The sequence below is a fragment of the Proteus sp. TJ1640 genome (assembly GCF_003144445.1).
GTDB classification, from domain to species: domain Bacteria; phylum Pseudomonadota; class Gammaproteobacteria; order Enterobacterales; family Enterobacteriaceae; genus Proteus; species Proteus penneri.
Genome location: NZ_PENY01000044.1, coordinates 1 through 115,343, shown reverse-complemented (window position 1 = coordinate 115,343; position 115,343 = coordinate 1). Strand labels below are relative to the sequence as shown.

The following is a 115,343-nucleotide window of genomic DNA, read 5'->3' as shown; positions in this document are numbered from 1 at the left end:
AGCAACAGCAAAGAAAAAAGACTCAACAGGTATTTGTTTTATTGGTGAGCGTAAATTTACCGATTTCTTATCACGTTACCTCCCTGCTAAACCTGGCCCTATCATTACAGTTGATGGTGAAACTATTGGTGAACACCAAGGATTGATGTATCACACATTAGGTCAACGTAAAGGTTTAGGTATCGGTGGAACAAAAGACGGTGGAGATGATCCTTGGTATGTCGTTGATAAAGATGTTGAAAACAACATTCTTATTGTGGCACAAGGTCATGAACATCCAAGATTAATGTCTGTCGGCTTAATTGCTCAACAATTGCATTGGGTATCGAGAGAGCCAATTACTGAAGCTTTCCGCTGTACTGTTAAAACACGATACCGCCAACCTGATATTGCGTGTACAGTAACGCCATTAAGTGAAGATAAAATTGAAGTCCGCTTTGATTATCCTGTTGCTGCTGTAACGCCAGGACAATCAGCCGTCTTTTATCAAGACGAAGTCTGTTTAGGTGGCGGTATCATTGAAACCCGTATTCAGGAGTAGACGTGGCTAAAGATTTTCGTGATATTACACTTGCATTGGCAGGCATCTGCCAAGCAAGTCGTCTTGTTCAGCAAATTGCTTACCAAGGTAGTGCGAACGAGAATGATGTTGAAGTGATGGTTAACAGTATTTTTAATCTCAATCCAACATCAACACTTGATGTTTATGGCAATCAAATCAGTCATTTAAAATTAGGCTTTCAAACACTGAAAGCTATTCATCAGGCGGTAAGAAGAGAAAAATTAACGCTTGAATTGATGACTTACCAACAGGGCTTAATCAATCTAGAACGTCTTATCAATAGAAATGATGATTACAGTTCTCGTTTATCGCAAAAAATTTCTCAATTAGATCGCCAAAAAAGTTACTTTGAACCCATGTCTGAAGGTGTATTTAATGCACTTGCCGGCGTTTATGTTGATGCCGTTAGCCCTGTTGGCCCACGCATTCAGGTTCATGGCGCAATTGATCTGTTAAAGAACCCTATTATTCAAGCTAAAGTTAGAGCGTTGTTATTAACTGGCATTCGTAGTGCTGTGCTCTGGCGTCAAGTAGGTGGCCGTCGTTTTGATTTTTTACTGCATCAAAAGAATATCCTGCGACAAGCTGATGATTTTCTCGCTCAATGTTAATACTTTAAATTCAACCTGGGAGTTGCCAACAATGGAATTATCTTCGCTGACAGCGATTTCACCGATTGACGGTCGTTACGGTAGTAAAACCTCGTCGTTACGTTCTATTTTTAGTGAATTCGGTCTTCTGAAATTCCGTGTACAGGTAGAAGTTCGCTGGCTACAAAAGCTGGCATCTTGCGCCGACATTAAAGAAGTTCCCGCCTTTGAAAAAAACGCAAACGATTACCTTGATGCAATTGTTGCTAACTTCAATGAAGAAGATGCAGCTCGCATTAAAACGATCGAACGCACCACTAATCATGATGTAAAAGCCGTAGAATATTTCTTAAAAGAAAAAGTGGCGAACATCCCTGCTTTACATCAGGTTTCTGAATTTATTCACTTTGCTTGTACTTCTGAAGATATTAATAACCTGTCTCATGCCATTATGCTGGAAACGGCACGCCAAGAGATCTTATTACCTGCATGGCGTGAACTTATTGATACCATTAGCAAAATGGCTCAAGAATACCGTGATTTACCATTACTTTCTCGCACTCATGGTCAACCTGCGACACCCTCTACAATTGGCAAAGAGTTTGCTAACGTTGCTTACCGCATGGAGCGCCAATATCGCCAACTTACACAAGTTGAGATCTTAGGTAAAATCAATGGTGCAGTAGGTAACTACAATGCTCACTTAGCTGCATACCCTGATGTAAACTGGCATCAATTTAGTGAAGAATTTGTCACTTCACTTGGTATTACATGGAACCCATACACAACTCAAATTGAACCACATGATTATATTGCGGAGCTTTTTGATTGTATTAGTCGCTTCAATACTATCTTGATTGATTTCGACCGTGATATTTGGGGTTACATTGCACTGAACCACTTTAAACAAAAAACCATTGCAGGTGAAATTGGTTCATCCACCATGCCTCATAAAGTAAACCCAATTGATTTTGAAAACTCTGAAGGAAACTTAGGGTTAGCAAATGCAGTAATGGGACATCTTGCTAGCAAATTACCTGTTTCTCGCTGGCAACGTGATTTAACTGATTCAACTGTACTGCGTAATTTAGGTGTGGGTATGGGTTATGCATTAATTGCTTACCAATCAACCATGAAAGGTCTTAATAAACTTGAAGTGAATGAAAACCACCTTCGTGAAGAATTAGACTGCAATTGGGAAGTATTAGCCGAGCCAATTCAAACTGTAATGCGTCGTTATGGCATTGAAAAACCTTACGAAAAATTAAAAGAGCTTACTCGTGGTAAACGCATCACAGAACAAGACATGGTCGTTTTCATCGATGGTTTAGAATTACCAGAAAATGAAAAAACACGTTTAAAAGCAATGAAACCTGAAAGTTATATTGGTTTTGCAACTCAACTCGTTGATAAATTAAACTAATTTACCTCCCTAAAAAGGCAGATAATTTCTGCCTTTTTTTATAGCCAAAACACAAAGAAAACTATCTATAACTTAAACAGTTTGCTGGATACAGTGTTTTTTGAGCGATAGATTGTCTATGATGAGCCCATATTTTTATCTGATAGATTAACTATCATTCATATATTTATTTTATGACAGTAAATTTTTGCTGATTGTACTCAAGGTGGAATAATGCGGATCTTAATTATTGAAGATAATATCTTACTTCGCCATCACTTATCTGTGCAATTTCGTGATGCTGGCCATCAGGTTGATGCAGCTGAAGATGCCAAAGAAGCAGATAGTTTTATTGCAGAAGGTACACCTGATGTAGCTATTGTGGACTTAGGATTACCAGATGAAGATGGCATTAGCCTTATTCGTAGATGGCGAGAAAATAATATTACTCTACCAATAATGGTCTTAACAGCACGAGAAAGTTGGCAAGAAAAAGTGTCAGCGTTAAATGCAGGCGCTGATGACTATGTGACAAAGCCCTTTCATTTTGAGGAAATTATTGCACGTATTCAGGCATTAATGCGAAGAAACATGGGAATTGCATCACAAACTCTCGCTATCGAACCTTTTGAATTGGATTTGTCACGTAAAGAGTTCATGATTTCGGGAGAACAAATTAAGTTAACTGCATTTGAATATACAATTTTAGAAACCTTGATGCGCAATCAAAACAAAGTTGTTAGCAAAGATGCATTAATGCGCCAGTTGTATCCAGATGCTGAATTAAAAGAAAGCCATACTATTGATGTACTAATGGGGCGATTACGTAAAAAAATCTTAGAAAAATATCCTGATGATGTTGTCGTGACAGTACGTGGACAAGGCTACCGTTTTGATATGAAACCTTAATATGCAAAAAAAACAGCGCTCCCCACTCTCATTACGAACTCGTTTTTTACTTGCAACGAGTGCCATAATTTTAGCTCTTGTGCTTTCTTATGGATTAGTTGCCATTGTCGGTTCGATTGTCAGTGTGGATAAAACCACTTTTATGCTAATGCGTAGTCAAAGCAATCTTTACTACAGCTTAGCGCAGTGGGATAAGGGCAAGCTGAATATTGAGTTTCCTACAAGCCTTAATAATAACACCTCTTTGGTGATCATTTTTGATGATAAAGGCAGTGTATTATGGACAACTCCCGATTTACCTAAAGCCATTCCAGATAGCATTAAGCATAAATGGCGCCATGAAGAAGGGTTATTTGAAATTTCGGTTGATGTCAAAACAACGCGTTTAATGCTACAACAGTTACCTCAATACCGTGTTTATCTCAAGCGACTCGAAGAATATTCAAGTAACGAATTTTTAACTCACTCAGTGGTAATTAATCATTATCCTGCGGCTGATAATATGCCTTATATGGCGATTGCAGTTATCGATCCTATTCCTCAGCGAATGCAAAAAGTCAGTCAGGTTTGGGACTGGTTCTTATATATCATTCTCGCTAATTTGTTCTTAGTTGTGCCTTTAATTTGGTTAGCTGCACACTGGAGTTTACGGCCTATAAAACAAGTGATAGAACAAATCAGTGCGTTAGAAAAAGGGACACGCAATGATTTGGATGAAAACCCACCAACCGAGTTAAAAGGCTTAGTTCGAAACTTAAATGTATTATTGCGTAATGAACGAAACCGTTATAGTAAATATCGCACAAGCTTATCAGATCTTACTCATAGCTTAAAAACGCCACTTGCCGTATTACAATCAACATTACGCTCTTTACGATCAGGTAAGCAAATGACGATAGAGCAAGCTGAACCTATCATGCTCGATCAGATAGAACGAATTTCACAACAAGTCGGTTATTATCTGCATCGAGCATCTATTCATGGTGATCACGATATTACCACACGAAAACTCCATTCACTGTCAGGGTTATTAGATAATCTTTGTAGTGCATTAAGTAAAGTTTATCAGTCAAAAGGCGTTGATTTAACACTCAATATTTCACCTGAAATCATGTGGTTAGGTGAGAAAAATGATTTTATGGAAGTGATGGGCAATATCCTGGATAACGCTTGTAAATACTGCTTAGAATTTGTTGAAATCAATGTTAGCAATAATGAAAGTAGTGTCATTATTATTATTGATGATGACGGGCCAGGCGTCAGCCCGGAAAAAAGAGAAGCTATTTTCCAGCGAGGAACAAGAGCAGACACGCTTCGTCCAGGGCAAGGTTTAGGATTATCTATTGCAGTAGATATTATTGAACAATACAGTGGTGAAATTACTATTACCGATAGCCCTTTAGGTGGTGCTCGTATTACCGTAATCTTTACTGAGCAGCAACTTACGGCTGAGCGTGAATAATCATTGTTGATTAAGGTACTTTTAAATTACCGTTAAATCTATGATGTTATGTATGATACTTGTTCACTTATTATCGTGTTACTCACATTGCTCAAAGGAATGTTTAGCAGGAAGTTAGAATTCATTATACTATGGTTCTAGGCTTCCCGAACTCAGGATATACACAATGGACTATAAACTTAATTTAGATTGGCAATCATTCCTCGAAAGCCATTGGCAAAAACGCCCTTTATTAATTAAAAACGGCTTCTCTCGTTTTGTTGATCCTTTATCTCCTGATGAACTTGCTGGTCTTGCAATGGAAGATGAAGTAGATAGCCGTCTTGTTAGTTGTCAAGACGGACAGTGGGGAGTCAAACACGGGCCTTTTGAGCACTTTGAAGGACTTGGTGATAAAGATTGGTCTTTACTTGTACAAGCCGTCGATCACTGGCATTTTCCTAGTGCGGCATTAATGAAACCATTTCGTGTGTTACCCGATTGGCGCATTGATGATTTAATGATCTCTTATTCTGTTCCTGGGGGTGGTGTTGGCCCACATCTTGATCAATATGATGTCTTTATTATTCAGGGACAAGGCCGTCGCCGTTGGCGGGTAGGTGAAAAAGTCCCAATGAAACAACATTGCCCTCACCCGGATCTACTTCAAGTAGATCCTTTTGAAGCAATTATTGATGAAGAATTAGAGCCGGGAGATATTCTTTATATCCCACCTGGATTCCCGCATGAAGGCTATGCGATTGAAGAGTCACTAAACTACTCTGTTGGTTTCAGATCACCTAATGCTCGTGAACTTTTCAGTGGGTTCGCTGACTATGTATTAGCAAATGATTTAGGTAGCTATCGTTATAGCGATCCTGATCTAACACAGCGTGAAAACCCAGCATTAGTGCAACACCAAGAGTTAAATAAACTTCATGCCATGATGGAGGATTTACTTGCTCAACCAGAAGTATTCCGGCATTGGTTTGGTGAATTTATTTCTCAATCTCGTCATGAGCTTGATCTCGCGGTTCCAGAACCTTTATATGAAAATGCGGAAATTCATGATCTGCTGCAACAAGGCGAGCAACTTCATCGTTTAAATGGTCTTCGTGCACTACGTGTTGGCGATAATTGTTTCGTAAATGGTGAATTGATGGATACTGATCATATAGAAGCTGTGGATGCGCTTTGCCAATATGATTATATTGATAAACAACACTTAGGTGATGCGTTAGCTGATCCGAAATTTGTGCGTTTATTAACACACTTAGTTAACCAAGGTTATTGGTATTTTGAAGATTAATTATCACTAATTTTCAACTATAAGTTATAAAGCCCTGTCATATTATTGCAGGGCTTTTTATCATTAGCTATTTAATAAATATATTATATTTAAAAATCTAACGAATTAAATAATTTATTGATTCTTTTAAAAGTACTCTCGTATTATGAAAGAAAAAAGGAATAACAACAAAAAAAGTACTTTGTAAGAAAAAAAGCAATAATGTATGTTTGCTATTTGTTGCATACAGAGAAAAGGAGATAAAATAAGTTATCAAAAAATAGCTTAAAATAATAAAAAATGATTGCTGCTCAGATTTTTTAATTATTTTCTCTTTATGAAAGCTTAGTTGCTCTTCTATTACAGGTTTTAATGATCTTCCTGTCATGTTTTCCATTCAATATCCTTATATTGCATTCAGTTTTCTGTAATTATAAGATAAATTTATTGAACCCAATTTAGCAAAGAGTGATGACTATTGTGCCTATATTAAAAGTTTAATAGTAAATAATATGTAAGCCCATTATTATAAAATTATTCTATTTTTAATTAAGTAAACATCCCTATTAATACCCTATCAATACCTTGCTGTTTCTCCTATTTTACCTAGGAGAAAATTAGATTTTACTTCTTTTTTCAACAATAAAATCGTCTATAAAAATTTATTGTGTTAATCATTACTTTTATTTTACTGACCATGATATTTGCAGAAATAATAAAATAGCAAATATGAAAACACCACCAGCACAAACAGATATCAGTTTATGTTAAGTAAAGCGAGAAAAAGTGAAATCATTAATTACTTAGTAGAATTAAACTGGTTAAAAAAATAATAGCCGAAATATCGGCTATTATTTTTACTTTCAAGGTTCAATTAGTGATTAGCTAATCACGTTAGCTTTCTCTCTTTCAGCTGTAATTTCAGCGATACGCATAATTACACTCACCGCCGCTTCCATACCTTCTAAAGAGATAAATTCGTGCTTACCATGGAAATTATAACCACCAGTAAAAATATTAGGGCAAGGTAATCCACGATAAGAAAGCTGAGCACCATCTGTACCACCACGAATAGGCTTGATATTAGGCTCAATATCACAATCAATCATTGCTTGTTTTGCTATTTCAATAATGTGCGGGAATTGAACAACTTTATCATGCATATTGTAATAACTATCATCAATAGTCAGTTCAATATAGCAATCTGGATGTAAGCCTTTACCTACTTTTTCTGCAATCGCAATCATATTCTGTTTGCGTTTTTCAAATAAGTTACGATTAAAATCACGGATAATATAATGCATTTCCGCCCTTTCTACCGTACCTTTAATACTTTGCAAATGGTAGAAACCTTCATAACCATCGGTATTTTCTGGTGTTTCTTCAATAGGCAACTCTTGATGAATGCGCGTTGCTAATCCTAATGCGTTTACCATCACCCCTTTTGCACTACCAGGGTGAACATTGTTACCAACAATTTTGATATTCACTGATGCTGCGTTGAAGTTTTCATATTCCAATTCGCCAACACCACCACCATCAACGGTATAAGCCCAACTTGCACCGAATGCATTTAAATCGACATAATGCGCACCACGACCAATTTCTTCGTCAGGTGTGAACGCAATACGAATATCACCATGAGGTCGATTGGTTTCTTTTAAACGTACCATGGCGGTAATAATTTCAGCAATGCCTGCTTTATCATCAGCACCTAATAAGGTTTTACCGTCTGTGGTAATTAATGTTTTACCAATCATGGAGTGTAAGATTGGAAACATAACTGGTGATAACACTTCATCACCAATACCCAATGCAATATCACCGCCACGATAATCTTCAAGCACTTGTGGTTTGACATGCTTACCAGAAAAATCCGGCGCTGTATCAAGATGCGAAATAAAACCAATCACAGGCACTGGCCAAGAGACATTGGATGGTAAACTTGCCATTACACATCCCTTGTCACTGAGCGTTACATCGGAAAAACCCAGTTTTTTTAATTCGTGAGTCAATGCCTTGGCAAGTTTTAATTGTCCATCACTGCTTGGTGACATTTTTGAAGATGGTTTTGATTGTGTATCAAAATTAATATATTCAAAAAAACGTTCTAATAATTTATCCATTTTGCCCCCTAAGATCTCTCTAAGAACAATAATAGGGAACTCTATAAAATAATTATTGCGTCAAATCAGCTTTAGGATCATTAATTAATTCAAACAATTTATGAACATATTCATCAACTATCTGACTTGCTTGACCATAATGTTTCTCTTCAAACTGGCTTTCAACCAAACTTGGTTCAAGATTTAACTCAACGGTATGAGCACCTGTTAATCGAGCTTCATGGACAAAACCCGCAGCAGGGTAGACATTTCCAGATGTACCGATAGAGATAAAAATATCAGCCTCAGCCAAGGCGCGATAAATCTCTTCCATACCAATGGGCATTTCACCAAACCAGACAATATGTGGTCGTAGTGGCGATGGGAATTGGCAACAATGACAGCGATCGGTTGTTTCTAAGTCCCCTTTCCATTCAAAAACTTGGCGAGATTGTGGGCAACGTACTTTTAGCAATTCACCATGCATATGCAAAATATGTTTACTACCTGCTTTTTCATGTAAATTATCAATATTTTGCGTTACAAGAAGGAAGTTATCTTTACCTAAGCGTTGCTCAAGTTTCGCTAATGCATAATGTGCTTCATTCGGTTGAATAGAGGGATGTTGCAATTGACGACGGCGTTCATTATAAAACTGCTGAACCAATTGTGGGTTGCGTTGATAACCTTCAGGCGTAGCAACATCTTCAACACGATGTTCTTCCCACAATCCATCTTCTGATCGGAATGTTTTAATTCCTGATTCAGCCGAAATGCCAGCCCCTGTTAATACGACAACTTTGGGTAAATTCATTTCATGTTCCGTTTTATGGGTTAGATGAAAATAACGACAACGTGAATGTTGTCTGCGTAAACTTTTGATCTTACGAAACTTCCTAAGCCGACGATGACGAAGTTTAAGTTTCATCATGACAATCCTTGGTTTTCAAATTTAAATAGCGCGTTTCTTATCTTTACTAGTTTAAGCGTTTTTTCTTCTTTGTCTGTCAATAATAACCTTATTGTCCACTTAAAATTCTAGCAGGATCTAGTTTAGTCGCTCGACGTGCAGGATACCAACTTGCAACTAGGCTTAAAATTACAGTGGTAATAAATACAGAGAAAACGTCAATTAAATGAACTTCTGAAGGTAAAAAATCGACGAAATAAACATCACCAGACAACACACTATGTCCCGTTAATGATTCAATAACAGACACTAATGGTGTTAAATTATAAGCAATCAATACACCCAATATCACACCAGCAACACAGCCAATCATGCCTGATAATAAGCCGTACCATAAAAAGATATTACGAATATGACTATCTCGTGCGCCTAATGTTCGTAAGATAGCAATATCACTACTTTTATCTCTTACTGCCATAATCAGCGTTGAGACAATATTAAAACAAGCGACACCAATCACTAGGATCATCGATAAATACATAATGCTACGGATCATTTGAATATCACTATACATATAGCCATAATCGCTTATCCAACTTTTGGCATAAACATATTCTTTGCTGTTTAAACCGGCATCATGAATAATTTCATTCGCGAAAAAAGGATCTACCGTTTTCACTTCAATCCCAGTTATTCCTTGTCCATAATCCATATATTGTTGAGCATCGGCTAAAGGAATTAACGCTAATTGATGATCAAGCATACCACTAAGTTTAAAAATACCACTTACTTGTAAGCGAATACGCTTAGGCTGTAAAAGCTTAGTTGGATCATCATTATTAGGAATTAATACGGTGAGCCAATCACCTTGTTTAATTTTCAATGCGTCTGCAACACCTTGCCCAATAATAATTTGTTGCTTACCCGCCCGAAAATCTTGCCATGCATTATTTTGTACATAGCGAGGTAATAAGCTGATATCATTCTGTTTTTCAGGTGATACGCCCATAACTTGCACTGCTTTTAGTTCAGTTCCTTTCTCTAACAATCCTGTTAATAAGATATATGGCGCAGCAGCGACAACACCTTGGGTATTTTCAATACGAGGTAATGCTGATTGCCATTGTACAAATGGCTGTTCTACTGAATAAATTTGTCCGTGAGGCACCACTGATAAAATGCGATTTTTTAATTCACGTTCAAACCCATTCATGGCACTTAGACCAATAATCAAGACAGCAACACCAAGCATAATGCCCAGTGTTGAAATAACTGAAATTAAAGAAACCATTCCCGCACGTTTTCGCCCTCTTGAAAAACGTAAAGCGGTCACTAATGCAAGTGGCAATTGTGCCATTATTTCACTCCTGAAATTGCGTTTTGTGACTGTAGTTGACCATCTTTCATTTCAAGTTGGCGCTGAAAACGAGCAGCCAATGACAAATCATGCGTCACCACTAGAAAAGCAGTTTGTTTTTCTTTGTTTAACTTAATCAACAATTCGAAAATCCCTTCAGCATTTTTCTGATCAAGATTACCTGTTGGCTCATCAGCAAGGACTAATGAAGGATCGTTCACTAATGCTCTCGCAATCGCAACACGTTGTCTCTCACCACCAGAAAGCTCTGAAGGGCGATGATGAGCGCGATCTTTTAACCCCACCGCTTCAAGTAAAGACATCGCTTTTTCTTTCGCCTTTACAACACTAGCCCCACCAATCATCAGCGGCATAGCCACATTTTCAAGTGCTGTAAAATCAGGTAATAGATGGTGAAATTGATAGATAAATCCCAATTGGCTATTACGTAAATCAGCCTTTTCAGACGAAGATAACTTATTAAGTGATTGCCCTTTAAAAAAGACTTCGCCTGATGTTGGAGAATCTAATCCCCCCAGTAAATGTAATAAAGTACTTTTTCCTGAGCCGGAACTGCCTACTATGGCAAGAAAATCACCCTTATCCATTTTAAAAGAGACGGATTTCAGCACTTGAGTGGAAATCGAACCATCTTGGTATTGTTTACATAGGGCGTGACAATCCAATAAACCCTCTTTGTTAATTTGCATTTGTTTTTCTGATGCCATTGATTGTTTATTCAAAGAAGAATTACTCATAACGTAGCGCCTCTGCTGGCTGAATAGCCGCGGCCCGCCAAGACGGGTATAAAGTGGATAAAAGTGAAATGACAATAGCGGAGAAACCGATCATAAAGACGCGTCCCCAATCAAGTGTTGCAGGCAATTCCACACCTTGAGGAATAAGTCCTACCGCTGGCATGATGACGTTTAATTGACTTGAGAGTAATGCCCCCAACAGACCACCAGCAACAGCACCTAAAATACCTGCACCAGCACCTTGTAGCATAAAGATGGACATAATCTGAGAGCGTTTTAAACCCATAGTTTGCAAAATAGCAACTTCACCTTGTTTTTCCATCACCAACAAAGAAAGTGAGGTAATGATATTAAAAGCCGCCACAGCTATAATTAAGCTTAATAATAATCCCATCATATTTTTTTCCATTTTAACAGCCTGGAAAAATTCACCTTTACGTTCGCGCCAATCTCTCCAACTAAGATTTTTATCTAAAGATTGTGCACTGTATTTTTCAATATTGAGAGGAGCAGTAAAGAAAAGACGCCATCCTGTAATATTACCCGGCTGATAACGCATTAAACGTGCTGCATCTTGCTGATTAACTAAGATTTGTGAGACATCTGCATCGCCACCACTTTGGAAAATACCTTTAACGGTAAATAAGCGTTGGCTAGGTAATCTTCCCATTGGTGTTAATTGGCTTACACTTGGCACAATAAGGCGAATGTTATCCCCCTCTTTTACTTTTAACTGTTTAGCAAGGCCACTTCCTAGGATCACGCCATAGTCACCTGCTTTCAGCATAGAAAAATCGCCATAACGAATATATTTCGTTAAAGGCTCATCTTGCTCTTTTTCTATACCTAGCATGACACCAACGCTGATATTGTCTTTACTCTGTAAAACGACATCGCCTTCTACTAAAGGGGTAACGTTTATGATACCTTCACGCGTCAGTAATCTTTCAGCTATATTTGAATCTCGGGGTAATTGTCCGTTAGGTGATGTCACGATTGCTTGTGGAATATAAGCAAGAATGCTTTCTTGCAATGAACGTTCGAAACCATTCATGACAGAAGTTACTGTGATCAATGCAGCTACACCTAACATAATCCCTAAAGCGGATAGCCATGAGACGAAGCGACCGAATTTATCGACCGCACGACCCCGCATATAACGGAGCCCTATATAAAATGAGACAGAATTGTACATGAAATCTGTGCTGTTCCTGTTGCTAATGCGAAGTGTTCAGGGATAATAAAGGGTAGTCTTACTGAATGGAACCACTCTATTCCCAAACTGTGGTTTTTCTTTTATCTTAACCTGCCCGCCAGTTTAAGCTTTAGCCATTAAGCTAAAGATGTGTTGGGAGTTAACTACAACAAAGAGTTCACATTACACGCTTATGTCCTCAGAATATCGTTATCAACTTCCTATAAAACAAGGGGATACTCGTCAGCTAGGTCAACTGACTGGTGCTGCTTGCGCTCTAGAATGTGCAGAGATCATCAAACGTCACTCTGGATTAGTCGTTCTTGTTACTCGTGATATGCAAAATGCATTGCGTTTACAAGATGAAATCCGTCAGTTTTGTGATTTTCCAGTAGAGACATTATCGGATTGGGAAACGCTGCCATACGACAGTTTTTCACCTCACCAAGAAATTATCTCAAACCGCCTTTCTACGCTATACCGTATTCCATCACTTCTCAAGGGAATTTTAATCTTACCCGTCAATACGTTAATGCAGAAAGTCTGCCCTACGGATTATCTCGCAAGTCATGCGTTGATAATGCAAAAAGGAGAGATACTTTCTCGTGATAATTTACGTAAAACATTAGATGAAGCAGGATATCGCCATGTAGAGCAAGTATTAGAACACGGTGAATATGCAACACGCGGTGCATTATTAGACTTATTTCCTATGGGAAGTGAATTTCCTTATCGTATTGATTTTTTCGATGACGAAATAGATAGCCTGCGCACTTTTGATGTCGATACACAGCGGACATTAGCAGAAGTTGATCAAATTAATTTACTGCCTGCCCATGAGTTCCCAACAGATGCAAATGCGATAGAACTTTTCCGTAGCCAATGGCGTGAACGATTTGATGTAAGACGTGATCCTGAACATATTTATCAGCAAGTCAGTAAACACATATTGCCAACGGGAATTGAATATTGGCAATCGCTGTTTTTTGAACAGCCTTTATCTAACTTATTTGCTTATTTCCCTAAAAACACATTGATAGTGACGCAAGATCTACAAGATTTTGCAGAAAAGTTTTGGCAAGACATCAACCAGCGTTTTGAAAGCCGTCGCGTTGATCCTATGCGACCGCTGTTACCACCTGAAGATATTTGGCTCAGTGTTGATAAATTTAATAAAGAACTTAAACAGTGGCCACGAATTCAACTTAAAACAGAAACATTGCCAGAAAAAGCAGGACAAACTAATTTAGGTTATCAACCACTTCCTGATTTATCGATCAACGCGCAAAGCAAATCCCCTTTAGACAATCTACGTCGATTCCAAGAACAATTTTCTGGCAGTATTATTTTCTCTGTTGAAAGTGAAGGACGACGCGAAACCGTACAAGAACTGTTATCACGGATAAAAATTGCCCCTAAACAGATCATTGAGTTATCAGATGCCCAAGAAAAAGGAGCCTATTTTATTATTGGTGCAGCTGAACACGGTTTTATTGATAGTCATCGTCAATTAGCTATGATCTGTGAAAGCGATATGTTAGGCGAGCGAATTAATCGTCGTCGTCAAGACAATCGCCGAACAATTAATACTGATACCTTAATTCGCAACCTTGCTGAATTAAGCATAGGTCAACCGGTTGTTCATCTTCAGCATGGTGTTGGTCGCTATCAAGGCATGACAACACTAGAAGCCGGTGGCGTTAAAGCTGAATACTTGATGTTAAGTTACGCAGGTAATGACAAGCTTTATGTCCCTGTTTCATCCTTGCATTTAATCAGTCGTTATTCTGGTGGCGCAGATGAAAATGCGCCACTACACAAATTGGGTGGCGATGCATGGGTAAGAGCGCGCCAAAAAGCCGCTGAAAAAGTGCGTGATGTCGCAGCAGAGTTATTAGATGTTTATGCTCAGCGTGAAGTAAAAACAGGCTTTGCTTTTAAAATGGATAAAGAGCAGTACCAAACATTCCGCCAAAGCTTTCCTTTTGAAACAACACCTGATCAAGAAATGGCGATCAATGCTGTCCTTAGCGATATGTGCCAAGCTATTTCAATGGATAGACTCGTCTGTGGCGATGTCGGATTTGGTAAAACAGAAGTGGCAATGCGTGCTGCATTTCTTGCAGTTAACAACAATAAACAAGTTGCCATTTTAGTACCGACCACCTTATTGGCTCAGCAACATTTTGATAATTTCCGTGATCGTTTTGCTAATTGGCCCGTTAACATTGAGATGATCTCGCGCTTTCGTAGTGCAAAAGAACAACAGCAAATCACAGAAAAACTGGCTGAAGGAACGATTGATATTGTCATTGGTACACATAAACTCCTTCAGCCTAATATTCAATGGAAAGATTTAGGGCTATTAATTGTCGATGAAGAACACCGTTTTGGTGTTCGTCACAAAGAACGAATAAAAGCCATGCGCGCAAATGTCGATATTTTAACGCTAACAGCAACACCTATTCCTCGTACGTTAAATATGGCAATGAGTGGTATGCGTGATCTTTCTATCATTGCAACACCACCAGCACGTCGTTTATCCGTAAAAACCTTTGTACGGGAATATGATGACTTAGTGGTACGTGAAGCTATCTTGCGTGAAACATTGCGTGGCGGACAAGTTTATTACTTGTATAACGATGTTGAAAATATCGAAAAAGCCCGAGAGAGATTGGCTGCGCTCGTTCCTGAAGCACGTATTGGTATTGGTCACGGACAAATGCGTGAACGAGAACTTGAGCGTGTGATGAATGATTTCCACCATCAACGTTTTAATGTGTTACTTTGCACCACAATTATTGAAACAGGTATCGATATACCCAGCGCAAACACCATTATTATTGAACGTGCAGATCACTTTGGTTTAGCGCAATTACATCAGTTACGTGGTCGTGTAGGCCGTTCTCATCATCAAGCTTATGCTTATTTGTTGACACCACATCCTAAAGCGATGACAAAGGATGCTCATAAGCGTTTAGAAGCGATTGCTTCACTGGAAGATCTAGGTGCAGGTTTTGCATTAGCAACTCATGATCTAGAAATTCGAGGCGCCGGTGAATTATTAGGTGAAGAACAGAGCGGTCAAATGAATACCGTCGGTTTCTCGCTTTATATGGAATTGCTAGAAAGTGCAGTAGAAGCGCTTAAAGAGGGGAGAGAACCATCACTTGAAGATCTCACCAATCAACAAACTGAAATTGAATTAAGAATGCCTGTTTTATTGCCTGATGATTACATCCCTGATGTAAATGTCAGACTTTCATTCTATAAACGAATTGCCAGTGCGATCGACTTAACAGAGCTTAATGATCTAAGAGCAGAATTAATCGATAGATTTGGTAAACTACCTGATGCAGGGCGTTATCTACTACGTAATGCAGCTATTCGCTTAAGTGCAGTGAACTTGGGTATTACTCGAATTGAAGCCCATGATAAAGGTGGATTTGTTGAGTTTGGTGAAAAGAACAAGGTTGATCCGGGATATTTAATCAGCTTACTTCAAGAGCAACCTGCTATTTTCCGTTTAGATGGTCCATCAAAACTGAAGTTTATTACAGATTTAACTGAGCGTGAAAAACGACTCACTTTTATTGATGATATGTTAAGTGCATTTAATGAACACAAAATAACCTCACTTTAACGGTTATCGAATCGACAAAAAGGCGTAATTGAAATAATTTCATTACGCCTCTCTTTTATATTGTTAGGTTTACTCTTTGCGACAAGGTACTTTTTCATTCATAGAACAATAAGGTTCTTGTTCTAAAATCAGCCTACCATCAGAATCTAATGCAATAACTTCACCGGGTTTAAACGTGGTACGTACTTTGCCGGGTGTTCCATCAATAGTATAGAGTACATCATAACCAACAATTCTACGCTCTTGACGATAAATCGGGATGCACTCTTTAAATTGAGGATAAGGGAAATTAGCAATATTGCTGTTATTGAGTGCTTCAATCATATAGAACACTCGACACTCTTGCTCTGCGGGATGAAATCGTGACAAATTTTCTGGTGTAAAAGGTGTTGGTAAGCCAATTCGATGACAATACTCTTCTGTCACAAAAACGGTTGATTTAATAGGTGTAGCCGAAACGACATGAGCATATTGAGGTTGAGGAAAGACCCACCTCCATGCAATAAATGAAAGAATAGCTAATGCAATGATTAGTCCTATTAGTGTGTACTTTCTGACATTAACACCCACTTTTACCCCTTTTTATTTGTTTTATCCTTAATTGCCACAGATATAGAATAAAAGCCACTGTTTCACTCTAACTGGCTAATATATTTAGTATTCAATAAATGAATTCTCTAATCTAATAGCTTAATTCAACATCCATGCTGATTAACATAATAAGTAAACTACGTATTTATGACATGTTAAATACACCACTTATTTCTGTTTTAATTACTTAATTAAATACTGACTATATTCTCAAGACTTACACATTATATTAAGATAGATCTTAATTTATTAAGCTGAAAAAATAGAAATCATTATGCTATTTATAATACATCATTATGATAACACCAGATTAACAAATGTTGCCAAAAAATAGGGAGTCTTCCCTATTTAACTTATATTATAAAGTTTGATTTTAAGATTTGTAAAACCATTTCATCTAATTAAATACAAATAAAAATAACAAGTTAAGCTTAACCTTTATAATCTTCACTTATTATCTTTCTAATACAATCCTATGAAATACCATAACATTTTATTTGATGAATTAATGAATTAAACATCATTTTTTATTTAAGAAAAGTCTTAAATAATTTAACATGATAAATAAAGTTAACGTTATCTTTGATATTACGGTTTGATCTTGATAATAAAATTATATTTATCATTGTTATATTTTGTTTTAGAGTTATTGGTTATTTTTGGTATCGACAGATAAATCGTCTAGTGCTTTATGCTGAGATTATTTATCTTATTTAGATATTCTCATTTAATTATTTAATTTAAAAGAAAAGATAGATAAAAAACCCTCATACAATATGAGGGTTTTAAAAGGCGACTTTTGTCTTCTCTGGAAAGCAAAAGATAAATTAATGGAGTTTTAGTTTAGGTCTAATCACTCGGTTGATTGATCCGACTAACATCATAAGCCCTGTTTTGATATAACCATGCAAAGCTATTTGATGCATTCGATATAAAGAGATATAAACAATCCGCGCGATACGCCCTTCTATCATCATATCACCCTTCATTAAATTCCCCATCAAACTCCCCACAGTACTAAATTTTGAGAGTGAAACTAATGAGCCGTGATCGGTAAACACATAATCTTTGAGCGGTTTGTCTTTTAACATTGCTAATATATTGCCATAACAACGACTTGCCATTTGATGTGCAGATTGTGCTCTTGGTGGAACAAAACCGCCATCTTTTCTTGGGCAAGAAGAACAGTCGCCAATAGCAAAGATAGACTCATCTAAGGTTGTTTGTAAGGTCGGTTTAACAACCAGCTGATTAATACGGTTAGTCTCTAGACCCGCAATCTCTTTCATAAAATCAGGTGCTTTAATACCTGCAGCCCACACCATTAAGTCGGCATCGATATGCTCGCCTTCTTTGGTGTTTAACCCGCCTTCATCTGCACTTGTGACCATAGTTTTAGTCATCACTCGCACACCTAATTTTGTTAACTCTTGATGTGCCGCACTCGAAATACGTACCGGTAATGCAGGTAAAATGCGTTCTCCAGCTTCAACCAAAGTGATATTTAATGCTGAAGGTGCTAATTTTTTTAATCCATAACTATTTAATTGGCGTACTGCGTTATGCAATTCAGCTGAAAGCTCAACCCCCGTCGCACCACCACCCACAATCGCAATATTTACCTTACGATTTTCTTCTTGTGCATTGGCATCTGCTGAGTATTTTAAAAACAAATTCAACATTTCGTTATGGAAACGATGGGCTTGCTGTGGGCTATCTAAGAAAATGCAGTTTTCTTTAATGCCTGGAGTACCAAAATCATTCGATTTACTGCCTAACGCCATCACTAAAATATCGTAGTCTAATATGCGTTCAGGTACGAGTAGCTCTTGCTCTTCATTATAAATAGCAGCCAGTGTGATATTTTTTTGCTCACGATCAAGCCCTATTAATGAGCCTAATTGGAAATTGAAGTGATGATTATAACCATGAGCTAAATAACTTAGTGCATCAACTCCATCGTCTAAAGAGCCTGTCGCTACTTCATGTAATAACGGTTTCCATAAATGGCTATTATTACGATCAACTAAGGTGATTTCTGCTTTTTTGCTGCGACCTAATTTATTGCCTAATTTAGTCGCCAGCTCTAACCCACCAGCGCCACCACCGACAATAACAATTTTTTTTAATGACATTTAACGTCACTCCATAAAGATATTTACTGTTGTTATTTAAATAACCTTAGTGAAATCTACTTAAATAACGACAGTTAAATCGTTTCGGCTGTTATTTTTGTTCTTAAATAAGTTAGCTGGGAAGATGGTCATACCAAAGTTGATTTATATCAAAAATATTTGAATATTCATATCTCTTTTTTGAAGAAAAGAGTCATTTTTTGCTATTCAGTGATAAATCAATCACCATTAAAAACATAAGGATATTTTTTAATCAATTAATACAATCAACTAGAAAACAAGCATAACGAGGATCATTAAAATCAATCGCGATATTGAGATGATAAAAATAAAGGATCAAAACAAATGTTGAAAAGAGATAGATAGCAGAAGAGTATGCACATTTTAGCTATGTTAGATAGAAAAATGGATGGAACAAACACCATCCATTTTAAACACATTACTTTAGTCTTACTTTTTACTATAAAACGCTTTAATTTTAAATAGATGCTCAGAAAGGCTCTTAAATTTATGCGTTTGCACTTCATCCCAAATGACAGAGTAATAAGGCGATAATTCATCAGCAGAACGCTGGTTATCTAAAATCTCATCATTGCGAGATAAAATCACTAAAGCGCTATCTTTGTTTTTAGAACGAAAATCTTTAATACATTTCGTTGCAATATCTAAATATTCTTCAGGTCTGTCGATTTTGTCTGTCATGTTTTCGTAAGGAAAAAGATTAGGATTAATCATTACCTGACGAATATTACATAAGAAACCAATACGCTCTGCCCAATATCCACCTAATCCTACGCCACAAATTAATACGGGCTCTTTTGTGGATTTAATCACTTTATCCGTTTCTTTCAGTAAGTGTTGCATGTCATGACGAGGATGCAACGTACTGTAGCTTAAAAAACGGACATCAGGATCAATAAACTGTAGCTGTAAAACTTTCTCATGATTTCCAGGACTTGTGGAATCAAAACCATGTAAATATATAATCATGCTCGCTCCTGCCATTGCTCCTGTAATTGGGTCAGCAACTGATTCGCTTTTTTCCAACGATCAGAGGTTTGTAGCTCACTCAATGTGTAACGACCTCGGTGATGGTACAATGTGGCAATGCGTTCTGCTTTGACAGAGGACAGGTTATCTAACACACTCACTGCCCCTTTTCGGTTATTACACACTAAAAGCATATCACAACCAGCATCTAGTGAACGTTGTGCTCTTTCTGCATAACTTCCCATAATGGCAGCACCTTCCATCGATAAATCATCAGAAAAGATAACGCCTTGGAAGCCTAGTTGTTCACGTAAAATCGATTTCAACCAATATGATGAACCGCTTGCAGGACGTTCATCAACCTGAGAATAAATAACATGAGCCGGCATAATGGCATCTAATAGCTGGCGTTGAATAAAGTCTTTGAAAATAGACATATCACGTTGGCGAATATCATTTAAAGAGCGGTCATCACGAGGTGTTTCTTTATGAGAATCAGCCCTGACTGCACCATGACCTGGGAAATGTTTACCTGTTGATTTCATACCTGCAGAGCGCATACCTTTAATAAAGCTCTCTGCCATTGTCATGGCAATTTCAGGCGAATCATGGAAAGAACGTTCACCAATGGCAATACAGTTATGACCTAAGTCGAGCACAGGTGCAAAACTGATATCAATATCCATGGCAATCATTTCTGATGCCATTAACCATCCCGCTTCTTGTGCTAAATGACTCGCTTGATAACTTTCATTTAATGCTGCGTAGGATTGTGCCGCGGGTATGCGAGTAAAACCATCACGGAAACGTTGTACTCGTCCCCCTTCTTGGTCTACTGCAATCACTAGACGTTCATGAGATGCATCACGAATTTGACGGACTAATTCATTTAATTGTTCAGCATCGTGGAAGTTGCGGGTAAAAAGGATTAATCCACCGACAAGAGGATGCTTTAAAATTTCACGCTCTTCACTATCGAGTTCATACCCTTCAACATCAAGCATTACTGGACCCATAACATTCCTCTCTTTGTAATTGTGACAAGATAATGTCTTTAATTCATCAGACTAAAATAACGACGTAAAGGTTCAGACATTATTAAAAATGACTCATCTTTTGTTTGTTGCCAACGGACTTCATACCACATTAGCATCATATAAAAAATGAATGGTTCTCTTGAAAAAATACGCGATCTCAACTCCTTCACAGAATAAATGTCTGTTTCTTTGGATTGAGTATAATGACAATGATACGAACAGTAATAATCCAAAAACATATTTTGTTGCACTTCATTGAGTTGATTTGTCGCAAAAAACGTCATCAACGAATCTGCTGTATCAATATCGGCTGCATATTCCCAATCAATAAATTTTATACCGGAATCACTAAGAAGAATATTCTCAACATGTAAATCCATGTGAGCAGGCGCGTATTTTATGAGATTGTATCGCGGTTGGCGTAAAAAATATTGTTGTAAACGTAACCATTTAGCAGATAAACGTTTTCTATCAATACACTGCCAATAAATTAATAATTCATGATTTAAGTTAAGAGGGAAGCCTAACGGTGTGTATTGATGAAGTATGGCTATTTTTTCAGCCAACGGCTTTAAATAAGTACTAAAAAGTGATTGATGAGTAAGATGTTCACCCTGTAACCAATAAAGAAAAAACCACTCTTTATAGCGTGTAGCAACTTTTGGCGATAAATTAGAGCCTGATAGCTGTTTTAAAATGGCGTATTCTTTTCTTCCATGTACATAAAGCGCTTTTTTTTCATCACCATAATAGCGAGCAACCCAGTCAATATCTGCACATTGCACACGAAAAGCGCCACCGCCAGATCCTTCTAATGCAATGATTTTCCATTTACTTAATGCCGTTGCCGGGAAAAGTGCTTGCAAGGCATTAAGCAAACTGGAGTAATGCGGATCATTCAACCTTATGGCGCCCATTCCAAAGAATTTCACCAGAAGAAACCGACATTAACTGCATACTGATCACACGATTATCTTTTTTACCATCAACAGTCGAGAATAAAATATAATCAGCTTTCAAATAGCGGGCTAAGCCAATAGCAGCACTACGAAGACCTAGGCTATCTTCACCAGATAAACCAAGTGCCTTCCGTGCAGACATCATTTGCGTATAAGGCACAGTTTGCAATGCACTAATACTATTAACTGATTCAATAATTGTATTGGTTGCATTTACTGCTTGGATGTTCCCACCTGAATTATTTTTAACATTATCAACAACGATAAGCTTACCCACTTCTAAGTCACCAGTAACGGCCATTTCTCTAATTAAAGGAGTGACGGCTGCATTCCAATTAATACTTGTGATTTTAGGTGGTGTCGGCACAACTTCAATTGGTGGCTCTATCGGTTTAGGTGGCTCTACTGGCTCTGTAGGTATCACAGGCTCTACAGGTACAGGCGGTTGTTGTGGCAACATAGACGGACAACCTGCTAATAAAAACACAGACATCGCCACAAATAGAACTCTTTTCATGCTCGTGTTACCTTATCCTAAATAAAGAGATAAACTCTGACATAACTAATAGTTTTATCTGGTATATCACCGCTAATTTCAGTATCACCATCACCAAGAATAGTCACATCATTTACATGTCCAGCAGGAGATACTTCAAGCCCTTGCTCGTTATACCAATAAAAGCGATAGCGAATTGAAACAGGGTAAGATTGTGTATTTGACAGCATAACTGTCGCTCTTGTGCCGTTAGTATGGTGTTCAAGGGCGGGTTGTCCCGCCACAATTCCCACAGCTAAGACCGATGGCTCCATAATAATAGCCTGCTGACGATTAAAATAGAGTTTATTATCTGAATGAGATGATAAACACCCAGAGAGCAATGTCGTCATACACATAGCGATAAGTAATGAGTAAATAGCCTTACTTTGTCTTATCATGTATTACTTCCTGTTATCTCGCTTTTAGCATCATACCGATCATTGACTTAATAATGGCCCTAATGGTTTTCCACCAAGCAAATGCATATGAATATGGAAAACTTCTTGTCCACCATGTTTATTGCAGTTCATCACTAGGCGATAGCCGTCTTCAGCAATACCTTCTTGTTGAGCTATTTTTGCCGCAACAACAAAAAGGTGTCCTAATACTTGCTCATCTTCTGCAGTAACATCATTTACAGTAGGAATAAGTTTATTAGGAATAATCAAAATATGAGTGGGTGCTTGAGGTGAAATATCACGAAATGCAGTCACTGTATCATCTTGAAAAACGATATTGGCTGGAATTTCACCACGAATAATTTTACTGAAAATTGTTTCTTCTGCCATTTCCATCACCTTATTATTTATTTTAATTCCTGATTAATTCTATTAAGCAGGCAAGTTTTGAATATGAAAGAGCTTAGCAAAATTACGCGTTGTTTGTTGCGCTAACTCTTCAACACTTACCCCTTTTAAGACAGCCATATACTCTGCAACATCACGAACATAAGCGGGTTGGTTTTCTTTTCCGCGATGAGGTACTGGCGCTAGATAAGGGGAGTCTGTTTCAATTAAAATTCGATCAAGAGGAACAATACGAGCAGCCTCTCTAATTTGTTCGGCATTTCTAAATGTCACAATACCAGAAAAAGAGATATACATTCCAAGATCAAGTAATATTGTTGCTGTCTCTTTATCTTCAGTAAAGCAATGCAGAACACCGCCACAATCTTGAACTTTCTCTTCTTTTAAAATAGATAAGGTATCTTCGCGAGCACTGCGTGTATGCACAATAACGGGTTTATTAACTTGGCGTCCAATTCGAATATGCTCACGGAAAATTTCACGTTGCAGAGCCGCATTTTCTTGTTGGTAATAGTAATCTAGCCCTGTTTCACCTAAAGCCACAACATCAGGTGCGGTAGCTAGACGTGCTAATTCTTCAACATCATAACCTTCATCTAAATTTAAAGGATGGATCCCACAAGAAAAGGCGATATTGTCACGTTTACCGATTAGCTCACGCATTCTATTAAAACCCGGTAATGTGGTTGCCACTGCTAACATATATTGAACATCACGCTGCTGTGCTTTTTCGACAACATCATCAATATTTTCATGTAATTTTTCATAATCTAAGCAGTCGAGATGGCAGTGTGAATCAACTAAAAACATAACTTACTCTCATTTATCTGGTACGACTTATAGGTGTTTTTTATTACAGCTAAATTATAATTAATATATAGTTAATTAATTTTTGTGGTTAGCTGATTTTCCCAATCTAGTAGCTGTTCTACTAGTAATAATTCTCTATTTAACGCGGGGATGGTCATTAACTGATAACGACACTGTTTCCATCCATCAATAGTGGATAACAAAATATCCGAAGACCATTGTGATAACGCCATAATCAATGCTTGCTGATCCTGATTAACACAATACACTTGTGCATTGGTTTGGTATTTTAATGCATCAAGCAGTAATGATAATAACCAGTATAAGCGACGCTCGGCATTATCTTGATTTAATTGTGGTAAAAATGAATATAAATCATGCTGTTGTATGCTTGTATATAAAGCTTGGCAAAAAATCTCTCTTTCTTTCCACTCATCTTTCAATAAGGAAAGCGCTAAAACTGGAGCGTTCTGCGATAAATTTAATGCCGTTACACTATTTGCATAAGGTATGTTTGGTAATTGTCGCTGTAACCAGTGCGTTGCATGTTGAAGATTAGGCGTTGCTAAATGGTAATAAAAACAACGACTACGCAATGTCGCTAATAAAACCTCTGGATGCTGACAATTCAATAAAAAATAGGTGTCTTTAGGGGGTTCTTCCAACGTTTTGAGCAATGCATTTGCTGCCGCTTCTGTTAATGCTTCAACGTCTTTTATCCAAACAACTCTAAAACCACCTTGCTGAGCATGATGTTCCAGCTTTTCAGTAACTTTTCTTACTGCTTCAATACCAATCGAAGACTTACCCTTTTCACTCTGCAAAATATGCCAATCTGGATGTGTTTCAGCAAGCATCAAGCGACAACTATGGCATTCGTTACAACTTTTTAATCCCTGCCTATTCTGGCACATTAACCAACGACTTAACCCATAAGAGAGTGCTTCTCCTCCCATGCCTTCTATCGCATGTAAAAGCAGAGCATGATGACCACGCCCTTCTTGATATATGCTAATAAGTTGTCGATATGCCTGATTTAGCCAAGGATACCAATTCATAATGATTTATTTTCCTGCTGAACTAGCCACGCTGTTAGTATTTGACGGATATCTGCTTGTACTTTATCAATTGCTTGAGATGCATCTATCGTGATAATCGTGTCATCATTTTTAGCCAATGCTTGATAACGTTCACGAGTACGATAAAAGAAATCCATTGATTCTTTTTCAATCCGGTCTAATTCACCTCTAGCACGGGCTCTGGTAAGCCCAATAGCCGGATCTAAATCAAGATATAAGGTCAAATCAGGGCGAAAATTACCAAGCACTGTATTACGAAGTGACAACATAAGATCTTTATCTAAGCCACGTCCGCCACCTTGATAAGCTTGTGAAGAGAGATCGTGTCTATCACCAATCACCCATTTACCTTCTGCTAGCGCGGGTTTTATCACATTTTCTATCAGCTGAACACGTGCTGCATATAGCATCAATAATTCGGCTTTATCCGTAACTTTTTCACCCTCAATACCTTGTTTGATAAGCTCACGTAATTTTTCGGCAAGAGGTGTACCACCGGGTTCTCGGGTAAATGCCAGATTGGTGATACCTTTATCTTTAAGTGTATCGATAACCGTTTGGATTGCGCTGGTTTTTCCAGCACCTTCAAGTCCTTCAATTACAATAAATTTACTGTTGTTCATAATTATCTTTGTTGTAAGCGTCGATATTGTGCGACGGCTTTATTATGTTCATTGAGTGTGGTTGAAAACTTATGGCCACCCGTTCCATCTGCAACAAAATAGAGATAACGAGTATCTGCTGGATGTGCAGCCGCCCTAATTGAAGCAACGCCCGGCATTGCTATTGGTGTAGGTGGTAAGCCATCAATCTGATAGGTGTTATAAGGTGTATAGCCATTTAAATCACTACGATAAATCGTGCCTCTGTATTTATCACCTAAACCATAAATGACCGTTGGATCAGTCTGTAATCGCATATTAGTTTTTAATCGATTGACAAAAACAGACGCTACCTTTGTTCTTTCAGCATCAATACCCGTCTCTTTTTCAATGATTGACGCCATGATAAGCATTTCATAAGCCGATTTATACGGTAGATCACTATCGCGTTTAATCCACTCTTCTTCTAATGTTTTTTCCATTTGTTGGTAGGCGCGCTTTAAAATTGCGACATCGGTCGTACCTGCCGTGTAATGGTATGTATCTGGGGCAAACCAACCTTCTAGGTTAACAAATTCAGGTTTTATCCCTATTTCTTCACGTAATTTATCGCTATCCATTGTGTGTGCGACAGTCATAAGTTGCGGAGCTTGTTCAAAAATAGATTGCCAGTCTTGTAAACGGCTACCTTCAATAAAACGGATCGTAAATTGAGCTTCTTTACCACTTTTGATCAACAATAAAACATCACGCAATGTCATCCCTTTTGTTAAGCGATAGGTTCCTGCTTTAAATTGGCTAAGCTCTGGTTTTACTTTTAGTAAAATTTGAAAATAATCGCCTTGGTTAAGTAGATTATTTTTTATTAGCAGTTGTTCCATGGCTACGCGCCCTGTTCCTGCTGGCACTGTGAGTAGCATTTCATCTTGCTTTACAACAACATTTTCTTCTAAACCACGAATATGCTGCATCATATACAACGCTATTGCACCGATACTAATTAATAAGGCAAAAAAAACTATCCAGACTATTTTTTTTATCTTCATTTATAACTCATTAAATTCTATTTAAGTGACAAACTGTGTTGTAAAACAACATGATAATAATCCCTACTAGGATATTGATAGCACTTATCATCTGAAAAAGTGATTTGTGAAACAGGGATCACTGGCATTAACGCATTTGTTAACCATATTTCATCAGCCTGATAAAGTGTTTCTGTTTTTTCTCTCACAATATCAATTTGCCAATGATTTTTCTGAGCTAATTGAAAAATAGATTGACGCATAATGCCATTTACCCCTGAATTAGTCAGGTTTGGTGTAAAAAGCCTATCTCCTTTGCGCCAAAAAAGATTCGCCGCATTCGCTTCCACTAAATATCCTTCATTATCACACACTAAAACATCATCAAATTCTGTTTTTTCTAAATGATATTTGATAAGGACTTGTTCAAGACGATTGAGATGTTTGATCCCAGCCAATAAAGGATTTTGCCCTAAAGTAACAGGACTTATACCAAGCGATACACCTGCACGTTGCTGGTGGAGATAATGGGTAGGATAAGATGACAGTGACATTATTACCGTCGGTGTTATAAATCCATTGGAAGAATATCCTCGTCCACCATAACCACGACTAATAATAATTTTAATCACACTTTTTGTTTGAACCTGTGAGGCGATATCTATGATCTGCTTTTTAAGTTCAAACCAATTAGGATGCGGTAAAAAGAGAGCGTTACAGCCTTGTTTTAAACGATTTATGTGTGCAGATAATAAAATGGGAGCACCCTGCTCAACAGCAAGTGTTGTAAAACAGCCATCCCCAAATTGCACCGCTCGATCACTGGCATCTACATTTTGTTGCTGTTGTCCATTTACCCAATGCATCTAACACACCTTACATCTATGTTATTGATATCAATCTGCACATGATAAAACAACTGGCAGTAAAAGGACAAAATAAAAGACCCAGAATAATCCTGGGTCTTTTATTATTTCAACTTTCTACAAAAAACAGCTTATACGCGTTTAAAGAGAATTGAACCGTTCGTACCACCAAAGCCAAATGAGTTACACAGAGCATAGTCCATGTTCTCAACTTTACGGGCTTTATGAGGAACAAAATCAAGATGACAATTTTCGTCTTGATTATCTAGGTTAATTGTTGGAGGTACGATTTGATCACGCAGTGAAAGGATTGTAAAGATAGACTCAATAGCACCCGCAGCACCTAATAAGTGACCTGTCATAGATTTTGTTGAGCTAACTAATACATCAGTACCTTTACCAAATACATTTTCTACCGCTTGTGCTTCAGCAACGTCGCCTGCATTCGTTGATGTACCGTGTGCATTGATATAACCCACTTCTGATGAGGCAATACCTGCATCTTTCAGTGCATTTGTCATAGCTAGCGCACCGCCTTCGCCATTTTCTGCCGGTGAAGTCATGTGATAAGCATCGCTGCTCATACCAAAACCAACCACTTCAGCATAAATTTTAGCACCACGGTTTTTAGCGTGTTCGTATTCTTCAAGAACAAGAACACCCGCACCATCACCTAATACAAAACCATCACGCTCTTTATCCCATGGACGGCTAGCCGCTTGAGGATTGTCGTTACGTGTTGATAATGCACGAACAGCACCAAAGCCACCCAAACCTAATGGTGTAGTCGCTTTTTCGGCACCGCCTGCCAGCATTGCATCTGCATCACCATAAGCGATAATACGTGCAGCATGTCCAATATTATGAACACCTGAAGTACACGCTGTTGCGATAGAGATTGTAGGGCCACGAAGGCCATACATAATGCTTAAATGCCCCGCAACCATATTAATAATGGTTGAAGGTACAAAGAATGGGCTAATTTTACGAGGGCCACCATTCATCATAGATGTATGATTTTCTTCGATAAGGCCTAAGCCACCAATACCAGAACCAATAGCAGCTCCGATACGACTTGCATTGGCTTCTGTTACTTCAAGACCTGAATCCGCAATGGCCTGCACACCTGCTGCAATACCATATTGAATAAAAAGATCCATCTTACGCGCATCTTTACGCGAAAGATTATAATCTTCATGATTGAAATCTTTTACCAATCCAGCGAATTTAGTCGCATGATGACTGGTGTCAAAATCTTCGATAAGGCCGATACCACTCTGTCCAGCACACACAGCTTTCCAAGAAGCTTCTGCGTTATTACCGACAGGAGATAACATGCCTAGTCCGGTCACAACTACACGACGCTTAGACACGCTTATCCTCCAAGGAGGGAAAAAGTTTAGGATTAAAAATATAGGCGGTCGAGTGACCGCCTAGATTAGCAAGCTTATTTACCTGCGTTTTCAACGTAATCAATAGCAGCTTGAACTGTAGTAATTTTTTCTGCTTCTTCGTCTGGGATTTCGATATCGAATTCTTCTTCCAGAGCCATTACCAGCTCAACTGTGTCAAGAGAATCAGCGCCTAAGTCATCAACAAATGAAGCTGAATTTACAACTTCTTCCTCTTTAACACCCAGTTGTTCAACAATGATTTTCTTAACGCGTTCGTCGATAGTGCTCATACTATTAAATTTCCTATCAAAACTCGCTTGCGCGATGATTTTCTTAGTTTATAAATACAGGAAAAGATCTAACCAATCCCGACTGTGTGGACTACTTTATTCGCTATATTTTGCATTATATTGTACGCAAAAAGCAAATATAAAGACGTCCCCTTAATTAGATCATGTACATGCCACCATTGACATGCAATGTTTCACCCGTGATATAGCTCGCTTCATCAGAAGCTAAGAAGGCTACAGCACTGGCAATCTCTTTGGCATCACCTAAACGGTTAGCAGGAACTTGAGATAAAATACCTGCTCTTTGGTCGTCTGTTAATGCTCTAGTCATATCAGTTTCGATAAAGCCTGGAGCAACAACATTCACCGTAATGCCACGGGAAGCAACTTCGCGTGCTAATGATTTACTAAAACCAATCACACCCGCTTTTGCCGCCGCGTAGTTTGCCTGCCCTGCGTTACCCATGGTTCCAACAACAGAACCAATGGTAATTATACGACCATAACGTTTTTTCATCATAGCACGCATAACTGCTTTAGACAGACGGAAGACTGATGAAAGATTAGTGTCAATGATATCTTGCCATTCATCATCTTTCATGCGCATCAACAGGTTATCACGAGTAATACCTGCATTATTGACCAAAATATCAATTTCGCCAAATTCAGCACGCACATCTGCTAAAAATTTTTCGATAGAGTCGTTTTCTGTGACGTTTAACACAAAACCCTTACCCTTACCGTCTAAATATTCGCTAATAGCTTGTGCACCGTTTTCACTCGTTGCTGTACCAATTACTGTTGCACCGCGTGCAACTAAATCTTCTGCAATCGCACGGCCAATACCACGGCTTGCACCAGTAACTAGCGCTATTTTTCCGTCAAATCCCATGAGATCCCTCAGTCATTTCCTAATGCAGCATCTAATGATGCAATATCATTAACTGCTGCAGCGTTCATTTCTTTAGAAATACGTTTGGTTAAACCAGTTAATACTTTTCCTGGACCGATTTCTAATAGTTGTGTGATGCCTTTTTCAGCGATAAATTCAACCGTTTCAGTCCAACGAACTGGGTTATAAAGCTGGCGAACTAACGCATCACGGATAGCATTCGCATCAGTTTGCGCTTTCACATCAACGTTATTAACGACCTGAATTTCAGGTTGTTTAAATTCAATTTCTTGTAATGCAACCGCAAGCTTATCAGCAGCTGGCTTCATTAAAGCACAATGCGAAGGCACGCTTACTGCTAATGGTAAAGCACGTTTAGCCCCCGCTTCTTTACATAACACACCAGCGCGTTCTACGGCTTCTTTGTTACCTGCGATAACAACTTGGCCTGGTGAATTAAAGTTTACAGGTGAAACGACTTGTCCTTGCGCTGCTTCTTCACAAGCTTTTGCAATAGCGTCATTATCTAAACCGATAATCGCATACATTGCACCAGTGCCTGCTGGTACGGCTTCTTGCATCAGTTGACCACGTAATTCTACTAATTTAATTGCAGCAGCGAAATCAATAACTCCCGCACACACTAAAGCAGAATACTCACCAAGACTGTGACCTGCCATCATTTGTGGCATTTTGCCTTGTTTTTCTTGCCATACACGCCAGATTGCAACAGAAGCGGCTAATAACGCTGGCTGTGTTTTCCATGTTTTGTTTAACTCTTCTTCTGGACCATTCTGAACTAAGTCCCAAAGAGAGTAACCCAATACATCAGATGCTTGAGCGAATGTTTCAGTCACAATTGGATATTGCTCTGCAAGTTCTGCAAGCATTCCAACAGATTGTGATCCCTGTCCGGGAAAAACCATTGCAAAATCAGTCATATTTATTTTCCTGATAATATTAAAAACGGATAAGTGCAGAACCCCAAGTAAAACCGCCACCAAACGCTTCCAGTAAGATTAACTGGCCACGTTGAATGCGATTATCTCTTACAGCTTCATCTAATGCTGTTGGGACTGATGCTGCTGACGTATTGCCGTGGCGATCTAATGTCACCACTACTTTATCCATTGTCATATCCAGCTTTTTCGCTGTCGCTGAAATAATTCTTAAATTTGCCTGATGAGGCACAAGCCAGTCCAGTTCAGATTTATCAATTTTGTTAGCTTCTAGTGTCTCATCCACAATGTGGGCAAGTTCACGAACTGCGACTTTAAAGACTTCATTTCCTGCCATGGTAACGTAAGCAGGTAAATCTTCATTTTCTTTACGCTGATAAGGTAATGCTAATAAATCACCAAAACGCCCATCTGAATGTAAATGGGTAGAAATAATACCTTCGTCTTCTGACGCCCCCACGACTGCTGCACCTGCTGCATCACCAAATAAAATAATGGTGCCACGATCGTTAGGATCTAACGCATGGGATAATCTATCAGCACCAATCACAAGAGCATGCTTAACAGAACCAGCTTTAATAAATTGATCGACAATGCTTAATGCATAAACAAAGCCAGAACATGCAGCTGCAACGTCAAAAGCGATGCAATCATTGATACCTAACGCATTTTGAATCTGACATGCTGCGCTTGGAAATGCATGTGAGCCTGATGTTGTAGCAACAACAATCAATCCAATGTCTTGCTTATCAATACCAGACATTTCTAGTGCTTTTTCAGCCGCACCCGCGCCCATCACAGCAACAGATTCTTCTTCTGTTGCAATCCGACGTTCATTAATACCTGTTCGGGTAACAATCCATTCGTCAGATGTTTCAACCATTTTTTCTAAATCGGCATTAGTTCGCACTTGTACAGGCAAGTAACTACCAGTACCTAAGATTTTTGTATACATTCTATCAATCGCTCTTGGGTAATACTGTTGTCAGTCGAGAAGCGATCCGTTCTGGGATTTTTCGCTCAACGGCATGAACAGCCTGTTCTATTGCTGCTGTAAACGCGCTTTCATTTGCGCCACCATGGCTCTTAATGACGATACCGCGTAATCCTAACAGAGAAGCACCGTTATACTGGTCGGGGTTCATGTGTCCAAAACGCTTAATTAGCCGTTTTTGTAACCACTTCTTCAATATTTTCATCCACCACGACGTTTTTTTATTTTCGGTAGTAGAAGATTTAATCAATGAAAGGAAAACTCGAATCACTCCTTCCATCGTTTTAAGAGAGACATTACCTGCGAAGCCGTCACACACCAATACATCTGTTTTGCCTGTCAGTAATTCATTACCTTCAACATAACCAATATAATTGATATTAGATGTCGATTTTAATACCGTAGCAGCTTCGCGGATATTATCTAATCCCTTACTCTCTTCTTCACCAATATTTAAAAGTGCCACTTTTGGTGAATCAATCCCTGCTATCTCTTCGGCCATCACTGCGCCCATTACCGCAAACTGCACTAGCATTTTGCTATCACAATTAACGTTAGCGCCTAAATCTAGAACAACCGTCTTACCTTTTTTCTGATTAGGTAATACCGAAACCAGTGCAGGACGTTCAATTCCATCGATAGCATTAAGTCGAAGTTTTGCTAATCCCATCAATACGCCAGTATTCCCTGCACTTACACAAGCCTGTGCTTCACCTGTTTTCACCAGATCAAGAGCCACTCGCATTGATGTACCTTTACTTGCTCTAATGGCTTGTGAAGGTTTGGCATCATTGGCGACAATATGTTCTGCGGGTATAACTTGTAAACGGGTGATTAGCTCAGCATTTTGATTTGCAAGCAGAGGGGAGATAGAGTCTGGTTGACCTACCAGCAATATTTTTAAATGAGGATTAGATGCCAGCGCCCGCAAACAAGCAGGCACTGTGATACGAGGACCGAAGTCCCCGCCCATCGCATCTAACGCTATGGTTAGATTTGTCAAGGTATCAACGAGCTATAAAGCTAATTACTTGTTGATAACCTTGCGGCCACGGTAGTAACCGTCAGCAGTTACATGGTGACGCAGGTGAGTTTCACCAGAAGTTTTGTCAACAGAAACCTGAGTTACTGTCAGTGCGTCATGAGAGCGACGCATACCACGTTTAGAACGAGTTGGTTTGTTTTGTTGTACGGCCATTGACCTTACTCCTTAGTACTTTTCTTTAAACTGGCTAATACGGCAAATGGATTTGGTTTCTCTGATAATTCTTCAGGGAGTTCACCAAACACCATATCCGCGTCGGACACTTCACAGTGTTCAAAATCATGTACCGGAACCACTGGCAAGTTGAGGATTATTTCATCTTCAATCATCGCCAGTAAATCTATTTCACCAAATTCGTTTACATCGACTGGTTCATATTCTTCCGGTAATGCCTCGGCCCGTTCATCACTGACAACAGGGCTAAAACAATATGTTGCGTGAACATGATACGGAAAATGGCCACCACAACGTTGACATTCTAAAGTCACATCCACATCGGAATGTCCTTTAATCACGGCAAGACGTTGATGGTCAATATCAAATGATAAAACCACATCAATATCACTGTCCACACTGACCACCGATTCAGCTAAGCGGCTTACTTGCTCTGGAGAATAATGACCGTCATAGTCTAAATTCTTTTGAGCTGCTCGCAGCGCATCAATGGTCAGGGGTAATTTTACCTTTTGCATAAGGCGCGCATATTATCTTTGTAATGGAATATAGTCAAAGAAAAAGGCGGGTTATCTACACCTTTCCACCAAAATTCGCTTTATCAGCGGCGCATAGTTTAGAATGTCAGGCATCATTTTGCTACGGATTTTAAAAAAAATATGTTGCCACTCGTTCTTGCGTCTACTTCACCCTTTCGAGCTCAGTTGCTGAGAAAGCTTGGAATGCCCTTTATACAGGCATCTCCCGATATTGACGAAACCCCGAAGCCCACTGAATGTGCTCAAGATCTTGTCAACCGCTTATCCTATGAAAAAGCCAGCGCTTTACAAGCAAAATTTCCACAACACCTTATAATTGGTTCTGATCAAGTTTGTGTGTTGAATGAAAAGATCACGGGAAAACCCCTTAATTTTGATAATGCCTTTGCACAACTAAAACAAGCTTCAGGACAGTGTATCTCGTTCTACACCGGATTAACTGTATATAATAGCCTAACTTTAGAACATCAAACGCATTGTGAATTATTCCAAGTTTACTTTCGTCATTTAACTGATGAAGAAATTATCTGCTATTTAAATAAAGAAAAGCCTTTTAATTGTGCTGGCAGTTTTAAATCTGAAGGGCTAGGTATTACTCTATTTGATAAGTTTGTCGGTGACGATCCAAATTCTTTAATTGGTTTACCACTTATCCGATTGAATAAAATGTTACTCTCGCAAAGAATAAACCCATTATTTTTCTCTGATGATCAAAAATAAACCTGATCATCTTCATTTTTAATCTTATGTAGCGATAAAGCGTATTATGAATAAATTAACATCAGTCTTAACAGCTTTAGTGGTGGCAATAGCATTAGTGGGTTGTTCTGATGAAAAAGACACTGAAATTTCGACAACAAAAACAACTAACACAACAAATACTATCCAAGACAGTGTGATTTCAGACAAAAAAGATGACAGCACATCCTTATTTAAAAAGAATTTTGTCAGTAGTTGCATATTGGGTTCTGGTATTACCGATGATGCGTTAATTCCTCAAATTGCTGAAGTATGTGAATGTACTTACGACGGCATTATTAAAGATTACGGAATTACTGAATTTATCCGTGTAGATATGGAAATGCGCAAAAACGGTTCAACATCAATGCCTAAAGAGTGGAACATTGATAAAATTGTTGAGCAATGTATGACAAAAGTGGAAGGTTAACCCTATTTTCTATTCACTTTTTTAGTGATTTAAGAAAAGCAATACGCCCAGCTAACTGGGCGCATTGGGTATTCAGATTTTCTGTCGAAATAAAAATTTTCGATTTAAGATTTTTGACTGCGTAATACTTGTAAACAATAGCGTAACTGATTATCCATTGGCGCTTCAATTCGCATTTGGTCACCTGTTGAAGGATGAGTAAATGTCAAAGAGCTTGCATGTAAAAATAAGCGATTAAGTTTTGTTCCTACCAATTGTGAATCAAAATCACGATCACCATAACGATCATCAAATGCAATAGGATGACCTGCATGTAATGTATGCACACGAATTTGGTGAGTTCTGCCTGTTACAGGACTTGCTTTCACAAGTGTGGCAAATTCAAAACGCTCTTCAACCTTAAAACGTGTCTCTGAAGGTTTTCCTTCATTGCTCACTTTAACCACTCGCTCACCGCTTTGAAGAATATTTTTCAATAACGGAGCCTGAACAACTTTAGTATGGGATTGCCATTGACCACGCACTAAGGCTAAATAATCTTTTTGCATCTGTTTTAAGCGTAATTGCTCATGCAAAGCACGCAATGCTGAACGTTTTTTTGCAATTAACAACACACCCGATGTATCTCTATCAAGACGATGTACAAGCTCTAAAAAACGGGCTTCTGGACGCAATGCTCGTAAGCCTTCAATCACACCAAAGCTTAACCCACTTCCCCCATGAACAGCCGTGCCAGAAGGCTTATTGATAAGCATTAAGTGGTCATCTTCATATAAAATACAATTTGCCAACGCTGAGACTTTATCAAGTTTTGGTGATACAGCGACTTCTTCTTTTTCCGATACTCGCACAGGAGGAATACGGATGCTATCACCCGCATTGAGTTTATATTCAGGTTTAATTCGCCCTTTGTTAACTCGAACTTCCCCTTTACGAATAATTCGGTAAATCATACTTTTTGGTACACCTTTTAAGCGTGCCAGTAAAAAATTGTCGATACGCTGGCCTGCTTCATCGCCATCAATGGTGACGAACTGAACTTGATTAAATGATTTCATAGTGGCGATTCTTTGGCTCTCTTAAAATAAAAATAACAAACTACTTTGTGGTGTACAAAATAACATCAAATCTGTCGTCTATTTTAACCTGAATAATGGGAAAAAGACGAAACATTAGCTAATCTCTCATATTTATACAGAAAAAGTCACCAAAGCAGAAAAGTCATCTTGCTATAACCCTAACACCAATGGAATAATGCAGACTCTCCTGATTATGTTTATCAGGTATATTTATGAAAATTTTGTTTGTTTGATTTTCAAAATGCAGCAATGGCGTAAGACATAGTCGAAAATCAAACAATTTAGTATGCCACAAATACATCGCTTATTGAGTTGAAACATCGTTTTCAATTAAACAGTGCTGAATTTTTGAACTGAAAATCAGACTCACCGACATATTGCATCTCTATACAATCGACAACCGTGAGGTTGACGCATCTGTAAAAGACACGAGGTCATCGGTTATCAATAGTGTAATTACGTATGTTAGTGGCACATTATAAAACGTGAAAATAACGAGTAAGTCACAATATGAAAAGAATGTTAATTAACGCAACTCAGCAGGAAGAGTTGCGTGTTGCCCTTGTCGATGGGCAACGTTTGTACGATCTGGATATCGAAAGCCCCGGTCATGAACAGAAAAAAGCAAATATCTATAAAGGTAAAATTACTAGAATTGAACCCAGCCTAGAAGCCGCTTTTGTTGATTATGGTGCGGAACGCCACGGTTTCCTTCCTATCAAAGAAATAGCCCGCGAATACTTTCCTAGTAATTATCACTCTCATGGTCGTCCTAACATCAAAGATGTCTTAAAAGAAGGCCAGGAAGTTATTGTTCAAGTTGATAAAGAGGAGCGTGGTAATAAAGGTGCAGCATTAACCACTTTTATCAGCCTAGCAGGAAGTTATTTGGTCTTAATGCCAAATAATCCTCGTGCAGGTGGTATTTCTCGCCGTATCGAAGGTGAAGACCGTACTGAACTCAAAGAAGCTTTATCAAGCCTTGAAATCCCAGATGGCATGGGTCTGATTGTACGCACTGCTGGTGTCGGTAAATCGGCTGAAGCACTACAACAAGACTTAAGCTATCGTCTAAGACATTGGGATGCTATTAAGAAAGCAGCAGAGAATCGCCCTGCTCCATTCTTAATCCATCAGGAAAGTAACGTAATCGTTCGTGCATTCCGCGACTACTTACGTCCTGATATTGGTGAGATTTTAATTGATAACGCAAAAATCGTTGAAATGGCGCGTAGCCATATTGAAGCGATTGGTCGTGGTGATTTTGCTAGCAAAATTCGCCATTACACAGGTGCAGTTCCTCTATTTAGCCATTATCAAATTGAATCACAGATTGAATCTGCGTTTCAGCGTGAAGTTCGCCTACCTTCTGGTGGCGCTTTAGTTATTGATACAACTGAAGCATTAACGGCGATTGATATTAACTCCTCTCGTTCAACGCGTGGTGGTGATATTGAAGAAACAGCATTCAATACTAACTTAGAAGCTGCTGACGAAATTGCACGTCAATTACGTTTACGCGACCTCGGTGGTTTAATTGTTATCGACTTTATCGACATGACGCCAGTGCGCCATCAGCGTGAAGTTGAAAACAGAATGCGCGAAGCTGTTCGCCAAGATCGTGCTCGCATTCAAATTGGACGTATCTCTCGCTTTGGCTTATTAGAGATGTCTCGTCAACGTTTAAGCCCTTCATTAGGTGAATCAAGCCATCACGTTTGTCCTCGTTGCTTAGGCACTGGTACTATTCGTGATAACGAATCACTGTCACTTTCTGTGTTACGTCTTATCGAAGAAGAAGCACTTAAAGAAAATACCCATGAAGTGCATGCGATTGTACCTGTTCAAATCGCCTCTTATTTGCTTAACGAAAAACGAAAAGCTGTAACTGATATTGAATTACGTCAATCTAATGTCAAAGTGGTTATTGTTCCTAATGACCAAATGCAAACGCCTCATTTCTCTGTTATTCGTGTGCGTAAGGGCGAAGAAATTACCTCTCTAAGCTACAACTTAGCCCAATTCCATGAAAGTCAGTTAAATGAAGCTGAGGACGATGTTGTTACAGAGCGTAAAGCGCCTGAACAACCTGCTATTTCAGCTTTTGGATTGCAAGAAGAAGACACGCCAGAAACGACGACGAAAAATAAAAAAGCCCCTCAACCCCAAGCTAAAGCTGCTAAAACAGAACAAGCTCAAGCTACAGGTTTCTTTAGCTCTATCGCCAAATTCTTCTCTAACTTATTTAGTAGCGAACCAGAGCCTGTGGTAACACAAGAAAAACCACAGGAAAATAAGAAAGAGAATAACGAAAATCGTCGTGAACGTCGTAATAACAATAATCGACGTAACAACAATAATCGCCGTGACCGTGATAACGATCGTAATCGTGATAATGCAAATAGCGAAGACAATCGCAAGAATCGCAATCAAAAAACACAAGCGACACCAACAACTGAAGTTAGCAGTGAACAAGAGATTGCAGAACGCGAAGCACGTCGTCAGCAGCGTCGTGAACAACGTGCTGAACAACGTCGTCGTCAAGAAGAAAAACGTCAACAACAAGAAGCGGCTAAAGCTCAAGCTGCTCTGGCTGAAAATGATACCGTTGCAAAAGACAGTGCTAATGAGAAGAAAGAAGAACCTCGTCGCCCTGTTATGCAACGCCGTAATCGTCGTCAATTAACACAATCTGTACGTGTGACTGACAATGATAATGCATCAACAGTTGTGCCAGCTACGACGGAAAAAGCAGTTTCTGAACCACCAGTTGCAACAACACAAACGAAAGTTGCACCAACTGAAAAATCAGCACCTAAAGCAGTCACTGTTGCAAACGTTGAAACTAATGAAGCTCAAGCTGTAAAAGCATTACCTGATGCAACTAAATCACAAGATGAGAATAAGAACGAAGATAATAACGGACAAGATAATGTTATGCCTCGTCGTTCTCGCCGTTCACCTCGTCATTTACGTGTAAGTGGTCAGCGTCGTCGTCGCTATCGTGATGAACGAACTTTAACCGTATCACCAATGCCTTTGGCAATGGCGGTTGCTTCTCCTGAACTTGCTTCAGGTAAAGTCTTCATTCACTATCCAATCACACCAATAAGTGATGCACCATTTATTGAAAATAATGTTGAAAACAACAATGACGTTTCTGTTGGAAACCACATTATTACTCATAAAGATCCACAAATGGTAGCTATCACACCAGCGGTTTCAGAAGCCATTGTGGCAAAAGTGGAACAAGCGGATACCACAGAATCCACCTACACTGTGACTGTTAGCTCTGAATCAACCACTGAAGCTGTTGCTGAAATTATTGCAGTAGAGCCACAATTAGCACCTGCAGAAGCAAATAACATTGAGAACCAAGTTGAAGAAAGTGTTGTCAACAACGTTATCGATGATGTGAATACCGAAGAGCATGTTACTCGTAAAGAAAATATTTCTGCGGTATTAAACACAACCGAGGCTTATATGCATGAAGCTTCACAACAAGCAGAAACAGAAACAGATGCAGTGACTGAAACATCTACTTCTGAGCCTCAAGTTGTTGCTACTTCAATTACAACCGAAGAAACAACTGAGCAACATAAAGAAAGTGATGTTGAAGCTATTGTTGAAACAGTTGCTGAGCCTATCGTTGAAACGGTTATTGAAAGTCAGCCTGAAGAAAATGAGAGTGCGACACCTACAGTAGAAGCAGAGTCTGTACCAGTAAAAGAAAGCAAACCTACAGCCGTGATTATTCGTCAAGAGCCGGTAGTACGCCAACTTCATGCAAGCGCACCAATGACAAAAGCGCCAGCATCTGATGAACCTACTGTCGCAATTGAGATCAAAGCGTGGGAAGCACGTCCTGCTTTTGATAAGAAAGGCCGCACAGGTGCCGGTGGACATTGTTCTACTAATCACGCTTCTTCAGAAATGGCAAAAGCTGAAAGTCAAAACTGATAATAAGGTGTTATTAAGAATATCTTGATAATACTTCTAAATTAAGAACCCACTTTGAGTGGGTTCTTTTTTTTTGGAGATAACTATTAGTAAATTAACTTAGTACTTATTAAGGTTAAGGTAAAAATCATAACCACCCGTAAAACGGGTGGTTTGCTCTTGCCCTATAAGGGCTTGTTACCGACTGCGCCTAAATGACGCTGCTTTCTCTTCGTTCAAGCTAAGTGTCTTTGCTACTTTGGCTTACCCCTTGAAGGGGTTTTCATATTCTTTACTACTCAATTTATCCGAGATTAAATCCGACTTTTCTTGCTCTCTGATATACTTTTGAATTGTGGCTTCATTGAGTCCAACTGTTGTGACATAGAATCCTTCCGCCCAAAACTTTCTGTTGCCAAATTTATATTTGAGATTGGCATGTCTATCAAAGATCATCAACAAACTTTTACCTTTCAAATATCCCATGAAACTTGATACGCATATCTTCGGTGGAATACTTACTAACATATGAACATGATCTGGCATAAGATGCCCTTCGATTATTTCCACACCTTTATACTTACAAAGGTCTCGAAGGATCTCACCTATACTTGAACGAATTTTATTAAAAATTACTTTCCGTCTATATTTCGGCGAAAAGACGATATGGTATTTACACAGCCACTTTGTATGTGCTGAGCTTTGTGCTTTAATGCCCATAAACACCTTTCCTTATTTAAGTTACGAATATTAGCTTGAACATCTATATCGTAACGGAAAGGTGTTTTTCTTGGTATAACCTTTAATACCCACCCGCATAGCGGGTGGTTTTATATTTAAGACGCTGACGCGACTTAAACTGGCTAAAGCCAATAATAAAGAAAGCCGCACAACCTTTATTGTGCGGCTTCTCATATTTTTCAAAAATAATACTTATTTAACAGGCTTACTGAAAGCGGCTTTCAGTGCAGCAACCATTTGATCATTTTGTGATTGTGTTAATGGTTTACCTTTATCACTGATAAATTGTAAACTACTACGGTTATTTAAATCACCGACTTGTAATTTATAATCCGCCTCTTCAACGGTTGGTCTATCAACACCTAATGCACTCCAGTTTGCACTGCTCATTCCTTTATAGGTTACTTCTACTGAACCTTTAGAACGTGTGCGATCGCCCATCTTCATGCCAATACTTTCTAATGCGATTGGTAATCTATCCCAAACCACATCGAATGGAGCACGGACGATAATGACTGGAAGGCCAGCATTATCACTACCACTTTGAACATCAATAATACCTTGTAAGCTACTACTTGCCGTATTTTCGCTTAAATTACGCATACGGTTTAAGCCATCAACCAATTCGTTAAGCATTAAAGTATTGTAACGCTTCACTTCATCCGGATCTGTCATTTCCGTTTCGCCTTGGCGTAAACCTTCGTTAGTCACTGTTAACGAAATAACATTACCTGACTGAGCAATCACTAAACGCTGACGTGTTTGGAAAGGTACGTTTTCATCAGCACGTAACCATGTGATCCAATCTGTATGGATCTCTTTTTGCCCTGCATCACTTTTAACAATCGCAACACCTTTCTCTGTTAAGATAGAGCTAACTTGCTCGTATAGTGTTGTATTTTCTGGTGAATTTGGTAATAACAAACGGCTGTTATCTGCATTGTTTTCACTGCGTGAACCACTTAACAGATTCAGTGCTTGAGTTGGTGGACGAATATCAAGCGCTAAACCAACAGGTTCAGTTTTTTTAGGGGTTGGAATGTCATATTCCCCATTTTGCAAAGGCAACACCATACCCGCCGGAATCGCTAAATTCTTTAGCCCTGCCGTCTCTAAATAAGACTCATCACCACTGACCTGACGTTTATAGCGCTGATCACTTGAACAGGCTGCCAGTAAAACCACCAGCGACAGACCCGCGACTTTCATAATCTTTGATTTATGCAATAGTGTTGCCATTAAAATTCCCTAAGTTTTACAGTATTCCCGCTGTTAACAGCGCTTTCTCAACAATTTGCTGACCTGATGATGTCAACGGAGTCATAGGTAAGCGCAATGTGGCGTCTTCAATCAACCCAATACGTTGACACGCCCATTTAGCTGGGATTGGATTAGGTTCAACAAATAACTGATGATGTAAGTCCATCAGACGTCGATTAAGTTCACGTGCTTTCGCAAACTCACCCGCATTTGCTAATCGACATAATTCTACCATCTCTGACGCAGCAACGTTAGCAGTAACCGAAATAACACCGTGACCGCCAAGTTGCATAAAGTCTAATGATGATGCGTCATCGCCACTTAATAAGATAAAACTATCATCATTAACCAACTCTTGGATTTGACTAACCCTACTTAAGTTCCCTGTCGCCTCTTTAATTGCCACAATATTATCCAACTTGGCTAAACGTGCAACTGTTACTGGCAATAAATCACATCCAGTACGACCCGGCACATTATACAGGATTTGTGGTAATGCAGTGCTTTCAGAAATCGCTTTAAAGTGCTGATACAAGCCTTCTTGTGACGGTTTATTATAATATGGCGTTACACTTAAACAACCTGCGATACCTTTATTTTCAAACTGTTGCGTAAACCAAACAGCTTCAGATGTTGCATTAGCTCCCGTACCAGCAATTACAGGAATACGTCCATCAGCCATATCTAATGTCATTAAAACGACATCAACATGCTCGTCATGACTTAATGTTGCAGATTCGCCTGTTGTACCGACAGAAACAATGGCAGCACTGCCTGCATTAACATGATAGTCAACTAATTTACGTAAACTAACCCGGTCAACATTGCCTTTTGCGTCCATTGGTGTAACCAATGCCACCATACTGCCTGTAAAATTAAATTCGTTATTCACCATAATCATTGCTCCGAGATAGACGTATACTCAATGGTACTCATTCATTGCTCTATTGAAAACTACTTAACTCTAGGTTTCTAATGAAATTTGCTAATATTCTTTGATATGAATTAAAGAGATATAATAATTGAAGATAGTGAGCAAGGGATCTTGGCAGAAATCAAAATTTGTGTTTACCTGTTAAGAATAAACTGAAAGTCAAAAGGAATCTCATTTTGCCCATACCTGATAAACATTTTCTCGTCATTACTGCATTAGGTGCTGATCGCCCTGGTATTGTTGATACCATTACACAATTAGTCAGCCAATGCGGATGTAATATCGAGGACAGCCGACTTGCGATGTTTGGTCAAGAGTTTACGTTTATCATGCTACTCTCAGGTGGCTGGAACGCTATCGCACAGTTAGAAGCGTTGTTGCCGATTAAAAGTGCGGAACTTGATTTATTGACCGTCATGAAAAGAACCAAAAATGGGGCTCCCATTACCTATCCTTCTACCATTGCAGCGAAGGTTGATATTGAAGATGCACCCGGTATTGTAGAACGCTTTACTAATTTATTTAGCCAGCATAATTTTAATCTCGCTGAATTAATATCTAAAACACATCCTTCAGAAGATGGCTCACCTGCCCGTTTAGAAATACAAATTACGGCGCATAATCCATTAGATGATCATGGTATTGTTATTAATGAGAAATTTAATCAATTATGTACAGAGCTAAATGCTCAAGGCACAATAAGTATCGTAAATAGTCTGATGATGAAACAGTAAAAAATGGAGAATGACCAAATGAACCCATTAAAAGCCGGTGAAAAGGCGCCTCAATTCAGTCTGCCCGACCAAGATGGAGAAATAATTAATTTATCTGATTTCGCTGGTCAACGCGTGCTCGTTTATTTTTACCCTAAAGCAATGACACCAGGCTGTACGACACAAGCTTGTGGCTTACGTGATGAAATGGACACATTAAAAAAGGCCAAAGTTGAAGTATTAGGGATCAGCACAGATAAATCAGAAAAACTATCCCGTTTCGCTGAAAAAGAGATGTTAAATTTTACATTACTTTCAGATGAAGATCATAAAGTTGCAGAAGAATTTGGTATCTGGGGAGAAAAGCAATTTATGGGGAAAACTTACGATGGTATTCATCGTACAACATTCTTAATTGATAAAAATGGTCTTATCGAACATGTGTTTGATAACTTTAAAACTAGCAATCACCATCAAATCGTTCTCGAATATCTCGCTCAACATCCATAATTAAAACTTCGAATAGATAAAAAAACAGACAGCGTAAACTGTCTGTTTTTTTATCTATGCATTTAATACGGCACTTAGTTTTTCTTTATATGTTGTTCATTCGCAATTTCATCAGGTAATGCATGCAATACAGCTTTTATCAGCGTTGCTAATGGAATAGCAAAGAAAACACCCCAAAATCCCCACATGCCACCAAATATAATCACGGATAAGATAATAACTAAAGGATGCATATTTACAGCTTCAGAATACAGAATTGGCACTAATAAATTGCTATCTAATCCTTGAACAACAAGATAGGCGATAAATAACGCCCAAAAATCAGAGCCTAATCCCCACTGAGATAATGCAATCACAATAACTGGGATCGTCGCTAAAACAGCACCAACATAAGGAACTAAAACAGAAACACCGACGATAACAGCAAGTAATACAGAGTAACGTAAGTCAAAGAATGCAAATACAAAATAAGTGAAAATACCTACAATTATCATTTCAGTGACTTTACCGCGAATATAATTGGTAATTTGCTGGTTAACTTCAATCCAAACTTGCGCTGCCAATATTCTGTTTTTGGGTAAAACACGGCGAACTGCATTAAGCATCTGTTGCTTATCTTTAAGTAAGAAGAACGTCATTAAAGGAACAAGAATAAGATAAATCGACAGTGTAATAATTCCGATTAACGAAGCTAAAGACACTTTTAATACAGATTCAGCCACTGTTGAGAACTTACTACGTAAGTTTTCTGCCATCATATCAACAATACCCGCATCCATTAATGCTGGGAAACGATCGGGTAATTCATGTGCAAATGCATTGAACTTATTGATCATATTTGGGATATCTGAAATCAGTGTCATCCCCTGCTGCCAAACGGTTGGCGCTAAAATTAAAATAACAATGGCACTAATACCGATAAAGAGTGTCAGAATTATCGATACTGCCCATATACGGGCACATCCTAATTTCTCAAGTAAATGAGTTGGCCACTCTAAAAGATAAGCAAGCACAATTGCCACTAATAAAGGAGCAAGTATGCCACTGAAAAAATACAGAATTGAAAAGCCAGCAATCAAGATGACCACAAGGGCGATAACTTGTGGATCAGCAAATCGACGTTTGTACCATTGAACAAGCAAGTCCAGCATGAAAATAAAGATCCTTTATAATAATCAGAACAATAGAGCTATATGTATTCATTTACATAAGCAATAATCTTTTGACAGATTTTACGTTAGGTTTTGCTATCATACATCATTAATTATTAATTATTCGTTAAGATAGCCATCAGGATACAGTTGTATGAAACTCAGACTTAAAACCCCTTTAGTCGCGCTTCTTGTTTCTGCGTTGCTATCAACATCAGTAGTGCCAGCGCATGCTGCGATTGATATTGAAGATTCTTTACCTGATATGGGAACTACCGCAGGTTCAACATTAAGCATCAATCAAGAAATCGCTATGGGTGATTACTATACTCGCCAACTGCGAAATAGTGCACCATTAGTTTTTGATCCATTACTTTCTAACTATATTAATAATTTAGGACAAAAGCTCGTTTCTAACGCCAGCTCGGTCAAAACGCCTTTTCACTTCTATTTAGTTAACAACCCAAATATTAATGCCTTTGCTTATTTTGGGGGAAACATTGTTTTGCATTCCGCGCTCTTTCGATATAGCCAAACTGAAAGTGAATTAGCCTCTGTTATGGCTCACGAAATCACGCATGTTACTCAGCGTCATTTAGCACGAATGCTGGAAGATCAGGCTAAAACAACACCTCTTGCTGTTGCCGGCGTATTAGGTTCTATTCTGATATTTATGGCAAACCCAAATGCAGGCCTTGCAACATTTACAGGAAGTATGGCGGGTATGCAGCAAAATATGATCACCTTCACCCAAATGAACGAGCAGGAAGCAGATCGTATCGGAATACAGACGCTCTATCGTGCGGGATTTGATCCCAAAGGGATGCCTGATTTTATGCAAATTCTTGCTGATCAGGTACGATATAGCTCTAAACCACCGGAAATGTTATTAACGCACCCCTTGCCCGATAGTCGCTTATCCGATGCAAGAAGCCGAGCAAGCCAATATCCTGCTCGACAGGTTCCACAGTCAGCTGACTTTCTATTTGCTAAAATGCGTGTATTAACCATGCTGACGAAAAATCCAACATCAGAGAATGCATTACAAACGGTACTTGATCAGTTTAAACAAGGCACTGCTCTTGAAAAATCAGCTGCAAATTATGCGCTTATACTGATCTATTCTCGTGATCGCAAATTTGATGATGCAAGAAAACTGCTCACTCCTATGTTAGAAAAAGAGCCTAACAATATTTGGCTTATTGATGCCATGACAGATATCGATTTAGAACAAAATCGCGCAGGCGATGCAGTTGCAAGATTACAACTGGCATTGAAACAAAGGCCCAATAACAATGTCCTTATTGCCAACTTAGCTAACTCATACATGCATAATAAGCAATATAACGAAGCTAGCCGCCTACTTTATCGTTATACCTTTGATAACCCAAACGATCCTATTGGTTGGCAATTAATGGCAGAAAATTCAGCCAAACAAGGTGATAGAGCGCATGAATTAGCGGCTTATGCAGAAGATTTGGCCCTAAGAGGTGACTTTGAAACGGCGATCCGTTATTTAGGTGATGCAAGCCGACAAGTCAAATTAGGCAGTAATGATCAAGCTCGCTTTGATGCTCGTATAGACCAATTAAGAAAAATTCAGCAAAGAGACAGCCAATTTAAATAAGGGACAAAATGACCAAGAAAGTGACGATTTATCATAATCCACGCTGTTCAAAAAGCCGTGAAACCTTACATTTACTAGAAGAAATGCAAGTAACCCCTGAGATTAATCTCTACTTAGACACTGCGCCTTCAGTAACAGAAATTAAAACACTTCTTAAAGCACTAGGGTTTGATGATGCAAGAAAATTAATGCGTACAAAAGAAGAGATCTATAAAACACTCAAACTTGCTGACGAAACGTCACAAGATGCATTAATTCAAGCAATGCATAAAAATCCTAAGCTTATTGAGCGCCCTATTGTCGTTGTCGATAATAAAGCTCGTTTAGGTAGACCACCAGAACAAGTGAAAGAACTGTTTAATTAACCTTCAATATTTAAAGCCCATATTTATATTCTTACCTATATGGGCTTCTGTCTATTTACTTCATTATTAATCCCGCAACCGTTTACTCTCTTTTCTCAATTAAGAAATAAATCATCGAATGTTATTAAATTGTAAGTATTACAATTAGCAAAGAGTTTCTTATTTCCATAATAGAAAAAAATCAATCGTTTTATGCTTTCAAAAATTTTCATCTCAAATTCATATTTTTTATGAGTAAGAAATTGCTATTTTTAAAAACTTTTATCAAGATCACACCACACCTTACGAAGTCACGGTTATAAGAAAAAAATAATCATGTGTTTCATTTATATTGTGACTCAAGTCTCTTTACACAAATACATTCCTACATATCATGGGCATCAGAAAATATGATAGCAGAATTGATAAATAATAAATTCTCGTCGAAATATTTTTTCATTATCATCCAAGAAAGAAATTAACAAGAAGTACACATTTAAAACAATACTGCAACACAGCAATAAACTTTCAATTTGTTATTTAGTCTATCTCTTCTTTAGTTGTTAACTTTTAATTTGATGACAATTAATCGGTGTGAAATGAAGTTATAGATGTATATGAAATAAACAACGTTATAGCCAACATTATGGGCAATTAAAACTAACCAATCATCATTATGATGTCGGGTGATTGCTAGGCTAATAGGAAAACAGATGAATATCGTACTTAGATTAAAACTTGTCTCATTCCTCCAGTTCTTTATATGGGGGTCTTGGCTGGTAACATTCGCCTCGTACCTCTTTGGAGAACTGCATTTTAAAGGTAGTGATGTTGGGCTTATTTTTAGTGCTCTTGGGCTTGCCTCACTTATCGCACCTGTCATCATGGGATTTATTGCAGATAAAATAAATAACCGCAAATTAGTATTTATTACCCTGCATATTTTTTCCGCATTAGCATTAGTGTTAATGTCGCAAATGACAACAGTAACCACCCTATTCTTTGCGACTTTGTTGCACTTGTTGTTCTTTATGCCTAGTATCTCAATGGCAAACAGCATCATTTTCGAACTGTTAGAGCAAAAACATTTAGAACCTAACAACTACTTTCCAAAGATCCGTGTTTACGGCACAGTCGGTTTTATCGCGGCCATGTGGGTTATTAGCTTCTTAGGTTTAGGTAATAGTTACCACCAGCTCTTTGTGGCTGCAATTGCTTCTATTATTCTCGCTATTTTTGCCATGTTCTTACCTGCAACAAAAGCTATTGACAAAAATGAAGCTAAAGCAGAAGAAGCAGCATTTAGTCTTTCTAATATTTTGCAAGTATTTAAAAAGAAAAATGTCGTTGTTTTCTTATTCTTCGCAACATTGTTAGGATCTGTACTGCAAATTACGAATACTTTTGGTGTACCATTCCTGCAAGATATTGCACAATCTCCAAATGCAGATGATTCATTCTTTGCACGTTACCCTTCCGTATTCTTATCTATTTCACAAATTTCAGAAGTCGTCTTTATTTTATTCCTACCTCTGCTACTAAAACGTGTAAGAATCGAAACTATTGTTTTATTTAGTATGATTGCTTGGATTTTACGTTTCGGTTTCTTTGCTTACGGCGACTACACATCATTAGGACAAATCGTCTTATTATTATCAATGATTGTGTATGGCTGTGCATTCGACTTCTTTAATATCTCTGGTTCACTGTTCTTAGAAAAAGAGATCCCATTGCAATATCGCTCAACAGCACAAGGTATGTTTATGACCTTAGTGAACGGTTTTGGTACTTATTTAGGTGCGATGTTAAGTGGCTGGGTCATTGATTTATATACTACCAATGGTGCCGTTGACTGGAAATCATTCTGGCTAATCTTCACTGGTTACACCGTTGCAATTACTGCACTTTATCTGATTTTCTTACTGGTACCACAGAAGAAAGCTAAAGTAGTAGAAGCACACTAATTATTTAACCCTCCTCCTTTATTGTTTGTCTTTCTCACCGCTTGCCTTTTATAAAGACAAGCGGTTTTTTATCTCATATTTATATCGGGAAAGATAAAAAAGAAATGTTCACCATTAATAAGCAACAAAAAATTGTTATCTTCAAAGGGTATTTAATTTCGAAAAGAGGGGTTAGATTTAGATTATTCGCCTCACCTAATAAGATGAGTGAGGCCATTTAAAGTTTGAGTATATCTTTCACAAATGGGATGGTCAGTTTACGCTGAGCAACAATAGAAGCATGATCAAGTTCATCGAGCATTTCAAATAAGGTACGCATTTTTCTATCTAAACGTTTTAATACAAAACGTCCAACATCTTCAGGTAGTTCAAACCCACGAAGTTTTGCTCTTAATTGCAACGCTTGAATTTTTTCTTCGTCACTTAAAGGCTGCAAACGGTAGATTTGTCCCCAATCAAGACGAGATGCTAAATCAGGAAGTTGTAGTTCTATTTGGCGAGGCGGTCTATCCCCTGTAATTAATAAACAGGTTCGCCCATGCTCTAACACTCGGTTATAAAGATTAAATAAGGCGAGTTCCCACTCTTCATCACCCGCAATACATTGAACATTATCGATACAAACTAAGGATAAATGTTCCATACCTTCAAGAACATCGGGAACAAAATAGGCGCGTTTATCAAGAGGAACATACCCCACTGCATCACCTTTTAAAGAGAGCTCTGCACAAGCGGCATGTAATAGATGACTCTTTCCACCTCCGTCACGAGACCAGAAATAGATATAACTGCCATGAGATTGATGAATGGCGGTTCGAATTGCCGCGACTAACGACGCGTTTTCCCCTGCATAAAAGCTATCGAATGTCTCATCATCGGGCAGAGATAGTGGTAATGATAGCTGTGACGGCGTATTCAGAAGCACCTCACCTGAATAGTGTAATAAACGTGGTGATTCTAACACAAATTCTCACAAGGTCAGAATCAATATTAAAAAAGCACATGATACTGGTTAAGATAACAGCAAGATCACCATAATAAGTCTATTTTATATACTCCGAGCCCTTTATTGAATTGTTACTTAGCGACCCCTTAAATTATTTAGAGCAAAATCAATAAATATTCCATGTTAATAAGTTTCACTTGATTATCTGAAGTTTAATTTCGCAACATCATTACCGGAAGGTTGCTGATAAATGTCGAGTTTGAAATATTTGGCTGATGCGTTTATATACTCAAAAATTTCAGATTGAGTTTCTTCATATTCAACCCAAGTGGTTGCACGAGTAAAGCAATATAACTCTACTGGTAATCCCATTGGTGTCGGTGGCATTGTTCTGATCACCAAATACATATCAGGTCGAACATCGCCACGCATTTTTATCCAATTTAGCATGTACTTGCGAAATAATTGTAAGTTAGTCACGCCTTTTGTTTCTAACCACTCATTAATATCACCAATCTCTTCTTCTTTTCCTTCAAGCATTGTTTCTATGCTATTACGAAGCGGAGCGGTATTTTTTAATTCTAATACTAATTCTTGCGTTGCAAATGAAATCGAAGATTGGTCAATATAAAAACTACGTTTAATCCGACGCCCTCCTGATGAAAACATCGGTTGCCAATTAGTATATTTTTCAGTCAAAAAGTCTTTAGTTGGAATACGGGAAATTGTATTATCCCAATTGCGTACAGTAATCGTATGTAATGCAATATCAATAACCTCACCGCTGATATTACTACTCGGCAATTCAATCCAATCATAAAGCTTTAATACTTTTCCGTTAGAAATAAGAATATTAGCAACAAAAGAGATAAGTGTATGCTGAAAAACAAACATTAACACCGCAGCAATGGCACCAAAGCTTGAGATAATAATAAGTGGTGACTGTTCGGTAAATAACGCAATGATCAAGATAAAAGAGATAATCCAGACCACAATTTTGGCAATCTCAATATAGCCTTTGATGGAATTATTCCGATGCCATGCTTTTTTAGCATGCCTAATATTGAAGATATCAAGGGCGTTATTAAGCAATGAGGCGATATTGATGATAATAAAGGCGCGAGCAACCGTCTCAAAGATAATATTCATTTCCGTTGAAAAAGACGGTAGTAGCTGATTAATATAGAGAACGAGTGTAACAGCAACAATAGATGCACTCTTTTTAGCGATATCTTCTATGGTTTCTTCATCTGAAAGCTCAGTAAATAAAAAAAGTAAACGCTTTGCGATTCGGCGGAAAATCATTTTGGCGAGAAACCATACCACTAACAACACAACAACTAAAAATATTGTGGTAAAAATCTGCTTTGATGTAATGAAATCATAAATTTCAATCAGGTTTTTCATAAATTACGTTATACCTTTATTGAGATACCTCAACCTTAAAACGAATATCACTTAAATCGCAGATAAGATGCCTATTTCGCATAAGAACAGACGACCATTGTCTCATTTATTTTATTTAAATAAACATCATGATTGAATTATTCATGCTTTTCTAAGTCTTAAACGCTTAAAATATCAAAAATCTTAGTTTTTAATATGACACAAGAATAAAACACAATAAAAAAAGGCGGAGATCATCCACCTTTTTATTAAATTCAGTATATTGCTTTAGATTTTCTTAATCGATTACTTTTTATTTGCTGTACCACTAACCGATTCAATAATGTTATCCGCTAATTCTGTTTCTGGACGAATAATACTGACGAGTTTAAAAATCAAACTTAAAACAATACCCACGATGGTTGCTAATGCCATGCCTTTTAATTCAGCAGCACCAATTTGAATGGAAGCTCCACTTACACCGACAATCAGAATAATAGCCGTTAATATCAAGTTTTGCGGTTTATTATAATCCACTTTTGAATCTAATAAGACACGAATACCTGATGCACCAATGACACCGTAAAGCAGTAATGAAACCCCGCCCATAACTGGAACAGGCACAGCCGCTATAGCCGCAGCCAGTTTACCAACACAAGATAATAAGATAGCGAGAATTGCTGCACCACCAATAACCCATGAACTGTAAACCTTAGTAATAGCCATAACACCAATATTTTCACCATAAGTCGTATTTGGTGTTGAACCAAAGAAACCCGAAATAATGGTAGAGAAACCGTTTGCGAACATAGAACGATGTAAGCCCGGATTTTTCATTAAATCGCGTTGCACAATATTTGCGGTAACAACAAGGTGTCCAACGTGCTCAGCAATAACAACTAACGCGGCGGGTAGAATAATAAAGATAGCACTCCATTCAAAACGTGGTGAATAGAATGTTGGTAGTGCAAACCAGTTAGCTTCTTTAATTGGCGTAATATCAACAACGCCCAAGAAGAAAGAAAGAGCATAACCTGCTAATACCCCAATAAGAATAGGAATAATAGCAAGAAATCCTCTAAACATCACTGAACCTAAAATAGTCACACCTAAAGTGACCATAGAGATAAGCAATGTTTGACTATCAACTGGTGCATCCGCACTGGGTAATAATCCTGCCATTCCTGCTGCGGTTCCTGCTAATTCAAGCCCGATGACGGCAACGATTGCGCCCATTGCTGCAGGCGGGAACATCACATTAATCCAACCTCGCCCTGCTATTTTTACAATACCTGCCACAAGACAAAATAACACGCCACAGACGATAAATCCTCCAAGTGCTAATTCATACCCTAATGGTAATAGCAAAAGCACAGGTGAGATAAATGCAAAGCTTGAACCTAAATAAGCAGGAATGCGTCCTTTACAAATAAAGAGATAAAGCAGGGTTCCGATCCCGTTAAATAATAATATTGTTGCCGGATTAACTTTAAATAAAATTGGCACAAGTACGGTGGCGCCAAACATTGCAAACAGATGTTGAAGGCTCAACGGGATTGTTTGTAATAATGGTGGGCGCTCTTCTACCCCGATTGCACGACGAGTCATGCTTACGACCTCTCTTTAATATGAATGTGAAATTGGTTTGTATTTTTTCATACTCGTCTTATTTTAAGTCGCCATGTTGCTGACTAAGCCCTCTAGCACTAGTCATCTAACAACACCTTAAAATATTTAGAGTTTAATAATAAATAAGTGATCCAAAAAAAAGCCGACTATCAAAGTCGGCTTAATTATTATTTTGTACCAAATATCTTATCACCAGCATCGCCAAGACCTGGAACGATGTACCCGTGCTCATTAAGATGGCTATCAATAGATGCTGTATATAATTCCACATCTGGATGAGCTTCTTCTAATGCCTTAATACCTTCTGGAGCAGCAACCAGTACTAATACTTTAATTGAAGTACAGCCTGCATTTTTTAATAAATCAATTGTGGCAATCATAGAGCCGCCTGTTGCTAACATAGGGTCAACAACAAGAGCCATACGCTCTTCAATATTGGATGCTAATTTCTGGAAGTAAGGGACAGGTTTTAATGTTTCTTCATCGCGGTAAACGCCAACTACACTGATTCGGGCACTAGGAATATTTTCTAATACTCCATCCATCATCCCGATACCTGCACGGAGGATAGGAACTACTGTGATTTTTTTTCCTTTAATCTGTTCTATCTCTACCGGACCACACCAACCTTCTATTGTTACCGTCTCTGTTTCTAAATCGGCGGTAGCTTCATACGTCAGTAGACTGGAAACTTCTGAAGCCAGTTCACGAAAGCGTTTAGTGCTTATATCATGATCTCGCATCAGCCCCAATTTATGTTGAATGAGTGGGTGTTTTACCTCAACGATCTTCATAATTTCTCCTAATGTACGACGCAGCCTGACAAAAAAATCGCGAGATTATACCGCTTTTTTGCCAACATTCCATCGTTTTTCTATTGATATTGATCAAGCGCACAGCTTTTAACCACACCAACATGAATAATTGTGACCTATAAAGAAGATCCTCGCAAACGTTTGCTTTGCCTGTTAGAATAGCGTCCGCACACATTTTTTCTTAACAGCAACTTGCCGTGAGGGCTCTACGTGACTAACAAATCCTCTCTCAGCTATAAAGATGCCGGTGTCGATATTGATGCAGGTAATGCTTTAGTCGATCGTATCAAAGGTGTAGTAAAAGAAACCCGCCGTCCTGAAGTTATGGGGGGTTTAGGTGGTTTTGGCGCACTTTGTGCAATTCCTTCTAAATACCGCGAACCTATTTTAGTTTCAGGCACAGATGGCGTAGGAACTAAACTTCGCCTTGCGATGGATTTAAATCGCCATGATGACATCGGGATTGATTTAGTCGCAATGTGTGTCAACGATTTAATTGTTCAAGGTGCAGAACCCCTTTTCTTCCTTGACTACTATGCCACAGGAAAATTGGATGTCGATACCGCAGCTCGTGTCGTAACAGGTATTGCAGAAGGTTGTAAGCAATCTGGTTGTGCATTAGTAGGTGGCGAAACAGCAGAAATGCCCGGTATGTATCATGGCAATGATTATGATATCGCAGGCTTTTGTGTGGGCGTGGTTGAAAAATCAGAAATTATTGATGGCAGTAAAGTTAAAGCTGGTGATGCACTCATTGCTTTAGCATCCAGTGGTCCTCATTCTAATGGTTATTCATTAGTCAGAAAAATTCTTGAAGTCAGCAATACGCAAGCAGATAGCACATCACTAGGTGACAAATCATTGGCTGACCATTTGCTAGCTCCTACTCGTATCTATGTAAAATCCTTACTGTCACTCATTAAAAATATTGATATTCACGCGGTAGCGCATATCACTGGCGGTGGATTCTGGGAAAATATTCCTCGTGTATTACCTGAAAACACACAAGCGCGTATTGACAGTAAAAGCTGGGAATGGCCGTTGGTTTTCAAATGGTTACAAGATGCTGGGCAAGTCAGCACACATGAGATGTATCGCACCTTTAACTGTGGTGTTGGATTGTTAATTGCCGTTAACCCAAATGATGTTGAAAAAACATTAGCCCATCTTGCTGAGTGTGGTGAAAACGCATGGTTAATTGGCGAAATCGCGCCACAAGCTGCGGGTGAAGCACAAGTTATTATTAACTAATGAAAACATGTGAATGAAAAATATTGTCGTCCTTATCTCTGGAAACGGCAGCAACCTACAGGCGATTATTGACGCCTGTAGGGCAAATAAAATCACAGGTAATGTGGTTGCTGTCTTAAGTAATAAAGCTGATGCATATGGTCTTGAACGGGCAAAACTTGCTGATATTCCAGCTTATTTTGTTGACCCAACTCTATATAATGACAGAGCTGATTACGATAAAGCATTAATTGAAAAAATCGATGCTTACCAACCTGACATTGTGGTTTTAGCCGGTTTTATGCGCATTTTATCGCCTGATTTTGTGACTCATTATCAGCATAAATTATTAAATATTCATCCTTCTTTGCTTCCTAAATACCCCGGATTACATACCCATCGCCAAGTTTTAGCGAATAAAGACTCTTTTCATGGCGTTACCGTCCATTTTGTTACAGAAGAACTTGATGGTGGTCCTATGATTATTCAAGCGCGCATTCCTGTTTTAGCTGACGATACTGAACAATCCTTACAAACAAGAATACAAGCAGAAGAGTACCGTATCTATCCATTGGCGATCGGATGGTTAGCTGATGAGCGATTAAAAATGCAGAATAATCAAGCTTTTCTCGATGACATTGCGCTTTTCGACAACCTTGGGTAACTATTTCATTTAAGATAAAAAGTCACATTGTGCTACACTGTAGCCCGCGTGACTTTTTTTTGTGTCATCCTTTTCTCTTTTTATTCAATGCATTCACCGAGGTGCTTATGTCCGGTGGTAAGAAAGTTCCACCTATAAAATTACGTCCTCTCGAACGAGAAGATCTCTCTTTTGTTCACCAACTTGATAATAACGCTAGCGTTATGCGCTATTGGTTTGAAGAGCCTTATGAGGCTTTTATCGAGTTAAGCGACCTTTATGAAAAACATATTCACGACCAAAGTGAACGCCGTTTTATTGCCGAAAATGACGGCACTAAAATTGGACTTGTCGAGCTAGTTGAAATTGATTATGTTCACCGTCGTGCTGAGTTCCAAATTATCATCGCCCCTGCGCATCAAGGCCATGGATATGCTGCACGAGCAGCCAAGCTGGCTATGGATTATGCTTTTTCTGTACTTAATTTATACAAGCTCTATTTAATCGTCGATAAAGAGAATGCTAAAGCGATTCATATTTATGAAAAGCTTGGCTTTAAAAAGGAAGGTGATTTAATAGATGAGTTTTTTGTTAACGGTGCCTACCGTTCTGCGATTAGAATGTGTACTTTCCAAGCACCTTATTTTGAAAAAAAAGCCAAAGAGGCAAAACCCGAAAATTTTGTTAAACCGGGTGCGACTATAAAGCAACATGTCTGATTTATTCAGATATTAAGATTTAACTTTAACCCTAGTTGGAGTTCAGATGTCCCAGGAACGACTCTATATTGATAAAGAGATCAGTTGGCTTGCGTTTAACGAACGTGTATTACAAGAGGCGGCTGATAAACGAAACCCGTTAATTGAAAGAGTCAGGTTTCTGGGGATCTATTCAAATAATCTTGATGAGTTCTATAAAGTCCGTTTTGCTGATGTTAAACGCCGTATTTTAATTAATGAAGAGCGTGGCTCACGCTCTGCATCAAGCCATGCTCGCCATCTTATCAAAAAAATTCAGTCAAAAGTGGCTAAAGCTGACCAAGAGTTTGATGCTTTATACAATGATTTGTTACTTGAAATGGCGCGAAATCAAATCTTTTTAATTAATGAACGCCAAATCTCACCTAATCAACAAATTTGGTTACGCCAATATTTCCGTCAAAATTTAAGAAAACACATCACCCCTATTTTAATTAATCCTGAAACCAATTTGGTTGAGTTTCTTAAAGATGACTATACCTATTTAGCGGTTGAAATTGTGCAAGGGCAAACTATTCATTATGCTCTATTAGAAATTCCATCAGATAAAGTCCCTCGTTTTGTTATTCTGCCAACAGACCAAGGGCGTAGTAAGAAAAAGTCCATGATTTTATTGGATAATATTTTACGCTACTGTCTTGATGAAGTGTTTAAAGGCTTTTTTGATTATGAGTCATTAAGTGCTTATTCCATGAAAATGACGCGAGATGCAGAGTATGATCTTGCGACAGAAATGGAATCAAGCTTACTTGAAATGATGTCATCAACATTAAAGCAACGCCTTACCGCAGAGCCTGTCCGTTTTGTTTATCAGCGTGATATGCCTGATGAAATGGTGGCATTGCTGCGCAGTAAGTTAGGTTTATCGAATAATGACTCCGTCATTGCTGGTGGTCGTTATCATAATTTTAAAGATTTTATTAACTTCCCAAATGAAGGAAGTAAATTTTTATTAAATAAACCGATCCCTCGCTTACGCCATATTTGGTTTGATAACTTCCGTAATGGTTTTGATGCCATACGTGAACGCGATGTCTTACTCTATTATCCTTATCATACTTTTGAACATGTGCTGGAATTGTTGCGCCAAGCTTCTTTTGACCCAAGTGTTATCTCAATAAAAATCAATATTTACCGTGTTGCTAAAGATTCTCGGATCATTGATTCGATGATCCACGCTGCGCATAACGGCAAACGTGTCACGGTCGTTGTTGAGTTACAAGCACGTTTTGATGAAGCAGCGAATATCCACTGGGCAAAACGCCTAACAGAAGCAGGTGTACATGTTATTTTCTCTGCTCCGGGTTTAAAAATTCATGCGAAATTATTTATTATTTCTCGCTTAGAAGATGGTGAAATCATTCGCTATGCCCATATTGGTACGGGGAACTTTAACGAAAAAACAGCCCGTCTTTATACTGACTATTCACTATTAACAGCTAACACTGAAATTACCAATGAAGTCCGCCGCGTCTTTAACTTTATTGAAAACCCTTATCGCCCTGTGACTTTTGAACATTTGATGGTTTCACCACAAAATTCACGTATTCTTTTAAATCAATTAATCACAAATGAAATTCACAGTGCTCAAGCCGGACATCCTGCGGGGATCACATTAAAAGTGAATAATTTAGTTGACGAAGAGTTAGTTAATCGCCTTTATGACGCATCAGAAGCCGGCGTAAAAATACGATTATTAGTCCGTGGAATGTGTTCTTTAGTCCCTAATCAACCAGGATTTAGTGAAAATATTCAGGTCACCAGTATTGTTGACCGCTTTTTAGAACACGACCGTGTTTATGTGTTCACTAATAAAGGCGATGAAAAGATCTTTCTCTCTTCTGCAGATTGGATGACAAGAAACCTTGACTACCGTATTGAAGTTGCAGTGGCTTTGCTTGATCCTCAACTCAAACAGCGCGTTTTAGATATACTGGATATTCAATTTAATGACACAGTAAAAGCACGTTATATCGATAAAGATTTAACAAATAGCTATGTTCCTCGTGGAAATAAACGTAAAATCCGTTCCCAGCTTGCTGTCTATGAGTACATTAAATTGTTAGAACAACCAGATTCACGAGCGTAATTTTATGCCTTTATCACAAGATGACACTTCACCACGCCCTTTAGAAATTGCGGCTATTGACCTCGGTTCTAATAGTTTTCATATGATAATTGCACGTGTTGTTAATGGTGCATTGCAAGTATTAAGTCGTTTAAAGCAGCGAGTTTATCTTGCTGATGGGCTTGATGATAATAACGAATTAAGCGAAGAAGCTATGTTACGTGGGCTTTCTGCTCTTTCTCTTTTCGCTGAAAGGTTGCAGGGCTTCCCCGCAGAAAATGTCACCGTCGTAGGAACACATACTTTGCGTGTCGCCACTAATGTTAAAGTCTTTCTTCAACGAGCCAAAGACGTTATTCCTTATCCTATTGAAATCATTTCAGGCCATGAAGAAGCGCGACTTATTTTTATGGGGGTTGAACACACTCAATCTGAAAAAGGTCGAAAACTCGTTATCGATATCGGTGGTGGTTCAACAGAACTCGTTATTGGTGAAAATTTTGAGCCAATTTTAATCGAAAGCCAACGCATGGGTTGCGTCAGTTTTAGCCGTCAATTTTTCCCAGAGCAGAAAATTAGCGAATCCGCTTTTCGTAAAGCGCGAGAAAAAGCAGCGCGTAAAATGGAAAAAATTGCATGGCAATATAAAATGACTGGCTGGGATGTGGCTTTAGGGGCATCGGGAACAATTAAAGCAGCCCATGAGATCTTAGTTGAGTTTGGTGAAAAAGACGGTGTTATCACACCTGAACGCCTACTTATGCTCACTAAACAAGTTTTACGATTTAAGAAATTTAAAGATATTGCCCTGCCGGGTTTATCTGATGAACGTAAACGTGTTTTTGTACCAGGTTTGGCTATTTTATGCGGCATTTTTGATTCTTTAGGATTAAAAGCCTTACACCTATCTGATGGTGCATTACGTGAAGGTGTGCTTTACGAAATGGAAGGCCGATTTCGCCATCAAGATATTCGTCAGCGCACAGCTAAAAGCCTTGCAGAGCACTATAATATCGATAGAGAACAAGCAAAACGTGTTCTTGACACAATGCAATCGCTTTACGCTCAGTGGGCACAACAAAATCCTAAACTGGTTCGCCCTGATTTAGAAGCTATTTTAGTTTGGGCTGTCATGTTACATGAAGTAGGATTAAGCATTAATTTAAGTGGATTACATCGCCATTCTGCCTATATTCTTTCAAATACTGATTTACCCGGTTTTAATCAAGAGCAACAGCTGTTATTAACAACCCTCGTTCGCTATCACCGAAAAGGGATCAAGTTAGATGAGTTGCCTAAATTTAATCTTTATAAAAAGAAACAGTATTTTCCACTCGTACAAATACTAAGGCTGGCGACTTTACTGAATAATCAACGACAATCAACAACAAAACCTGCCTCTTTGCGTTTAGTTACAGATGAAAATCATTGGACACTTTATTTTCCTAAAAAATATCTTTCCGATAACACATTGATGGAATTGGATTTAGAAAAAGAACAAGAACATTGGCAGTCAGTTCCCGGTTGGAAACTGGATATAAAAGAGGAATCTGCTTAACAATATGATATTATACAGAAAAAGACGCTAGTCAATGCGTCTTTTGTTGCATCTATCATACAACGACTATCACATAACAACATAGGTTTGATTTGTGACCATAATATGAACATCACCAACGCAATATTGTTCAAGATTCATATATTTTATACGGAGAAGACCGATAATCATCCTAAAATGGAATAATTAGTATCAGTGGTTATCTCCCTCGTAAGAATTAAAAAGGAATAACATGTCTCAAACAGCTATCAACAATGATACTGCGGCTGCCATCAATCCGTATTCACAAAAAGTGGCACACCTGCGTCAGCAAATTTTGAGCATCTTTCTCGAAGATGAGCCTTTTGTTGAAACCGTTTTAGGTGAAGCGAGTGAAAATGATAGGCTGAGCCACCATGAACTTCATGAAAAAATCACCACTGTTAGAGAATTACTACAAGATCTACACGCGGCAGATATTGCAGATATTCTTGAAGCCCTTCCCTATGACGAACGTCTAGCTCTGTGGCATTTGGTTGATAATAATGAACGTGGTGCTGTTTTAGTCGAAGCTTCTGTCGCCGTTTGGGACAGCTTAATTAAAGATATGACTGACCGTGAATTATTACGATCGGTCGCCACATTACATGTGGATGAGCAAGCGTACATCGCAGAACACTTACCTCGCGATACAATGCGTCGCCTTCTTACCTATTTAGAACCAAGCCTGCGTAATAGAATAAGAGAAGTTCTGCAATATCCCAAAGACAGTGTCGGCCAGATGATGGATTTTGAGTTCGTCACTGTGCGAGGGAATGTCACATTAAAAACGGTACAGCGCTATCTACGCCAACGAGGTTCTATTCCTGAAGCAACGGATAAAATTTTCGTTATTGATAATAAAAACCATCTGTTAGGTGAACTTCCATTAACGACTGTTTTGACGCAATCTCCTGATAAGCTTGTCTCTGATGTAATGAAAACAGACACCGTTAGCTTTATGCCTGAAGAAAAAGGTGAAGATGCAGCGGGTGCGTTCGAACGTTATGACTTAATTTCAGCGGCTGTTGTTGATAGTAATGGCCTTCTAATGGGTCGATTAACGGTTGAAGATATCGTTGATAACATGCACGAAGAGAGTGATACCAATATTCGTCGTATGGGTGGTTTGAGTCCAGAAGAAGACGTCTTTGCACCAGTCGGGCAAGCGGTTAAAACACGTTGGACATGGCTTGCTATTAACTTATGTACCGCCTTTGTGGCTTCTCGTGTGATTGGTGTGTTTGAACATACGATATCCCAATTAGTCGCTCTCGCTACATTAATGCCGATTGTTGCGGGTATTGGGGGAAATACAGGTAATCAGACCATTACAATGATTGTACGTGCTTTAGCACTACATCAAATACAAACGGGTAGTTTCTCTTTCTTAATTTTAAGAGAATTAGGTGTCGCCCTTATTAATGGTATTGTGTGGGGAGGCATAATGGGAATTGTCACCTTCCTACTCTATGGCGATATGGCTATGGGTGCAGTAATGACAATGGCGATGGTATTAAACCTCTTAATGGCTGCCATGATGGGGGTATTGATCCCAATGACAATGATTAAATTAGGTAAAGATCCCGCAATTGGTTCAAGCGTTATGATAACCGCGATTACCGATACAGGTGGTTTCTTTATCTTCTTAGGTTTAGCAACTATCTTCTTAGTCTAAAACAAGCCTTATAACGCTAACGCCACTGATAATAAAATACAGTGGCGTTTTTTTATGTCAATCAAATAGATATTAGGCTGTTGTTGAAAGGTAATAATAAATAAGCAACAAAGCGATAACCAATGAAGTAACAAAAGTCTTTTTAACAGAAGTACTTAATAAATAACTGTCATTTTGGTCGGTGTTATTGAGCATAATTTTTAATGCTAAACCACCCCCTAATGCGACGATAGAAAGTGATACGAACAGAACAATTGCGGCTAAGAGAACAGCACTCATTGAGATAGAGACCATAAATCCTCCGATATATCAATTGACGTCCTGATGTAATTATAACCAAGAATAGTTTTTTTGATGCCTCTTTTTGTTTTTATTTTCAATTTAGAGAGGAAATTCATGAAAACCACATTATGCATAAAAACACAAAAATAAAATCATTATCATAATTTTTGTTGAATTTAAATTTTAATAAAAATCAATATAGTAAAATTAAATTTCAACAAATCAAAATTTAACATACAGCAGAATATTCTAATAATTCATTTTCTATCAGATCATATCTTTCATTATTGATACTATTAGCTTTCTTAATTATCTAATAATAACTTTATTTATGGAAAATAATAAATTAACTTATTCCCTAATTTATTATTCTTATATATATCTAGGGTTGAATAAATATATTCAACATTAAACTTTTTTTATTTAAAAATACTGAGTTCTTACTTGTTTTTAATCAATATAATAAATTTATTATCTATTGATAAAATTTAATTTAATGATATTTAACTTCAATAAAGTACAAAATTAAAAGTAAATAAAACCACAAGAAATTAAAACAATAGTCAATAATGTTGTTTTAATTTCATCTATTTACATTATAAAGAGCTTCCTGTTATAACTTAAACCATCATCACAATATTATTCTTTCTCGCATAAGTAGCCTTTAAATAACTTTTTTGTTATTTATTTTCACTCTAATTTATTCGCTTATTTAAAAAGAATCTCATTGTGATCTTATTACTTATTATTCTTATCACGATAATTATTATAGGTTGTTATTATGACATCACAATCACACTCCACTCAGCCATTGAGTCAACCTACGGCAAGACCATTGAACCGCAACGACTATAAAACGTTGGGTTTATCCTCACTAGGAGGAACGTTGGAGTTCTATGATTTCGTGATCTTCGTGTTCTTTACGAAAACATTGAGCCACTTGTTCTTTCCTGGTGATAACGCCTTTATTGCACAAATGCAGACATTAGGTATTTTTGCAGCTGGCTATCTTGCTCGGCCTTTAGGTGGCATTATTATGGCGCACTACGGCGATATTATTGGCCGTAAACGCATGTTTACCTTAAGTATCTTCTTAATGGCGGTACCAACATTAGTTATTGGTTTATTACCCACTTATGCCAGCATTGGTGTTGCAGCACCATTATTATTGTTATTAATGCGCATTATGCAAGGTGCTGCTATTGGTGGTGAAATGCCTGGTGCTTGGGTGTTTATCGCAGAGCATACGCCAAAACAACGTTATGGCTTAGGTGTAGGCACATTAACCTCAGGCATTACAGGCGGTATTTTATTAGGTTCAATCGTGGCGATTATCGTTCAGCGTAGCTATAGTGCTCAAGAAGTGAATGATTTTGCATGGCGAATTCCCTTTATCTTAGGGGGGATTTTTGGCTTAATCTCTGTTTACTTACGTCGCTTTTTACAAGAAACGCCTATCTTTAAAGAGATGGCAGAGAAAAAAGCGTTAGCACAAGAAATGCCCGTGGTTTCAGTTATTAAAAATCATAAACAGGCGTGCTTAATTACTGCTGCATTAACATGGTCTTTATCAACAGCCATTGTTGTCACCATATTGATGACACCTAGTGTTATTGTTGAAGGGATTTACAAAATTGATAGAACCACCTCATTGGAAGCGAACTGTGTTGCAACATTAACCTTAACTTTAGGTTGTATCTTCTGGGGCTGGATTGGCGACAAATTGGGAACACGAGTTTCAATGACATTATCATGGGGTGGTTTGATTGTTACAGCATTCCATTTCTATGGCAGTTTAGATGCAACAATGTCCGGTTTTCAGTTAGCATTGAATTATGGATTAATGGGCTTTTTTGTTGGTGCGATTGCAACAACACCAATTGTTAGTACAAGAGCATTTCCACCATCAATTCGTTTTTCAGGCTTGTCTTTTGCTTACAATATGGCTTATGCCGTGTTTGGTGGATTAACCCCAATGTTAACTGGTGCATGGTTAGAAAAGACAGCAATGGCAGGTGCCTATTATGTCGCTGGAGTCTCATTCTTAGCAATTGCTGTCGCATTCTTACCTTTAGCCTATAAAGGTTGGACTGCGGTAAAGCCAACTACCCGTGAAAAAGACGTTGCATTACAAATTGATAAAGTTGTTAGTTAAAAGTGACTTATTATCAACGTTTTCTGTTCAATACAGCTCCTTGATAGGAGCTGTATTTTTCTATATACAACAAAAAAGGACGCCTTATGGCATCCTTTATTTTTCTTAAATTTTTTGTTTTTTTAATGGCACAAATTATTGTGTCATTTTACTTAGCATAGGTGCCGTGATCAGCATTAGAATTGCGATAACACCTGTTACAATACCGATTTGTAAGAATACACTGCTGTAAATTTCCAATGAAGCGTGAGCACTTTGTACATCTTCTGGTACTGCCATTAAACTCGCAACTTTACCTGCAATAATTGCAGCAGCGGCAGAAGTTAAGAACCAAGCCCCCATAATAAAGCCCATTAAACGCTGTGGTACAAGTTGTGCAACCATGGCAAGTCCAAGCCCTGAAATCATTAACTCGCCAATACTCTGGAAACCATAGCTTGCTACTAACCACCATGAAGATACAATCCCTGCTTCATTTGCCATGCTTGCCCCCAGTGGTAACACTAAGAATGCGGTCGCACTTAAGAACATTCCAACAGTGAACTTATAAGGCATAGGTAATTTATCGCCCATAAAGTTATACACCGCGGCTAGTAATGGACTCGCTAACATGATCCAGAATGGATTAAGTGATTGGAATTGTTCTGGTTGAACACTGAAACCTAACAGAGAATGTTCTACGTTATGAATTGCGAAGAAGTTTAAAGATGTTGGCATTTGATCGTAAAGAACAAAGAATACCACAGCCTCAACCATCAGTAAGAATGCAACAATCATCTTGCGACGCGCCACACCTTTCATCATAAAGGTTTCACGCGCAAAAATGAGGATGATACCTAATGAGATCACAGCTAAAGACCAACTTGCCACTTCATTATTATGTAACAACCAAGTCGATACTGCCGTTAAAGCAACGATACCCACCAGCGTTAATAACAATTTTGAATAATTAAGCGGTTCAAAATCAGGTCTAGAGCCTTTATCTTTGATCCATCCCCGACAAACCATAAAGTTTGCTAAGGTGATCAGCATACCTACAACACTTAATGCAAATGCTACATCCCAACCATAATTAGCTGCTAACCATGGTGTTGCTAACATAGATAAGAACGAACCTACGTTGATAGACATATAGTACATCGTAAATGCACCGTCTAATTGCGGATCGTTTTTCTCATAACAGGTCGCGAGTAATGAGGATGGATTTGCTTTAAATAAACCATTACCTACAGCAATGGTTGCAAGTCCCCAATAAATCACGTCTTTATCGTGATCTGAGAAGGCCACCATCGCATAACCAATTGCCAGAACGATAGCTCCGAGGACTATAACCCTTTTTGTACCAAGGACTTTATCACCCAGCCATCCACCGATAGCAACAAAACCATAAACCAATGCGGTAAATGCAGCAAAAACAGTGATGGCTTCTGCCTCACCCATGCCCAGCATTTTAACCAGATAAACGGCCATGATCCCTTGCAGACCGTAATAGCCGAAACGCTCCCATAATTCGATTGAGAAGATGAGATAAAACGCACGAGGCTGTTTAAATGCATTCAGGCTCGGTTTTTGTCCATCGTCAGGTGTGTTTGCAGTTGACACTAAAAACCTCTAATTATTCTATACGCCTTTATAGTTAGGCTGATTTTTACAAAATTTTCGTTATTCAAGACAGAGTTAAAGCTCGGTGAATTTCATACTGGATTGTTATTCTTTGAAAAGAGTTCAACGCAGAGAAAAACAAGGTTGGCATTCTATCACTGGAAAGAATAATTATCTAAGAATTATAACTAACTATTGCGTTTTATCATAGTTACAGGCATTTGTACAAAATAGTTATGCGATTAAAAAACCATCAATCAAAATAACATACTGATTATTAATAAATTATATTCCACTTAATTATCCCTATATAAAGAATTAAGCTACGCTACTGATTATCGCTAATTTGCTAAATTATCTCTTATTGAATAACAACGATAAAATAATGCCAGTAGCAATTTGTTTTAATTGATTAAAATAACACCAATAAAACACATTCCTTGACTTAATTTCCATATTTCCTCCATTTTTAACTGTGTAGAAACAGGTAGAATGTCACTATTCCAAAATTTTATTTCAGTATTTCTGATTAGCTAGTTGCCAGTGGGATCACAAAAGTAATGAATAAAAACAAAAATGCTAAAAAAAGAGTTTCTCTCATTATCGCTTTAATCGTCGTAATCGCAGGGGGTTACGCCTATTGGCAATTTAATGCAGCAAAAACAGCGTCGCCTGAAAATAAACTGGCTCAAGCAACTAACTCACAAAGTCGAAGTACATCTGGATCTCGACGCCCTCCTTTACCGCCTGTTCAAGTTGCAACATCAACACAAGAGGATGTACCTCAATTTTTATCGGCCTTAGGTACAGTGAAAGCAACCAATAGCGTCACAGTGACAAGTCGAGTTGAAGGTCAATTAATGGCTTTACATTTCACGGAAGGGCAACACGTTCATCAAGGTGATTTATTAGCAGAAATTGACTCCCGTCCATTTGAAGTGCAACTAGCCCAAGCCAAAGGACAACTTGCAAAAGATCAAGCCACATTAGCTAACGCACGTCTTGATTTAGCACGTTATCAGAAGTTGGCAAAAACTAATTTAGTCTCACAACAAGAGCTAGATAATCAGCAAGCTTTAGTGAAGCAGTCAGAAGCAAGTATCCGTATTGATGAGGCTACGATCAGTAATGCGCAACTGCAATTAACTTACAGTAAAATTACAGCACCCATTTCAGGTCGTGTGGGATTAAAACAAGTTGATGTGGGTAACTATATTTCAGGTGGTTCATCAACACCGATTGTAGTTATTAATCAAATGGATCCTGTTGATGTGCTTTTTACATTGCCAGAACAAGATTTAGCAAAAGTCATTCAAGCACGTAAAAACAGTGCTAATTTGCCTGTCACCGCATTAGACAGAAATAACCAATTTGAATTAGCTCAAGGTAAATTATTTAGCGTTGATAACCAAATTGATGCTACAACTGGCACCATTAAGTTAAAAGCACGTTTTCCACAACAAGAGACAACATTATTTCCTAACCAGTTTGTAAACGTGCGTCTTTATGTCGCTACATTAGAAAAAGCGGTTGTTATTCCGAATGCTGCACTACAAATGGGTAATGAAGGTCACTTTGTTTGGGTTGTAGATAGTGAAAATAAAGTGAGTAAATTACGCGTAGAGATCGCCTTACAAAATGCGGAAAAAGTCGTAATAGCATCTGGTCTATCAGCAGATCAGCGCGTTGTAACCGATGGAGTGGATAGATTAACACAAGGTGCAAAAGTCGAAATCGTGACGCCTACTGCACCAAAGACTAAAGAAAATAACCGTGTTGTTGCGGAGAAAGCATAATGACCGAAAAAACACACGGTACAGGTGGCGGCCCCTCTCGCTTATTTATTCTGCGCCCTGTTGCAACAACTCTTTTTATGGTCGCTATACTCTTAGCCGGAATTGTCGGCTATCGAATGCTACCCGTCTCTGCGTTACCTGAAGTTGATTATCCAACTATTCAGGTCGTTACACTCTATCCTGGAGCAAGCCCTGATGTCATGACATCAGCTGTCACTGCACCACTTGAGCGTCAATTTGGGCAGATGTCTGGGTTAAAGCAAATGTCATCTCAAAGCTCTGGTGGTGCATCGGTGATCACACTGATGTTCCAATTAACATTACCATTAGATGTTGCAGAGCAAGAAGTACAAGCAGCGATTAATGCAGCCACTAATCTGCTACCATCCGATTTACCTTACCCACCAATTTACAGTAAAGTTAATCCAGCTGATCCGCCTATTTTAACCTTAGCGGTGACTAGCTCGACATTACCGATGACACAATTGCAAGATATGGTTGAAACCCGTATTTCGCAAAAGATTTCACAAGTTAATGGCGTAGGTTTAGTGGCTTTAGCGGGTGGTCAGCGTCCTGCTGTTAGGGTCAAACTCAATGCACAAGCCGCAGCATCTTACGGTTTAGATAGTGAAAAAATTCGTGTGGCAATCAATAATGCGAACGTTAACTCAGCGAAAGGAAGCCTTGATGGCCCTACTCGCTCTGTAACGTTATCGGCTAATGACCAAATGAAATCATTAGAAGATTATCGCCAACTCATCGTTGCCTATAAAAATGATGCGCCTATTCGTTTATCTGATATCGCAACTATCGAACAAGCGCCTGAAAACAACCAATTAGGTGCATGGGCAAATAATGAACAGGCGATTATTATAAATGTGCAACGTCAACCTGGTGTTAACGTTATTGATACCACTGATAATATTCGTAATTTATTACCCGATTTAGTCTCTAATTTACCAAAATCCGTGAATGTTGAGATCTTAACCGATAGAACCACAACGATCCGCGCGTCAGTTAAAGATGTACAGTTTGAGCTTGGTTTAGCTATCGCCCTTGTGGTGATGGTGATTTATCTCTTTTTGCGTAATGGTGTCGCAACCTTAATTCCAAGCATTGCTGTACCACTTTCATTAGTCGGTACATTCGCAGTGATGTATTTCTGCGGTTTTTCTGTCAATAATCTCACCTTAATGGCATTAACGATTGCGACAGGCTTTGTTGTCGATGACGCCATTGTTGTGATTGAAAATATCTCTCGCTACCTTGAGCGTGGTGATAAACCATTAACTGCAGCGCTAAAAGGGGCTGGTGAGATTGGTTTTACCATTATTTCGCTTACCTTCTCTCTTATTGCTGTACTGATCCCTCTGTTATTTATGGGAGATATTGTTGGCCGCTTATTTAGAGAGTTTGCTATCACCCTTGCTGTCGCGATCCTAATCTCTGCGGTGGTTTCGCTCACATTAACACCAATGATGTGTGCTCGGTTGCTAAAACCTGAAAATGAAATCAAGCACAATCGTTTTGAAATGGCGTGCGAGCGTTTCTTTGAAAGAATGATTGCTGTGTATGCAGTTTGGCTCAAACGTGTTTTAAACCATCAATGGATAACGCTTGGCGTAGCACTTAGCACATTGGTGCTAACTGTTTTGCTGTATATGTTTATTCCTAAAGGTTTTTTCCCATTACAAGATAACGGGCTATTGCAAGGAACTATTGAAACCTCACAATCTATTTCTTATCAAGCAATGGTAGAAAAACAACAACAAGTGGTTGATAAACTCATTGATGATCCCGCTGTTGATAATATTGCCAGTTTTGTCGGCATTGATGGCAGTAACGCAACACTCAATACGGGGCGATTGCAGATCACGCTAAAACCCCTTGATCAGCGTGACGATAGGATAGATGTGATTATTCCTCGTTTACAAGCGCGTATTGCGTCTATTGCAGGAATGACTCTTTATCTGCAACCGACTCAAGATTTAACCATTGATACGCAAGTTTCTCGTACTCAGTATCAATTTACGTTACAAGCAACATCATTAGAGGAGTTGGCTTATTGGGTGCCTAAGCTCTCTCAGGCACTAAAAGAGAGTCCTGAATTAACGGATATCAGTAGTGATTGGCAAGATAACGGCATGATGGCATATATCAAAGTAGATAGAGACTCAGCAAGCCGTTTAGGTATTTCGATGAGTGAAATAGATAACGCACTTTATAATGCTTTTGGTCAGCGTTTAATTTCAACTATCTACACTCAAGCCAATCAGTACCGCGTTGTATTGGAACAAGATATTCGCAGTGGTGATGGTTTACAGGCGCTCTCAGCCGTACATTTAACTGGCAAAGATGGTGCTATGGTGCCTTTATTATCTATTGCATCTGTTGAACAACGTCTAGCACCTCTTTCGATTAATCATCAAGAGCAATTTCCTTCAGCAACATTCTCATTTAATGTCGCAGAACAATCCTCTCTTGAAGACGCAGTGAAAGCAGTAAAATTGGCTGAAGAGCAGATTTCTATGCCGAAAGATATTACCACCCAATTCCAAGGTGCGACGTTGGCATTTGAAAGTGCGCTTTCTAGCACTTTATGGCTGATTATCGCGGCTATTGTGGCAATGTATATTGTACTCGGTGTGTTATATGAGAGCTTCATTCACCCTATTACTATTTTATCTACGCTACCTACCGCAGGTGTCGGTGCACTACTTGCATTAATGGCCGCAGGTAATGAGCTTGATATTATTGCGATTATTGGGATCATCTTACTTATCGGGATCGTAAAGAAAAACGCGATCATGATGATAGACTTTGCCCTTGCCGCCGAACGAGAGCAAGGTTTAACCCCTTACGAGGCTATTTATCAAGCGTGTTTATTACGTTTTCGTCCAATATTAATGACCACAATGGCGGCTCTTTTAGGTGCTTTACCTTTAATGTTAAGTACCGGTGTGGGTGCAGAATTACGCCAACCATTAGGGGTTTGTATGGTCGGTGGCTTAATTATGAGCCAAATATTAACTCTGTTTACTACGCCTGTAATTTATCTGCTGTTTGATAAATTATCACTCTATGTAAACCGCAATAAACACGTTGAGAATAATAACGGGGCTGTATCATGAAGTTTTTCGCCCTCTTTATTCAACGACCTGTAGCAACTACGTTGCTCAGCTTGGCGATTTCGCTATGTGGTGCATTAGGTTTTATGTTGCTCCCTGTCGCCCCATTACCCCAAGTTGACTATCCGGTTATTAATATTTACGCCTCCTTACCAGGGGCTTCACCTGAAACCATGGCATCTTCAGTGGCGACACCACTTGAGCGCTCTTTAGGGCGAATTGCGGGTATTGATGAAATGACATCAAGCAGTTCACTTGGAAGTACCAGCATTACGTTGGTGTTCGATTTAAATAAAGATATCAATACCGCAGCTCGTGATGTGCAAGCGGCATTAAATGCTTCACAAAGCTTATTACCTTCTGGAATGCCAAGCCGCCCGCGTTATTATAAATCGAATCCTTCTGATGCACCGATTATGATCTTAACGCTCACCTCTGACACACAAAATACCGGGGAGCTTTACGATCTCGCTTCAACACGGCTAGCACAGAAAATCTCACAGATTGAAGGTGTGAGTGAAGTTTCGGTTGGTGGCGGCTCATTGCCTGCAATACGTGTTGCTCTCAATCCTGATGCGCTATTTAACCAAAACGTCAGCCTTGATGATGTTAGAAAAGCAATTAACCAAGCGAATGTGCGACGACCTCAAGGCTTTGTCAATAATGATGAAAATCGTTGGCAAATTCAAACCAATGACGAGCTAAGCAAAGCGGCTGAATATCGCCCAATCATCGTGCATTACAATCAAGAGGCTGTTGTGCGTTTAGGTGATGTCGCGCAAGTCACTGATTCAGTACAAAACTCACGCGCAGCAGGGATGAGTGGCGGTGAACCGGCTATTTTACTGGTTATTCGCCGTGAAGCGGGTGCCAATATTATTGAAACGGTTAACCGTATTCGTGATGAACTTCCTGAATTACGTGAACTTATTCCTGCCAGTGTTGATTTAAAAGTTGCCCAAGATAGAACGCCCACTATCCGCGCATCCTTAGCAGAAGTTGAACGTGCATTAGCTATTGCTGTGGCGCTAGTGATCTTAGTTGTATTTTTATTTTTACGTTCAGGTCGTGCCACACTGATCCCTGCGGTTGCGGTACCCGTGTCATTAATTGGTACTTTTTCAGCCATGTATCTTTGTGGCTTTAGTTTAAATAACCTTTCATTAATGGCATTAACCGTAGCTACCGGCTTTGTGGTTGATGATGCCATTGTGGTGCTTGAAAATATCTCTCGTCATATTGAGAATGGTTTAAAACCTAAAGATGCCGCCTTGAAAGGGGTCGGTGAAGTTGGTTTTACAGTTCTTTCGATGAGTATTTCTCTTGTTGCTGTTTTTATTCCATTACTGTTGATGGATGGCCTTGTTGGACGATTATTTAAAGAGTTTGCTATAACCTTAACAACCGCCATTGCGATTTCGCTATTTGTTTCTCTAACGCTCACCCCCATGATGTGCGCACATTTACTCAAAGGGATGAAACCTAAAACACAATCGCATTTACGGGGTTTTGGTAAGTTACTTTTCCGCCTGCAACAAAGTTACAGCGTCACATTACAAGCAGCGTTACGCCATCGGCGCTGGGTTATGGCTATTTTTCTCGCCACATTGGGCTTAAATGCTTATTTATACATCAGCGCACCTAAGACATTTTTCCCTGATCAAGATACAGGTCGTTTAATGGGGTTTGTTCGTGCTGACCAAAGTATTTCATTCCAATCAATGAAAGAAAAAATGACCCGTTTTATGCAAGAAATTAATGCAGATAAAGACGTTGATAGCGTAACGGGTTTTACTGGTGGGGGTCGTATTAACAGTGGATTTATGTTTATTTCCCTCAATCCCCTGTCAGAACGTACTGATAGTGCCAACCAAGTGATCAACCGTTTACGTGCCAAACTTGCTGATGAACCTGGCGCCAACCTCTTTTTAATGCCTGTGCAAGATGTTAGAGCGGGTGGACGCCAAGCGAATGCCAGTTATCAATTCACATTATTAGCTGATGATCTAAGCGAGTTGCGTAAATGGGAACCCATTGTTCGTAAAGCGTTAGGCGAACTGCCTCAGCTTGTAGATGTTAACTCAGATAAAGAAGATAAAGGCGCCGAAATGGCACTGACGTACGATCGTGATACTATGTCGCAATTAGGTATTAATGTTAGTGATGCCAATAATCTACTGAACAATGCTTTTGGTCAGCGTCAAATCTCCACCATTTATGCGCCATTAAATCAGTATAAAGTAGTTATGGAAGTCTCTGAACAGTATACACAGGATGTTTCTGCGTTAGATAAAATGTATGTGGTCAATAATCAAGGTGAACGTATTCCATTATCGGCATTTGCAAGTTGGTATCCTGCTAATGCACCGTTAAGTGTAAATCACCAAGGGCTATCTGCGGCCTCAACTATTGCTTTTAATATTCCTGAAGGCTATACATTAGCCGATGCCATTAATTCTATTGAACGCACAATGACCGAGTTGGGCGTACCCAATACCGTAAGGGGCACCTTTGCAGGCACAGCACAGATTTTTCAAGAAACCATCAAATCACAGCTTATTCTTATCTTAGCGGCGATTGTAACGGTCTATTTAGTATTAGGTGTGTTATATGAAAGTTATATTCATCCGCTGACCATTTTATCTACTCTTCCTTCCGCGGGTGTTGGTGCGTTATTAGCGTTGCAGCTTTTTGATACACCTTTTAGCTTAATTGCGCTTATTGGTATTATGTTGCTGATTGGTATTGTGAAGAAAAACGCCATTATTATGGTAGATTTTGCGATTACAGCACAGCGTGAAGGCAAGTTGTCAGCTAAAGAGGCGATTATTCAAGCCAGCCTATTACGTTTTCGCCCTATTCTTATGACAACACTCGCTGCATTATTTGGTGCATTACCACTAATGTTAGGTAGTGGAGATGGCGCAGAGTTAAGACAACCTTTAGGGATAACAATTGTCGGCGGTTTATTAATGAGCCAGCTACTGACCCTCTATACAACCCCGGTTATTTATCTATTTTTTGATGGATTGCGTGAACGTTGGCAACAACGGCGTTTCAGCAAGAAAGAGGCTAAAGCATGAAACTGAGAAGCAAGCTGTTCTTGGTAATTTTCGCGACCTGTATGGTTGTGGTTCTTGCCATGCATATTGGGATTCGAGGTAGCTTTCAACAAGGATTTATTGGCTATATCAAGAAAAACAGTGAACAACGTGCAACTCTTTTAGCTGAAGCCTTAACAGATCAATATGCTTTAACCGGCGACTGGCGTTTTCTTAATAGAGATGATCGTTCTCTTTATCAAATATTACGCAGTATCGACCAAATAAGCCAAAGCAGTGAAGGCCCTCCACCCAAAGGCTGGCGTACACAGTTTTGGATCGTTGATAAAAATATGAAGCGCTTATTTGGTCATGACAATCAGTTTCCTGAAGAAACGTTCAAAAAACCAATTACTGCTCATGATGAAATTGTGGGTTGGGTGATTGTCAGTGCCGCTGATAAGATCAGTAGTGAAGCGGATATCAGTTTTGATAAACAACAACTGCGTACCAGTTGGATCATTGCCGGTTTAGCAGTTCTTTTAGCTTTACTTATTACACTGATCCTTTCTCGCAATATGATACGCCCCGTTAAACGACTGGTCGAAGCGACACATAAATTAGCAGCAGGTGACTTCTCTGTTCGAGTAACGCCCACAAGTAAAGATGAAATCAGCCAACTCGCCACAGACTTTAACCAACTCGCCAGCACACTAGAAAAAAATGAGCAAATTCGTCGCGATTATATGGCAGATATCTCACATGAATTGCGAACCCCTCTTGCCATATTAAAAGGTGAACTCGAAGCGTTACAAGATGGCGTAAGAAAGCCCACGGCAGAGACATTAAACTCCCTTTTATTCGAAGTAACAAACCTGACAAAACTGGTGAATGATCTCCACCAACTCTCATTATCAGATAGAGGCTCTTTAACTTATCGTAAAGATTTTATTGATATTAATGAGGTGATTTTGTTGGCTGTGGCTTCTTATCGTCACACCTATCAAACTAAAGATATTGCTTTATACACTGAATTAGATGATGTCTCTCCATTAATTGTACAAGCCGATCCTGACCGGCTTATTCAGCTTTTTCATAATCTATTAGAAAATAGTGTGCGCTATACCTATGCTGGTGGGCAATTACATATCAAGACAAGAAAAGAGAACAACCGCGTATTGATAACCTTGGAAGATAGCGCACCTGGATTAGATAGATCACAGTATCAAGCCGTTTTCCAACGTTTTTATCGTGCAGAAAGCTCACGAAATCGTGCCAGTGGAGGCTCTGGATTAGGTCTTGCGATTTGCGAAAATATCGTTGAAGCTCATAATGGTAAAATAAGTGCTATGCCTTCATCTTTAGGTGGCATGAAAATTCTTATAGAATTACCCGCATATTCTGATGATCTTTAAGCCTAATAACCATTGAGCCAATAAATGACCCTATCTGAATCTCCTTATTCAATCCTGATTGTTGAAGATGAGCCTAAACTTGCCCAATTGCTTATTGATTATCTTCAATCATCAGGTTATCAAACTTATTGGTTAGCAGATGGTGCTGAAGTTAGCCATTGTGTAAAACAGCAACATTACGATTTAATACTATTAGATCTGATGTTGCCCGTTAAAGATGGCATTACTGTCTGTAAAGAGTTACGTCAGTTTTCCGATATTCCCATCATTATGGTCACAGCTAAAACAGAGGAAGTAGATAGATTACTCGGGCTTGAGATTGGTGCTGATGACTATATTTGCAAACCCTACAGCCCAAGAGAAGTGGTCGCCAGAGTCAAAACTTTATTACGCCGTTTTTATCGACCACAAGATATTGTTCAAAACGATAAATTAGTCGTCATTGATGAGCAGGCTTATCAAATCCAATACAACAATAAAATTCTTGATTTAACGACTGCTGAATTTCGTTTACTTAAAGCGTTAGCCACTCAACCCGGTAAAATATTGACGCGTGACCAACTTATGGATCACCTTTATGATGACTACCGTATTGTGACGGACAGAACTATTGATAGTCACATTAAAAACTTACGACGCAAACTAGAGCAACTTAACGATCAAATTGAATTTATTCGTTCAATTTATGGCCAAGGCTATCGTTGGGAAACCCAAGCTTACCGTTTTCGATGATATTTTTTCAGGAATACATTGAACCTCGCTACACTTAAGCGCTAGAATCCCCTCCTTTATGATATACCCCTACCCAATGTGTGGGGGACTGACTTGAAATCAGAACCAGGAAATTAACCATGTTTACACCCGAATTGCTCTCTCCTGCTGGCTCATTAAAAAATATGCGCTATGCCTTTGCTTATGGCGCAGACGCCGTTTATGCAGGTCAGCCACGTTATAGCTTACGTGTGCGTAATAATGAGTTTAACCACGAAAACCTTGCCAAAGGTATTCAAGAAGCCCATGAATTAGGTAAACGCTTCTATGTTGTGGTTAATATCGCACCTCATAATGCTAAATTAAAAACCTTTATCCGTGACTTAAAACCTGTCATTGATATGGGCCCTGATGCGCTGATTATGTCTGATCCGGGTTTGATCATGATGGTACGTGAGGCCTTCCCTGAAATGGATATCCACCTTTCAGTACAAGCCAATGCCGTTAACTGGGCAACCGTAAAATTCTGGCGCCAAATGGGATTAACTCGCGTGATCCTTTCACGTGAACTTTCTATTGATGAAATTGCTGAAATTCGTAAGCAAGTTCCTGATATGGAATTAGAAGTTTTCGTTCACGGTGCATTATGTATGGCTTACTCAGGCCGTTGTCTACTATCTGGCTATATCAATAAGCGTGACCCAAACCAAGGTACATGTACTAACGCTTGCCGTTGGGAATATAAAGTCGAAGAAGGCAAAGAAGACGATGTGGGCAATATCGTTGAAAAATACACGCCAATCCCAGTTAAAAACGTTGAGCCTACTTTAGGCGTTGGCGCGCCAACAGATAAAGTCTACTTAATCGAAGAAGCAAAACGTCCTGGTGAATATATGACTGCGTTCGAAGATGAACACGGTACTTATATCATGAACTCTAAAGACTTACGTGCGATTGAACATGTTGAGCAATTAACACAAATGGGTGTGCACTCTCTGAAAATTGAAGGTCGTACTAAATCCTTCTATTACTGTGCTCGTACAGCGCAAATGTATCGTCGTGCAATTGATGATGCTGTTGCAGGCAAACCCTTTGATCCAACGTTGCTAACGACATTAGAAGGCTTAGCACATCGTGGTTATACCGAAGGTTTCTTACGTCGTCATACCCATGATGCGTACCAAACTTATGAATATGGTTACTCTGTCTCTGACACCCAACAATTTGTCGGTGAATTCACTGGTAAACGCGTAAACGGTTTAGCGGAAGTTGATGTTAAAAATAAATTTGTTTTAGGTGATAGCCTAGAATTAATGACACCAACTGGAAATATTCAGTTTACGTTAGAATCACTGTTTAACAAAAAACAGCAACCAACGGATGTTGCTCCGGGTAATGGTCACATGGTTTACTTGTCTGTTCCTGAAGATGTTGATTTAGATTTCGCACTGCTGATCCGCAACCTACAAGGTACAACAACACGTCAACCGCATAAAATTGATGCGGTTGAAGTAAAGTAAAGCGTCATAATCTGATTTAAAGTGGTCAATTTCAAATACAGATCACATCAATAATGATTTGTTTGCCGTATCATCAGTTCTGAAAAATAAAGAACTAAAATGAATACAGTAAGACTAGGAACCACCTCCTTGGCAAATCCAATCTCCCTTGGATTTGCCTTTTCTTTTTTCACTTCCCGTTATCAATTATCTTTTCGTAAAACACACTCCTTTTTCGTTATACTTTGTAAAAAAAATAGTAATTTTCTCGATATCCATTACCTTTAAAAGAGTGATTCAATTAAAGGAACTCATCAATGAGTAAAATTAGTTTACTGATCATTAATGGAAAAAGCGCGAACAACGGTGCATTGAGAAAAGCAGTCTACCAATTACGTAACGAAGGTTTTAACCTCCAAGTAAGAGTAACTTGGGAATCCAGTGATATACGTCGTTTTGTACAAGAAGCGATAGATATACAGGCAGAAACGGTGATTGCAGCCGGAGGCGATGGAACAATTAATAGCGTTGTATCTGAACTAATTCATCTCTCCCCCTCATCGTTACCAACACTTGGCATTATTCCATTAGGTACAGCAAATGATTTTGCCACCAGCGCACAAATCCCTCGTGATATGGAGAATGCCCTTAACTTAGCCGTTAAAGGACGGGCAGTGCCCATTGATGTTATCAATGTAAATAAGACCCATTATTTTATTAATATGGCTTCTGGTGGTTTTGGTACCAAAATTACCACTGAAACGCCAGAAGCCTTAAAATCGGCATTAGGAGGGGCAGCTTATTTTATTAATGGTCTTTTAAGTATTGATTCTTTGAAAGCAGATTACTGTACTATTGAAGCAGAAAACTTTCACTGGAAAGGTGAATCCCTCATTCTCGGTATTGGTAATGGTCGCCAAGCCGGGGGCGGGCAACAACTCTGCCCTGATGCATTAATTAATGACAATAAGCTTAATATCACTATTGTTGAAGCGCACGAATTACTCCCTTCTCTTTTCAATAGCCTGTTTGATCGGAAAAAAAATGACAAGATAATCGAACGTGAAAGTCGCTGGGTAAACATTAGTGCTTCTCATGAAATGATATTTAATTTAGATGGAGAACCCCTTTTAGGAAATAAATTTGAATTTATTGTGCTACCTGAAGCGATCCACTGCCGGTTACCGCCTCAATGTGACTTGTTATCTTAATGTAGATAAATGACAATCACTCTCATCTCATCATGAACTGGAGTATGTAATGACTGATATAGTAAGTTTGTTAGGTGCTGATGCGAAATCATTATTGGAACATCGTTGCCAAACCATCCCGAGCGAAAATCTCTACCTGCCAGGTTCTGACTTTGTTGATCGCGTTATGATTGATAACAATCGCCCTAATAGCGTGTTACGTTCAATGCAAACCCTGTTTAATCACGGGCGTTTAGCGGGAACAGGTTATCTGTCCATTCTACCTGTTGACCAAGGGGTTGAACATTCTGCTGCAGCCTCTTTTGCCGCAAACCCACTCTATTTTGATCCGAAAAATATTGTTGAGTTAGCTATTGAAGCGGGTTGTAACTGTGTTGCCTCTACTTATGGTGTTCTTGCTTCTGTTTCTCGTCGCTATGCACACAAAATTCCTTTCCTTGTGAAATTAAACCACAATGAAACCCTAAGCTACCCAGCGCAATATGACCAAACACTGTACGCCAGTGTAGAACAAGCCTTTGAAATGGGTGCTGTTGCAGTGGGTGCAACCATCTACTTTGGTTCACAAGAAAGCCGTCGCCAAATAGAAGAAATTTCAATGGCCTTTGAGCGTGCACATGAATTGGGGATGGTCACTGTATTATGGGCTTATTTACGCAACCCAGCCTTTAAAAAAGATGGCGTAGATTACCATGCAAGTGCAGATTTAACCGGTCAAGCAAACCATTTAGCCGCAACAATTGGTGCTGATATTGTTAAACAAAAAATGGCTGAAAATAACGGTGGCTTTAAAGCAATTGGTTTTGGTCATACAGATGAGCGTGTTTACACCAAACTCACTACTGAAAACCCAATTGATTTAGTTCGTTACCAATTAGCAAACTGCTATATGGGACGTGCGGGATTAATTAACTCTGGTGGTGCTTCAGGTAATAATGACCTTGAAGATGCTGTTCGTACCGCCGTTATTAATAAACGAGCGGGTGGTATGGGCTTGATCTTAGGGCGTAAAGCGTTCAAAAAATCAATGAAAGATGGCGTGGCTCTAATTAATGCCGTACAAGATGTTTATCTAAATAAATCTGTCACTATTGCTTAATTATCTGATTTTACGATCAGTTAAAGCCCCTTTTATAGGGGCTTTTTAGTATTACCACCAGCGATGAAAATGGTGTACAGGGCCGAAACCTTGTCCAACCTCTAAACTATCTGCATGTTCTAACGCTTGTTGTAGATAGGCTTTTGCTTGCTCAACACAAACCTGCCAATTAACAACTTGGGGACGAATAGCGGCTAAAGCGGCTGAAAGTGTGCATCCTGTACCATGAGTATTTTTCGTATTCACACGTTTTGAGGTAAATCGCCACTCGCCATCTTGAGTAAATAACCAATCGGGACTTTCATCTTCAGTTAAATGTCCTCCTTTCATTAACACGGCTTTGCATCCTTGCTTTAGTAATGCATAACCTTGTTGCTTCATCGTTATTTCATCTTGAGCAACTTCACAACCTAGCAGGGCAGCTGCTTCAGGTAAATTAGGTGTGATCAAATCAACCAACGGTAAAAGCTGACTGACCATTTTATTAACCGCATCAGGCTGTAATAGAGGATCACCACTTTTTGCAATCATAACCGTGTCAAGAACAACAAAAGGAATAGCATATTGCTGAATTTTGTCGCAAACCACATCAATAATTGAAGCATTAGAGAGCATACCTATTTTGGCGCTATCAATTCGAATATCAGACAAGACAGCATCTAATTGAGCTGCAACAAAATCAGGGGATAAATCATAGACACTACGGACACCACAGGTATTTTGAGCAACAAGTGCTGTCATTACTGTTGTGCCATAAACACCCAGTGCGGAAAATGTTTTCAGATCAGCCTGAATACCTGCACCACCACTAGGATCGGTGCCTGCGATAGACAATGCATTAAATCTCACTGATTAACTCCTCCTTTCACCAGTTACAGAAAAGTCGGGCTCTGTTAATCAGCAGAGTTACCTTGACTTCCCTACGCTGGCATTATCCAGATCAGGTTATACGGGTTCATCTCAGCCATAAGGCGCCCCGAGCCAAAGCCTGTAAATTCAGGCGATAAGAAGTATCGCATGCTCAAGATAAAGATGCTAGCTTGATAACAGACCTCTATTGACTAACTTTCTATTTTTGAGATTTGTTATTCAGTAAGATAAATCAGTGAAGGTTGTATATAATAAATACTAAGCCGATGGCTTATATTGCGCGAAACATCAATTTAAGGAATATATTTTAGCTATCTTTAAATAAGAAGAATAAAATAAATTATTTTGCTCGTTTTAACGACAATAGATATATTATCTGCTAAATGAGGTATTTATAATGCATTTCTGGACAATCACACAATGCGGAGGGGCTAAATGAAAAATGAACCATCGCAACAGAATAATGGACAATCAATGCCTTATCTTATTCCTGATGCAGACTTTAATGTAAAATTGAAAATTCACTCTAGAAATATTGATCATACAAAAGAATTCCTTGAAAAAGGTGTTGAAGACTTTGTATTACCAGAATATAGCATCCCCAATGGGTATCGTTTTGTTAAGTCTTTAAAACGAAATCAATATCGTTTAATTTCAACTACCAATGCACCTGAAACAGTTTATCTTGTAGAGCTTATTTTTCGCAAAGATATTATATTTAGCAAAACAACATGTACTCAAGTTAAAGTGTGGCGAACTGTTTCTGAAGAACATGATATTGCGACAAGATATCTCCCTAGATACTTCTTCAGCTATTTACTTAAAACATACAGTATTGTTGTTTCTGATGAAGAACAAACAGGTGCAGGTAAGCGTTTTTGGGAAACAATGATTGATTGGGCTTTTACTGTTCACCTTAATGTTTATATTTCAGATGGAACAGAAGAAAACCGCCCTCTAACCGTTGTGAAAGATACGGATGATCTTTATGAAAACTGGGATGCTTTCTGCTGGGGGAAAGATCGAGATACTCATACTCATCGGCTCCTTGTAATTAGCAAAGAAAAATTATCTCAATAATAAGTAATCTATTTCCTGAAAACGTGTGAATAAACATTATTCACACGTTTTTAATTTAGGATAATCTGCACAAAAAACCGACACTTCACTAAATAAAACCCACGTAACTTAAACAATTTATAAACCAACACAGAACTTTTCTTTTTTTTATTTAACTCTTCTTATTTGTTACTTTATTATTCAGCTGGAAATTAATCTCTTTTTCTAAGCTAATGTTGTTAATATTAATTTTATTTCAATATGTTAATTGAGTCATAAGAATAAATATTTAGTGTTTTTTTTCTGTTGAAAGTAACCAAACCTAAATTAAATCTTACAAGGCTTATTTATCAGCTATTTATTTAAAATCTAATAAAATTTAATTTTCATTAGAAACAATATGTTATCATAAAAAAATAACATCATTTAATATCAGACAAAATTACGTTCATAAGTACAATAAGCCTATTGTTTTATTCTTAACCGATTCTACCCTCTTAAGATTTTATTTAAGAAGTAAAGTTTCAGATACCTCTTATCTTAAATACTTGTCGATTAAATAACACTATTAGTAATGTTTATTTGTCATCACCAGAATCACTGTTTATGCCGTACTCGGAGTTATATTATGTCATCGTCCTATTTTCACCCTAGCGTATTAGCTACAACGCTGTTTTCACTTGCGTTAACAACTTCCGCTTTCGCTTCTGAAAATAATACAGATACCAATCAGACTATTATGACAGAAAACCAACAAGTCACCAGCACCCCTCCTCAATCTAATAATGAAGAGAACTACTGGGAAAAATTCAAACGTAATGTTAATCAAACTTGGGATAATGACCAATATAATTACTATTTACCTGTATGGACTTGGCATAACCGATTTACTTACGATAAAGAAAAAACTGATCGCTATAACGAAACACCTTGGGGCTTTGGCATGGGTAAATATCGTTATGACAATGATGGTGATTGGTACTCCCTTTATGCGATGGCATTTATGGACTCAAATAACCGCGTACAACCTATTATGGGCTATGGTTTTGAGAAAATGTGGTATCCCGGTGATAAAGACGGTTTCCGTATGGGCGCAGGATTTACACTGAGTATTACAGCACGCCATGAATATAACTATATTCCTATGCCACTTCCTTTGCCGTTAGTGTCTGTCGGTTATGGGCACCTTTCACTACAAGCGACCTATGTACCTGGTACTTATAACAATGGTAACGTGTTATTTGCTTGGTTACGTTGGCAGTAATTTCTTATTTTTGCCTATTAGAACAGAATAAGTGTAAACAATAAAAATATAGAACAATACAATTAAAAAACGCATCATTTTAGATGCGTTTTTTGTTCAATAAAGTAACTCACTCAACCTGTAATAACTTAAATATCTTGACTGGCTTGAGCATTATCCGGTGTTTTCTTCATACGGGAAATCTTAAAACCAACCCATAAGAATGCGATCCAGAATGGCATTAAAATTACTGAAATATTCACTTGTGGCATAAATAAGATAATCACTAAAATCATGCATAAGAAAGCAAGACAAATGTAGTTACCATAAGGATACCAAAGTGCTTTAAAGAAAGGCTCTATACCCTCTTTCGTTTTTGCCGCTCTAAATTTTAAATTCGCTAAACAGATCATAATCCAATTAAGTACTAATGTGGTTACAACCAATGCCATTAATAATTCTAACGCTTGATCAGGTAATAAGTAATTAACTAAAATACCTAATGAGGTCGCAATAGCTGACAATAGTAACGACACTACTGGTACACCACGTTTATTAATGCGAGAAAGTGCATGTGGCGCATTTCCTTGTTTTGCCAAGCCATAAAGCATACGACTATTAGAGTAAACACCACTGTTATAAACTGACAGCGCAGCCGTTAATACCACAGCATTTAAAATATTTGCGATTAAGAAATTATCTAAGTTATGGAAAATCAGGACGAATGGGCTTTCACCTTTCACAACTTGCGTCCAAGGATAGAGTGAAAGTAACACTAACAACGAACCGATATAGAAAATTAAAATACGATAAACAACTTGGTTAGTTGCTTTTGGGATACTGACTTTTGGATTTTCAGCTTCAGCCGCAGTGATCCCCACCAGCTCAAGTCCCCCAAAAGAGAACATCACAATCGCTAATGCAGACATAAAGCCCGTAAAACCATGAGGGAAAAAACCTAGCTCCCATAAATTGCTAACCGAAGCTTGGGGACCACCATTACCACTTACCAGTAAATAGCTCCCAAATAAAATCATACCAACGATCGCCAACACTTTAATAATGGCAAACCAGAATTCTGTTTCACCATACATTTTAACGTTAATCAAATTGATTAAGTTAATTGCCACGAAGAAGATAGCAACGGAAACCCAAACAGGGATATCTGGTAACCAGTAGTTAATATATTTACCTGCAGCGGTTAATTCTGCCATACCGACAAGAATAAACATCACCCAATAGTTCCAGCCAGATAAAAAGCCAGCAAATGGGCTCCAATATTTATTAGCAAAGTGACTAAACGAGCCCGCAACTGGCTCTTCGGCAACCATTTCGCCTAATTGGCGCATGATCATAAACGCAATAAAACCACCAATAGCATATCCTAATATTACTGATGGGCCTGTCATATTAATAGTTTGCGCTATACCAAGAAACAGACCAGCGCCGACAGCACCACCCAGCGCAATTAGCTGGATATGTCGATTTTTCAGACCGCGCTTAAGTTCTGTCTGTTGCGACTCTCTCGCCATACATCCTCTTCTCTTTATTATTTTATCAACTTAACATGTAAACTAATGTTTACGATTTTATTCATTTCGAGCCACCATTAAAACACTATTCTGACTTGAATAACAAATACATTTTATGCTAGGCGAAAAATAATAAGAAAAGCTATCTGTTAGTTAGTGATGTTTTGAGGGAAATAATGTGGTAAAGCGACAAAGGCCTTGTTGGAAATCCTCTCCTCGATCGCAAAAATTATCTAAAGCCACCAGATAGAGGCCAAAGGTAATGATCAATGCAATAATTAAGCTAATAATTATTTTCTTTGCGTTCAATTTAAAATCCTTTAAATACATTTTGTTAGTATGACTTATCACATTACAAGTATTCGCTTAAATACGATAACAAGAAAAGGAGTTGTTGTTATAAAATTCGCAATCAATTATCTCTATAAGTAAATTTAGCATAACTTTCATTATGAAAGGTAAATGCTTCCTCGACAGACTTCAGATAATGTGCATTATTTCGCTCTAAACTGTATGTAAAATGACCTTATATTATTAAGTACACATTTTGCCAACGATTAGAGATAGCTATCCATTAATATGGATTTCTCTGTCTGCCATTTTTTGTATAAGATTAGGGAGTTAATTTTGATTTTTACCTTAACTTCATTGATAGAATGGAACTGTAATGCCACAAGATAATCATCTCGCATTAGTGTGCGCGCTAAGTAAATGGATTGAGGAGCATTTAGGCCGTGTTATCCATCTTGAAGAGTTGGCGGCTTATTCTGGATATTCTCTTTGGCACATGCAGAAAATCTTTAAAGAAGTCACAGGCACCTCTTTAGGAAAGTATATCCGTCAGCGTAGATTAGCTGGTGCTATTCATTTATTACGTACCAGTGAACGTTCTATCTTCGATATCGCTCTTGATTTCGGCTTTGGTTCGCAATCTCACTTTACTTATATGTTCCGTAAAGAGTATGGCATCACGCCTTTCGACTTTCGGCAGAATCAAGAGATCGTTTTAGAAACCAAACAGCCATTACATTTACAATCACCTTGTTGTGATTAACCCTTCTATTTATGTGACATTATACAGATAGCCTTTAATGTCACATAAATAATACTCAAGCTATGTGATGATAGGCCGCTTCGTCCTTCCTTTATCATGACTGTTTTTTTAATATGGGGATGCTAATGAGTATTAAGCTTATCGCTATTGATTTAGATGGAACCTTGCTTAACAAACAACACGAAATTACGCCAGAAGTAAAACAAGCCGTTCAGAGAGCAAAAGAAGCGGGTGTTAAGATTGTATTGGCTTCAGGGCGTGCCTTTAATGGCATCTATCCCTATTTAAAAACACTCGGTCTTGATACATCTAACTGTTACTGTATCAGCAATAATGGTAGCCAAATCCATCAAGCAGATAATGGTGAAGTTATTATTCAAGATCTGCTCAATTTTGAAGATTACCTCTATTTTGAAAACCTCGCTCGCGAGATTGGTGTCCATTTTCACGTTATTAGCGATAATAAGATTTATACCACTAATCGTCATATTAGCCATTTCACTTGCCAAGAAGCCTTTTTATCTTGGACTCCACTTTATTATCGTCCACTGAATGAAATGCAAACTGATATGTATTTTAGTAAGTTTATGATTGTTGATGCACCAGCCGTTTTAGATAATGCGATTCAATATCTTCCTGCTAATATTTATGAACAATACAGCATATTACGCAGTGCACCTTATTTTATTGAAGTGTTGAACACCCACGTCAATAAAGGAAGTGCTGTTCAAAAAGTCGCTGAACATTTAAAGATTACACCAGAAAAAATCATGTGTATTGGTGATCAAGGTAATGATTTGGCAATGCTAAAATATGCAGGCTTAGGTGTTGCAATGGGAAATGCCCCTGAAGAAGTGAAAAAAGTCGCCAAATTCGTCACACTTTCTAATGAAGAGCACGGTGTTGCAGTCGCTATCAATAAATTTATTTAAACACGATTTTTTTTGTGTTTTATCGCGAATGTCTACAAAATTATATAGCTATTGTGATCCTTAGCAGAGGATCACACTGCTTTTCGACCAAAAACATAGCCTTTTATTATTCTATAATTGCTGTTAAATGAGCGTTAAATCTGCCTTTCTTCTTACATATCCTTCAGAATTTGTTACTATCAATTCACTTTTCGTTATTCAAATTGCATTTTCACAACATATTAAGCTGTTAATTAGGCTAGATGTAGAATAACAAATATAAATCATTTATATATTTTCTTCACAGACAGGTAGTTTAAGTTATGCTTTCTACAAAAGATATGCTCGTTCTTGGAATGATGGTTTTTGCACTCTTTCTTGGTGCTGGCAATATTATTTTCCCCCCTATGGCGGGTTTTCAATCGGGAAACCTCTGGTTTAGTACATCTTTAGGTTTCCTAGTTACTGGTGTCTTACTCCCATTTCTAACCTTAGTTATCGTTGCAATTCGTGGACGTGGTGAGCGCCTTTCTATTGATTTACCTTCATGGGTTGCCGTCATTTTCTGGGTAGCACTGTATCTTATCGTAGGTTCTACTTTTGCGATGCCTCGTGTTACCAATACTGCTTATGAAATGGGTTTCTTACCTTTAGGGCTCGTTGAAAAAAATACGGCAACACACCTCACTTTCGCTCTTGTGTTTAACATCACCAGTATGTTCTTCATGTTAAAACAAGGCACGATGATAAGCGCCATTGGTAAATTTATGACACCCGCGCTTTTAATTCTACTTGTTGTTGTTGGTATTGTTGTTGTGGCTAAACCGATTTCCCCAATTGGTGAACCAACAGGACTTTATGCGGTAAATGGCTTCTTCTCTGGCTTTATTGATGGCTACCAAACCATGGATGTCCTTTCAGCCATGGCATTTGGCGGTATCGTAGCTCGTGCTTTATATACCAAAGGCATTACTGAACCACGCCAGATCGGTTTTATTACCGTAAAAGCGGGTATGATTTCAGTCTTACTGTTAGCCGCACTTTATCTGTGCCTTTTCTATTTAGGTGCAACAAGCCACTCTGTGTCTGTTTTTGCTGATCCTGCACTCAATGCCACTAACGGTGGTCAAATTTTCTCACGATATGTCGATGCGCTATTTGGTTCTGTCGGCACTTGGTTAATGGGTGGGATTGTTTTATTAGCTAGTATGACAACACTTGTTGGTGTAACAAGTGCTGCTGCTGACTACTTTGCGACATTCCATCACCGTTTAGGCTATCGTTTTTGGGTTGTGGTATTTACATTAATGACCACAATCGTATCAACGTTTGGCCTTGATACATTATTAAGAGTAACTATTCCTGCATTATTAATGATTTATCCAACTGCAGTTACATTAGTATTACTGCAATTTATTCGTAATAAATTAAAAGCGCCTCGCTTTACCTATCGCTTTACAATTGCCATCATTGTTTTGATGAGTCTTTTCGATACATTGAAGCAACTGAAGTGGTTGAATGCTGATTTGCTGCAATTATTTAGTTATATCCCGCTGTCTGATTATGGCTTAGGTTGGGTATTACCCGGTATTATTGCATTCGTTATTTCATTAATCATCAGTCTCAACTTTAAAGAAACTGAATCTGAAATTACCACTCCTAACACCATAAAATAAATAACTTGCCCCAAGGCGGATATCCACTTTGGGGCAAATTATTAAATAATTGAATGTTCTGTGACCTAAATAACTGGCTGTATCCATTTTGTACGATATTTATCAATTAATGCCATTAAAATAGCTTCTGATTGTGCATCCGGAATACCTTTAATATCACTTGCTCTAAAATGCATCTGAAATGCGCTTACCACTTTCTGTGTCTCGGGATCTAATACTCCACTCGTAGGAGTTTGATAGCCATATTTCGCCAAAAGTGTTTGGAAGTTAGCAATATCAACAGGCTCAGAGATTTCTCTTCCTGCTAAATAAAAAGCAACTGTTTCTTCATCAGGCCAAGCTCCTATTCCCTGTTTTGCTAACTCAGCCCATGGAAAAAGAGGTCCGGGATCGACCTTTCTTTGAGGAGCTATATCACTATGCCCTAAAACATTTTGAGGCTCAATGCCATAGCGTTGAATAATATCTTTCATCATTAATGTGATCGTCAAAACTTGCTCAGGAGTATAAGAAAACCAATACCTTAATATTCCCTCATCTTTATAACCCAAATTTGTAATTTCAATACCAATAGAGCCGTCGTTAAGACCTGCACTATTTCCCCATTGGCTTAGTCCCGCATGCCATGCTCTTTTATTTTCATTGACCAAAGATAAAACAATAGGTTTATTATTGATAAATTTAGGCTTTGTTGGTATTAGGTAATGACTACTTACTGTTCCTCCTGTAAGGGTTTTTAATGAAACAGCATCATTTGCTGCCGTATAATGCATAATTAAATATTTGACACGATTATCTTGTCCTGGATTATTAGCAATAATCTCAGCAACATAATTTCCTCTATCGATTAATTTAGGCTGTGTTGAACAACCTAAAAGTAAAAATACACCCAATAATAAACTTATATTGTATCGGCTAAAAATCATTATTCATCCTGAATTAAGTTGATAACATTAGCTAAATAGTAATCAAAAAACCCATATTAGAAAATATGGGTCTTGAGTTTTGTTCTTTTTTTATTATTGGTATTACTAGCTTTAATTATTACTCACTTTTTCACATCGAATTAAAGGTTCATCTGAAACAATATTCTTATCCCAAATTCCTTCTTCAATATCATCTTGTAACTCTGGATATTGTCGAATATCAAACGTAGGCAATAAACCTGCTTGTCGTTGCTGGTTATAATCTTTAACTAATTTTAAGGCGACACCAGAAAGTAAAATGATTGCGATTAAATTAGTCATTGCCATTAATCCCATTGAGAGATCGGCCATTTTCCAAACAAGAGGCATATCCGCTAAAGCGCCAAACATCACCATGGCTAACACTGCTGAACGTAACAGGAATAGCCCTGTTGTGTGATTACGTCCAAGGAAAATCATATTACTCTCAGCATAAGCATAATTAGCAATAATGGAGGTAAAAGCGAAGAAGAAAATTGCAATCGCGATAAAGGTACTCCCCCACCCCCCTACACTAGATGACAAAGCCAATTGCGTTAATTGAATACCGTTAATACCTTCTGGATAACTATCTAATACCCCCGATGATAAAATGATCACCGCAGTGGCACTACAAATAACCAAGGTATCCATAAAAACACCTAACATTTGAATATAGCCTTGGGATGCAGGATGTGGTGGATAAGGTGTTGCTGAAGCCGCAGCATTAGGTGCTGATCCCATACCTGCTTCATTAGAAAAGAGGCCGCGCTGAATACCTTGTGTCATCGCTTGACTAATACCATAAGCAATTGCACCTGCAGCCGCTTCTTGTAATCCAAACGCACTTTTAAAAATTAAAATGAAAACTTCGGGTAAGCGTTCAATATGATCTGCAACAACCCAAAATGCTAATAATAAATAAGCTGTTGCCATAATAGGAACAACTAACTCAGCAACACGAGCAACCCAACGCAGGCCACCAAAAATAATAAATCCGCTCGTTAATACTAAAAAGAGCCCCACATAAAATGGATCAAAATTAAAAGCAGAAGCTGTAGCTTGAGCAATCGAATTCGCTTGGACAGCATTAAAAACCAAGCCAAAAGCGATAATCAAGAAAATGGCGAAAAGAACCCCCATCCAGCGCATTTTCAGTCCTTTCGTCATATAATAAGCAGGACCACCTCGGTAATTACCATCATCATCTTTTGTTTTATAAAGTTGTGCTAATGTACTTTCTATTAATGATGTTGCCATACCAATTAAAGCAACTACCCACATCCAAAAAATAGCGCCAGGGCCACCCGCTGTTAAAGCAATCGCAACTCCTGTCAAGTTACCCGTACCTACACGCGCAGCTAAACTGGTGCATAATGCCTGGAAGGAAGAGATCCCTGATTTATCTGACTTATGGCTATTTTTCAAAATAGAGAACATATGACTAAAATGTCGGATTTGTATAAATCCGGTACGGATAGTAAAGTAAATACCTACTCCGAGAAGCAAGTAGATAAGAACATATCCCCATAAAATGTTATTCGCAAAGTTTATTAGCCCTGTCAAATTAATCCCCTTATATAATAACGTATATAACCTATCCTTACATCGCTATTGAAATAAAAAAAGTAAGCAGATACCGTGTAATTGAGTCAATTACTGATTTGAATCTGTCTTAAAGTAATATCAAAAATTACTGTGTTAAAAGCGAACTAAATGTAACACAATATTGTGTTACATGTATATTTTTTGTTTATTTTTTTACATGTTATTATTTTAATTAAATTATCTCATTAACGAAAACAAACAATATTGAAAAATAAAAAAACCATACATATCATTAAGATAAATAATTATTCCTTTATTTTATTAACTCAAAAAGTAAATTGAGCACATTGGTCATTAAGTTAATCAGTCATTTTAGAAAAAGAATAAATAGATTAAAAAAACATCAATTAATAATCTTTTCTATTTATCTAAAGTAAGACTTAAATGAACTATTAAAGTCATTAGTTAATGATATTTTTTAATATTCAATTTAACATTTAAGAGTTAAAAAGTTTCACAATTATTAACAATAAATATTTTATATTGCCATATCAATAAAACACTTTAATATTAATAAGATATTAAGGTAAGGTAAAAACAAACTTTACATTCTTATTTTATCATACTTCTCTAATGTATTAATTTTAAAATGGTTTGTTATCTTTCATTTTTAATGAATACTGCTGATTTGTTTCTGTTCTCTTTTTTATTCACTTACTATTCATTATATAGTCCTATTTTCTTTGAAAATTAATTAAATATTTAAAAATACTTTATTTCATATTAATAAAAAAATGTAGAATCACGTAAATTTACCTATTAACCATTTAGTTAATTTTATTTATACTATGTTTTTCCCTGGTGTTGTATTAATTTTCGCCCTGTTTCCCCAACAGGGCATTTTTTTATCTCAATATTTCAGTGTATTATCATAAGCCATTGTCAAATAATACAAAATTAAAACATATGAAATATCTAATTGATAAATTAACATTATTTAATTTCAATGCAAAATTCCCATCTATTTTCATTGATCTAAATCAAATTAAATATTCATATTATTTACTCTTTTCATAGATAAACTGCTTTTTCTCTATTTAAAAATCCATTTAATCAGGGAGGGGAACGTACGTATTTTATCATTAGCCTTATTTGAATTACTATAAAGTGGTATAACAATTAATGAGGAATAAAATTTTGTTGTTATATTTAATTGTCTTGATTAAAAATCAACCCAAATAAAACACGTCATTTTTACTACACATTAATGACTAATATCTTTATTTGCTTGCATTAATAAGCACGCTATTTTACCTTACTTATATTGTTATAGAGGGAAAGATAATGAGTTATAACCTTTCAGAATTAACACAAGAAGAAAAAGATAAGCTAAATGTAAGCTTAGCTGCTTCAGGCGTCGCTTTTAAAGAGCGCTATAACATGCCCGTTGTAGCAGATGCCGTTTTAAGAGAACAACCTCAAGCTTTTCAAGCCTTCTTTCAAGAGAGGCTGGTATTTTATCGTGCAAGAAGCCAACACTATTCTCGTTTACCTTATGAACCATCGGTAAAAAAATAGTCAAATACTTCTCGTTATTTTGATAATGGTAAAAAAAAGAGATAAACCAAGGTTTATCTCTTTTTTCAATAGATTAATAACAACTCACTATCACCTATCTATTATTTAGGGGAAACATAAGTAATAGTATTATCATCACAATTGACTTGAACATTGTAACGAAGATCTGTTCTCGCCCCTCTTACATTCAATACCATCTGATAGTTATTATTCATCTTGATAATTTCATTAGCATTAATACTTGCAACAGGTTTTGGTCCTAATGTCTTTTTATCATCTTGCCAACGAGGTAAGCGATTTTGTAAATAATCATTTTTTACTCTTGTAACAAGTTGATTATTATCTAAATTAACGCAACTCGAAAAAGGAGCAGAACGTACAATATCTTTATTAACATTTTCGATACTTTCTGCAGATGCTCCAAAAGAAATAGCAAGCAAAAAACCTGCTCCAAGTATCCCTGTTTGACCAATAAACTTGCTTAATTTCATATAACCCCCCGAAAATATCCCTTAAAACAGGATGTGTATTCATTAAGCATAGCACATGGTTAATCACACAATTGTGACATTTGTTAAAAATTTGTTTTATTCATTCTCATCATCAAATACGATAGACACTGATTCACGGGTTGTATGCTTTTCTCTTAATTCTTGAGCAACCAACTGAATTGCCTCTCCGCTACTCATACCCTCAGCCATTAGAGATTGAATTTTTTCCACTGCTTTTTGCTGCTCTTCATGTGTTAATGTAGGCATTCCTAGAAACATAATGTTACTCTTATCTTTATTAACGTCATTAACGTCTATTTTGTATTTACATGAATGTAATCTTTTTGATTACAATTTATTGTACGAATGATACAACATACTTTGTTTACATGGTCATAAGATGGATATACAATTACAACAACGCGAATTAACTTATACCCCTGATCTGGCACTGCGGGTATTTTCTCCTATTGCGTCATTGCCTTGGTCTAGTTTACTTCATTCTGGTTTTGCCGAACATCCTCATAATCGTTTTGATATTGTTGTCTCCGATCCTGCTGTGACTTTAGAAACTCGCAAACAAACGACAACGATTAAAGAAAAAAACGGCACGGTAAAACGTTCTAAAAAAGATCCTTTCACTCTCATTCAGTCTGCGTTAGAACAATTTGATTTTCACCCAGAACATAATGAGTCATTGCCTTTTTTAGGAGGTGCTTTAGGTATCTGGAGTTATGATTTAGGTCGTCATCTTGAGAACTTACCTGAAATCGCGAAAAATGAACTTAATTTTGCAGATATGGCAATTGGTATTTATGATTGGGCCCTTATTGTCGATCACCACTTAAAAAAAGCCACTTTAATTAGTTATCACAATATTGATGAGCGCTTACAGTGGTTAGAAAGCCAAACTTCCACATCCCTTGATTCGCAATTCACCTTAACAACAGATTGGCAATCAAACATCAGTAATGATGAATATAACGAAAAAATTGCTAAAATTCATCAATACTTACTTTCGGGTGACTGCTATCAAGTTAATTTAGCTCAACGTTTTTGTGCAAACTATACTGGTAGTGAATGGAATGCATTCTTAACATTAAATCGAGCTAATAAAGCACCATTCTCTTCTTTTATGTGCTTACCCAACAATTTTGTAATTAGTGTTTCACCTGAGCGTTTTATTCATTTAGTTGATAATAAAATAGAAACTCGCCCAATAAAGGGAACACTACCTCGTAAGGCATTACCAGAAGAAGATGATGAACAAGCACAATTATTAGCAAATTCGCGTAAAGATCGCGCAGAAAACTTAATGATTGTAGACTTAATGCGTAATGATATTGGCAAAGTTGCAGTAACAGGTTCAGTAAAAGTACCTGAGTTATTTGTTGTTGAGCGTTTCCCAGCAGTACATCATTTAGTCAGTACGATTACGGCACAACTACCTTCTCATTTAACAGCAACTGATTTATTAAGAGCAGCTTTTCCTGGTGGTTCTATCACTGGAGCCCCAAAAATCAGAGCAATGGAGATCATCGAAGAACTTGAACCTCATCGTCGCCATGGATATTGTGGTGCAATTGGCTATATCAGTTTTTGTGGCACAATGGACACCAATATCAGCATTCGCACTTTATTAACTGAAAAAAATAAAATTTACTGCTGGGCTGGCGGTGGTATTGTTGCTGATAGCGTTGCTGAAAAAGAGTACCAAGAAACATTCGATAAACTTGGGCAAATATTAACTGTTTTAAGAGAGTCTGCTATTGATGACACCCATTGATACTTTTATCAATCGTTTTCAACTTACATTACCTGATGATAAGGTAAATCAGTCTCTTCATACCCAAAAATCGGCAGCCGTTTTGCTGCCGATTATCAATAAACCTAATCCAACATTATTATTAACAGAACGTGCATCAACGTTACGCTCTCATGCAGGACAAGTTGCTTTACCTGGCGGTAAACGTGATCCTGAAGATAGCAACCTTATTGCAACTGCACTAAGAGAAGCGCATGAAGAAGTGACTATTCCACCCAATGCCGTATCCGTTATTGGTCAATTAGCCCCTTTGCAAAGTTCTAGCGGATATTTAGTCACTCCTATTGTGGGTGTTATTCCTGCAGATTTACCTTTGCGTAATAATCCGGCTGAAGTCGCCTCTATCTTTGAAATGCCACTAAGTCATGTACTTAATGCTCAACATTATCAACAATTAAATTTTCATCGTGCTGGTGAAAATCATCGTATCTACTTTTATCCCTATAATGGACATCTTGTTTGGGGATTAACCGCCGCTATTTTGCATAGACTCGCTCTACATATCACTTAACTCGCTATTTTATATTCAGCTTGTGCTTTTTATCAGCGCCTTCACAACTCTACTTAGCTATTTTAAAAAAATGTTGTAAACTACATCATTAACGGGACGATATAACTGTAAAAACGATCCCTTTACTATAAATAACTATATTTTATTCTTTTTAACCCTCTCTCTTATTATTAAGGAGTCTGACGTGATTAGCGTTTTCGACATGTTTAAAGTGGGCATCGGACCATCTAGCTCTCACACCGTAGGGCCAATGAAAGCGGGTAAAGAATTTGTCGATGATTTAGTCAGCCAGGAATTGATTGCGTCTGTCACTCGCGTAGCTGTTGATGTTTACGGCTCCTTGTCTTTGACAGGCAAAGGTCACCATACTGATATCGCAATTATTATGGGGTTAGCAGGTAATTCACCAGCTACTGTCGATATTGACAGCATTCCCGGTTTTATTCGTGAAGTTGAAGAAACAGGCAAGCTATCATTAGCAAATGGCTTAAAAGTTGTTGATTTTCCAGCAGAAAGTATGCATTTCAGCAATGACAATCTGTCATTACATGAAAATGGTATGACAATCCATGCTTTTGTTGACGACAAAGAAGTCTATAGAAAAACGTACTACTCTATTGGTGGTGGTTTTATCGTTGATGAAGAAAACTTTGGTAAATCAACATTAAATAGCAAGCCAGTCTCATATCCTTATGCTAGCGCAGAAGAGTTATTAACGCACTGTAAAGAAACGGGTTTATCCATTTCCAGCTTAATGATGAAAAATGAGCTGGATCTACATACTCAAGCAGAAATTAATGCTTATTTCGCTGATGTTTATAAAACCATGCAAGAATGTATTGAGCACGGTTTAAATACAGAAGGCGTATTACCAGGGCCATTACGTGTACCTCGTCGTGCAGCTGCATTAAATCGCTTATTAACATCGAGCAACAGCCTGTCAAACGATCCAATGAAAGTGGTTGATCTGATTAATATGTTTGCACTGGCAGTTAATGAAGAAAACGCAGCAGGCGGACGCGTTGTAACAGCACCAACAAATGGCGCATGTGGCATCGTTCCTGCTGTATTAGCTTACTACGATCGTTGCATCGAACCCGTTACACAAGAAACCTACCTACGTTATTTCTTGGCATCAGGCGCAATTGGTATTCTTTACAAAATGAATGCTTCAATTTCAGGCGCTGAAGTCGGTTGCCAAGGCGAAGTTGGTGTAGCTTGTTCAATGGCGGCTGCGGGTCTTGCTGAATTATTAGGTGGAAGCCCTGAGCAAGTTTGTATTGCTGCTGAAATCGGTATGGAACATAACCTTGGTTTAACTTGTGACCCAGTTGCAGGCCAAGTTCAAGTTCCTTGTATTGAACGTAATGCTATTGCTTCAGTTAAAGCCGTTAATGCCGCACGTATGGCAATTCGTCGTACCAGTGAACCTCGTGTTTCTCTCGATAAAGTCATTGAAACCATGTATGAAACAGGTAAAGACATGAATGCTAAATACCGCGAAACATCTCGCGGTGGTCTTGCAATCAAAGTGCAGTGTGACTAATAACACTATTTACACGAAAAGCCATTCATTTTGAATGGCTTTTTTTATTTTAGTGACTTTATTTTTAATCATCGTCTCCCCCTTAAATAACTAAAAATAATAATCATAAAGTACACATTTAAAATTAAGTAATATATTTTTTTATAATTTAAATATTTCTTATTTTTCCATATTAAATGTAAGTATTAAATATACACATTAAATATAGGCTCATTTAATATTCATTTAATTTTGTAAAAAATAAAGCGCATAATTTTCAGGTGTATTCATTTCTATAAAAAATTAATTTCTTATTATAAAAATAATTAAAACCCATTGTTTATTATATGGTTAATCATTCATCATATTGAAAATTATCATTTTTTTAACATTAAATAATTATTTATAATATATTTAAAGTCGCTACACTTAATAATGATAATTATTATCAATATCATTTTTGAAATATAATAAATAATTTGTTGCCTTTCGAAAATAATATGTTATCTTCTGCACCAAGTCATTGGGGAGTAGCCTGTCTTAAAATAAAAAACATTATTTTAAGAAGTCTGTATCAACATACTCGCTTATTTTTATTTAGCGTGGTACAGATGCCGTAATACGGTTGGCAAGACCATAGACACATAATTGCACTTCTTTGGTTGGGGGTCAATTGTGTGTATATGGAAATACCCCAACCGAGGCTTTATTATGAGTTTCTACGCTACTATCATTCTCGCCCTAGCCCTTTCTATGGACGCATTTGCTGTCGCTGTCTGTAAAGGTGCCACATTACACAAACCCCGTTTTCGCGAAGCGCTCCGCACTGGATTTATATTTGGTATTATTGAAGCCAGCACACCTGTTATTGGTTGGGCATTAGGTTTATATACTAGCCAATATATTATTCAATGGGATCACTGGGTTGCCTTTGGATTACTGTTTGTTCTTGGTAGCCGGATGATTTACCAGAGCTTAAAACGTGGTGATGACTGTCCTTGTGAAGAAGATGCTCCACAACGTCACGGCTCACTATCTTTAATCGCAACAGGTATTGCAACAAGCCTTGATGCAATGGCAATTGGTGTCGGTTTAGCATTCCTTCAAGTCAATATTGTTCATACCGCAATGACAATTGGTATGATGACAATGATCATGGCAACTCTGGGTATGTTAATTGGCCGTTATATTGGGCCAGTACTTGGAAAAAAAGCAGAAATTATTGGCGGGATTGTATTAATTGCTATCGGCTTTAATATTGTATTTGAACACTTAGAATTATTTATGTACGCTAAATAATCGCTAATAAATCATATTAAAAAGCTTAGGTTTGAAATATCACGACCTAAGCTTTTTTATTAACTTAACAAAATACTTTTATTTCACGTTATTAAGCATGACGTTGATAGACTCGAATTAAAAAGTCTGTTTCACATTCAAAGTCTTTACTTTCCGCTAATGCCTGTTTTACTTCTTCACTTGCACGCCATGCAAACGGTGTCATTTGTAATAAATCAAAAGCCTGCTTACCGTTTAAATTCATCATATAAGCAACTTGATGTTCAGACACTTTATTAAATCCATCGAATTGTTCTTCTTTTAATGGATGAAGATGTACTTCTGAATAAATCAGTGATTTTAACTGATAGAGATGACGTGGCGCTGGCGTAACAGTAATAATATAACCATTGTGAACAATAACTCTTGCTAATTCATCACTATTACAAGGGGCGTAAATACGCACAACTGCATTTAAAGAAGCATCACAAAAAGGTAAACGTTGACTTGAGGCTACACAAAAATGAATTGATGAATAACGTTTAGCTGCATATTTAATCGCAACCTTTGAAACATCTAAGCCATACACTTGTGGGTTATGTAATTTTAAGTTTTGATAAAACTGATGAGTATAATAACCTTCACCACACCCAATATCCAATATAACACTGTTATCTTCAGGCAATAATATTTGTATTAATTCAGCCACTTTATCTCGCATTGGCTGGTAAAAACCCGCATCTAAAAACGTACGGCGTGCGTTTATCATTTCTGCACTATCGCCGGGCTCTTTTGAGCGTTTAAATTGCACTGGCAATAAATTGACATACCCTTCTTTAGCACAATCAAATTGATGATTATTTTCACAGATCCAACTGTGGGCTTGAAGAGAGAGAGCCTGATAACATAATGGACATTGATAAGACATAGTAATATTTTTGTATAACTCAGAGTAGAATAGGGAGAGATAATAACATACCTCTCCTAATCTTGCGGAAAACCTGACTATTTATTTTTAATTTTAAGTCATGCTTTCCATAATAAGTAGCTTAATAATTACAACTTATAGACGGATCAAGTACGTTTTAGTTTTTCAGTATTCGCGATAAATAACGCAATAACTAACAACAATATTGCACCTGATTGTATTAGCGTATCAACCGAATTTTTATGCTCTACAATAATTAAACGCACTATTGCCGTTATTCCAATATAAATAAAATATCTAAGGGGAAAATGCCCGCCAGATAAAAAATACTTAACAATAAGCGCAATAAACTCAAAATAAAGAAAGTAGATCAAAATACCTTCTAATAATTGATAAGACGACTCTTCTGCGCCTAAATTAAATAATAATGAAGCAATTACATACGTTTCTTTGATAAGAAAACTGACTAATACAATCGCTAAAATAAGTAATCCAATATTAAGCACCCACTGTAATATAGTGGCAATGCATTTCAGTAATTCTTCGCTTGATTTTTTCATATAAACTATAACCTAGTGGGATCATTCCGTGATATGTAACAATAATAAAAGGTCAATTAAACAATTTTAATGGATTTACACATTTACCACACCATTTTTTTATCTTTTAGAGCTCAAAAACCAAAAATAATGATGCGGTAATCGCAATATTTACTTTTAAATTTCAACTTGTAAGCTGATTTACCTATACTTAACTTCAGGGCTAATATATTAAAAAGGCACACTATGGCTAACAAATACCTCGTTGCAATTGATTTATTAGAAGATAGCAGAATTCAGCGCATGATCGAAGATATTCACTTCCTAGCTAGAAAACCAGAAAATTATTTCCATTTCATTACAGTGATGCCCAACTTGCGTTCTTTAGAAACTTATGGACTTAATTGTGATAGCCCGTCAGTTATTGAAAAAAAGCAGCAAGCTTTAGTTTTATTAACAGAAAAATTAGAACAATGTGTGACACAGCAATTCAACTTACCCAAAGAACAATACCAATGCCATGCCGTTATTGGTACACCTAATTATAATATTCTAGAATTAGCAGAAAAAATTGATGCAGATACCATTATTATAGGTTCAAGCTCACGTAACCAACGCAATATATTACTGGGTTCGACAGCGGATTATATTGTAAACAACACGTCACGCTCAGTAATGGTTATTCGTAAGTAAAATGACTAATACACTTTCCTTTTGGCAATAAAATTAGGTGATTTATTGCCAATAAATATTCTGCTATTCTTTTCGTTATAAATAGCACTAAATGCACCTTAATTTTTTCATTTTAAATAGTTAACTTGCTAGAATACAGATCAAAAAACAAAAAAATCATCTCTTTTTTATCGCAATTTCTGCTTTTACCCTAAATTTAATTTCAATAAATTTTTTCATTCTCTATCTTCTAATATCTTAAATGAGATACTTATGAATCAAGATCTAAAACAGAAAATCTGTACATTTGAAGAAGGCTCTCCTGATGAAAATCCATGGATAAATGGAAAGCCAACACCTTGTGTAATAAAGATTGAGCCATATAATAAATTATGGGTAATATTATATAATCAACAAAAAGAAAATATTATCCAAAAATTAAAAGGTAAATGTTTAGCTATTGAGCATATTGGGTCAACAGCAGTACCTGAATTAAGTGCAAAACCGATCATTGATATTGACTTAATTGTTGCTGACCCTGCCGATGAACCAAGCTATATTCCTGAGTTAAATCAGTTAGGCTATAAACTTACAGTAAGAGAGCCTTCGTGGTATCAACATCGTATGCTAAAACTAGAAACACCTAATGTGAATCTACATGTCTTTGCACCTAATTGCCCTGAACACCTTAGACATATTTTATTTAGAGATTGGTTAATTAACCATAAAGAAGATAGAGAATTATATATAGATGCAAAACTCAGCGCCAAAGAAGATGTTGAAAATGTACATCAATATAATCAGAAAAAAGATCACATTGTAAAAGCCATTTATCAGCGAATTTTTAATTCACTTTGAGTAACCTATTCTCTTTTTTATTTCGTATCCTCATACTATTTCTAAAATGAGGATAAAAATTTTACTATTAATTTTTATTCAAAAGATAACGATTGTCCTGTATTGAAATCTTTAGCGTTAAGATATTTTCGCCCTAATACCCCCGTACAATGACATCCATACACATCAATATTTTTATCTATAGCTTTTTTAGCTCGTTGTAATGCTGATGGTGTTGCACAACGCAAATGTAGGCCCCCCACAATTGCTTGAATTTGATTATTTCCTGTTATTTTTTTCGCATGTTCAACTATAGATTCAATACCCGAATGGCTACAACCAGTAATAATTACTAGACCTTTTTTTCCTTGCCAAACAAGAAAACTATCATCAAGAACGAAATCATCTTCTTCACCTGATCCATGAATAATAACACCATAGCGTTTATTCACTTGACGTTGAGTCACTTGTCCCGAATAGATAAAATTTTCCTCAATAACTAAGGGTGCTTGTGTTAATTCAAAAGAAAACTGTGCTTCGAGTTTTGCACGATCAAATAAAGGCGCTAACCGTTTAAATTTAATATTTTTATTACCTAGAAAAAAGGCTGAATAACGAACAGAAAATAAATGAGGATGAGCGATAATACGCGGTTTATGAGTAAAAAAATTTGCTTGCAAGTGTGTAAGCCCACCAAAATGATCATAATGTCCATGGGACACAACAATCGTTTTCAATGTGGTTAAATCAATACCCATTTTTTTTGCATTTGAAATAAAGGTAAGGTCTTTTCCAGTATCAAAGAGAATTTTCGCTTGGCACTCATCATCTTCTAACAATAATGATAAGCCAGAATAGTGATTAAGCGCTGGATTGACTGATTTATTTTCTAGTAATGCAGTGATGGTTAACATGAGTTTTGATGAGTATCGTTATTAGAAGATGGCTTATAGTAATTAAAAAAAGGAAGTGTTCCAAATATAAAAACCATTGATTTGTGTGATCCTCACTATTTCATTACACAACCGCTGTTATATTAAAATCAAATATAACAGCGGTATAGTTATAAATTGCAGTGAATCTTATGCAACTATACAGTCAGCTAAGTCTTATCTCACCACCATAACAGAGCGTTTAGCGTAGCGTGTAATATCAGCAGCGGTTGAACCGATATGATAAGAATCATCTTCTGGATTATGAGAGCCAATTACGATTAAATCTGCGTTTACTTCATCTGCAACCTGCAATATGGCATCTCGTGGTGTTCCTATGCAAATATGTGTTTGCATTCTATCGTCCGGCAAATCAAAACGCTCAATTATTTTTGTAAGCTCTTTTTCTGCTGACGCTTTTAAGCATCCTTGATCTAATTGATCACCATTCATAACAAGTCGATAATAAGAAGATTGTGGAAGTTTTGGGAGTACATACAAAAAATGAACATAAGGATCTTCATTTTTTGCAATATCTTCCACTAACGGAATTGCTTTGTTCATCAGGTTATCTTCATCAATATCAATGGGAACCAAAATATTCTTATACATACCGCCTCCTTTTATTTTAATTGTAGGATAGTGTATTTTTAAAAAATTACCGGATGTAGTTAACATATTTTAAAAATATTTTATCACACATAGATAACTCTTATTTCTAACTCAGTAAATAACAAAAAATACACTTATTAAATTAATAATTGAGACTGTAAGTCGATAATGGATATATAAATCTATATCCTTATTTTGAATTATACCTTTTTATAAACTCATTGTTTTATCAGTAATAAAAAATTCAAAAAAAGCCTTATTAAATTAAATAAGGCTTTTCTCTTTCATTACACGATGAATACTTTATTTTTGAATATTCTTTTTCTGTTTGTTCTTTTTAACATATTGATAGCCTATTGCTAATGCAATAAACCACAATGGTGTCACACTTAACGCTTGGCGAGTATCATGTTCGAAAGCTAATAACACTGTCATAAAAGCAAAGAAAGCAAGGCATAACCATGACATCAGAATACCTAATGGCATTTTATAAATAGATTTTTCATGTAACTGTGGCCGTTTTTTACGATACGCTAAATAAGAGCATAAAATCATACTCCAAATAAACATAAATAATAACGCCGACACGGTTGTTACCAGGGTAAATACATGCATAACATCGGGAATAAAGTAGATTAATATAATTCCACATGACAGACATAAACTAGTAAATAACAGCCCATTGGCAGGTACAGCCCGTTTAGATAATTGGCTAAACTGCTTTGGTGCTTCGCCCTCTTTTGATAAACCGAATAACATACGACTTGTGGAAAATATTCCACTATTAGCAGAAGAGGCTGCAGCCGTTAATACGACAAAGTTTACTAAACTTGCCGCTGCGGGTATCCCTATCATGACAAATAACTCAACAAATGGGCTTTTATCAGCCAAAATTGAGCGCCATGGCGTCACCGACATAATAATTGCTAAGGCCAATACGTAAAAAGTAATAATACGAATAGGAATAGCATTAATCGCTTTCGGCAATGATTTTTCCGGATTACGTGTTTCAGCCGCAGCGGTTCCTACTAATTCTATTCCGACAAAAGCAAAAATAGCGATTTGGAAGCCCGCAAAAAAACCACTTAGCCCTTTAGGAAACATTCCCCCATCATTCCAGATATTCTCTAATGCCGCGGTATGTCCCGCGGGAGATTCAAATCCAATACTGATAAGAACAATCCCCACAATGATCAAAGAAACAATCGCTGTTATTTTTATCATGGAGAACCAAAATTCCATTTCACCAAACAGTTTTACTGTCGCTAAGTTCAAAATAAGCAGTGTCAGCACACAAATAAAGGATGTTCCCCATTCAGGAAAATTAGGCGCCCAATAACTAATATAAGACGTTATGGCAACAATATCGGCAATACCTGTAATAACCCAACAAAACCAATAAGTCCAACCGACAAAAAAACCAGCCCACGGTCCTAATAAATCACCAGCAAAATCACTAAATGACTTATATTCTAAATTTGATAATAACAGCTCGCCCATAGCTCTCATCACAAAGAACAAGACAAAGCCAATTATCATATACACAAAAATAATTGATGGCCCAGCTAACGAAATGGTTTTCCCTGATCCCATAAATAGACCAGTACCTATAGCTCCACCAATAGCAATTAATTGAATATGACGATTTGTTAATCCGCGCTGTAGAGTGGCATTTTTCACTCTAACAGGAGGAGAAATTTCTGTTTGATCTTCCATACAATACCTGAAGTGTTTTCATATTTTTGATGTTGTTTTCACCGCTATTTTATTTTTTAACGCGGTAATATGTTTGCGAAATTATTGTGACACAAATCTCAGTATAAGTAATGAAAAGATCACTTTTAGTAAAATGAATGATGCTTTGATAACCAGATAAGATCCTTTCTTTAATTTATTTGGCGATATTTTATCCATTTGAAAAAAAATCGAAATAAGCACTTGACCATCACATTTTAGAGGAGAATAATCAGCGCATCGGGTTGTTAGCTCAGTCGGTAGAGCAGTTGACTCTTAATCAATTGGTCGGGAGTTCGAGCCTCCCACAACCCACCAAATTTACGCTGAGTAATCAGGCAGATAGGCCACTTACAGATAAGTGGCTTTTTTGTATCTGGAAGAAAGTGGCGACAAAATGGCGACATTATCTTAAGCTAAAAACTCAAAATAATACGCCAATTAATAAAAACAGCATCTACTTATATTTCCTTTCATTTTTATAATTGGTGAGATCAACCAAAACAAACAATTAGTCTAATTTAATTAGATAATCCAATATAAACCACAAGCAAACTTACTTTATCTCTTTCTTATCTTTAAATTCTCTGCCAAAATCATCAATCAAAATGTAGCTAATGGTATTTATTTTACTATCCACTAAGTCGATCTTCTATTTGATAAATGGTATTTTAAGTAATGGTATTTTTCCAATTGTTATTATGCTTTTAAGTTACCATTTATATATTTCTTTAATCTAAACGTAAAACACTCTCAAACTTATTCAGGTTCTCTTTACTGAAAATAATAGAAATAAAAAGTATGTTGCTTACTTTTTTTAATGATATTTCATAATCTCCTACTGGGAGAAAAATAATTTCTCCTGCGCGATATTGTGGATCACCTGGCTCTGAATCACCGCCAGTTGTATCTTCTCCAGCACCAATAAAAACTTCACCTGATGGACAGTTTATATTTATTCTTACATCTGGATCTTCAATTTTATCGCATAGATTAATAGTGTAAAAACCATCATTACCTAAACCAATAAATGCAATATTGCCTTTATTCATCTCATCTAACTCATCATCAGGTATGCTCCACCAATCTGCTGTATCTGATTTTCTATGTTGGATCGCTTGTAAATCAAAAATAGCCAGAGTTGCCGTATCAGTCATAAAAGAAAATGCGTTTGACATATTAATGCTCCAAAAAACAGTTTTGATCGTACCAAAATATTTTTCTTCCCTTTATATATTGGATAATTATATAGGATTTTATCTATACTATTTTGCAAACCAATTACTTATACTAGACTTATATTTTATGCACTACTTATACTCTAAATAATTTGCAACAACTTGAATATATGCAAACAAATACTCTAAATAATCCAAGTTATAGCTAGGCTACAATGCTGTGGCTTGAAATATGACGAATATATACATGGACGATCTTATGAAATTACAACGACTCCTTATCCCTCTTTCCCTTTATGCGATTTTCTCATCACCAGCAATCGCTGCTTCAACTCAATGTACAAATACTGAAAAGCAAACCAATATTGCCAATAGCGACATTATATTGCTCAGCTCTTATAACGGCCCAGTGAAATCCGTCACGATGACCAGCACGATACCCCATGACGGACGTTTTAAAGCACTAAAAGGTGAAATCCACTTTGATGAATGTGGAAAGTTATTGAAAAATAGCACATCAATGCAAGAGTACTTTGAAGGCAATGTAGAAACTAATTTAATAAGAACATTGCCTAATAACCCTTCTGTTATCCGATATCAATTTCAGATAAAGAATGCCTATGGCTCACACTCTATCTACATGCAAGAAACCTATCATCAAGATAAACAGAACCGGTTCAACAAAAGAGTAATCCAATATTACGGAAATGATGGCACTTTATTAGATACAGTCACTAGCCAATTCGACTATAAAGATGGACGCATTATTAAAGAAACGAGCGAATCGTCTGATCCTACAACTAAGCCTATCACAACAGAGTACACCTATAGCCCTCAAGGAAAACTACAATCCGTAATAGAGGACGGCAAAATAAATGTAGAATACCAGTATGATCTAGACGGAAAAGTTGTTACTCAATCAAACTATATCAAAGGCATTAATGGAGAGGATAAAGCCTTTATCACCACCTGCCTTGAATGGGACAAATTTGCTAACTGTTCAAAAGAGGAACTTGAAAGTACGATTACATTTAATGATAAAGTCATTAATTTCAGTAAAGCCATGCTTCATAACGAGTTTATTTATTACGAATAATGTTTACATTATATCTTTTGTATCTAATTTAAATTAACAATAAAGGCCACCTCATTAAATAAGGTAGCCTTTGATTTATCTAATTTTATTATGTATTACGATATTGAGTCTCAGCTTCTTCAAAGCGTTGTTGATTCTCTTTGTTTGGTTCTTTCCCCATTAAACTAATGACAACAATAGCAATAGAAGCAAAAATAAAGCCGGGAATAATTTCATATAACCCAAACCATTTATATTGCATCCACACTAACACGGTTAAAGCCCCTATCAACATTCCGGCAAATGCACCATTACGAGTCATACGTTTCCACATTACAGAAATGAGGATCACAGGACCAAAAGCAGCACCAAAACCTGCCCACGCATTACTCACTAAATCAAGCACCTTATTGTTTGGGTCACGCGCTAAGAAAATTGCGATGATCGCAACTAATAACACCATGCCACGCCCTACCCAAACTAGCTCTTTTTGGCTCGCACTTTTACGAATAAATGGTTTGTATAAATCTTCAGTTAATGCACTTGCGCAGACTAATAATTGACAGCTTAATGTACTCATGACCGCTGCTAGAATTGCAGACAAAAGAATACCAGCAATCCATGGATTAAAGAGCAGTGAAGCCAGCTCCATAAAAATACGTTCATTTTTAGCTGTTACAGCACCCGCTTGTGCTGGATTCATTTCAAAGTAAGCAATACCAAAGAATCCAACTGCAACCGTGCCGCCCAAACAGAGGATCATCCACGTCATACCGATACGACGTGCTTTACGAATTGTTTGATTTGAATCTGCTGCCATAAAACGCGCTAAGATATGAGGTTGCCCAAAGTAACCTAACCCCCACGCCAATAAAGAGATAATAGCAATAAAATCAAGACCTTTGAACATATCAAGATAAGACGGATCTTTTGCTTTAATAATGGCAATAGAAGTATCAATGCCGCCGACTGAGAAAATTACAATAATAGGTGTCAGGATCAGAGCAAAAATCATTAACGTTGCTTGGACTGTATCTGTCCAACTTACAGCAAGAAAGCCACCTAAAAAGGTATATGCGATAGTTGCAATCGCACCATAAATCATAGCTTCGTGGTAAGGGATATGGAACGTAGATTCAAACAGCATTCCACCAGCAACCACACCTGAAGCACAATAGATAGTAAAGAAGGTAAGAATAACTAACGCTGAAATAATACGTAGCATTTTACTTTTATCATCAAAACGTGATGTCAAATAATCGGGTAACGTCAATGCATTATTGTTTTTTTCAGTTTGCAAACGCAAACGCCCCGCAACTAAACGCCAGTTTAGCCATGCACCTAAACAGAGTCCAATAGCTATCCAACTTTCTGAAATACCAGCAAAAAATACCACGCCAGGTAATCCCATTAATAACCAACCACTCATATCTGAAGCACCCGCTGACAGCGCAGTAACTACACTGCCCAATCGCCGACCGCCAAGAATATAATCATCAAAGTTTTTTGTTGAACGATAAGCAAGGTAGCCAATAAAAAGCATACCCAAGATATAGATCGTAAATGTAATTAGCATTGGCGAAGTTAGAGCCATAATTGCAGTTCTCCATAAATCTGTTTCCGATCATCGGTATGCTTTTGACTTGTACAGGAACGTTGCACTTAGTTGCGCATTAATGATCTTTTCAGTTTTTAATTAAAATAATTTCTTACAGCAACAGATAAAGCATTCACATCAATCCTAGAATAGGTTAACTGCATTTAACAAGAAATTAACGTTTAAATGTTTAAATTTTGTATATGACCTCACACTATTTATCTTAATTAGAGGGTTCATTATAAATACAAACATCAATAAAATAAATATAATTTATTGATTTATATATGAATATATATAAAAGGATAAATTAAACTATTTTTAATCATGTACAAAACCTGACTACTTTCACATTATTTATAAATAAACTGTTAACAATGTTGCACAAAGTTGCAACATGAATGATATTAATAAAAATAACGGGTAACTGTACTTGTGAATTAGAAATAGAATATGAGGAGCACTGCATGAGTAGCACAACAATGGGTGTTAGACTTGACGAAGAAACCCGCAATAGATTAAAAAAAGCTGCGCAGAAATTAGATAGAACATCACATTGGTTAATTAAACAGGCTATTTTCAATTATCTAGAACAAGTTGAAAATGATCAGGTTAGTCTTGGTAACTCAACATTTGTAGAGCAAGACATTGATGAAAGCATTGAAACGCCAACCGCTCATTATCAGCCCTTCTTAGAGTTTGCTGAACATATTCACCCGCAGTCTGTTTTACGCTCAGCAATTACTTCTGCATATCGCACACCTGAAACACAAGCTGTACCAATGCTATTGCAGCAAGCGACATTACCTGAAAATGAGGCTCAAGCAACACACAAATTAGCCTATTCCATTGCCGAAAAACTACGTAACCAGAAAAATGGTGTTGGACGCTCCGGGTTGGTTCAAGGTCTATTACAGGAATTTTCACTTTCTTCACAAGAAGGTGTTGCCCTAATGTGTTTAGCTGAAGCTTTATTGCGTATTCCAGATAAAGCCACGCGTGATGCCCTTATTCGTGACAAAATTAGTCATGGTAATTGGCGCTCACACTTAGGACAAAGTCAATCGATGTTTGTGAATGCAGCGACATGGGGCTTATTATTCACGGGTAAATTAGTTTCTACTCATAATGAAGAAAAACTCTCTAACTCTTTAAATCGCATCTTGACCAAAAGTGGTGAGCCATTAGTGCGCAAAGGCGTTGATATGGCCATGCGTTTAATGGGTGAGCAATTTGTGACAGGTGAAACTATTTCTCAAGCACTTGCAAATGCACGCAAACTTGAAGAAAAAGGCTTTAGCTACTCTTATGACATGTTAGGAGAAGCGGCATTAACAGAAAAAGACGCGCAAGATTATTTAGTTTCTTATCAGCAAGCCATCCACGCAATTGGTAAAGCATCTAATGGTAGAGGTATTTATGAAGGCCCTGGAATATCTATCAAGCTTTCAGCATTACATCCTCGTTATAGCCGTGCTCAATATGAGCGAGTGATGTCAGAGCTTTACCCTCGCCTACTCTCATTAACATTACAAGCAAAGCAATACGATATCGGGATTAATATTGATGCAGAAGAAGCGGATAGACTAGAAATTTCACTCGACCTACTTGAAAAACTCTGCTTTGAACCTGAATTAGCAGGCTGGAATGGAATTGGTTTTGTTATTCAAGCTTACCAAAAACGTTGTCCATTAGTTATTGATTATGTCATTGATTTGGCACGCCGTAGTCGTCGTCGCTTAATGATCCGTTTAGTAAAAGGCGCCTATTGGGATAGCGAAGTCAAACGCGCTCAAATTGATGGTCTTGAAGACTATCCTGTCTATACTCGCAAAGTGTATACCGATGTCTCTTATCTTGCTTGTGCGAAAAAACTACTCGCATCACCTAATTTTATTTACCCACAATTCGCCACGCATAATGCGCACACACTATCAGCAATTTATCATTTAGCGGGTCAAAACTATTACCCCGGACAATATGAATTCCAGTGTTTACACGGTATGGGAGAGCCACTTTATGCACAAGTTGTAGGAAAAATAGCAGACAATAAATTAGGTCGTCCTTGTCGTATTTATGCACCAGTAGGAACACATGAAACATTACTTGCCTATTTAGTCCGTCGCCTACTTGAAAATGGTGCCAATACCTCCTTTGTAAACCGAATTGCGGATACCACAATTTCTCTTGATGAATTAGTGGCTGATCCGGTTAAAGAAGTGAATAGAATGGCTCAAGTCGAAGGCCAAGTTGGACTTTCACATCCTAAAATTCCGCTTCCTAATCAACTGTATGGTGATGAGCGTAAAAACTCACCCGGTATTGATATGTCAAACGAACATCGCTTGGCATCGCTTTCTAGTGCTTTATTAACATCAGCAACTGAAAATATACATTGCGAACCTTTATTAGGTGATACGTTTAACTCTTCAGAAAAAACACCAGAACCTCAATCTGTATTAAACCCAGCCAATCATACGGATATTGTAGGTACAGTAAGAGAAGCGACCGAAGCAGAGGCAGATTTTGCTTTAACCATTGCTCAAGAAAAAGGCGAGATCTGGTTTGCAACACCACCAGCAGAAAGAGCCTCGTTCTTGATCCGTACAGCGGAATTAATGGAACAGCAAATGGGGCCACTTATGGGAATATTAGTGCGTGAAGCGGGCAAAACTTACAGCAATGCCATTGCGGAAGTTCGTGAAGCCATTGATTTTCTCTATTATTATGCAGCACAAGTGACTCAGGATTTTGATAACAATACACATCGACCTTTAGGGCCTGTGGTTTGTATCAGCCCGTGGAATTTCCCATTAGCAATATTCAGTGGACAAATTGCGGCAGCTTTAGCCGCTGGTAATACGGTTCTTGCAAAACCCGCAGAGCAGACACCTTTAATTGCATCAAAAGCCGTTGAGCTTTTCCATCAAGCAGGAGTTCCTTCTTTTGCTCTACAACTGCTACCAGGGCAAGGTGAAACCATTGGTGCTCGTTTAGTGGCTGATGAGCGTGTTCGTGGCGTGATGTTTACAGGCTCGACAGATGTTGCACATATTTTACAAAAAACCTTAGCGGGTCGATTAGATAGCGAAGGTCACCCGGTGCCTTTAATTGCAGAAACGGGTGGCTTAAATGCCATGATTGTGGATTCATCTGCATTAACAGAACAAGTGGTGACTGATATTATGGCATCCGCTTACGATAGCGCGGGGCAACGTTGCTCGGCTTTACGTCTGTTATGTATTCAAGAAGAAGTGGCCGATCATACTATCGAGATGCTTAAAGGTGCGATGGCGCAATCTACAATTGGTGATCCAAGTTTGCTATCCACTGATATTGGCCCTGTTATCGATAAAGAAGCAAAATCAGCCATAGAGAAACATATTCAATCTATGCGCACAACAGGCTACGATATTTATCAAGCTTCACACAATAACCTGCCAAAACACATTGAAAATAACAGTACCTTTATTCAACCAACTTTAATTGAGTTAGATAAAGTCAGTTCATTGAAGAAAGAAATCTTTGGTCCTGTATTACATGTTGTGCGTTATGCAAGCAAAGATTTACCTGCTTTGCTAGAAGAGATTAATGCGACAGGTTATGGCTTAACAATGTGCGTTCATACGCGTATTGATGAAACTATTGCTTATGTTGCATCACATGCCAAAGTGGGGAATTTATACGTAAACCGTAATATGGTTGGTGCAGTTGTCGGTGTTCAACCCTTTGGTGGTGAAGGATTATCCGGTACAGGCCCGAAAGCTGGTGGTCCTGTTTATCTGTACCGCTTATTATCCAAACGCCCTGAAAATGCAGCAACACAAACACTAGCGCGTCAAGATGAAACATTCCCGCTTGATACTTCTATGCGTAATTTACAAACTTACCATAAGTATATGGAATGGTTATCAAACAAAACAGATAAATCACACTATGAAGCCTTAGAAAAATATGCCCTTGCATCCCAAGCAGGCACATTACGTGTATTACCGGGTCCTACTGGTGAGCGTAATACTTACCAATTAGTTCCTTGCGGTAATGTGCTTTGTATTTCCGATAGCGAGCAAGATGTGTTCACTCAAATTGCGGCTGTTCTTGCTTCTGGTTGTCATGCCGTTGTCGTTAATAGTCTATTCTCACAAAAAACATATCGTGAATTGCCTGATATTGTCAGAAAAGCCATTACATTGACGGAAAACTGGCATGATGAGTCACTGAAAATAAATGCTGTGATTTACCATGGTGATGGCGATCAATTACGTGAAACTTGCCAGAAAATTGCTCAACGTAAAGGAGCTATAATTTCTGTTCAAGGGTTTTCTCGTGGTGAGACGGGTCTCTTGTTAGAACGTTTATTACATGAAAGAGCCGTAAGCATTAATACAGCAGCAGCGGGAGGCAATGCAAGCTTAATGACGATTAGTTAATTCCCCCTTCTCTTTCTCTCCTTGTCTTTGAGACCACCTTTAAAGTTTGTTTTCTTAGAGGTGGTTTTTTCTTTTGTTACTCTATTATTTCTAAAGAGATAGTCAAAAGTGTTATTTTTTTGGAAGAACAACAGAAAGGTAAATAAAGTATGATTAGATTATAAACAACAAAGAAAGGAGTAGGCTAGGCTACTCCTTTTAAGGTCTCTCTTGAGCGCAATTAGTGACTGCTATTCATCGATGGTGGCTCTTGACACCAATCGAGATATTGCTCGTACTTACGTAGCGCAATATTGTAGTTACTAAATGCAGAGGGAGTGAGCTTTTTACTCAGGTCTGACTGAATTTTCTCTGTCGTAAATTCTTGACGAGGAAAATTAGTTGAAGTCAGTAATTCATCGAGCCGACGTAAACGAACCACATACTCACGAACAGTACTGTGGCTCATCTCCGTTTGTTCAAACAAATACTGCTTAAAAGACATAATGTCAAAGTAGTCAGTTTCACTATTACAGTAAATCTCACTACAAAAACGGCATAGCGCAGAGAATTTCTCTTGTAACGTTTCCCACGTTTCATCATCAATTAAATCCGTCATTTCAGAAATGGCTTCTTTATTGATAACTTGGCGATTGAATACGAGAGAGATCCGATCCAACGCCTTGTGGCAATGTAGACAATGAGTCTGGCTGTGTTTATAGTCTTTAATGTAACGGCTTAGCGGCCGTTTCTTTTGTGTTGAAACAGACATAAGAGATAAAGCCCTGTGTTGTAGTCTTAATAAACAAAAACAAAAATAAGCAAAACTTCTATTTCTCTGGGTTTAAGCGTGCTCGCAACCTTTTTATGGCTTGGCTGTGTAGCTGGCTCACGCGGGATTCCCCGACATTAAGCACTGCGCCTATTTCTTTCAAATTAAGTTCTTCCTGATAATACAGAGTAAGAACCATTTTCTCCCTTTCGGGAAGCAATTCTATCGCGTCTATGACTCTTTGGCGAATATCACTTTCTAACAACATCTGTAATGGATTGTCATCATGATCTTCGTCTTGAGACGGTTCACAGCTTTCACCGTAAATTTCATGCCATTCGTCATAAGAGAACAATTGGCTGTTATTCGTATCCAATAGGATCTGCCGGTATTCTGCTAACTCAATCTGCAAATGATCAGCAACTTCCTGTTCTAATGGTGGTCGTCCTAGATCCTGCTCTAATTGATGAATAGAATGGGTAACTTCTCTTGCATTACGACGCACACTGCGTGGCGCCCAGTCTCGACTGCGTAGCTCATCTAACATTGAGCCACGGATACGTTGAACAGCATAAGTGGTAAAGGCAGCGCCTTGCATTGAGTCATAACGCTCAACGGCGTTTAATAACCCAATCCCACCCGCTTGCAAAAGATCATCCAATTCAACACTCGCAGGTAACTTGACCTGTAATCGTAATGCTTCATGGCGAACCAACGGGACATATCGCTCCCAGAGGCTATTTTTGTCCATCACGCCTTCGGCGGTATACAAATCACTCACAACAAAAGACACCTTTGGATAAAAGACCGGAAACCATTATCTGGCGAAATAAATTTAGCAATCGGCTGAACAGTGAAGCAAAAGCGCCTCTTTTTCACCTATGCCAAATTTTCAGCAAAAATCGGGTTTTCATTGATAATTAATTTGTCATTGCATTACGAGAACTACTTTACCTTAAAAGAGGAGTGACTAATCCTTAGAAAAACCGTTAATTAAATTGATAATTTAGCTCATTAAAAGAAATCGATGCATTGAATCTGCATTCTGTTCATAAAAAAATAACATATAAATCATAGTATTTTATTTTGTGAGATTTTAGCTTCTAATTAGCGAGTTGAAATACTCATAAATGATTAATTAAAAAAACGATTGTTTTGATGATAAAACACCCACTACAAAATAATGTAATGGGTGTCATTTGAGGATTATTTAAGATTGAAATTAACGAAGCAGTGATAATACGTTTTGAGGCATTTGGTTTGCTTGCGCTAATACAGAAGTCCCTGCTTGTTGCAGTATTTGGCCTTTACTCATATTAGACACTTCTGTCGCATAATCAGCATCTTCTATACGGCTACGTGACGCGGTCAGATTATTAACGGTGTTACCTAAGTTAGCAATGGTAGAATCTAAACGGTTTTGCACGGCACCCATGGCACTGCGTAGGCTATCAACTTGAGATAATGCTTTATCTAGTGTTAATAATGGTTGTTCATTAACTATATTTAAACCTGCTACCGCTGTTGTAGTAGCATCAATCTTAGCTTTTTGACCTGTTGTGCCTGCAGTAACCGTTGCGCTAAAATAACCATCAACACCTTTAGCATCAACAGTATGCACAATTAGATTTTTTTTATCATCTTTACCATCAGCACCTTTTGCATAATAAATATTATAGCTTTTAATTGTGCCTTTTGTAACTTTGTCATCTAGCGCTTGAGTATCTAACTGTTGTATTTCTTGTTTAGAACTCATAGCCACTTCCACGTTGGTTGCTTTAGAACCGAGTTTACTTTTTACGGCTAAATCCAATTTATCAATACCCAATGTAGTGGCATCCATTTTTTTCAGATCAACACTGATTTGTTCTTTATCATGCGCGCCCACTTGTAAATTTAATGTACTGTCTTCGCTTAACACTTTTACGCCATTAAATTGAGTCTGTTCTGAAATACGATTAATTTCTGCGGTACGTTGATTCACTTCTTCCTGAATAGATTTAATATCGGTATCTGAATTAGAACCATTT

The 115,343-nt window shown here is 37.8% G+C and carries 99 protein-coding genes, 1 tRNA gene and 2 riboswitches (1 of these 102 running past the window's edge); of the genes, 45 read left to right on the top strand and 55 right to left on the bottom strand.

Going from position 1 to position 115,343, the window contains the following annotated elements; all coding sequences use genetic code 11:
- The 6 genes from mnmA to DK861_RS17805 all read left to right on the top strand — a co-directional run.
- Window positions 1-541, top strand: partial view of a tRNA 2-thiouridine(34) synthase MnmA gene (gene mnmA, locus DK861_RS17830; RefSeq protein WP_006537212.1) — the end only. It extends 563 nt beyond the left edge of the window; only the last 541 of its 1,104 coding nucleotides appear in the window; its start codon lies off the left edge, out of view; it ends in the stop codon at window positions 539-541.
- A gap of 2 nt (window positions 542-543) precedes the next feature.
- On the top strand, window positions 544-1,173 hold the full coding sequence (gene hflD / locus DK861_RS17825) for a high frequency lysogenization protein HflD (RefSeq protein WP_109400930.1): 630 nt from the start codon (window positions 544-546) through the stop codon (window positions 1,171-1,173).
- A 31-nt stretch (window positions 1,174-1,204) separates the two neighbouring features.
- Window positions 1,205-2,575, top strand: a complete 1,371-nt coding sequence (purB, locus tag DK861_RS17820) for an adenylosuccinate lyase (protein ID WP_109400929.1) — start codon at window positions 1,205-1,207, stop codon at window positions 2,573-2,575.
- A 213-nt stretch (window positions 2,576-2,788) separates the two neighbouring features.
- Window positions 2,789-3,463: a two-component system response regulator PhoP gene (phoP, locus tag DK861_RS17815; RefSeq protein WP_006537215.1), complete on the top strand. Its 675-nt coding sequence runs from the start codon at window positions 2,789-2,791 to the stop codon at window positions 3,461-3,463.
- A gap of 1 nt (window position 3,464) precedes the next feature.
- Window positions 3,465-4,925, top strand: coding sequence for a two-component system sensor histidine kinase PhoQ (gene phoQ / locus DK861_RS17810; RefSeq protein ID WP_109400928.1), 1,461 nt, complete (start codon window positions 3,465-3,467; stop codon window positions 4,923-4,925).
- Window positions 4,926-5,091: 166 nt separating this feature from the next.
- On the top strand, window positions 5,092-6,213 hold the full coding sequence (locus DK861_RS17805; protein ID WP_109400927.1) for a cupin domain-containing protein: 1,122 nt from the start codon (window positions 5,092-5,094) through the stop codon (window positions 6,211-6,213).
- A gap of 97 nt (window positions 6,214-6,310) precedes the next feature.
- Here the strand turns inward: DK861_RS17805 and DK861_RS17800 are convergent, their stop codons facing one another.
- The 6 genes from DK861_RS17800 to lolC all read right to left on the bottom strand — a co-directional run bounded on the left by DK861_RS17800 (window position 6,311) and on the right by lolC (window position 12,517).
- Window positions 6,311-6,589, bottom strand: coding sequence for a hypothetical protein (locus DK861_RS17800; protein WP_109400926.1), 279 nt, complete (start codon window positions 6,587-6,589; stop codon window positions 6,311-6,313).
- Between the two features lie 484 nt (window positions 6,590-7,073).
- Complete coding sequence (gene pepT / locus DK861_RS17795) at window positions 7,074-8,318, bottom strand: peptidase T (protein ID WP_072062702.1); 1,245 nt, start codon at window positions 8,316-8,318, stop codon at window positions 7,074-7,076.
- Window positions 8,319-8,370: 52 nt separating this feature from the next.
- The gene (cobB, locus tag DK861_RS17790; protein WP_109400925.1) at window positions 8,371-9,228 is read right to left on the bottom strand and encodes a Sir2 family NAD+-dependent deacetylase; all 858 of its coding nucleotides are present in this window, start codon (window positions 9,226-9,228) and stop codon (window positions 8,371-8,373) included.
- Between the two features lie 88 nt (window positions 9,229-9,316).
- Window positions 9,317-10,564, bottom strand: coding sequence for a lipoprotein-releasing ABC transporter permease subunit LolE (lolE, locus tag DK861_RS17785; protein ID WP_109400924.1), 1,248 nt, complete (start codon window positions 10,562-10,564; stop codon window positions 9,317-9,319).
- The gene (lolD, locus tag DK861_RS17780) at window positions 10,564-11,268 is read right to left on the bottom strand and encodes a lipoprotein-releasing ABC transporter ATP-binding protein LolD (RefSeq protein ID WP_072063000.1); all 705 of its coding nucleotides are present in this window, start codon (window positions 11,266-11,268) and stop codon (window positions 10,564-10,566) included. Before lolD ends, lolE begins: the two co-directional genes overlap by 1 nt.
- A 46-nt stretch (window positions 11,269-11,314) precedes the next feature.
- Window positions 11,315-12,517: a lipoprotein-releasing ABC transporter permease subunit LolC gene (lolC, locus tag DK861_RS17775; protein WP_109400923.1), complete on the bottom strand. Its 1,203-nt coding sequence runs from the start codon at window positions 12,515-12,517 to the stop codon at window positions 11,315-11,317.
- 193 nt (window positions 12,518-12,710) lie between these two features.
- Between lolC and mfd the strand changes: the two genes are divergently transcribed.
- Complete coding sequence (mfd, locus tag DK861_RS17770) at window positions 12,711-16,160, top strand: transcription-repair coupling factor (RefSeq protein WP_109400922.1); 3,450 nt, start codon at window positions 12,711-12,713, stop codon at window positions 16,158-16,160.
- Window positions 16,161-16,229: 69 nt separating this feature from the next.
- Here mfd and umoD read toward each other — a convergent pair whose 3' ends face one another.
- From umoD to yceD, 21 genes are all read right to left on the bottom strand, one after another.
- On the bottom strand, window positions 16,230-16,730 hold the full coding sequence (gene umoD / locus DK861_RS17765; RefSeq protein ID WP_006537231.1) for a flagellar biogenesis regulator UmoD: 501 nt from the start codon (window positions 16,728-16,730) through the stop codon (window positions 16,230-16,232).
- A gap of 848 nt (window positions 16,731-17,578) precedes the next feature.
- Window positions 17,579-18,886: an NAD(P)/FAD-dependent oxidoreductase gene (locus tag DK861_RS17760; protein WP_006537232.1), complete on the bottom strand. Its 1,308-nt coding sequence runs from the start codon at window positions 18,884-18,886 to the stop codon at window positions 17,579-17,581.
- Between the two features lie 450 nt (window positions 18,887-19,336).
- Window positions 19,337-19,876: an alpha/beta hydrolase YcfP gene (gene ycfP / locus DK861_RS17755; RefSeq protein ID WP_006537233.1), complete on the bottom strand. Its 540-nt coding sequence runs from the start codon at window positions 19,874-19,876 to the stop codon at window positions 19,337-19,339.
- A complete protein-coding gene (gene nagZ / locus DK861_RS17750) occupies window positions 19,873-20,892 on the bottom strand; it encodes a beta-N-acetylhexosaminidase (protein WP_006537234.1) in 1,020 nt (339 codons plus the stop codon). The genes ycfP and nagZ overlap by 4 nt, the downstream gene beginning before the upstream one ends.
- Before the next feature lie 38 nt (window positions 20,893-20,930).
- The gene (locus DK861_RS17745) at window positions 20,931-21,830 is read right to left on the bottom strand and encodes a phosphotransferase (protein WP_109400921.1); all 900 of its coding nucleotides are present in this window, start codon (window positions 21,828-21,830) and stop codon (window positions 20,931-20,933) included.
- Window positions 21,808-22,389 carry a penicillin-binding protein activator LpoB gene (locus DK861_RS17740; RefSeq protein ID WP_109400920.1) on the bottom strand — a complete coding sequence of 194 codons (582 nt, stop codon included), beginning with the start codon at window positions 22,387-22,389 and terminating at the stop codon, window positions 21,808-21,810. Before DK861_RS17740 ends, DK861_RS17745 begins: the two co-directional genes overlap by 23 nt.
- Before the next feature lie 17 nt (window positions 22,390-22,406).
- Complete coding sequence (locus DK861_RS17735; protein ID WP_072062709.1) at window positions 22,407-22,808, bottom strand: YcfL family protein; 402 nt, start codon at window positions 22,806-22,808, stop codon at window positions 22,407-22,409.
- Between the two features lie 39 nt (window positions 22,809-22,847).
- Entirely contained in the window at window positions 22,848-23,198 is a 351-nt protein-coding gene (hinT, locus tag DK861_RS17730) for a purine nucleoside phosphoramidase (protein ID WP_036913377.1), read from the bottom strand.
- A gap of 42 nt (window positions 23,199-23,240) precedes the next feature.
- Window positions 23,241-24,026: a metal-dependent hydrolase gene (locus tag DK861_RS17725; protein WP_109400919.1), complete on the bottom strand. Its 786-nt coding sequence runs from the start codon at window positions 24,024-24,026 to the stop codon at window positions 23,241-23,243.
- A 71-nt stretch (window positions 24,027-24,097) separates the two neighbouring features.
- Complete coding sequence (gene holB, locus DK861_RS17720; protein WP_109400918.1) at window positions 24,098-25,084, bottom strand: DNA polymerase III subunit delta'; 987 nt, start codon at window positions 25,082-25,084, stop codon at window positions 24,098-24,100.
- On the bottom strand, window positions 25,081-25,728 hold the full coding sequence (tmk, locus tag DK861_RS17715) for a dTMP kinase (RefSeq protein ID WP_109400917.1): 648 nt from the start codon (window positions 25,726-25,728) through the stop codon (window positions 25,081-25,083). Before tmk ends, holB begins: the two co-directional genes overlap by 4 nt.
- 2 nt (window positions 25,729-25,730) lie before the next feature.
- A complete protein-coding gene (gene mltG / locus DK861_RS17710) occupies window positions 25,731-26,753 on the bottom strand; it encodes an endolytic transglycosylase MltG (RefSeq protein ID WP_109400916.1) in 1,023 nt (340 codons plus the stop codon).
- 17 nt (window positions 26,754-26,770) lie between these two features.
- The gene (pabC, locus tag DK861_RS17705) at window positions 26,771-27,598 is read right to left on the bottom strand and encodes an aminodeoxychorismate lyase (protein ID WP_109400915.1); all 828 of its coding nucleotides are present in this window, start codon (window positions 27,596-27,598) and stop codon (window positions 26,771-26,773) included.
- 131 nt (window positions 27,599-27,729) lie between these two features.
- Complete coding sequence (gene fabF / locus DK861_RS17700) at window positions 27,730-28,971, bottom strand: beta-ketoacyl-ACP synthase II (RefSeq protein WP_072062715.1); 1,242 nt, start codon at window positions 28,969-28,971, stop codon at window positions 27,730-27,732.
- A 74-nt stretch (window positions 28,972-29,045) separates the two neighbouring features.
- Complete coding sequence (acpP, locus tag DK861_RS17695; RefSeq protein ID WP_004247087.1) at window positions 29,046-29,282, bottom strand: acyl carrier protein; 237 nt, start codon at window positions 29,280-29,282, stop codon at window positions 29,046-29,048.
- Window positions 29,283-29,439: 157 nt separating this feature from the next.
- Complete coding sequence (gene fabG, locus DK861_RS17690; protein WP_006537248.1) at window positions 29,440-30,174, bottom strand: 3-oxoacyl-ACP reductase FabG; 735 nt, start codon at window positions 30,172-30,174, stop codon at window positions 29,440-29,442.
- An 8-nt stretch (window positions 30,175-30,182) separates the two neighbouring features.
- Entirely contained in the window at window positions 30,183-31,115 is a 933-nt protein-coding gene (fabD, locus tag DK861_RS17685) for an ACP S-malonyltransferase (RefSeq protein ID WP_006537249.1), read from the bottom strand.
- Window positions 31,116-31,134: 19 nt separating this feature from the next.
- A complete protein-coding gene (locus tag DK861_RS17680; protein WP_109400914.1) occupies window positions 31,135-32,088 on the bottom strand; it encodes a beta-ketoacyl-ACP synthase III in 954 nt (317 codons plus the stop codon).
- Window positions 32,089-32,092: 4 nt separating this feature from the next.
- Window positions 32,093-33,130, bottom strand: a complete 1,038-nt coding sequence (gene plsX, locus DK861_RS17675) for a phosphate acyltransferase PlsX (protein WP_072062717.1) — start codon at window positions 33,128-33,130, stop codon at window positions 32,093-32,095.
- Window positions 33,131-33,154: 24 nt separating this feature from the next.
- Window positions 33,155-33,325: a 50S ribosomal protein L32 gene (gene rpmF / locus DK861_RS17670; RefSeq protein ID WP_006537252.1), complete on the bottom strand. Its 171-nt coding sequence runs from the start codon at window positions 33,323-33,325 to the stop codon at window positions 33,155-33,157.
- A gap of 5 nt (window positions 33,326-33,330) precedes the next feature.
- Window positions 33,331-33,864: a 23S rRNA accumulation protein YceD gene (yceD, locus tag DK861_RS17665; RefSeq protein WP_006537253.1), complete on the bottom strand. Its 534-nt coding sequence runs from the start codon at window positions 33,862-33,864 to the stop codon at window positions 33,331-33,333.
- A gap of 141 nt (window positions 33,865-34,005) precedes the next feature.
- Here yceD and DK861_RS17660 point away from each other — a divergent pair, with 141 nt between their 5' ends.
- Entirely contained in the window at window positions 34,006-34,605 is a 600-nt protein-coding gene (locus tag DK861_RS17660; RefSeq protein WP_109400913.1) for a nucleoside triphosphate pyrophosphatase, read from the top strand.
- A gap of 46 nt (window positions 34,606-34,651) precedes the next feature.
- Window positions 34,652-35,053: a hypothetical protein gene (locus DK861_RS17655; protein ID WP_006537255.1), complete on the top strand. Its 402-nt coding sequence runs from the start codon at window positions 34,652-34,654 to the stop codon at window positions 35,051-35,053.
- A 104-nt stretch (window positions 35,054-35,157) separates the two neighbouring features.
- Here DK861_RS17655 and rluC read toward each other — a convergent pair whose 3' ends face one another.
- On the bottom strand, window positions 35,158-36,111 hold the full coding sequence (gene rluC, locus DK861_RS17650) for a 23S rRNA pseudouridine(955/2504/2580) synthase RluC (RefSeq protein ID WP_006537256.1): 954 nt from the start codon (window positions 36,109-36,111) through the stop codon (window positions 35,158-35,160).
- A 531-nt stretch (window positions 36,112-36,642) separates the two neighbouring features.
- Here rluC and rne point away from each other — a divergent pair.
- On the top strand, window positions 36,643-40,092 hold the full coding sequence (rne, locus tag DK861_RS17645) for a ribonuclease E (RefSeq protein WP_109400912.1): 3,450 nt from the start codon (window positions 36,643-36,645) through the stop codon (window positions 40,090-40,092).
- Window positions 40,093-40,335: 243 nt separating this feature from the next.
- Here the strand turns inward: rne and tnpA are convergent, their stop codons facing one another.
- The 3 genes from tnpA to dapA all read right to left on the bottom strand — a co-directional run bounded on the left by tnpA (window position 40,336) and on the right by dapA (window position 42,967).
- Entirely contained in the window at window positions 40,336-40,791 is a 456-nt protein-coding gene (gene tnpA, locus DK861_RS17640) for an IS200/IS605 family transposase (protein ID WP_109400911.1), read from the bottom strand.
- Window positions 40,792-41,004: 213 nt separating this feature from the next.
- Window positions 41,005-42,051: an outer membrane protein assembly factor BamC gene (bamC, locus tag DK861_RS17635; RefSeq protein ID WP_109400910.1), complete on the bottom strand. Its 1,047-nt coding sequence runs from the start codon at window positions 42,049-42,051 to the stop codon at window positions 41,005-41,007.
- 16 nt (window positions 42,052-42,067) lie between these two features.
- Window positions 42,068-42,967 carry a 4-hydroxy-tetrahydrodipicolinate synthase gene (gene dapA / locus DK861_RS17630; RefSeq protein ID WP_023581903.1) on the bottom strand — a complete coding sequence of 300 codons (900 nt, stop codon included), beginning with the start codon at window positions 42,965-42,967 and terminating at the stop codon, window positions 42,068-42,070.
- 215 nt (window positions 42,968-43,182) lie between these two features.
- Here dapA and DK861_RS17625 point away from each other — a divergent pair, with 215 nt between their 5' ends.
- Together DK861_RS17625 and bcp are read left to right on the top strand one after the other, a co-directional pair.
- Window positions 43,183-43,740: a glycine cleavage system transcriptional repressor gene (locus DK861_RS17625; RefSeq protein ID WP_072064193.1), complete on the top strand. Its 558-nt coding sequence runs from the start codon at window positions 43,183-43,185 to the stop codon at window positions 43,738-43,740.
- Window positions 43,741-43,758: 18 nt separating this feature from the next.
- On the top strand, window positions 43,759-44,229 hold the full coding sequence (bcp, locus tag DK861_RS17620; protein WP_109400909.1) for a thioredoxin-dependent thiol peroxidase: 471 nt from the start codon (window positions 43,759-43,761) through the stop codon (window positions 44,227-44,229).
- 74 nt (window positions 44,230-44,303) lie between these two features.
- Here bcp and DK861_RS17615 read toward each other — a convergent pair whose 3' ends face one another.
- Window positions 44,304-45,380, bottom strand: coding sequence for an AI-2E family transporter (locus DK861_RS17615; RefSeq protein WP_109400908.1), 1,077 nt, complete (start codon window positions 45,378-45,380; stop codon window positions 44,304-44,306).
- A 154-nt stretch (window positions 45,381-45,534) separates the two neighbouring features.
- Here DK861_RS17615 and DK861_RS17610 point away from each other — a divergent pair, with 154 nt between their 5' ends.
- The 3 genes from DK861_RS17610 (at window position 45,535) to DK861_RS17600 (ending at window position 49,315) form a co-directional block, all read left to right on the top strand.
- A complete protein-coding gene (locus DK861_RS17610) occupies window positions 45,535-47,007 on the top strand; it encodes a M48 family metallopeptidase (RefSeq protein ID WP_072064196.1) in 1,473 nt (490 codons plus the stop codon).
- Window positions 47,008-47,015: 8 nt separating this feature from the next.
- Window positions 47,016-47,372, top strand: coding sequence for an arsenate reductase (glutaredoxin) (arsC, locus tag DK861_RS17605; RefSeq protein WP_072064197.1), 357 nt, complete (start codon window positions 47,016-47,018; stop codon window positions 47,370-47,372).
- A 692-nt stretch (window positions 47,373-48,064) separates the two neighbouring features.
- Window positions 48,065-49,315 (top strand): MFS transporter, encoded by a 1,251-nt coding sequence (locus DK861_RS17600; protein ID WP_109400907.1) that lies wholly within the window; start codon window positions 48,065-48,067, stop codon window positions 49,313-49,315.
- A 217-nt stretch (window positions 49,316-49,532) separates the two neighbouring features.
- On the opposite strand, the gene hda is transcribed toward DK861_RS17600, so the two are convergent.
- The 4 genes from hda to upp all read right to left on the bottom strand — a co-directional run bounded on the left by hda (window position 49,533) and on the right by upp (window position 54,070).
- Window positions 49,533-50,240 (bottom strand): DnaA inactivator Hda, encoded by a 708-nt coding sequence (hda, locus tag DK861_RS17595; RefSeq protein WP_006533048.1) that lies wholly within the window; start codon window positions 50,238-50,240, stop codon window positions 49,533-49,535.
- 222 nt (window positions 50,241-50,462) lie between these two features.
- On the bottom strand, window positions 50,463-51,668 hold the full coding sequence (locus DK861_RS17590) for a mechanosensitive ion channel domain-containing protein (RefSeq protein ID WP_109400906.1): 1,206 nt from the start codon (window positions 51,666-51,668) through the stop codon (window positions 50,463-50,465).
- A 285-nt stretch (window positions 51,669-51,953) separates the two neighbouring features.
- Window positions 51,954-53,255, bottom strand: a complete 1,302-nt coding sequence (uraA, locus tag DK861_RS17585) for a uracil permease (protein ID WP_109400905.1) — start codon at window positions 53,253-53,255, stop codon at window positions 51,954-51,956.
- Between the two features lie 188 nt (window positions 53,256-53,443).
- A complete protein-coding gene (gene upp / locus DK861_RS17580) occupies window positions 53,444-54,070 on the bottom strand; it encodes a uracil phosphoribosyltransferase (RefSeq protein ID WP_006533051.1) in 627 nt (208 codons plus the stop codon).
- Between the two features lie 231 nt (window positions 54,071-54,301).
- On the opposite strand from upp, the gene purM reads away from it, so the two are divergent.
- The 6 genes from purM to mgtE all read left to right on the top strand — a co-directional run bounded on the left by purM (window position 54,302) and on the right by mgtE (window position 62,044).
- Window positions 54,302-55,342 carry a phosphoribosylformylglycinamidine cyclo-ligase gene (gene purM, locus DK861_RS17575; protein ID WP_109400904.1) on the top strand — a complete coding sequence of 347 codons (1,041 nt, stop codon included), beginning with the start codon at window positions 54,302-54,304 and terminating at the stop codon, window positions 55,340-55,342.
- Window positions 55,343-55,355: 13 nt separating this feature from the next.
- On the top strand, window positions 55,356-55,985 hold the full coding sequence (gene purN / locus DK861_RS17570) for a phosphoribosylglycinamide formyltransferase (RefSeq protein WP_006533053.1): 630 nt from the start codon (window positions 55,356-55,358) through the stop codon (window positions 55,983-55,985).
- Between the two features lie 107 nt (window positions 55,986-56,092).
- On the top strand, window positions 56,093-56,683 hold the full coding sequence (gene speG, locus DK861_RS17565) for a spermidine N1-acetyltransferase (protein ID WP_006533054.1): 591 nt from the start codon (window positions 56,093-56,095) through the stop codon (window positions 56,681-56,683).
- A gap of 46 nt (window positions 56,684-56,729) precedes the next feature.
- A complete protein-coding gene (gene ppk1 / locus DK861_RS17560; RefSeq protein WP_006533055.1) occupies window positions 56,730-58,811 on the top strand; it encodes a polyphosphate kinase 1 in 2,082 nt (693 codons plus the stop codon).
- Window positions 58,812-58,815: 4 nt separating this feature from the next.
- Window positions 58,816-60,348, top strand: coding sequence for an exopolyphosphatase (ppx, locus tag DK861_RS17555; RefSeq protein WP_072064204.1), 1,533 nt, complete (start codon window positions 58,816-58,818; stop codon window positions 60,346-60,348).
- Window positions 60,349-60,580: 232 nt separating this feature from the next.
- On the top strand, window positions 60,581-62,044 hold the full coding sequence (gene mgtE / locus DK861_RS17550; RefSeq protein ID WP_006533059.1) for a magnesium transporter: 1,464 nt from the start codon (window positions 60,581-60,583) through the stop codon (window positions 62,042-62,044).
- Window positions 62,045-62,116: 72 nt separating this feature from the next.
- Here the strand turns inward: mgtE and DK861_RS17545 are convergent, their stop codons facing one another.
- Window positions 62,117-62,338, bottom strand: coding sequence for a hypothetical protein (locus DK861_RS17545; RefSeq protein WP_072064206.1), 222 nt, complete (start codon window positions 62,336-62,338; stop codon window positions 62,117-62,119).
- Between the two features lie 769 nt (window positions 62,339-63,107).
- Between DK861_RS17545 and DK861_RS17540 the strand changes: the two genes are divergently transcribed.
- Window positions 63,108-64,481, top strand: a complete 1,374-nt coding sequence (locus DK861_RS17540; protein WP_072064207.1) for an MFS transporter — start codon at window positions 63,108-63,110, stop codon at window positions 64,479-64,481.
- Window positions 64,482-64,616: 135 nt separating this feature from the next.
- Here the strand turns inward: DK861_RS17540 and dtpA are convergent, their stop codons facing one another.
- Window positions 64,617-66,083 (bottom strand): dipeptide/tripeptide permease DtpA, encoded by a 1,467-nt coding sequence (gene dtpA / locus DK861_RS17535; RefSeq protein WP_109400903.1) that lies wholly within the window; start codon window positions 66,081-66,083, stop codon window positions 64,617-64,619.
- A 560-nt stretch (window positions 66,084-66,643) separates the two neighbouring features.
- Between dtpA and DK861_RS17530 the strand changes: the two genes are divergently transcribed.
- The 8 genes from DK861_RS17530 (at window position 66,644) to fbaB (ending at window position 79,983) form a co-directional block, all read left to right on the top strand.
- The gene (locus tag DK861_RS17530) at window positions 66,644-67,879 is read left to right on the top strand and encodes an MdtA/MuxA family multidrug efflux RND transporter periplasmic adaptor subunit (protein ID WP_109400902.1); all 1,236 of its coding nucleotides are present in this window, start codon (window positions 66,644-66,646) and stop codon (window positions 67,877-67,879) included.
- Entirely contained in the window at window positions 67,879-71,010 is a 3,132-nt protein-coding gene (locus DK861_RS17525; protein ID WP_109400901.1) for an MdtB/MuxB family multidrug efflux RND transporter permease subunit, read from the top strand. Before DK861_RS17530 ends, DK861_RS17525 begins: the two co-directional genes overlap by 1 nt.
- A complete protein-coding gene (gene mdtC / locus DK861_RS17520; protein ID WP_109400900.1) occupies window positions 71,007-74,090 on the top strand; it encodes a multidrug efflux RND transporter permease subunit MdtC in 3,084 nt (1,027 codons plus the stop codon). Before DK861_RS17525 ends, mdtC begins: the two co-directional genes overlap by 4 nt.
- On the top strand, window positions 74,087-75,463 hold the full coding sequence (gene baeS / locus DK861_RS17515; RefSeq protein ID WP_109400899.1) for a two-component system sensor histidine kinase BaeS: 1,377 nt from the start codon (window positions 74,087-74,089) through the stop codon (window positions 75,461-75,463). Before mdtC ends, baeS begins: the two co-directional genes overlap by 4 nt.
- 24 nt (window positions 75,464-75,487) lie before the next feature.
- The gene (gene baeR, locus DK861_RS17510; protein WP_072064213.1) at window positions 75,488-76,195 is read left to right on the top strand and encodes a two-component system response regulator BaeR; all 708 of its coding nucleotides are present in this window, start codon (window positions 75,488-75,490) and stop codon (window positions 76,193-76,195) included.
- 119 nt (window positions 76,196-76,314) lie between these two features.
- Window positions 76,315-77,694, top strand: a complete 1,380-nt coding sequence (gene yegQ, locus DK861_RS17505) for a tRNA 5-hydroxyuridine modification protein YegQ (RefSeq protein WP_072064214.1) — start codon at window positions 76,315-76,317, stop codon at window positions 77,692-77,694.
- A 296-nt stretch (window positions 77,695-77,990) separates the two neighbouring features.
- Entirely contained in the window at window positions 77,991-78,884 is an 894-nt protein-coding gene (gene yegS, locus DK861_RS17500; protein ID WP_072064215.1) for a lipid kinase YegS, read from the top strand.
- Window positions 78,885-78,933: 49 nt separating this feature from the next.
- Complete coding sequence (gene fbaB, locus DK861_RS17495; protein WP_006533078.1) at window positions 78,934-79,983, top strand: class I fructose-bisphosphate aldolase; 1,050 nt, start codon at window positions 78,934-78,936, stop codon at window positions 79,981-79,983.
- A gap of 51 nt (window positions 79,984-80,034) precedes the next feature.
- On the opposite strand, the gene thiD is transcribed toward fbaB, so the two are convergent.
- The gene (thiD, locus tag DK861_RS17490) at window positions 80,035-80,832 is read right to left on the bottom strand and encodes a bifunctional hydroxymethylpyrimidine kinase/phosphomethylpyrimidine kinase (RefSeq protein WP_109400898.1); all 798 of its coding nucleotides are present in this window, start codon (window positions 80,830-80,832) and stop codon (window positions 80,035-80,037) included.
- Window positions 80,833-80,883: 51 nt separating this feature from the next.
- Window positions 80,884-80,972: riboswitch (TPP riboswitch) on the bottom strand.
- Window positions 80,973-81,288: 316 nt separating this feature from the next.
- Here thiD and DK861_RS17485 point away from each other — a divergent pair.
- Both DK861_RS17485 and pagP read left to right on the top strand, forming a co-directional pair.
- Window positions 81,289-81,933, top strand: a complete 645-nt coding sequence (locus DK861_RS17485; RefSeq protein WP_006533081.1) for a hypothetical protein — start codon at window positions 81,289-81,291, stop codon at window positions 81,931-81,933.
- A 607-nt stretch (window positions 81,934-82,540) separates the two neighbouring features.
- Window positions 82,541-83,176, top strand: a complete 636-nt coding sequence (gene pagP, locus DK861_RS17480; RefSeq protein WP_109400897.1) for a lipid IV(A) palmitoyltransferase PagP — start codon at window positions 82,541-82,543, stop codon at window positions 83,174-83,176.
- 128 nt (window positions 83,177-83,304) lie between these two features.
- Here the strand turns inward: pagP and DK861_RS17475 are convergent, their stop codons facing one another.
- Window positions 83,305-84,687 (bottom strand): amino acid permease, encoded by a 1,383-nt coding sequence (locus DK861_RS17475; RefSeq protein WP_006533083.1) that lies wholly within the window; start codon window positions 84,685-84,687, stop codon window positions 83,305-83,307.
- 153 nt (window positions 84,688-84,840) lie between these two features.
- Window positions 84,841-85,017, bottom strand: a complete 177-nt coding sequence (gene mgrB / locus DK861_RS18545; protein ID WP_239452204.1) for a PhoP/PhoQ regulator MgrB — start codon at window positions 85,015-85,017, stop codon at window positions 84,841-84,843.
- A 337-nt stretch (window positions 85,018-85,354) separates the two neighbouring features.
- Between mgrB and DK861_RS17465 the strand changes: the two genes are divergently transcribed.
- The 3 genes from DK861_RS17465 to brnQ all read left to right on the top strand — a co-directional run bounded on the left by DK861_RS17465 (window position 85,355) and on the right by brnQ (window position 88,328).
- Window positions 85,355-85,741 carry a helix-turn-helix domain-containing protein gene (locus DK861_RS17465; RefSeq protein ID WP_006533085.1) on the top strand — a complete coding sequence of 129 codons (387 nt, stop codon included), beginning with the start codon at window positions 85,355-85,357 and terminating at the stop codon, window positions 85,739-85,741.
- Window positions 85,742-85,866: 125 nt separating this feature from the next.
- Window positions 85,867-86,673 (top strand): sugar-phosphatase, encoded by an 807-nt coding sequence (yidA, locus tag DK861_RS17460; protein ID WP_072064220.1) that lies wholly within the window; start codon window positions 85,867-85,869, stop codon window positions 86,671-86,673.
- A 302-nt stretch (window positions 86,674-86,975) separates the two neighbouring features.
- Window positions 86,976-88,328, top strand: coding sequence for a branched-chain amino acid transport system II carrier protein (brnQ, locus tag DK861_RS17455; RefSeq protein ID WP_109400896.1), 1,353 nt, complete (start codon window positions 86,976-86,978; stop codon window positions 88,326-88,328).
- Window positions 88,329-88,393: 65 nt separating this feature from the next.
- Here brnQ and DK861_RS17450 read toward each other — a convergent pair whose 3' ends face one another.
- The gene (locus DK861_RS17450; protein ID WP_072064222.1) at window positions 88,394-89,254 is read right to left on the bottom strand and encodes an N-acetylmuramoyl-L-alanine amidase; all 861 of its coding nucleotides are present in this window, start codon (window positions 89,252-89,254) and stop codon (window positions 88,394-88,396) included.
- A 111-nt stretch (window positions 89,255-89,365) separates the two neighbouring features.
- Window positions 89,366-90,838, bottom strand: a complete 1,473-nt coding sequence (locus tag DK861_RS17445) for a sodium:alanine symporter family protein (protein WP_109400895.1) — start codon at window positions 90,836-90,838, stop codon at window positions 89,366-89,368.
- Window positions 90,839-92,164: 1,326 nt separating this feature from the next.
- Between DK861_RS17445 and DK861_RS17440 the strand changes: the two genes are divergently transcribed.
- Entirely contained in the window at window positions 92,165-92,398 is a 234-nt protein-coding gene (locus DK861_RS17440) for a DNA polymerase III subunit theta (RefSeq protein ID WP_006533094.1), read from the top strand.
- 101 nt (window positions 92,399-92,499) lie between these two features.
- Here the strand turns inward: DK861_RS17440 and yebF are convergent, their stop codons facing one another.
- Together yebF and DK861_RS17430 are read right to left on the bottom strand one after the other, a co-directional pair.
- A complete protein-coding gene (gene yebF, locus DK861_RS17435; RefSeq protein ID WP_109400894.1) occupies window positions 92,500-92,889 on the bottom strand; it encodes a protein YebF in 390 nt (129 codons plus the stop codon).
- 96 nt (window positions 92,890-92,985) lie between these two features.
- Window positions 92,986-93,168 (bottom strand): YoaH family protein, encoded by a 183-nt coding sequence (locus DK861_RS17430; protein WP_069367593.1) that lies wholly within the window; start codon window positions 93,166-93,168, stop codon window positions 92,986-92,988.
- A 121-nt stretch (window positions 93,169-93,289) separates the two neighbouring features.
- On the opposite strand from DK861_RS17430, the gene pabB reads away from it, so the two are divergent.
- The 4 genes from pabB to mntP all read left to right on the top strand — a co-directional run bounded on the left by pabB (window position 93,290) and on the right by mntP (window position 98,049).
- Window positions 93,290-94,675, top strand: a complete 1,386-nt coding sequence (gene pabB, locus DK861_RS17425; RefSeq protein ID WP_109400893.1) for an aminodeoxychorismate synthase component 1 — start codon at window positions 93,290-93,292, stop codon at window positions 94,673-94,675.
- Window positions 94,662-95,225, top strand: a complete 564-nt coding sequence (locus DK861_RS17420; RefSeq protein ID WP_109400892.1) for a CoA pyrophosphatase — start codon at window positions 94,662-94,664, stop codon at window positions 95,223-95,225. The genes pabB and DK861_RS17420 overlap by 14 nt, the downstream gene beginning before the upstream one ends.
- Before the next feature lie 184 nt (window positions 95,226-95,409).
- Complete coding sequence (locus DK861_RS17415; RefSeq protein ID WP_109400891.1) at window positions 95,410-96,771, top strand: L-serine ammonia-lyase; 1,362 nt, start codon at window positions 95,410-95,412, stop codon at window positions 96,769-96,771.
- Between the two features lie 492 nt (window positions 96,772-97,263).
- A riboswitch (yybP-ykoY riboswitch) is annotated at window positions 97,264-97,376 on the top strand.
- Between the two features lie 85 nt (window positions 97,377-97,461).
- Entirely contained in the window at window positions 97,462-98,049 is a 588-nt protein-coding gene (gene mntP / locus DK861_RS17410) for a manganese efflux pump MntP (protein ID WP_006533102.1), read from the top strand.
- A gap of 91 nt (window positions 98,050-98,140) precedes the next feature.
- Here mntP and rlmA read toward each other — a convergent pair whose 3' ends face one another.
- Window positions 98,141-98,956, bottom strand: a complete 816-nt coding sequence (gene rlmA, locus DK861_RS17405; RefSeq protein WP_109400890.1) for a 23S rRNA (guanine(745)-N(1))-methyltransferase — start codon at window positions 98,954-98,956, stop codon at window positions 98,141-98,143.
- Between the two features lie 146 nt (window positions 98,957-99,102).
- Window positions 99,103-99,516, bottom strand: coding sequence for a phosphate-starvation-inducible protein PsiE (psiE, locus tag DK861_RS17400; RefSeq protein WP_109395708.1), 414 nt, complete (start codon window positions 99,514-99,516; stop codon window positions 99,103-99,105).
- Between the two features lie 225 nt (window positions 99,517-99,741).
- Between psiE and DK861_RS17395 the strand changes: the two genes are divergently transcribed.
- Complete coding sequence (locus DK861_RS17395) at window positions 99,742-100,188, top strand: universal stress protein (RefSeq protein ID WP_006533105.1); 447 nt, start codon at window positions 99,742-99,744, stop codon at window positions 100,186-100,188.
- Between the two features lie 252 nt (window positions 100,189-100,440).
- Complete coding sequence (locus DK861_RS17390; protein ID WP_109400889.1) at window positions 100,441-101,025, top strand: GrpB family protein; 585 nt, start codon at window positions 100,441-100,443, stop codon at window positions 101,023-101,025.
- Window positions 101,026-101,099: 74 nt separating this feature from the next.
- On the opposite strand, the gene DK861_RS17385 is transcribed toward DK861_RS17390, so the two are convergent.
- The 3 genes from DK861_RS17385 to cycA all read right to left on the bottom strand — a co-directional run bounded on the left by DK861_RS17385 (window position 101,100) and on the right by cycA (window position 104,264).
- On the bottom strand, window positions 101,100-101,918 hold the full coding sequence (locus tag DK861_RS17385; protein ID WP_109400888.1) for an MBL fold metallo-hydrolase: 819 nt from the start codon (window positions 101,916-101,918) through the stop codon (window positions 101,100-101,102).
- A 195-nt stretch (window positions 101,919-102,113) separates the two neighbouring features.
- Window positions 102,114-102,548 (bottom strand): universal stress protein, encoded by a 435-nt coding sequence (locus DK861_RS17380; RefSeq protein ID WP_072063016.1) that lies wholly within the window; start codon window positions 102,546-102,548, stop codon window positions 102,114-102,116.
- 303 nt (window positions 102,549-102,851) lie between these two features.
- Window positions 102,852-104,264, bottom strand: coding sequence for a D-serine/D-alanine/glycine transporter (cycA, locus tag DK861_RS17375; protein ID WP_109400887.1), 1,413 nt, complete (start codon window positions 104,262-104,264; stop codon window positions 102,852-102,854).
- A gap of 260 nt (window positions 104,265-104,524) precedes the next feature.
- On the opposite strand from cycA, the gene DK861_RS17370 reads away from it, so the two are divergent.
- Window positions 104,525-104,600: transfer RNA gene (locus DK861_RS17370), tRNA-Lys, on the top strand.
- A 413-nt stretch (window positions 104,601-105,013) separates the two neighbouring features.
- Here the strand turns inward: DK861_RS17370 and DK861_RS17365 are convergent.
- The gene (locus DK861_RS17365) at window positions 105,014-105,460 is read right to left on the bottom strand and encodes a DUF6386 family protein (RefSeq protein ID WP_109400886.1); all 447 of its coding nucleotides are present in this window, start codon (window positions 105,458-105,460) and stop codon (window positions 105,014-105,016) included.
- Window positions 105,461-105,719: 259 nt separating this feature from the next.
- On the opposite strand from DK861_RS17365, the gene DK861_RS17360 reads away from it, so the two are divergent.
- Window positions 105,720-106,556, top strand: coding sequence for a hypothetical protein (locus DK861_RS17360; protein ID WP_162556794.1), 837 nt, complete (start codon window positions 105,720-105,722; stop codon window positions 106,554-106,556).
- Window positions 106,557-106,644: 88 nt separating this feature from the next.
- Here DK861_RS17360 and putP read toward each other — a convergent pair whose 3' ends face one another.
- Entirely contained in the window at window positions 106,645-108,129 is a 1,485-nt protein-coding gene (gene putP / locus DK861_RS17355; protein ID WP_109400884.1) for a sodium/proline symporter PutP, read from the bottom strand.
- 470 nt (window positions 108,130-108,599) lie between these two features.
- Here putP and putA point away from each other — a divergent pair, with 470 nt between their 5' ends.
- Entirely contained in the window at window positions 108,600-112,562 is a 3,963-nt protein-coding gene (putA, locus tag DK861_RS17350; RefSeq protein WP_109400883.1) for a trifunctional transcriptional regulator/proline dehydrogenase/L-glutamate gamma-semialdehyde dehydrogenase, read from the top strand.
- Window positions 112,563-112,782: 220 nt separating this feature from the next.
- Here the strand turns inward: putA and fliZ are convergent, their stop codons facing one another.
- From fliZ to DK861_RS17335, 3 genes are all read right to left on the bottom strand, one after another.
- Entirely contained in the window at window positions 112,783-113,313 is a 531-nt protein-coding gene (fliZ, locus tag DK861_RS17345) for a flagella biosynthesis regulatory protein FliZ (protein ID WP_006533125.1), read from the bottom strand.
- Window positions 113,314-113,371: 58 nt separating this feature from the next.
- Window positions 113,372-114,094, bottom strand: a complete 723-nt coding sequence (locus DK861_RS17340; RefSeq protein WP_036912728.1) for an RNA polymerase sigma factor FliA — start codon at window positions 114,092-114,094, stop codon at window positions 113,372-113,374.
- A gap of 441 nt (window positions 114,095-114,535) precedes the next feature.
- Window positions 114,536-115,343, bottom strand: an 808-nt coding sequence (locus DK861_RS17335; protein WP_109400882.1) for a flagellin, incomplete at its 5' end; no start/stop codon positions are given.

Coding starts and splice junctions, on each gene's coding strand:
- purB (WP_109400929.1), top strand. CDS start 1,205: ATGGAATTATCTTCGCTGACAGCGATTTCACCGATTGACGGTCGTTAC.
- phoP (WP_006537215.1), top strand. CDS start 2,789: ATGCGGATCTTAATTATTGAAGATAATATCTTACTTCGCCATCACTTA.
- phoQ (WP_109400928.1), top strand. CDS start 3,465: ATGCAAAAAAAACAGCGCTCCCCACTCTCATTACGAACTCGTTTTTTA.
- DK861_RS17805 (WP_109400927.1), top strand. CDS start 5,092: ATGGACTATAAACTTAATTTAGATTGGCAATCATTCCTCGAAAGCCAT.
- DK861_RS17800 (WP_109400926.1), bottom strand. CDS start 6,589: ATGGAAAACATGACAGGAAGATCATTAAAACCTGTAATAGAAGAGCAA.
- pepT (WP_072062702.1), bottom strand. CDS start 8,318: ATGGATAAATTATTAGAACGTTTTTTTGAATATATTAATTTTGATACA.
- cobB (WP_109400925.1), bottom strand. CDS start 9,228: ATGATGAAACTTAAACTTCGTCATCGTCGGCTTAGGAAGTTTCGTAAG.
- lolE (WP_109400924.1), bottom strand. CDS start 10,564: ATGGCACAATTGCCACTTGCATTAGTGACCGCTTTACGTTTTTCAAGA.
- lolC (WP_109400923.1), bottom strand. CDS start 12,517: ATGTACAATTCTGTCTCATTTTATATAGGGCTCCGTTATATGCGGGGT.
- mfd (WP_109400922.1), top strand. CDS start 12,711: ATGTCCTCAGAATATCGTTATCAACTTCCTATAAAACAAGGGGATACT.
- DK861_RS17760 (WP_006537232.1), bottom strand. CDS start 18,886: ATGTCATTAAAAAAAATTGTTATTGTCGGTGGTGGCGCTGGTGGGTTA.
- ycfP (WP_006537233.1), bottom strand. CDS start 19,876: ATGATTATATATTTACATGGTTTTGATTCCACAAGTCCTGGAAATCAT.
- nagZ (WP_006537234.1), bottom strand. CDS start 20,892: ATGGGTCCAGTAATGCTTGATGTTGAAGGGTATGAACTCGATAGTGAA.
- DK861_RS17745 (WP_109400921.1), bottom strand. CDS start 21,830: ATGGGCGCCATAAGGTTGAATGATCCGCATTACTCCAGTTTGCTTAAT.
- DK861_RS17740 (WP_109400920.1), bottom strand. CDS start 22,389: ATGAAAAGAGTTCTATTTGTGGCGATGTCTGTGTTTTTATTAGCAGGT.
- DK861_RS17735 (WP_072062709.1), bottom strand. CDS start 22,808: ATGATAAGACAAAGTAAGGCTATTTACTCATTACTTATCGCTATGTGT.
- hinT (WP_036913377.1), bottom strand. CDS start 23,198: ATGGCAGAAGAAACAATTTTCAGTAAAATTATTCGTGGTGAAATTCCA.
- DK861_RS17725 (WP_109400919.1), bottom strand. CDS start 24,026: ATGTTTTTAGTTGATTCACACTGCCATCTCGACTGCTTAGATTATGAA.
- holB (WP_109400918.1), bottom strand. CDS start 25,084: ATGAATTGGTATCCTTGGCTAAATCAGGCATATCGACAACTTATTAGC.
- tmk (WP_109400917.1), bottom strand. CDS start 25,728: ATGAACAACAGTAAATTTATTGTAATTGAAGGACTTGAAGGTGCTGGA.
- mltG (WP_109400916.1), bottom strand. CDS start 26,753: ATGAAGATAAAAAAAATAGTCTGGATAGTTTTTTTTGCCTTATTAATT.
- pabC (WP_109400915.1), bottom strand. CDS start 27,598: ATGCATTGGGTAAATGGACAACAGCAACAAAATGTAGATGCCAGTGAT.
- acpP (WP_004247087.1), bottom strand. CDS start 29,282: ATGAGCACTATCGACGAACGCGTTAAGAAAATCATTGTTGAACAACTG.
- fabG (WP_006537248.1), bottom strand. CDS start 30,174: ATGGGATTTGACGGAAAAATAGCGCTAGTTACTGGTGCAAGCCGTGGT.
- fabD (WP_006537249.1), bottom strand. CDS start 31,115: ATGACTGATTTTGCAATGGTTTTTCCCGGACAGGGATCACAATCTGTT.
- DK861_RS17680 (WP_109400914.1), bottom strand. CDS start 32,088: ATGTATACAAAAATCTTAGGTACTGGTAGTTACTTGCCTGTACAAGTG.
- rpmF (WP_006537252.1), bottom strand. CDS start 33,325: ATGGCCGTACAACAAAACAAACCAACTCGTTCTAAACGTGGTATGCGT.
- yceD (WP_006537253.1), bottom strand. CDS start 33,864: ATGCAAAAGGTAAAATTACCCCTGACCATTGATGCGCTGCGAGCAGCT.
- DK861_RS17660 (WP_109400913.1), top strand. CDS start 34,006: ATGTTGCCACTCGTTCTTGCGTCTACTTCACCCTTTCGAGCTCAGTTG.
- DK861_RS17655 (WP_006537255.1), top strand. CDS start 34,652: ATGAATAAATTAACATCAGTCTTAACAGCTTTAGTGGTGGCAATAGCA.
- rluC (WP_006537256.1), bottom strand. CDS start 36,111: ATGAAATCATTTAATCAAGTTCAGTTCGTCACCATTGATGGCGATGAA.
- rne (WP_109400912.1), top strand. CDS start 36,643: ATGAAAAGAATGTTAATTAACGCAACTCAGCAGGAAGAGTTGCGTGTT.
- tnpA (WP_109400911.1), bottom strand. CDS start 40,791: ATGGGCATTAAAGCACAAAGCTCAGCACATACAAAGTGGCTGTGTAAA.
- bamC (WP_109400910.1), bottom strand. CDS start 42,051: ATGGCAACACTATTGCATAAATCAAAGATTATGAAAGTCGCGGGTCTG.
- dapA (WP_023581903.1), bottom strand. CDS start 42,967: ATGGTGAATAACGAATTTAATTTTACAGGCAGTATGGTGGCATTGGTT.
- bcp (WP_109400909.1), top strand. CDS start 43,759: ATGAACCCATTAAAAGCCGGTGAAAAGGCGCCTCAATTCAGTCTGCCC.
- DK861_RS17615 (WP_109400908.1), bottom strand. CDS start 45,380: ATGCTGGACTTGCTTGTTCAATGGTACAAACGTCGATTTGCTGATCCA.
- DK861_RS17610 (WP_072064196.1), top strand. CDS start 45,535: ATGAAACTCAGACTTAAAACCCCTTTAGTCGCGCTTCTTGTTTCTGCG.
- arsC (WP_072064197.1), top strand. CDS start 47,016: ATGACCAAGAAAGTGACGATTTATCATAATCCACGCTGTTCAAAAAGC.
- DK861_RS17600 (WP_109400907.1), top strand. CDS start 48,065: ATGAATATCGTACTTAGATTAAAACTTGTCTCATTCCTCCAGTTCTTT.
- DK861_RS17590 (WP_109400906.1), bottom strand. CDS start 51,668: ATGAAAAACCTGATTGAAATTTATGATTTCATTACATCAAAGCAGATT.
- uraA (WP_109400905.1), bottom strand. CDS start 53,255: ATGACTCGTCGTGCAATCGGGGTAGAAGAGCGCCCACCATTATTACAA.
- upp (WP_006533051.1), bottom strand. CDS start 54,070: ATGAAGATCGTTGAGGTAAAACACCCACTCATTCAACATAAATTGGGG.
- purN (WP_006533053.1), top strand. CDS start 55,356: ATGAAAAATATTGTCGTCCTTATCTCTGGAAACGGCAGCAACCTACAG.
- speG (WP_006533054.1), top strand. CDS start 56,093: ATGTCCGGTGGTAAGAAAGTTCCACCTATAAAATTACGTCCTCTCGAA.
- ppk1 (WP_006533055.1), top strand. CDS start 56,730: ATGTCCCAGGAACGACTCTATATTGATAAAGAGATCAGTTGGCTTGCG.
- ppx (WP_072064204.1), top strand. CDS start 58,816: ATGCCTTTATCACAAGATGACACTTCACCACGCCCTTTAGAAATTGCG.
- mgtE (WP_006533059.1), top strand. CDS start 60,581: ATGTCTCAAACAGCTATCAACAATGATACTGCGGCTGCCATCAATCCG.
- DK861_RS17545 (WP_072064206.1), bottom strand. CDS start 62,338: ATGGTCTCTATCTCAATGAGTGCTGTTCTCTTAGCCGCAATTGTTCTG.
- DK861_RS17540 (WP_072064207.1), top strand. CDS start 63,108: ATGACATCACAATCACACTCCACTCAGCCATTGAGTCAACCTACGGCA.
- DK861_RS17530 (WP_109400902.1), top strand. CDS start 66,644: ATGAATAAAAACAAAAATGCTAAAAAAAGAGTTTCTCTCATTATCGCT.
- DK861_RS17525 (WP_109400901.1), top strand. CDS start 67,879: ATGACCGAAAAAACACACGGTACAGGTGGCGGCCCCTCTCGCTTATTT.
- mdtC (WP_109400900.1), top strand. CDS start 71,007: ATGAAGTTTTTCGCCCTCTTTATTCAACGACCTGTAGCAACTACGTTG.
- baeS (WP_109400899.1), top strand. CDS start 74,087: ATGAAACTGAGAAGCAAGCTGTTCTTGGTAATTTTCGCGACCTGTATG.
- baeR (WP_072064213.1), top strand. CDS start 75,488: ATGACCCTATCTGAATCTCCTTATTCAATCCTGATTGTTGAAGATGAG.
- yegQ (WP_072064214.1), top strand. CDS start 76,315: ATGTTTACACCCGAATTGCTCTCTCCTGCTGGCTCATTAAAAAATATG.
- yegS (WP_072064215.1), top strand. CDS start 77,991: ATGAGTAAAATTAGTTTACTGATCATTAATGGAAAAAGCGCGAACAAC.
- fbaB (WP_006533078.1), top strand. CDS start 78,934: ATGACTGATATAGTAAGTTTGTTAGGTGCTGATGCGAAATCATTATTG.
- DK861_RS17485 (WP_006533081.1), top strand. CDS start 81,289: ATGAAAAATGAACCATCGCAACAGAATAATGGACAATCAATGCCTTAT.
- pagP (WP_109400897.1), top strand. CDS start 82,541: ATGTCATCGTCCTATTTTCACCCTAGCGTATTAGCTACAACGCTGTTT.
- DK861_RS17475 (WP_006533083.1), bottom strand. CDS start 84,687: ATGGCGAGAGAGTCGCAACAGACAGAACTTAAGCGCGGTCTGAAAAAT.
- mgrB (WP_239452204.1), bottom strand. CDS start 85,017: ATGTATTTAAAGGATTTTAAATTGAACGCAAAGAAAATAATTATTAGC.
- DK861_RS17465 (WP_006533085.1), top strand. CDS start 85,355: ATGCCACAAGATAATCATCTCGCATTAGTGTGCGCGCTAAGTAAATGG.
- yidA (WP_072064220.1), top strand. CDS start 85,867: ATGAGTATTAAGCTTATCGCTATTGATTTAGATGGAACCTTGCTTAAC.
- brnQ (WP_109400896.1), top strand. CDS start 86,976: ATGCTTTCTACAAAAGATATGCTCGTTCTTGGAATGATGGTTTTTGCA.
- DK861_RS17450 (WP_072064222.1), bottom strand. CDS start 89,254: ATGATTTTTAGCCGATACAATATAAGTTTATTATTGGGTGTATTTTTA.
- DK861_RS17440 (WP_006533094.1), top strand. CDS start 92,165: ATGAGTTATAACCTTTCAGAATTAACACAAGAAGAAAAAGATAAGCTA.
- yebF (WP_109400894.1), bottom strand. CDS start 92,889: ATGAAATTAAGCAAGTTTATTGGTCAAACAGGGATACTTGGAGCAGGT.
- DK861_RS17430 (WP_069367593.1), bottom strand. CDS start 93,168: ATGTTTCTAGGAATGCCTACATTAACACATGAAGAGCAGCAAAAAGCA.
- pabB (WP_109400893.1), top strand. CDS start 93,290: ATGGATATACAATTACAACAACGCGAATTAACTTATACCCCTGATCTG.
- DK861_RS17420 (WP_109400892.1), top strand. CDS start 94,662: ATGACACCCATTGATACTTTTATCAATCGTTTTCAACTTACATTACCT.
- mntP (WP_006533102.1), top strand. CDS start 97,462: ATGAGTTTCTACGCTACTATCATTCTCGCCCTAGCCCTTTCTATGGAC.
- rlmA (WP_109400890.1), bottom strand. CDS start 98,956: ATGTCTTATCAATGTCCATTATGTTATCAGGCTCTCTCTCTTCAAGCC.
- psiE (WP_109395708.1), bottom strand. CDS start 99,516: ATGAAAAAATCAAGCGAAGAATTACTGAAATGCATTGCCACTATATTA.
- DK861_RS17395 (WP_006533105.1), top strand. CDS start 99,742: ATGGCTAACAAATACCTCGTTGCAATTGATTTATTAGAAGATAGCAGA.
- DK861_RS17390 (WP_109400889.1), top strand. CDS start 100,441: ATGAATCAAGATCTAAAACAGAAAATCTGTACATTTGAAGAAGGCTCT.
- DK861_RS17385 (WP_109400888.1), bottom strand. CDS start 101,918: ATGTTAACCATCACTGCATTACTAGAAAATAAATCAGTCAATCCAGCG.
- DK861_RS17380 (WP_072063016.1), bottom strand. CDS start 102,548: ATGTATAAGAATATTTTGGTTCCCATTGATATTGATGAAGATAACCTG.
- cycA (WP_109400887.1), bottom strand. CDS start 104,264: ATGGAAGATCAAACAGAAATTTCTCCTCCTGTTAGAGTGAAAAATGCC.
- DK861_RS17365 (WP_109400886.1), bottom strand. CDS start 105,460: ATGTCAAACGCATTTTCTTTTATGACTGATACGGCAACTCTGGCTATT.
- DK861_RS17360 (WP_162556794.1), top strand. CDS start 105,720: ATGAAATTACAACGACTCCTTATCCCTCTTTCCCTTTATGCGATTTTC.
- putP (WP_109400884.1), bottom strand. CDS start 108,129: ATGGCTCTAACTTCGCCAATGCTAATTACATTTACGATCTATATCTTG.
- putA (WP_109400883.1), top strand. CDS start 108,600: ATGAGTAGCACAACAATGGGTGTTAGACTTGACGAAGAAACCCGCAAT.
- fliZ (WP_006533125.1), bottom strand. CDS start 113,313: ATGTCTGTTTCAACACAAAAGAAACGGCCGCTAAGCCGTTACATTAAA.